The following is a 115,343-nucleotide window of genomic DNA, read 5'->3' as shown; positions in this document are numbered from 1 at the left end:
TACGTATGGGTACGGAGGTTTTCCACGCATTGAAAGGTGTGTTGAAGTCCAAAGGATATTCTACTAACGTAGGTGATGAAGGTGGTTTTGCACCGAACATCAAGTCGAACGAAGAGGCCATCGAAATCGTATTGCAATCGATCGAAAAAGCAGGTTACAAGCCAGGCGAAGAAATCTTCATCGCTATGGATGCGGCTGCATCTGAATTCTATGATGAGAAAACAGGTCTTTACACGTTCAAAAAATCTGACGGAAAGCAATTGAACTCTATGGAGATGGCTGCTTACTGGAAGACTTGGGCTGACAAATACCCAATCATCTCGATCGAAGACGGTATGGCGGAAGACGATTGGGCAGGTTGGGCTGAGCAAACGAAATTGATCGGTTCTAAGTGCCAGTTAGTAGGTGACGATTTATTCGTAACGAACGTGAAGCGTTTACAACAAGGTATCGACAAAGGCGTGGCAAACGCAGTATTAGTAAAAGTAAACCAAATCGGTTCATTAACTGAAACGATCGACACAGTTAACTTAGCGAAACGCAACTCTTACAAAAACATCATGTCACACCGTTCGGGAGAGACTGAAGATGCTACGATTGCTGACTTAGCAGTAGCATTGAACACAGGCCAAATCAAAACTGGTTCTGCGTCTCGTTCTGACCGTATGGCTAAATACAACCAATTGCTTCGCATTGAGGAGGAATTAGGTGCTAACGCATATTTCCCAGGTTTGAATTTCTAATTCTATGCTCGATCGCGTACGTAGTTTATTTTTAGGGCCAAATCGTTTCTATTATGTCTCCACCTCCGTTTTGTTGGTTTGGATGTTCGTATTAGATACAAACGATCTTTCGGTCCAATATAGACTTTACACCGAATTGGCAGACCTGAAGGCAGAACACGAATACTATCGGCACAAATTAAAAGAGCTGAAACAGGAGCGTGCTGCCGTGATGGGCAATCCAGCGTTGTTAGAGAAATACGCGCGAGAAAAGTATTATATGAAGCGTCCCAAAGAGGATGTCTTCGTGATAGTAGATCAGGATAATCAACCGATTGAAAAATAAAAGAAGCCCGGCATTTTTGCTGGGCTTTTTTTATTTTAATTGAAAGCATTTTAGATTCTTCGAATCAAAGCATAGAGCATAAAGCACAAAGCATAAATTTGGTTTCGCCTGCGGCGAATCGTATAGAGGATTTTATGCAATCTGCCTTTCCGGCCTCTAAACCCAATAAAGTGTGAAATAAACTTCGAGGCACTCAGGCGACTTTTCAGGTATTGACAGAATGTGTCAAAACGCGAAAATGCCATTTAGTACCTTGAAAGTATTTTAACCCATTTGTGCCCTAGGAGCACCTCAGGGCCATATCGGACTCATTCCCTCCGGACTAAGCGACGCAGTCGCGACTAAGTTTGCCGCGAAGCGCAAACGACTCTTTGACTTGTTTTAATTTTCGCGCTGCGAAAATTAAAACAACGCCACCCCCGTCATCTCTTTCGGTTGAGCCACGCCCATCATTTTCAAGATCGTAGGAGACACATCACCCAGTTTACCGTCGCGAAGCGTAGGTTTGAAGTCGTTGTCTACCAAAATACACGGAACCAAGTTTGTTGAGTGAGCTGTATTTGGTGAACCATCTTCGTTCATCATAACGTCCGCGTTTCCGTGGTCTGCGATGATGATGAAGGAATAACCGTGAGCTAGACCCGCTGTTACAACTGCCTCAGCGCAAGCGTCGACGGTTTCTACTGCTTTTACTACGGCAGAGAAAACGCCTGTGTGGCCTACCATGTCTGGATTAGCGAAGTTTAAGCAGACAAAGTCTACCTCCTCTTTTTCTAATTCTGGGATCAACGCATCGCGAAGATCGGCGGCAGACATTTCGGGTTGAAGATCGTAGGTTGCGACTTTTGGGGAGTTGCGTAGGATGTTTTGTTGTCCTGTGAAAAGGGCCTCGCGGCCGCCAGAGAAGAAGAACGTAACGTGTGGGTATTTTTCGGTTTCGGCGATACGAATTTGTTTTTTACCCGCGCCCTCTAGGACCTCACCCATTGTCATTGGTAGGTTGGAGTCGTTGAAGATTACGTGGACGTTTTGGAATTCTTTATCGTATTCCGTCATCGTTAAGTAGTACAAATTCAATTTGTGCATACCCTCTTCAGAAAAATCACGCTGCGTCAAAGCCTGAGTGATTTCGCGACCACGGTCGGTGCGGAAGTTGAAGCAGATGACCACGTCGCCCTCTTGGATGTTGCCAATAGGAGCACCTGACGCATCGGTCATGATGATTGGGTGGATGAATTCGTCCGTTACACCAGCCGCGTAACTAGCTTCGATGGATTTTAGTACATCAGTAGAAGGGGTTCCTTCGCCGTGGACCATTGCTTTGTAGGCCAAAGCCACACGCTCCCAGCGATTATCGCGGTCCATCGCGTAGTAACGACCCGTTACAGAGGCGATTTGCGTGTTGGTTTTAAGTGTATGTTGGTATAAATCGGTCATGAATTTTAGACCTGATTTGGGATCCGTATCACGGCCATCTGTGAAAGCGTGGACGAAAACGTTGCCCAAACCTGCCTCTGACGCCGTCGAAAGCAAGGATTTCAAGTGCTCGATGTGTGCGTGAACGCCACCGTCGGACACGAGGCCCATGAAGTGAACAGACTTGTTATTTGCTTTGGCATAGTCAAATGCTTTCGCTAATTCAGGCTCCTGGCCCAAAGTATTTTCAGTGACTGCTTTGTTGATGCGAACGAGGTTTTGGTAGACCACGCGGCCTGCCCCTAAGTTCATGTGTCCCACTTCCGAGTTGCCCATTTGGCCCTCTGGTAAGCCTACTGCTAAGCCGGACGCCTCTAATTTCGAGTGCGCATATTTGCTGTAAAGCGAAGAAATAAATGGCGTTTTGGCCGCGTCGATTGCGGAAACTTTGGGGTTTGTTGCGATGCCCCAGCCATCTAAGATCATTAAAACTACTTTCTTATCCATCTTTTATTGTATTACATTTCACCACAAAATTACCCATTTCTAGGCAATTTGCCTAGATTCTATGGCTCATTTGTTCTGCCAAAGCCTTGATATCCACCACCTCAATCGTCTTCTTCTCGGTCGGAAAGGCAGCCACCTCGATCATCGCTTTGGCTAATTCTTCCAAAGTAGACGCCGTCTTCCCCGCCACCAAAAGCAGCAGCGGATACATCCAGTCGATGTATTTATAGTATTTCAAGGTGAATTTATTCCCCCTCATTGGCTGCAAATACCCCGGTCTAAACGAATACGAATCCCGAAAACCCATTTTTTTCAAATCATTTTCCGTCTTCCCCTTCACCCGCGCCCACATAATCGAACCCTTTTCGCTGCTGTCCGTGGACATCCCTGAAATATAGCTGAAGCTTATGTGTTTGGGCATTTGAGCCGCAAAACCCAAAGTCAAATCATAGGTCTTGCGCCTAAACTCCTCCTCTTTCATCCCCACGGACGAAACTCCGAGGCAAAATAGGCAAGCATCGTAATCTTTGACGACCTCTTTAATCTCCTCCGGCTGATAAAAATCGGCCAAAAAATACTCTTTTAATTTCGGGTGCGAATGTCCAGACGGCTTGCGACTAATCGCCAAAACCTCTTTCACAAACGGCGAACGCAACGCCTCCAGCATCACGCCCTCGCCCACCATCCCGGTTACCCCGGTCACAATCACTTTGATTTGTGGATTTTCCATCGTAGAATTGAAAAAATATTAAACCTATGTCAACCTCCCGCCGCGATTTTATCGCCCTAGCCTCGACCTTGCCCTTTGTGGCATCAGCTGAACCTTCAACGAAAATGACCTTTATACATCATGTGTTGTTTTGGGCCAAAAACCCAACCTCCACCACCGAAACCGATCAACTCTACCGCGCCCTAAAAACGTTAGGCACCCTCCCGATGATCGCCTCAGCCCACGTAGGCAAGCCCATCGTCACCGATTTTGACAAATCCGTTACAGAAGCAAGTTACACCTTTTCGGTAGTCCTTGTTTTCGACAGCGCCGAAAAAGAAAAAGAATACCTCTACCACCCACTCCACAAGAAGTTCATTGAGGAGAACATGCACCTTTGGGGAAAAGTTCAGGTGATAGATTCGCAGGAGCCTGCGGCTTAGTCGCCCTTCGGGCTTAGTCACGACTGCGTCGTTCAGTCGTCACTTCGTGTCTTAGTCGCCTTCGGCTTAGTCATTGCTTCGCGATTTAGTCACGACTTTGTCGTTTAGTCGTCCTGCGGACTTAGTCAGCGGATTATTTTTTGAGTAATATCATAATGGCTACAACGTTGACCGCCATCTGAGTAATCCAAAAGAAGCACATCCATTGGAATATTTCCAATTTAGCTTCTATTAACTGAATTTCTAGTTTATTGAATTTTTCAAGGAGCCTTATTTCTAAGGTGTTCATACGTTCTATGCTTCTCAATTCCAAATGATTCAATTTTACGGGTATCTCAGAAAGTTTTTGATCCAAGTATTCTTTCGTCACCAGATTTTCGAATCGTTGATCTTGCAGTTCGTGAATACTCGATACAAAGTCCATTGCGTCGGTGTCGTTTAGGTGCAATTTAGCACGGGCTAAATCGTATAGTTTGATGTTTAGTGGTTGCATGGATAAATGTAACCCATTTTTTGGATATAACCCTTTAATAAACTGATAATTGCACAGTAGCTAGTTGACAGTTGTCAGTGGGCAGTGGCTTAGTCCGAAGGAAATGAGTCCGGAGGTAAAATTTCGCTAATTTTAGTTTAGTGATTTTCGCGTATTGACACAATCTGTCAATACCTGAAAAGCTGCCTGAGTGGCTCGAACTTTATTTCGCACTTTATTGGGTTTAGGACTCATAGAGGCAGATCACATAAAATCCAACACCGATTCGCCGGAAGCGAAACCTTTATACTTTGTGCTTTTTGCTCTATGCTTTGAGCCGAAGGCTCGTTTATCGCAAAGAACGACGTCCTAAAAGATACATCCCTACAGCGGAAACGACCAAAAGCAACACGGAAACCACATCTTGCCAACGCACTAATTCGGGACGGGCAAATAATAAAGCCCAAGATGAAGCAGAGATCCCCGTAAAGACCGCTAAGAACGTTCGCGGTAACATTCCCAAAGTTCCAGCCGTTATAAAGGCGCGGAAGGGAACGCCTACAAAGGCCATGATGGCGTTTGTGATGGCGAAAGGGAAAATTGGAGAAAGCCGCGCGAGGAACACCCAGGAAAAGGAGGATGAACGCACGTTCGCTAGGAAAGTTGAAGGAACGCGCGACAGCAAAGCTGTCGCGCCGAACTTTTTGGCAAGAAAATAACCCAAAGCCGAAGCCGCCGAGTAAGCCAAAATCAACGGCAATAGCCCCGAAAAGCCATAAACATAGCCCGTAAACAGGGCAAAAAATGTCGTGGGACAGAGGGCTAGGCCCATAATCAAAGCGGCGCAAATCCAAAAAACCACCGACCCCAGCAGAGAAAACGTCGTGAAAAACGAAGGATTAGCTAGCGCGTAGTAGCCCAAAAAGCCAGACGCCAGCAAGGGCAATAGGCCCATCCAAACGAGGTAGAGCGTTTCGTAAACGAGTTTTTTGTTCATAAAAGGGCCCCGCAAAGGGGGCAATTATCCCCCAAAGTTAATACCTTTGTACGCTTATGGAAATTGCGATCATAAAATACAATGCGGGGAATGTGGCGTCGGTGATGTACGCGTTGGATCGTATTGGGCAAAAATACCAATTGACAGATGACCAAGAGGAGATTAAAAAGGCCGACAAAGTGATTTTTCCGGGGGTGGGTGAGGCGAGTACGGCGATGGCTTATTTGAAAGAAAAAGGCCTGGATGAGGTGATAAAGGGGTTGAAGCAGCCGGTTTTGGCGACCTGCATCGGAATGCAATTGTTGTGCAAGCACTCGGAAGAGGGGAATACAGATTGCATCGGGGTGTTTGACGTGGAGGTGAAGAAATTCATTAGTAAAGACTTGAAAATTCCGCATGTAGGCTGGAATTCGATCGTGCAGAAAGGCGAGAATCCTTTAATGAAAGGACTGAAAGAAGAAGAGTTCGTCTATTTCGTGCACTCTTTTTACGCGCCTGTAAATCAGTATACGACAGCGGTTTGTGAGTATGTGCAGCCGTTTTCGGCGATGTTACACAAGGATAATTTTTATGCCGCGCAGTTTCACGCGGAGATCAGCGGAAAGGCTGGCGAACAGATTTTAAAAAATTTCTTAGCACTCTAATATGTTTCAACTAATTCCGGCGATCGATCTGATAAATGGGCAATGCGTGCGCTTGACCCAGGGGGATTATGGTCAAAAAACGGTTTATTCCGAAGACCCTTTGGAGATCGCCAAAGCCTTTGAAGGGGCCGGAATTCAGCGTTTGCACTTAGTGGATTTGGATGGGGCGAAGGCGAAGAAGATTGTGAATGCGGCGGTTTTGGAACGCATTGCGTCGAACACGTCGCTGCACATTGATTTTGGCGGCGGGGTTCAGTCCGACGAGATGATTGATACGGCTTTTTCTGCGGGTGCCGCGCAGATTACCGCCGGCAGTATTGCCGTGCGTAATCCTGCGCTGGTCTGCGAATGGTTGCAGAAGTATGGGTCGGAGAAGATTATTTTGGGGGCGGATGCGCAGGATGAGATGATTGCGGTTTCGGGCTGGCAGGAGAATTCGAATATTTCGATTTTTGATTTTTTACAGGATTATACTGTGAAAGGCGCGAAATATGTGATTTCGACGGATGTCGCCAAAGATGGTTTGTTGCAAGGCCCCAGCTTCGATTTATATGAAAAGATTCAGGCTTCGAGCCCGTCGTTGAGCGTGATTGCGAGCGGTGGGGTGGCTTGTATGGAGGATTTAGTGCGCTTGCGGGAGATGAATTTGTTTGGGGTGATTGTGGGGAAAGCGTTTTATGAGGGTCGGATTAGTTTAGCGGATTTGGCCAAATTTTCAGCAGCAGCATGTTAACAAAGCGCATCATACCTTGTCTCGATATTAAAGAGGGGCGGACCGTGAAAGGGACGAACTTTGTGGACCTGCGCGATGCCGGCGATCCGGTGGAGCTGGGGGCACTTTATGCGCAGCAGGGGGCGGATGAGCTGGTTTTTTTAGATATTACGGCGACGGTTGATGACCGGAAGACTTTGGTGAATTTAGTGCGTGAAGTCGCGCGGCACGTGAATATTCCCTTTACCGTGGGCGGCGGAATTTCGTCCATTGCTGACGTATCGGCGTTGTTGAACGCCGGCGCGGATAAAGTGTCCATCAACTCGTCTGCGGTGCGCCGGCCAGAGCTGGTGGATGAATTGGCTTTGGCTTTTGGCTCCCAATGCATCATTGTCGCGATCGACACACGCTTTGAACCCGCCGCGGGCCTGGACTTCGTCCACACCCACGGCGGCCGTCGAATCACCGAACTAAAAACCCTCGAATGGGCCCGCGAAGTAGAAAACCGCGGCGCCGGCGAACTATTATTAACCTCGATGGACGCGGACGGAACGAAAGCAGGCTTCGCCTGTGATTTGACAGCACGCATATCCTCAGCAGCCTCCATTCCCATTATTGCCTCTGGCGGAGCGGGAACCATGGAACATTTTACGGAAGTATTCACGACCGGCAAAGCAGACGCAGGCCTCGCCGCGAGTATATTTCACTTTAAAGAAATTGAAATTTTGGCATTGAAGAATTACCTTGCAACCCAAGGCATCCCGATGCGCATTTAATAGAAATATGTCCAAGCAACCCGATTTTTCCAAAGGCCTCGTGCCCGCCATCATCCAAGATGCCAGTACCCGTACCGTTTTGATGTTAGGCTACATGAACGAGGAAGCCTACGCAAAGACCGTTTCCGACCAGCGCGTGACCTTTTTCAGCCGCTCGAAGAACCGACTTTGGACTAAAGGCGAGGAATCAGGCAACTTCCTAGACGTAGTCAGCCTTTCAATTGATTGCGATGCTGACACTATATTGATTCAGGCCAAACCAGCCGGGCCCACTTGCCACACCGGAGCAGATACTTGTTTCGATGAGTCAAATGGGGACAACGCAGCCTGGTTAGATCAATTAAAACACGTCATCCGTAGCCGCAAAACGGCCCCTGCTTCGACTTCTTATACTGCTTCCCTATTCCAATTAGGTACCCACAAAGTGGCCCAAAAAGTAGGCGAAGAAGCCGTCGAGCTCGTCATCGAAGCCTTAATGCAAAACGATGACCTCTTTAAAGGCGAAGCGGCGGATCTAATTTTCCACTTATTAGTCTTATTAGAGGATCGCGGAATTGATTTAAGCGAAATCATCGCCGTTCTTCAGTCTCGTCACGCTGCTAAATAATCTTTCTTATGATCGGATTCATCATTCGTTACATCATCATTGCCTGCGTAGTTATGGTCATTCCTCGCTATTTAAAAGGCATTACGGTAGACGGTTTCACGACCGCACTTTTAGTCGCTCTAGCGATGGGCTTTGTGAATTCCTTCGTCAAACCCGTGTTGAAGATCATCAGCTTCCCTATTACGTTTATGACTTTAGGGTTGTTTTCTCTTGTGATCTCGGTAGGTCTGGTCTATCTAGTCGCTGCCTATGTGCCCGGTTTTGCGGTGACAGGGTTTATCGCTCCTTTGATTTTTAGCTTTCTGGTGTCGCTGTCTACCTCTTTTGTCGGCCTGTTTACTAGATAGGGCATTTTTGCTATTAAAAGTCTCGAGGTACGCAGGCGACTTTTCAGGTATTGACAGATTTTGTCAATATGCTTAAGGTTTAACCTTATCAAACTAGTCTAAAACTAGTCTTCCTCTGTTTTCTGGCATTTTTTCAATTTTTTCGATTCGAGAATCGATGTATTTTTTCACAATCCAGCCGTCTTGAACGACTACATTATATCCTAATACTTCTAGCGTTCTTTTTTCTGCTTTTCGAAAGCCTTTGTAGGCGATTGAGCGCAAGGAGTTCCCAGTTAGGGGATCTTGTATCCTTTTTCTTTTGACTTTGCTCTTATCCATAGGTGTAAGTTATCGATTTTAATGTGAATGTGTCTATCTATTCCTCAGCTCCGTCAAGAACTTCTTCGAGTCAAATATCAGCTGAGATCTGGCTGCCGGGGCTACAATGACCGATTCTGTGTAGACTTCTTGGTCTTTTTCAAAAATGGTGACGGTGACTTTTGTGAATTTATAGGGGCCCATGTGGCCGTTGTAGAAGAGCAGAGGCTCTTTATTGCCAAAGAAATTGAACATGTCTGTAGGGTTTAGTGGTTATTGACGCCGTGGTGGCGGTATTGAAAATAGCGTAGGTTTTTAACCTGCTTGATGTCGTAGGTAATGGCGTTTTTAGGGATGAGCTTGAAGCTGAATTTCCGTTCTAATTTGACTTTGCGGAGCCGGAGGAAGTACTTGACGTCTTTTTCAGCGTGGGGTAGAGCTTCCTCTACTAAATTTTCGTAGCCTACAAAGGATCGTTTGATGCGTTCCCGCATCCAATAGATGCACAGTTCGCGTGCGTTTACCTGGTGGTAATGGGCAAAAATAATGACGAGGTCGAGGTCTGGGATGCGATTGCCGTTTTCGTATTTGCTCAAAAGCCCGGCGTCGATCCCGAGATCCTGCGCCATCACGTGCAGCGGAACGGCACGGATGAGCTTCAGGTATCTAGAGAAGTGGTTAAACATATTGATTAGTGGTTTGGTGTTCCAAATGTATTCCCACCCATCCCTCTAACCTAACAGCTTATTGATAATGTGAATATTGAGCGTGATAATTATTTCTTATTGACTTTTTAGCGATAAAATGCCTTTAGGTGGTCCAAAGGACTTTTTGATAAAATAAGCTCGCAATACTGAGAGCCATTTTCAGATATTGACACAATCTGTCAATACCTGAAAAAGCCGTTTATACAATTGTAAGTTATATTAGCAAAAACCGCCTATAGGCTCTTCAGAGCTAATATTACCAGTTTTAGTTCCGGAATCACCACAACAGTAGTATCCCAGATCACATCCATTTTAATCGCATGGTATTCGCTCTTTCGAGCTTGGGGTGGAGGTTTTCATAAATTAAAATTTTGTCGTGGTTAAGTTGTTTAGCAATGCTCTTTAATGGGGCGCCTAGCATGACTAGGTCGACCTCTGAAGTGAGAAGCTGGGAGAGGTCTTGTTGGATTTCGGCTAGGTCAAAGAGGGTGAAGGGGGTGTTTTTGAAAACTTGGATCTGAATGTCGATGTCGCTGGTGGGCGAATGGGTGCCACGGGCGTGGGAGCCAAAGAGCCAGGCGCGTTTGATTTGCGCTTTTTTAAGGAAGTAGGAGGCGATTTTATCGAGATTTTCCGCTGTCATAGTGAAAGGTAGTGAAATAAGGGATAGAAATTGTCGTGGAGCAAGGATGAGATAGTGATATTTTGTGTATTTTTAGGAAGAAATCGAGAATGTACTATGCAAGAGTTCGATAATAATAAAGTACCCATTAAGAAGTTGTGGCAGGTGATTGTGGCGTCGAGTGTGGGGACGGTGATTGAGTGGTATGACTTCTATATTTTTGGGAGTTTGAGTGCGATTATTTCGTTGAGTTTCTTTCCCAAAGAGGATCCGACGGCGGCGTTCATTTCGACGTTGGCGGCTTTTGGGGCGGGGTTTGTGGCGAGACCTTTTGGTGGGGTGCTTTTTGGGAGGCTGGGGGATCTGATCGGGAGGAAGTATACGTTTTTGTTGACGTTGATGCTAATGGGTGGGTCGACGTTTGCGATTGCGTTTATACCGAGTTATGAGAAGATTGGGTTGGTGGCTCCGGCTGTGCTTTTGGCATTAAGAATCATCCAAGGATTAGCCTTAGGGGGCGAGTATGGGGGCGCCGCGACTTACGTCGCGGAATATGCACCAGACGCCGAACGCGGGAAGTACACGTCCTACATCCAAACGACCGCCACGCTCGGTTTCTTCGTCTCCATCCTGGTCATCTTAGCGACGCAGCAGCTTTTAGGCGATGCAGCCTTTAAGGACTGGGGCTGGCGGGTGCCTTTTGCGCTATCTGGTATTCTAGTGGTTGTGTCTTATTTCATCAGACGAGATATGGATGAATCTCCTCTCTTCTCTAAACTCAAGGTGGAAGGCAGACTCTCCGAAAATCCTTTAAAGGAAGCTTTCGCCAGTAAGGCGAATCGCCGTTTAATGTTAATTGCGATGTTTGGGGCGATTGTGGGGCAGGGGGTTGTTTGGCATACAGGACAATTTTATGCCCAAATCTTCATCAACAAAATCCTCCAGGTCGATTTCATTACGACGAACCTCATTATCGCCGCGAGTCTGGTGGTGGGCACGCCCCTCTTCGTGTATTTCGGGAGCCTGTCTGACCGGGTGGGACGCAAGAAAATTATGCTGGGCGGTATGGCCCTCGCTGCGCTCGGGTACTACCCCCTTTTCTCGTGGATGTCCACCATTGTAGCCCAAGAGGGGACGATGGTCAATGGCGCGATCTTCCTGAACTGGACTGGAAAGCTCGAACTGGCTTTCATTTGCAGCTTATTGGTGACTTTCGCGGCGATGGCCTACGGCCCGATCGCCGCGTTCCTAGTCGAACTTTTCCCTACCAAAATCCGCTATACCTCCCTCTCCATCCCGTATCACTTTGCTAATGGGGTGTTTGGTGGATGTGCCCCTTTTGTGGCCACTTGGCTGGGAGCAGTCACTCATTCGAATTTTGCCGGATTGTTCTATCCCATCGCCCTAGCGGCCTTAACGGTCATCGTGGGCGTGATTTATTTACCTGAAACCAAAGGCAAAGCCCTCAGCGACTAAAATAGGACTATTCGAATAATTCGATGGATATAATGCCAAATATTCCCTTTAAATAAATTGTCTTTGGCGCTAAACCAAAATGGGGGTATATTTGTTTCTTGAATTCTATTTTCTGAGCACCGTTATTGTGTGACTCAGGATGGCGAAGCCGTGGAGAATCTCTTCGAATATTCTTATATTTACTTTATGAAGAATTGTTTTAAATTATCGCTTGTTCTGTTTATTGGTTTATTGAGTTATAAAGCTAATTCTCAGGCTACTACCATGCCTTCAGATGATCAGTTAAATCAGATCATTATGCAGGCAGAGCAACGTGGAATGAGTCCAGCTGAATTGCAAGCCTTGGCTAAGTCAAAAGGATATTCTGATGCACAGATAAGCGCCTTAATGATGAAAGCGAATGGTTTGGGTGGTAAGAAGGCAAATGCAAACACATCAACGAATAGCACACAGGCTGGAAATTTAGCTCAGGCGCAAAATAATACGAATCAAACTATTAAAAAAGACAGTACTGGTTTGACAGATGAAGAGAAAAAAATCTTTGGTTTCGAAGTGTTTGCGAACAAAGCAATGAGTTTTTCTCCTAATTTAACTATGGCTACTCCACGAAATTACGTGGTAGGTCCTGGTGACGATTTAATAGTCCAAATTTATGGTATTGCTCAAGCAACTATTAATTTAAAAGTGAGCAATGAGGGTAAAGTGGTTATTCCCAATGTGGGATTGTCACATGTAGGGGGATTAACCATAGAGGCTGTTAAATCACTTTTAACGCAGAAGATAGGAACACGCTATGCAGGTTTAGGTGGAGCTAATCCTAGTAGTTATTTACAAGTTACACTGGCGAATGTTAGAACTATTAAAGTCAATATTGTAGGAGATGTTAAAACTCCAGGGACTTTTCAATTGCCTTCTTATACCACGGCGTTTAATGCTTTATATTCTGCAGGAGGACCTACCACTAAGGGTAGTTTCAGAAATATTCAATTATTCAGAGCAGGCCGTTTAGTGACGGAAGTTGATTTGTATGATTTTTTATTAAAAGGGAAAACCGATCATAATGTTCGATTAGAGGATGGTGATGTGCTTTTAGTGCCTAAGTATGTGAATCGAGTTGAAATTATAGGAGAGGTCAGACGGTCATTGTATTTTGAGACGAAGGCAAAAGAAAGTGTAAATGATTTGATTCAGATGGCTAATGGCTTTAAAGAAACAGCCTTTAAAGAAAATGTTACCATTCAGCGTTATACAGGGATAGACAAGACTATTTTACATATTGAGTCTGCTAATTTCTCTAAAACTAGTTTAGAAGATGGAGATATTATTTCAGTGGCAAAATCATTATCTACTTTCCAAAATAGAGTTCAGTTAATTGGTGCTGTTGTTCGTCCAGGGGATTATGAGGCAAGTAAAATTGAGCGTATTGCCGATGTGCTAAAGAAGGCTGGTGGACTGAAACCTGATGCATTCTTAGGGCGCGCGATACTTTATCGCTCTGGCGCAGATTTGAGTCAACTAGCTTTAGATATAGATCTTAAAAAGGTATTGGCAGGAGATTTAGAGCATAATATTTTTGTCCAAAAAGAGGATGTATTAGTTGTTGCTAGTCATTTCGATATGAAGGAAATTTACTCTGTTTCTATTGATGGAGAGGTAAATCAAAAGGGGGCATTTCCTTATGCAGCTGGAATGACTATAGGGGATCTTATTTTAAAGGCAAAGGGTTTGAAACAATCTGCTTCGGGTTCTTATATCGAAGTGGTTAGACGCGTAAAGGATAGTCCTACAGAATTAGCAAAAGTGATTAAGGCAGAGATTAACCCTGACCTTAGCATTCATGAAGATGAAAAGAAAATCGCCCTAGAGCCTTTTGATCAAGTATTTGTTCGTCCATCCATAGGGTATAAAGACTTTAAGTATATCTATGTTCAGGGAGAGGCCAGTTATACTGGAAAATTTGTGTTAGATAAGTTTGATTTAAAAGTAGGCGATTTATTATATCGTGCGGGCGGAGTTTTGCCCTCAGCAAATGTAAAGGGAGCTTTATTAATCAGACGCTCTTTATTCTTTAAGCCAAAGCGTAATGTGGATGAATACCTGAATCGATTGAAAGAACTAAACCAGCGCAATCAAGATTCCACTGTTAGTGGTTTATCTGAGGCAAATCGTATTTTGGCCTCTCAGATTAGAACACAAATATTCGATATTGAGAAGCAGAATAAAATAGATTCCATTGCTAAAGCCGCAACAGATGTTGAGATTGATTTTGGCGATATCGAAAATATTAAAACGTCCATTCAAAAATCCGTTTTAAAGAATTTAAAGGACGTGAATATTAGTGAAAGCGAATATCAATTCGTTTCAATTGATTTAGAGGAAATTATTAAAGCACCTGGGGAAAGTGGTGATTTGCAATTGCGTGAAGGCGATATTTTGTATATCCCTACCTTTGACGAGACTGTTTCTATTTCCGGCGATGTGTTATATCCTGTTTCGGTTAAATTTGATCAATCGGCCTCTTTAAAACATTTCGTGGATCAAGCAGGAGGATTTAATAATACAGCTCTTAGAAAACGCTCTTATGTGGTAACAGCAAATGGTTCCGTATTAAGGACTAAAAGCTTTATGGGATTTAGGTTTTACCCTCGTGTAAGTCCTGGATCTCATGTTTTTGTTCCCAAAAACACTAAGCCTAAAAGTAATTTTAGTATTGACCGAGTGCTAGGGTTAACTTCGAGTTTGGTTACTACTTATTTGTTAGTTACTAATTTGATTAAATAAGTATAAATGGAGGAAAATAACCAAATTTCATTGAAAGTGCTACTATCTCGAGAAGAGATTTATTTAATTGATATTTTTAAAGTAATTAAGAATGTAATTACTAATAATATTAAATGGATATTAATTATTTCATCTCTTGTATTAATTGGTACAACTGTAAAATACTACCTCAGTCCTATAGAGTTTGAAAGTAAATCTGTTGTTTATATAGAATCCAAGTCAACAAATGCGTCGGCAAATATGGTGAAGGATTTATTGACAGGAAGTAAGACTGAATCAAGTGACAATTCTATTTCTCCAGATAACTATAAATCAATTGTTAGCTCTCAAGTATTTTTAAATGACCTTATCGAAATTAAATTCTCCAAGGATTATAATTCCAAAGATTCGATCAATTTGTTAAACTTTTTTAAAACAAACCCTGATAAAGAGTTCTTCCAATCTATTTCATCTTTTTTCAATTCTACTTCCGACAAAAAAATAGTAGGAGAAAAATTATTGAATAAAAAGCTTGAAAATGAAACAATACTAAAAACTATAAATAGAAATATTGTATTTTCAAATCAAATTCCTCCAATTGTTCAATTTTCTGACGATAGATTAGCTGCTTTTTCAAAAATCACGAAGAGAATTAGAATTGAAATTAAGGACAAGACCTTAACTGTTTTTGTTAAGATGCCTACACCTTATCTAAGTGCGGTGGTGGGGAAGCTAGTATTGGAAAGATTACTTCTGTATACTTCTTCTATGCAAATGTACAAGCACAATGTAAATATTGACTATTTAGAGCGACGTTTGTCAGAGGCGGAATTAAAATATAAAAATGCACAGAGAAGGTTCGCTGGTTATAAGGATAATAGCCTAGGTGTAATATTTGAGTCTGCACAAACCAATAATCAAATATTAAGCAATGACATGACAGTTGCTTTTAATTTATTAAATCAATTTGCTGTACAACTTGAACAGGCCAAAATAGATCAGAAGAAGGAGACTCCTTATTTCTCTATATTAGAACCAATTGCTATTCCATCAGAACCAATCGAACCAAGTAAAACCAGCTTTATTTTGAAATCCTTGGCTTTGCTTTTAGCTTTAAATTTTCTTTTTATAGTCTTTAAATTATTTAAAAATTAATGTCAGATAAAGTTGATAATTGGGATTTAATAATAGAGCCTCAAACCTCTTTATTAGACTTAAATTTAAAGGATGTTTGGCGTTACAGAGATCTTCTCTGGATGTTTGTTAAACGCGATTTTGTTAGTTTTTATAAACAAACCATTCTAGGTCCTTTGTGGTTTTTTATTCAACCTCTATTTACTACAATCACTTACACATTTATTTTCGGAGGATTAGCTAATCTAAGTACTGATGATTTGCCTCAACCTCTATTTTATATGGCGGGAATTACAGCATGGAATTATTTTTCAGATTGTATTACTAAAACGTCGACTGTCTTTAAGGACAATGCTAATATTTTTGGGAAAGTTTATTTTCCGAGGCTTATTCTGCCGCTAAGTATTGTCGCAAGTAACTTAGTTCGCTTTGCTGTACAAATGCTTTTAATGGTTTTGATGATGGGCTATTATTCTGTTAATGGGGCTAATTTCCATATCACTTGGGCAATTACACTTTTCCCTATTTTGGTTATTTTAATGGCATTACTAGGCCTAGGATTGGGTTTAATTATTACTGCTCTTACTACAAAATATAGAGATCTTTCGTTTTTAATAACTTTCGGAATTCAATTATTGATGTATACTACGACTGTTATCTATCCTTTGAGTAGTGCTCCAGAAAAGTATAAGTCACTTATTAGTTTAAATCCAATGACTGGGATAATTGAATGTTTCAGGTTTGCCTTATTCGGCCAAGGAAATCTTACATTTAACTCAATCGGTTATTCTACAATGTTTACATTCATATCATTGGTACTGGGAGTACTTGTGTTTAACAAGACTGAGAAAACCTTTGTAGATACGGTATAAAATATGGCAACAGCGATTAAAGTTGAAAATTTATCTAAAATATACCGCTTAGGAGAGATAGGTACTGGAACTATTAGTAGAGATATTGAGCGTTTTGTTAAGACCAAGATTTTAAAACAAGAAGATCCTTTCCTGAAAATTGGCGAAACAAACAATAGGACAGAAAAAGGAAGTAGTGATATCGTATATAGTTTAAAGGATATCAATTTTGATATAGAACAAGGTAGTGCTGTGGGTATTATTGGGAGAAATGGTGCAGGTAAAAGTACCTTATTAAAAATACTCTCAAGGGTTACCTCTCCGACTACTGGTAGAATTAACATAAAGGGTCGCGTTGCGAGTTTACTTGAAGTCGGTACAGGATTTCATCCTGAGTTAACGGGTAGAGAAAATATCTATTTAAATGGCGCTATTCTAGGTATGCGCAAAAGAGAAATTGATCAAAAATTTGATGAAATTGTTGATTTTAGTGGCGTTGAGCGATACATAGACACACCCGTAAAGAGATATTCATCAGGCATGTACGTTCGTTTGGCCTTTGCTGTTGCAGCGCATTTAGAAAGTGAAATATTAATTGTTGATGAGGTATTGGCAGTTGGAGACGCAGAATTCCAGAAAAAATGTTTGGGGAAAATGGGCGAGGTAAGTAAAACAGGAGGAAGAACTGTACTCTTTGTTAGCCATAATCTTGCTAGTATAAAAACTCTTTGTTCACAGGGTATTTATATGAAAAATGGGATGATAGAATCTGTGGGTAATGTCAATGAAGTGTTAAGCCATTACAAAAGAAGTTCTCAAGGAATATTTGAGTTAGATGGATTTACAGAGCTTGCAAAACGTATAAATAGATGTGCTTCAGAGGGTACAGTTGCTGGCCACGTTAGATTTACATCAATTAAATTCATGGATTCTGATTTTGAAGAAAATGTTGTCTTCACAAAGGATGCAGAAATTTTAATGGAGATTAAATATGAAGTTTTTGAGGATGTCGAAAATCTGGGAATTGTGATTCGGTTTGAATCAGCAGATACATTTGAAGTGGTAACTTCTAATTTTTTTATAATTTCAAAAAGGGTACTTCAAAAAGGCAAAGTGGGTAAATGCTTAGTTAGGTTTAATGATATCCCTTTTCAGACAGGTGACTACCTTCCTTATATGGCAACCTGTAACCTCGATTTAGTTCCTTATGATCTGATTGATAGGCTAATTATAAATGTACCAATTATTGAGGTGCAAAAAAAAATCGAGGGCTTTGCTAAGCACATTGAAATATCATCTATCCTTGAAATTTGTTAATTACACTATTACAAGGTTATTAAATTTGTATATTTTGATTATCAAGCAGTTGCCTAATTTTGATATATTAAAATTACTATTTCTTAATAGCGAATAAAATGTTCATCAGGAATTAGATTTCTATCATAAATTTTTATGAAAAAAATACCTTACGGAAGACAAAATATTACGGAAGAAGATATAGATGCTGTATCAAAAGCACTTAAAGCGGATTTTCTAACGCAAGGCCCAACCATATTAGAATTTGAAAATTCATTTGCAAAATATGTCGGAGCCAAATATGCTGTTGCTGTTTCAAATGGAACTGCTGCTTTGCACATATGTGCTCTATCACTTGATGTAAAACCAGGTCAAAAAGTAATTACTACACCTATAACTTTCGTAGCCACAGCCAACTGTGTAAGATATTGCGGAGGAGAAGTAGTTTTCGCTGATATTGATCCAGAAACATATCTGCTCGATATTAGAGAGGTTAGAAAGTTATTAGAGGCATCTCCAAAAGGGACATATTCAGGCATTATACCTGTTGATTTTGCGGGTTTATCAGTAGATATGGAAGCTTTTCGTCATTTGGCGGATGAATTTGGACTTTGGATTATTGAAGATGCTTGTCACGCACCTGGAGGATATTTTACTGATAGTAAAGGTATAAAACAGAATTGTGGAAATGGTGTTTATGCAGATTTGGCAATATTTTCTTTTCATCCAGTAAAACACATAGCTTGTGGGGAAGGAGGAATGGTAACGACTAACGACTTGGGTCTATATAAACAACTATTAAGGTTGCGATCTCATGGTATAACAAAAGGGGATGATTCTTACACCAATTCATTCGATTTTGCTAATTCAGAAGCAGGACACGATTCTTATCCAGGATGGTATATGGAAATGCAACAATTAGGGTTTAATTATAGGCTAACCGATTTTCAAGCGGCGTTGGGAATAAGTCAGCTTTCAAGAGCAAATAATGGTATTATTAGAAGAAGATATTTAGCGTCCGTTTATGAAAGTGCATTTAAGTTGATGCCATTTATATTGAGCCAATCAGGATTTATTAACGGGCATGCTTATCATTTGTTTGTAATAGAGGTGAAAAATAGACTTGGGTTGTATGAGTATTTACGAACAAGGGGAATATTTGCTCAAGTTCATTATATACCTAGTCATTTAATGCCGTACTATAGAGAACTTGGATGGAAGGAAGGTGATTTACCAAATGCAGAGAGTTATTACTGTAATTGTCTTAGTTTGCCAATGTACCCTAGTATGACAGATGATGAGCAGAAGCTAGTAATTGAAGAAATTAGTAATTTTTTTAAATGAAAACTTTAGCAATCATACCTGCTCGAGGAGGGAGCAAACGTATTCCAAGAAAAAACATTAAGGATTTTATTGGTAAACCCATAATTGCTTATTCTATAGAAAAAGCTCTTAGTTGTGGTTTGTTTGATGAAGTAATGGTTTCAACTGATGATCAAGAGATTGCTAATGTTGCAATCAAGTATGGTGCTACTGTTCCATTTTATAGGTCGAAAGAAAATTCAAGTGATTTTGCATCGACAATAGATGTATTGAATGAAGTATTATTAAAATACTTAGAATTAAATCAAACGTTTACTCATGTATGTTGTATTTATCCAACTGCTCCATTAATCAGAATAGAGCATTTGCAAGAGGGGTATAAATTATTACAGGAAGAAGAGGTAAATTCAGTGTTTCCTATAGTATCATATAGTTTTCCGATTTGGAGAAGTTTGAAAGTAGATGGCAGCAATTTTGTTACGATGAATTGGCCTGAAAATATGAATACCAGATCACAAGACTTATCTCTTGCATATCATGATGCTGGCCAATGGTATTGGTTCAAACCACACAAGGTTAAAAGTAGTTTATACACTGAAAGCAGTAAAGCGGTTATAATTTCGGAATTGCTTGTTCAGGACGTTGATAATTTGACAGATTGGATATTAGCAGAATTGAAATATAGATTTATTAATAAATAATGGTGACTTTTCATTTAAATTAATACCATTAATTATTTAAAATAATAATTAGTTTTGAAATATGAGATTTTAAAGTTTTTTCATAGTTAATCCATATTTGGTTATTAGAAATATTAATAAAGATTTCAACTGATTTAATTAAATAATTGAATATAAAAAGAATTATTGTAAGAGTTGATGGTGATTCTCAAATTGGATTAGGACACCTAATACGATGTATTGCGTTGGCACAAATGCTTAAGGATGATTATTCCATCCATTTTTTGTCAAAATTTGCCCCCGAATGTATAATTCATGATATTAAAAAAATGGGTTTTGGATTTACTAAAATAAAGTATGAAAATTCTGTCTTTACTTTTTTGAATGAAAGAGACATTGTAGTTATTGATCATTACGATTTAGATATTAATTATCAAAAAAAAATTAAGAATTTGGGATGTAAATTAGTATGCATTGATGATTTACATGAAAAGTTATTTGTAGCAGATTTGATAATTAATCATGCTCCAGGTGTAGAATCAAAGCATTATAATGCAATGCCACATACTAAATTTGCACTTGGACCTCAATTTGCCTTATTGAGACCGGAATTTCTTAATTTAGCTTTATCAAATTCACAAAGGTGTCAAAACAGAAAATTAATAATTTGTTTTGGAGGTTCTGATTTTAATAATTTGACTTGTAGTTCAATCGAATTATTTGAAAGTGATTTATTCTTTGATGAAATTTCGGTGATTACAGGTCCGTCTTATCCCCATAGAGATCAACTTAGAAAATTGATCAACCGAAGTAAGAAAATTAAGTGGTATGAAAATCTGAACGCTCACGAAATGGCAACTCATTTGAAAAACTGTCAGTTTGTACTTGCACCAGCTAGCAGTATTGCTTATGAACTACTTTCTGCTGGGTGTACTTGGCTGGGAGGGTACTATGTTGAAAATCAAAAAATGATTTACAAAGGTTTTAAACAATTGAACTGTATGGTGGATTTAGGAAATTTGAATTTAAGTTTTGCATCTATTCTATCAAAGATAAACAATGCCGATTTCAAATACTTGAGTAAAGAAAATCCAATTGATGGAAAATCTGGATTTAGAATAAAGGAATTATTTAGTACACTATGTTAATTCAATTATTAGTAGATAATCCAAATTCTTGGATAATGCCTTATGCGGAATTGTTAAAAATGAGACTAGAGTCTAGTGGACATGAAGTGTTTTTACACCATATCCATAGTCATATACAAAGTGGAGACATTCTTGTTCTTTTATCATGTGAGCACAAATTCAATGCACTATATTTAAATAAACATAATCTAGTGGTTCATGAGAGTGATTTGCCAATTGGAAAAGGTTGGTCTCCTTTAACTTGGCAAATTTTGGAGGGAAAAAATGAGATTATAGTCTCGTTATTTGAGGCTGCTGAAAATATAGATGCTGGGCCAGTTTATCTTCAAAAAAAAATTCATCTAAATGGTACTGAATTAATAGATCAAATTAAACATCTTCAGGGTGAAGTTACAATAGAGCTCTTAATGGATTTCATAGAGAATATAGATACTGTGGAAGGTAAAGAGCAGATTGGAGATAGCACTTTCTACCCTCGAAGAGGAGAAAAGGATAGCGAATTAGATATAAACAAATCAATTTTAGAACAGTTTAATCTTCTTCGTGTTTGCGATAATGAGCGCTACCCTGCATGGTTTGAATGGCAAGGAAAAAAATTTAAAATTAAAATTTACAACAAATGATGGCTTACCCTAATTTTGAATTTTGTTAACACTTTGGTTAAAAGGTAAAGCGACATTCTTCTTGTAAAAAAAAGATTTAAATAATTTAAATTAGTTAAATGGAAAATAGAATAAAGGAAATTATTGTAGCTATTCTTAAAGAGTCGGGTAATTACAAAGAGGACATTAAATTTGAACCATCATCTCATTTAAGAGATGACCTAGGAATGGATTCCTTTAATTTGGCAGAGTTAACTGTTTATGTTGAGGAAGAGTTTGATATAGATATTTTTGAAGACGGGATAGTAAACACAGTTTCAGAAATCTATGCAAAACTTAGCAAATAGTCATTGGGAATGATCAAGTATTTTATTAGAGATGAGCATTTAAATACTCAAAAATCTTTTGCAGATTTTCTAAAAGACCTTAGTGCGACCAGCGATTATTGCAAGGTTTATAGATACACTAGGTTTTATGATTTTTTTGTAAACTTGATTAAAGCTCTTATAAATAATAAAAATATTGTATTAATAGATTCAGGATTTACAGATCAGGAAATTATCAATTTAGGTTTTTTTCAGGAATTAAATAAGGCAGAATCTGTCGGTGATAATAATTCAATCAGAGATGGATTCGATTTGATTGAAAGGTTAAAGAACTCCCATTCAAAACTCACCTTATTTACTTCTGGAACCACTGGTTTACCAAAACTAGTTGAACATAATATTCCTACTTTAACGAGAATGGTAAGAAGTGGAGATAAATATATTAACGATGTTTGGGGCTTAGCATTTAATCCTACTCACATAGCAGGAATTCAGGTTTTATTGCAAGCACTGCTCAATTTAAACTCAATAGTGCATGTTTTTGGTCTCCCGAGTAACAGAGTTGCATGGAGTATTAAGCATAATAAAATCACTCATTTATCAGCAACCCCAACTTTTTATAGGTTATTGGTTTCTACGAAAGAGGTATTTCCATATGTTCAAAGAATAACCTTAGGAGGTGAAAAATCAGACCCCAAACTATATGCTGATATCAATACATCTTTTCCAAACGCAAAAATTAATAATATTTATGCTTCAACCGAATTGGGGTCATTATTTGTAGCTAATGGTGATTTGTTTTCTGTCCCTAATAGTATTAGAGAAAGTGTTAGAGTGAGTGATGGTGAATTACAAATTCGAACATCATTAATTAATTCAGACAGGGATAATGAATGGTATCAGACAGGGGATATTGTTGAAGTGGTCAATGTGGATCCTCTTCAATTTAAATTTAAAAACCGTAAGACGGAAATGATAAACGTTGGTGGCTATAAAGTAAATCCAAATGAAATTGAGGATGCTGTAAGGTTATATTCAGAGCTATCGGATGTAAGAGTTTATGGGAAACCTAATTCTGTACTTGGTAACATCTTATGCATGGATTTTGTTCTGTCGGAGGGGGCAATTGTTGATGCAACGGAAATAAAGAAAAGACTTAGCCTTCAATTCCAAGATTATAATATTCCAAGAATAATAAAACAGGTTTTTGAAATTCAGAAAACCAGAACTGGTAAATTAAGTAGAATATGAAAAATTATTTGATCACAGGAGTTTCTAAAGGCTTGGGGCTAAAAATTGCAGAGAAGGTATTGGAGAGCGGTTTTTCAGTTTATGGAATAAGTAGAAGTAAAAGCGAAGAGCTTCAGCTGCTATTAAATAAATATCCTGAAAGATTATTTTGGAAATCTGTTGATCTTTCTGATCAAGGTTTAGATGTTAGAAAAGAAATATTTAAAGATTTTTTAACGAATAAAACGCATTTAAATGGGTTTGTTAATAATGCGGCCCTTGCATATGATGATATCATTACTAATCTTAATCAGGAAAAATTAGAATTGATGTTTAGGGCTAATGTTTTTACACCTATGATGATGACAAAGTATGCCATCAGAAACATGATTTTTAATAAAGTAAAGGGAAGTATTGTTCATATCTCGTCAATAAGTGTACATACTGGATATAAAGGTTTAGCGATGTACGCATCTACTAAGGGAGCATTGGAGGCATTTTCTAAAAACACTGGCAGGGAATGGGGTGAAACAGGCATCAGATCAAATGTTTTGGTTGCAGGTTTTATGGAAACAAATATGAGCAGTACGCTAACCAATGATCAGAAAAACCGGATTTACAATAGAACTTCCTTGAAAAAACCGACCACCATTGCTAGTGTTGCCAGTACCGTGTTATTTTTACTAGGAGACCAGTCAGAATCAATTACGGGCCAGAATATATTTGTAGACTCTGGTACTATCTAATGCTTCAACAAGAAATTATTATCAGACCTTATAAGAGTGGAGACGCGGAAAAGATATTTAGTCTTTTTCAGCGATATACAGATTATCAAAGGGATGAGGCTTTCTGGGTTTGGATTAACAGATTGTTAACTTACTCAATAATTTCAGTTGCTGAATTAAAGGGTGAGATTGTTGGCCATTATGCGATTTTGCCGAGGACATGTAGATTACAAAACGGCACTCTATTGCATTCAGGTTTGGGGATTCATGCTTTTGTCGAACCACAACATAGAGATAAGGTTTCTATATTCTCAATTTCTTCAATTGCGTACAAATTGGCCAAAGAAAGAGGTATTCAGTTCATTTATGGATTTCCTAATAAAAGTTATCGCTTAATTCAAGAAAAAATTGAGCGATGGAATAAGGTTGCAATATTTAATGCTTTGGTCAAAAAGCCAGCTCAAATTCCATCTTCATTGAAGTTTAATTGGAAAAAAGTCGAAGAACATGATTACTTGGATTTACTTAAATTGAATGAGTTGTTCGAAAAGAGTGAATTAAAGTATAATGGATTTTTATCAGGACTTGATTATTGGCATAAACGTTATTTATATCATCCACAGAAATTATATGAGATGTGGAAATTAGATCATAACAATTTAATTGTAGGATTTTTAGTGACCAAGCTTTTTAAAGTAGATGGATTTATCCGATTACATGTTATTGATTTTCAGTTGAGGGGTGATTTAAAATTGATTGATTTCGTGCCGGATATTGAATGTAAATTTAGTTCAGTAACAGAAATGGTTTTTTGGCCTTTTAATATTGAAGTTGCCAAATCCTTAAGAGATTATGGATATGTTGAGGAAGGCTTTGATACTTATTTTGGTATAAAGATTTTAGATAAATCTATTGATGATTCATTAATCCTTAACTATAGGAACTGGCACCTTACTATGGGTGATTCAGATGCATTTTAATATTATTTATATATGAATACGATAAAAATAGCGAATAGAGAAATTGGGAAAAATAAGCCATGTTTCATAATTGCTGAATTATCCTGTAATCACAACAACAGTTTGGATATTGCGATGAATACTATTCATGCAATGAAAGAGGCCGGTGCCGATTGTGTCAAATTACAAACATCTAAGCCTGGTTCTATTACAATCGATTGCGATAAGGATGTATTTAAGGTTAAAGGTGGTACGTTATGGGACGGAAGAACCTTATATGATTTATACTCAGAGACTTACACTCCATGGGAATGGCATTTGGCTATTAAAAATGAAGTTGAAAGATTGGGGATGATTTTTTTCTCATCTCCATTTGATCTCGAAGCTGTAGATTTTTTGGAGACCTTGAATGTGCCAGCTTACAAAATTGCTTCATTCGAAATTACAGATATACCATTAATTAATTATGTTGCATCAAAGGGTAGGCCAGTAATAATATCTACAGGGATAGCTGATGAACAATATATTGAAGATGCGATTAAAGCGTGTAAGGATGAAGGCAATGATAAGATTGTTTTGTTAAAATGTACTTCCAGTTATCCTACTCCTATTGATCGAGTAAATCTTAATGTAATAAATACATTAAGAGAAAAATACGGGGTCAATATTGGTTTATCTGATCATACGGAAGGATCTTTAGTGGCAATTGGAGCGGTTGCATTAGGTGCGTGCATCGTTGAAAAGCATTTTATTTTAGATCGGAATCTCGGTGGGCCTGATGCTGCATTCTCCATGGAACCTAGTGAATTTAGAATAATGGTTGATGGCATAAGAGATTTGGAGTGTGCTCTTGGTCAGCCCGAAATTTTGGTTGATGAAAAAGTTATAAGTAGTAGATCTTTCGCGAGATCTCTATTTGTTGTAGAAGATATTTTAAAAGGTGAGTTATTCACATACACTAATGTGAAATCAATAAGGCCGGGAAATGGGCTATTACCTAAATATTTGCCTGATATAATTGGAAAAACGGCCAAAGAAAATATCGAAAGGGGCACTCCAATGTCATTTGATTTAATAAATTAAATATGTTAGAATCATTAAGAAATAAAAATATCATGCTCATAGTAGCTCATCCAGATGATGAGCTTTTAGGTTGTGGAGCAACATTTAATAGATTAGTTACTGAGTTTAATTCAAACATTAGGGTCGTGATTCTAGGAGAGGGGATTACTTCGCGCGCCGAAATTAGAGATACCGAGCAATGGGAACAAGAGTTAAAGATTCATCGCGAAAATATCAAACAATCACAAGAAGCAATTGGCTATCAAAGTGTAAGTATATATGATTTCCCAGATAATCGTTTTGATAGTATAGCTTTATTGGATATAATAAAAGTTATTGAAAAGGAGAAACAAGAGTTTAGGCCTAATGTAATTTTTACTCACCATGGAGGGGATTTAAATATAGATCATCAACGTGTCTTTGAGGCAGTGATAACGGCTTGTAGACCCATGCAAAATGAGACAGTGAAAACTATTATTACATTTGAAACACCTTCAGGTACAGAATGGAGGGCTTCAACAGATCCTCGACATTTTGTACCGAATCTTTTTGTAGTTGTATCTGAAAAAAATATACAGGCGAAAATTAACGGAATGGAAAGTTATGAATTTGAAAAAAGAAGATTCCCCCATCCTAGATCACCTGAAGCATTGCGTATACAAGCTCAACGTTGGGGGGTTGCAATTGGGGCCGAGCTGGCAGAAGCGTTTGTGGTAGTTAGAAATATTGTATAGTTAATAAATCCGAAAGTAATGAGTTGTATTTTGAAAGTATGCCATTAAAGAAATTCACAGGATTAATAAAGTTCTTAAAAAGTTTTTATGCAAATAGCATATACATAACTTCTGAAGAAAAAGAATTTTCAATTTACCATAAAGAAATTTATAATAAATATCCTTTAAAAAGTCATTTATGCGATAGTCCGGTTTTAATAGTTCCTTTGATAAATGATTTAGGGACAATGAAAATAATAACAGATATTGCTGCAAGGATGTCTTTTGAGGATGGGTATTCTATAAAATATTTTTATGTTCATGCAGCAATTGATACTACAATTACCAAGACTGGAAAATTAGCTTATATTTTATCTCAATTCCTTAATTATAATCACTTTTTGGTTAATAAGTTATGCAAGGTTTATCATATCAATAGAAAAGATGTAATTTTTTCTAACTATTTAAGCCCCGGTTTTGAAAAACCCAACGAACCTAAACTAACTTCCAAAAAAGAATTGTTGGAAATCAATTATAAAAATATCCCAATTGGTGAATTGATTTTTGATACGTATCTGCGTTTTAGGTCCATGCCGGATGTTGATCTTTCAGATTCTAGTCTTTATGATATTATTGGTTATTTCAAAAAATTAATTGATTATTGGCAAATTGAGATAGGCTCAACTCAAATCAATCGATTACTGGTGCCTTATACGGCATACCACCATTGGGGAATTCCAGCGTATACTTGTTTAGCAAATAATATTGAAGTTGTAACTTTTGGGTCATTTAATTATGTTTTTTCAAAGCCTAGTTTATCTCACCCATATCATTCAAAAAACTTTCATTCTTATCCTTCAAAATTTGAATTAGTTCAAAACAAGGAGGAGAAAATTAATTTGGCGAAAGATGTTTTACAAAAAAGACTCGGTGGAGCTATAGATGCGGGAACTTCTTATATGAAGCGATCTGCATTTTCTGATAGTAGCGATGACGAATTTAGTCCATCTGAAAATACTAATTGGTGTGTAGTTTTCTTACATTGTTTTTTTGACTCTCCCCACATTTATGGGAAGTCTTTATTCACCGATTTCCATGAATGGCTTGTTCACATTTTAAATAATGCTGTATTAAACAGTGGCACTACATTTTATATTAAGGAGCACCCTAATGCACTAAAAGAAAATGAGGCAGTTATACAGACATTTAAAAACAGATATAGCCAATATTCTAATATTATATTTTTGCCAGGAAAAATCAGTAATAAGTTAATTGCTTCTAAAAAACCTAGTGCGGTATTTACCGTTTACGGTACTGTGGCGCATGAATTCGCAGCTTTAAAAATTCCTGTTGTCGTTGCTGGTGATAACCCACAAAGTATGTATGGATTCATCCATAAACCAAAATCAATAGCTGAATTCGATTTGTTTCTAAATTCAATTGGAGATTTTGGGTTGCCTGAAAAATATTTACAAGAGGAGATATATGAGTTTTTTTACATGCATTATTTATATTATTCTTCTAAGTACGATACATCTAATTTTAGTAAACAACTTGATTTGAATAAAGGAATAATTAATTTACCTGTAGGTATTCCTTGTAATGATCTAGTGTTCTAATATTTTTCTTACTATTTACAAATTTATATTAAAGTAGAAGTACTTTATTAATGGAAAAATTAGCTCCTGTTGCATTATTTGTTTACAATCGTCCCGATCATACTCTTCAGACACTAGAAGCTCTATCAATTAACTTACTTGCTGATCAAACAAATTTATTTGTTTTTTTAGATGGACCTAAAGATGGTGCAGATCCGAACACTATTGCATTAATTCGGGAAACTAAAAACGTCATAAACTCTCGCCAATGGTGTAAAGAACAGATTTTAATAGAACGGGAGACCAATTTAGGTCTTGCTGAATCCATTATTCAAGGTGTTACTAATTTAGTTAATCAATTTGGGTCTATTATTGTTTTAGAAGATGATCTAGTTACCAGTAAATATTTTCTCAGCTTTATGAATAAAGCTTTAAATACTTTTGAGCTTGAGGGAAAGGTTGCATGTATTTCAGGATATAATTATCCGGTTGAAAACAAACTGCCAGAAACTTTTTTTCTAAAAGGAGCGGATTGTTGGGGTTGGGCAACGTGGAAGCGATCTTGGAATGATTTTGAACCTAATGGCCAAAAATTAGCTGACAAAATTAAAATATTGAAACGAGAGAGTGAGTTTGATTTTGATAATTCCTTTCCCTATTTCCAAATGTTATTAGATCAGATTTCAAAAAAAAATAATTCTTGGGCTATTAGATGGTATGCTTCTGCTTTTTTGAAGGATAAACTTTGCCTTTATCCAGGTGTGTCATTAATTAAAAATATAGGGCTAGATGGGAGTGGAACTCACAGTGGATCAGGTTTAGACTTTATGAATGCTGTGTTACTTGAAGATCATGATGTTACTATCAACAGTTCAATGCTTTTAGAGGAGGATAGGGCATCAAAATTGATTTTGGTTAACTATTTTAGAAAAAATTTCACAATGCAGCCAATTGGATATTTTCAGAGAATTGAGAAATTCATATTAAAATTTATCAAGAAATATAAATAATTGTGATAAAACGAATCATAAATAAAGTTGCATCTTTAATTAAATCCAATCCAATTTATGGTTGGAGTGGAGATTTTGAGTCATGGGAAGAAGCTACTTCTTTATGTAGTGGTTATGATCAGAGTAATATTCTTGAAAAAGTAAAAGAAGCAACTTGGAAAGTTAAAACAGGCGAAGCTATTTATGAGAGAGATTCTGTGATTTTTGACAAAATAGAGTATTCATATCCTCTAGCTGCATTTTTAATGTGGTCTAATATTAAATTAAGCAAGTTAAGTGTAATTGATTTTGGGGGCTCTTTGGGTAGCACTTTTTATCAAAATAAGTTTTTCCTAGATAGATATGATGAAATTAGTTGGAATATTATTGAACAAGAAAAATTTGTAAAAATAGGGAAAGAATTTTTCGAGGATGAAAGATTACATTTTTTTTATAATATAGATGAATGTTTGCACTTTTCTAAAACTAAAATTGATACTATAATTTTTTCAAGTGTATTACAATATTTGTCTGCGCCTTATGAATTATTGAATGATATATTAAAGTATGATTTTAAACACATCATTATAGATATTACAACTGTTCACGATCTAGATCTAGATCGAATTACAATTCAGCGGGTACCACCTTCTATTTATGAAGCTTCTTATCCAGCTTGGTTTTTTAGTGAAAAAAAACTTATTAATTTTTTTGAAAAAAACGGCTATAAATTAATAAATGATTGGAGCTTGCCATACCATATAAATATAGGGAAGCACAAAGGATATTTTTTTACCAAACTAACAAAATAAAAGATGTTTAATAAAATAATAAATCAATTATTATGCACGGAGTATTTTATTAATAAACCACCTTTATTAATAGATATTGGAGCCTCTGGTGAGATATATAGTAAATGGCAAAAAATAGCGCATCATTGCATTTGTGTAGCTTTTGATGCTGATACGCGAGAATTTAATGCTACTGTCGAAGAAAATCAGGGGTACAAAAAGTTATATAAAATAAATCGTATAGTAACTGCTGATGACTTAGAAACTAAAACATTCTATTTGACAAAAAGCCCTTATTGTTCTAGTACTTTAAATCCAGATATCTATCATTTGCAAGATTGGTATTTTAAGTCATTGTTTGAAGTTGAAGATACTGTTGCATTACCAGCCATTCAACTAAATAAGGCTTTAGAAGCAATTGGATTTGATTATATCGATTGGTTTAAAGTAGACTCTCAAGGTACAGATCTAGATATCTATTTAAGTTTACCCACAGAAATAAGGGAAAATATATTAGCAGCTGATTTTGAGCCAGGAATAATTGATGCCTATTTAGGGGAGGATAAGCTTTATCAAGTCCAAAAAGCAATTGAGGACGGGGGTATGTGGTTTTCTTCTTTTGTTGTAAAAGGGACTAAAAGAATTAATGAAAAATATGCTGGTATTAATTCTCAACTTAGGAATTCACCTTGTTGGGCAGAATTAACCGTTTTGAAAAATGGTGCAAATGGTGATATTCGATCTCTTTTACTGCTTATTATATTTAGTTTAATTGAAGATCAATGGGGTTATGCATTGGAGCTTATAGATAAGTCAAAATTTGATAATGATATTCTAGCCGAAATTAGAACTGATATTTTGAGGGAAGTTTCAAAAAATAGTAGTAAAAAAATTTGGGATAGAATAAAATCATTATTTAGAGGGTAAATTAATGTTAAATTTCTGTACTCTTTTTAATTCGACTTATCTCATTTATGGAATATCATTATATGAGTCATTAACAAAACATTGTCCTTCTTTTCATTTATATATTTACGCATTCGACGATGAATGTTATGATTATTTTTCAGAAAAAAGCCTGCCTAATATTACTATAATTAGGCTTGATGACTTTGAAGATGAGGATTTATTAAATATTAAAAACAGTAGATCGTTTGGTGAATACTGTTGGACTTGTACACCATCCGTAATAAGGCATGCTATATCTTCATTTAATTTAGATAAATGTACCTATGTAGATGCTGATTTGTTTTTTTTCTCTTCTCCTCAGCCATTATTTGATGAATTAGGCAGTAAATCTGTATTGATTACTGAACATCGCTACTCATCTAGATACGATCAATCAGCTGAAAGTGGTATTTACTGTGTACAATTCATGGTTTTCAAGAATACAGTGGAAGGGATGAAGGTTCTTGATTGGTGGAGAAATGCTTGTATTGAATGGTGCTTCAATAGATTTGAAGACGGGAAATTTGGAGATCAAAAATACCTAGATGATTGGTTAGAAAGATTTGATACAGTTCATTCGTTGCAGCATATAGGTGGAGGGGTGGCTCCTTGGAATGTTCAAAATTATAAATTTGAACAAGATGGGGACAAGGTTTTTGTTATTGAAAATCATTCAAAAGTTGAATTAATTTTTTACCATTTTCACGATTTGAAATTTTTTCAAAACAATGTCGTTAGACTTACTAACGAAGTTTATGTTTTGCCTAAATCAGTTATATCTTTCATTTACAATAAGTACCTTAAGGTTGCTTTTACTATTTTAAATCAAGAGAGTAAATTTAACTTTTTTAGTAATGTCCCACCTAACTATTTTAATAGAGTATTATTTTTAACACTTCTCATAAAATTGAGGCTTCAATATATTGTCGATGCTATCAAGATGAGGCAATTCTATAGACTATTTTCTAAAGGAAATTATTTTTCTTTCTCGAGATTTAAATAAGAAACGAATGTCAAAATTATTAAAATTACAAACCTTTTCAGATACTAGAGGTAACCTTACAGTAATAGAAAAAGTTCTTTCTTTTGATATAAAGCGAGTTTATTACATTTATGATGTAGACAATTCAATAAGAGGAGGTCATAGACATATAGAAACAAAACAAGCTGCAATTTGCATAAGCGGCTCTTGTACAATATATATGAATAATGGTAAATCAGAGCGGACATATAAACTTACTAATCCAGATGAATGTTTATTAATTGATCCAGAAGATTGGCATACGATGTACGATTTTTCAGAAGGAGCGATTTTGATGGTTTTGGCTTCTAAAGAATTTGATAAAAACGACTATATCTTTGATAAGTATGAATAACTTGATTGAATACGAAAATCTTTCTAAACTTAATAATCCTTTTTTTCAGGAATATAAGTTGAAATTAGAGCAATTTTTAGAAAAAGGATGGTTCGTTTTAGGTGATGAAGTCAAGACATTTGAAAACCAATTTGCTAAGTATTGCGGCAGCAAACATTGTGTGGGAGTTGCTAATGGACTAGATGGATTGGTTCTAGCACTCAGGTCACTTAATCTTCCTGAAGAAAGTCAAGTGATTGTCCCCTCTAATACCTATATAGCAAGCATTTTAGCCATTTTTCAAGCTGGATTAAAACCCATTTTGGTTGAACCTGATATAGCTACCTACAATATTGACCCTATTTTGATTGAAGGAAAGATTACTCCTAAGACTAAAGCAATTATGGTTGTGCATCTTTATGGGAAGGTGTGTGATATGGCTCCGATATTAGAGATTGCAAAAAGATATAATTTGCATATAATTGAGGATTGTGCTCAATCTCATGGTGCAACTTACAAAGGCCAAAAATCGGGTACTTTTGGTGATATATCTGCTTTTAGTTTTTATCCAACAAAAAATTTGGGGGCATTAGGAGATGCGGGATCTGTTAATACAAACATTGACGATTTAGCAACTAAAGTTCGGTCTCTTAGGAATTATGGGTCTTCTAAAAAGTATTTCAATGATTACATTGGGTACAATTCACGACTTGATGAAATTCAGGCTTTATTTCTAAATATTAAATTAAAGTCTTTAGATGAAATTAATTTACACAAAAGAAAGCTTGCCTCGATTTATTTAGAAAATTTGAATGATGCTTATATTAAGCCCGTGGTAAATAAAGACTATTATGATGTATATCATATATTTAATATTAGATATAGTCATCGTGATAAATTAAAAGAATACCTTAATGAAAATGATATTAGAACTGAAATACATTATCCAGTAGCTCCAATTCATCAGAAAGCAACAAAAGGGTTATTTCTAAATGAAAAGACTCCTATCGCAGAAGAAATTCATGCCACTACATTAAGTTTGCCCATATCATTTTTTCATACTGAAGAAGATGTTTATAAAGTTGTTGAAATAATGAATAAATTTGTAACGACCATTAATTAAAATGCGAATAGTATTATTTGATTATAATGTTGAAGGGCATCATTTTACTTACATAAATTTGATTTCTTTAGCACTTTATAATCATGGATATGATGTGACAATATTGTCTCCATGTACTGATTTGAATAAATACACTCTTCAGGAAAATTCGCGCGTAAAAATCATTCCAATAACTAATTACCCAATAAAACCAGATAAATTTAATTTTTTTTCAACTAGAAATTATGTTATTAATCTTTGGAGGTCTACGGCGAAGGAACTAGATGCATTAAAATTAAATCATGAAAAAGATTTAATTTTTTTTCCTTCAATTGACGAATATATTACTGCCTACATTCCATTATATATTGTTGAAAAGATATTTAAATATAGGTGGGTGGGTTTATATATAAAACCAAGATATTTAAGAGTAAAACAAAAGTATTCCCAACTACGAAAAGGGATTTTAAATATTAATTATTTACTAAAATTAAAGACTTGCAAAAATATAGCAGTACTTGATCCAGGAGTTACCGAAAATTTAAAGAAAATACTTCCGAGCAAGAATATAGTTTTTTTACCCGATGTGATTTCTGAGGATACGCCCGATAATTCAATTAAAGAATATCAACAAATTATTAATCTTTCCAGCGGCAGAAAAATTGTCTTGTTAATAGGTGCCATAGATCGGAGGAAAGGACTTATTAATTTTATTGAGGCATCAAAAATGATGGATCCCTCTAAGTATTTTTTTGTTGTTGCTGGGAAAATTTATAAAAATACCTTTTCCTCTCTTGAACAAAATTATTTAGAGGAGCTTCAGCAGGGCGTAAATAATTTGTATTTTTTTTCTCAAAATATTCCTTCAGAAGCTAATTTTAATGCTTTAATTACTCTTTGTGATATTCTTTTTGCTTCGTATTTAGATTTTCCATATAGCAGTAATATGATAGGGAAAGCTGCATTTTTTAAAAAACATATAATAGTTTCTAAAGGGTATTTAATGCAAGAACTTGTTGAAGAATATGATCTAGGTATAGCGGTTGATAATGATATTAGTGATTTGATTAATGCTATCGAGATTCTTTCAGTTAAGCCTACAAACGAAATGGGGATATCAAATTATTTAGAAGAATACTCTTTGAGCAAGTTCTCCCACTCCTTAAAAGAATTAGTTGGCGATTTTCTTTAATTTATTTTATGAATTCAAAATTTGACGTCCCTTTATTATTAATAATTTTTAATAGACCAGAGGAAACGAGTATAGTATTTGAAACTATAAGAAAAATTCAACCAACTAAGCTTTTTATCTCTGGTGATGGTCCCCGTTTAGGAAATAGTAATGATGAAGCTAAAATTGTTGAAACAAGAAATTTAGTTTTAAATAATATTGATTGGGATTGTGAATGTCTTACTAATTTCAGTGAACAAAATTTAGGTTGTGGGAGATCCGTAAGTAATGGGATTTCGTGGTTTTTTGAAAATGTTCCTTTTGGCATTATTTTGGAAGATGATTGTTCTCCTCAGATTGATTTTTTTAATTATGCTAAAGAATTACTGATAAAGTATGAAAACGATTTAAACATTTGGCATATATCTGGTAATTCTATTGTTAACCAAAATGTTTTCAAAAGGAGGGATATTTCATCATACTATTATTCAAATTTTAATCATGTTTGGGGGTGGGCAACTTGGGCTAATAGATGGAAGTATTATGATTTTAAACTTTCTAATATTAATGAGACTAATTTTATTAAGGAGCGTTTTTCATTAGTTAAAGATATTGAATTTTGGGAAAATTTATTTTTCAAAATGAAAAATTCTGAAATTGACACATGGGATTATCAATGGACATTTGCCATGTGGTATAACAATGGGATAAGTATTGTTCCTAAAATCAATTTAATTGAAAATATTGGTTTTGGCGAAAATGCAACACATACTTTATTGGCGCCTAATTTTTCAACGACATCCTTTTCACTGAGTCAAATAGTGCATCCATCAGAAATCATAATCAATACAAAGGCTGATAACTATGTAATGAGAAAAATATTTGTTTTGTCATTTGTTAATCGGTTAAAGATTAAATTATCAATTCTGATAAAAAATATAAGTGAAATCTTTAGATGAAAGTATTAATAGTTAACACGTTTGATTCTGACGGTGGTGCTGCGAGAGCAACCAAAAGGTTACATGATGGCTTGATTAAATACGGCATAAATTCAAAAATGCTAGTTATGCAAAAAAAGAGCCTTGATGCTAATGTCATAACGGTTAATTCACTATTCATCAAATATTTTTCTATTGTTAAAATTTTACTGGACCTACTTCCTGCTAGATTATATAACCGGAAACTTAAAGAGATTTTTTCCTCAGGATGGTTATCTTCTAAAAGTGTAGTCAATAAAATTAATTCTGAAAGTCCTGATATTGTTCATTTACATTGGGTTAACTCGGGTTTTCTTTCTATAAAAGATATAGCCAAAATTAAGTCTACAATTGTATGGTCAATGCATGACAATTGGATATATACAGGTGGTTGTCATGTGTCCCATTCTTGTTTTAATTTTCAAAATAAGTGTGGCAATTGCCCTAAATTAGATTCAACTTTTGATTATGATCTTAGTAGGCTAATTTATAATAGAAAGCTTAGTGTCATGAACAAAATTCCTTCTAATAAATTACATTTTGTCGCTTTAAGCAAATGGATTGGTGAACAAGCGGCAACCTCTAAATTAATGTCAAAATTCACTATTAATAACCTTCCCAATCCCATTAATACTTCTCTTTTTACAAAACGAGATAAATTATTTTCCAGAAAATTGTTGAATTTAAATTCCTCAGGTAAAAAGTTTGTATTATTTGGCGCTTTAAATCCTTTCAGTGATTATAATAAGGGGTTTCATTTATTACAACAGGTAGTCCGACTTTTATCTGATTATGATATCACATTTTTAGTTATTGGTGGAGGAACCGAAACTGTTGATTTGGGAGGAAATATAGACATTATAAACTTGGGTAAGTTTTCGGATGATTTATCTTTAACTATTGCTTTAAGTGCAGCTGATCTTTTTATCTCTCCATCCCTTCAGGAGAATTTATCTAATTCTATTATGGAGAGTTTAGCTTGTGGAACTCCAGTAGTTGCCTTTAACACCGGGGGAAACTCCGATTTAATCATTCATAGAAAAAATGGTTATTTGGCAAATAAATTTGAAATTGAGGATTTTTCGAAAGGAATTGTTGAAATACTTTATAATTCGGAATACGAAGTAATTTCAAATTTTTCTAAAAAAAATGTAATAGACAATTTTTCAGAAGAAGTTGTTATACCTAAATATATACAATATTATAACAGCCTTCTATGAAACAATTTGGAACAGAGAAGATTTCTATAATTACTGTTGTATATAATTCTGAAGATTTAATCGAAGACACAATTTTGAGTGTACTAAATCAAAAGTACAGTAACTTAGAATACATTGTAGTGGATGGTGCTTCAACTGATAAAACTGTTGAAATAATTTCAAAGTATCTTGACAGAATTGATGTTTTTATTTCTGAACCTGATTTAGGAATTTATAATGCAATGAATAAAGCATTATCATACGTTACAGGGGAATGGGTAAACTTTATGAATGCAGGTGATTTGTTCTATAATTTTGAAACGATTAACACAATTTTTGGTCAGAGTCAAGTTACAAATAGTGGGTTCTCAATTATTTACGGTAATCATATATTAATGTATAAAGATGCTGAGGTTTTGAGAATCCCGAGATCTCTTAATTTGTTATGGATGGGAATGACTATACAACATCAAAGCATTTTTGTGAATTCCAAAGTATTTGAAACAGAAAAATTTAATGAGAATTATCGATTTGCTGCAGATTTTGACCTTTTTTATAAATGTTACAAGAAAAATTTAAAGATTAATAAAGCTAATCAAGCAATTTCAAAAGTAACTCCAGGAGGTTTTTCCGAATCTAATAGTGTTAAAACCTATTTAGAATTTATGCATATTACTCTTAATTATGAAAAAAATATTTTGATAAAATTCTATTACTGCTGTTTAATTCCTAAGATTTATCTAGTTAGCCAGCTAAAAAGGTTTTTATAATATGAAAAATATTTTTTTAAGTGCGATTAAAATAAATGTTTCTGATTTCAAGTATTGGGCGTTATTGTTTTTTTGTTTTTTCCCTTATTTGAATTTACTTAGATTAGGAACAGATACTCAGCCTAACGCTTTAATTTTCGCATTTTATATATTCCTGATTAATATTAATAAAAGCATTCCTAAAAATTATTTGATTACTATTATCGTATTTTTTATTGCAGTAATGATTTTGTTGATTTCCGGGTTTAGTTTAAATTCAATATTAAGTTTTTCTAATTACTCCTCAATTTTAATTGTTCCAATTGCAGTTTATTTTTCATTGAAAAAATTAAATGGATTTTCGTATAAATTCTTCAAATGTTGTGTTTATGCATGGCTAGTTGTAGGCTTAATTCAAAAGTTTATATCTAGTACTTTTTTGACCTTTTTATTATCTCGATCTTCTGGAGTTGCTTTAGATAGTTCTTTAAATACTAGGGGGGTTGTGGGGCTTGCACCTGAACCTACATATCATGGATCTACCATATTATTGTTTTTGATAGTGTATCTATTAAACTTTTATGAGAAAAAGGACTATAAATTATTGATGATTTTAATTTTCCAATTATTCTTTCTTTCAATTTCAAGTACCTCTATTGTTGTATTATTTGTAAGTATTTTATTTCTATTTTCTTATTTATTGTTTAAATCAAAATTCTTAACGGTAGTTTACACTTTAATAGGAGCATCTTTTATTGTTCTTTCATTAATTTTTCTAGCCCCTCTATTTAGTAATACAAGAATCTATAATATAATGAACCTGGTTATTTCAAACCCGCAATTAATATTTTTTGATCAAAGTATTAGTGAAAGATTTAATGCTGTATATTTTACAATTTCAAGTTTGATTGAAAATTTTGGAATGCCTAAAGGGTTTAATTCATATCAAAATTATATTTACGAAAAGAGTTTGCTACCTGAATATAACATTTATTTTATTAATTATCGGTTTGAGAATTATTCAAGAATTCTAAGTGGCTATGGTATGGGGTTTTATGAATTGGGGGTTTTCGGATTATTGATTCCAGGGTTTATATTCCTTACAATAAGAAGGCAAATCAGTAAAATAAATATTTTGTTCTCAATTATTTTATTTAATCTACTTTTATTTACTGCTATGTCATTAAATAATTCGGCTATTTTATTTGTAATTGGGAATATGATATTTTCAAATTATAGGTTTATTAATAAAATTGTGTAGCTAATGGTATTGATAGATGCTTTGCATATTAATAATGGTGGCGGCAAGATTTTATTGGATTATTTAATCTCTGAAAATAATATTAAATCTAAATCTAGTATGCATTATTTGTTAGACTATAGAATAAAAGATAATCATACCAAAATTACTAATGGTACATATGAATATTTAAAATCAGGGCTATTTACGAGACTATTATTTTACATTAGAAGAGTTAGTGAGTTTGATCTTGTTTTTAGTTTTGCAAATATTCCTCCATTATTTAAATTAGATATACCAGTTTATACTTATTTCCATCAACCTCTTTTTTTGGAAATTGAAAATGGACTTCCATTTAAACAAAAATTATTATTATGGTTGAAAACACTGATTATCTCATTCAGTATCGATAATACTAATAAGTGGATTGTGCAATCGCAGCTAATTAAAGATAAATTATCTGAAAAATATGGAATCTTAAAGAATCAAATATTAATTATTCCTTTTTATCCATCACTCCCTAAATTGGATTGTTTAATTAAACGGGAATTAATATTTTTATATGTAAGTAATGGGGAACCTCATAAAAACCACAAAAGGTTACTAGAGGCATTTGTTTTATTCTTTGATATGATGAAAATGTCAGAGCTGCATCTGACAATTGATAGATCTTATACAACACTTAGCGATATAATATCTTCACTACAAGATATAGGGTATCCTATCGTTAACCATGGATTTCTAACTCATTCAGAGTTATCTTATTTATACTCGAGGTCTCAATACATGATATTTCCTTCCTTAGCAGAAAGTTTCGGAATGGGAATTGTTGAAGCGTTAGAAAATGGGTGTAAGATTATTGGTGCCAATCGTTCATATATGTTTGCAATTTGTAATCCTAGTATTACATTTAATCCTGAATCAGTTGAAGATATATCTAAATCAATGATAAATGCTATCCAAGGGGATAATTCAAATTCAGAGCAATTAGTATTCAATAAAATTGATGAACTACTGTTAATATTAAATAATTTAAATAATGATTAAACAAAATATTCTTTTGATCACTGGTGGAACTGGCTCTTTTGGGAATGCAGTTTTAAATCGTTTCTTGAAAACGGATGATTTTTCAGAAATCAGGGTTTTTAGCAGAGATGAAAAAAAGCAAGATGATTTACGTAAAAGAGTTAATAATAAAAAGGTAAAGTTTTACTTGGGAGATGTTCGAGATCGCGAAAGTTTAATTCCAGCTGTTAATGGTGTGGATTATATATTTCATGCGGCAGCATTAAAGCAAGTTCCATCATGTGAATTTTTCCCGCTAGAGGCAGTAAAAACTAATATTATTGGTACTGATAATGTATTAACAGTTGCACAAGATTTTCAAGTTAAAAAGGTGGTTGTTTTGAGTACTGATAAGGCAGCTTATCCTATTAATGCGATGGGTATGTCTAAAGCGTTGATGGAAAAAGTAATGGTAGCAAAATCTAGAAATATAGATTCGTCTAAAACTATTTTTTGTGGAACGCGATATGGTAATGTAATGGCATCTCGAGGGTCTGTTATTCCTTTATTCATAGATCAAATTAAGGAGGGGAAGCCTTTAACTCTAACAGATCCTAATATGACCCGATTTATGATGACATTAGAAGATGCTGTTGATTTAGTGCTTTATGCTTTTGAAAATGCAAAACAAGGAGATCTATTTGTTCAGAAAGCACCTTCTGCTACAGTAGGGACTTTGGCTGAAGCGTTAATTGACCTTTATAAATCTAAGAGTGAAATAAAAGTAATTGGAACTAGACACGGTGAAAAATTATATGAAACTCTTGTCAACAGAGAGGACATGGTTAAAGCTCACGATTTAGGAGAATATTATCGTATACCTGCAGACAATCGGGATTTAAATTATGATCAATACTTTTCTGAAGGCACACCAGATTTGTCTAATTTGGAGGAATATCATTCCCATAATACATCAATTTTAGATAAAGAAGGAATGAAGAAATTGTTATTAAAATTGCCTATTATTAAAAAAGATATTTTAGGCGAAGTCGACGCAATTCAATATCCTTACTAAGTATGGTCAAAGTAGGAATAACAGGATCTAATGGTTTTATTGGTTGGCACTTAAGTCAGACATTAGCTTTAGATATCAATAAATTTTCTGTAGTAAAATTTAAACGAGATTGGTTTGATGATATCTCTAGTTTAGATTTATTTGTTTCAAGTTGCGACATAATCATCCATTTAGCAGCAGTAAATCGCCACAGTGATGAGCGTATTATTTATGATACAAATGTTGGATTAACGGAAAAATTAATTGAGTCATTTAGAAGGACTGGATTTAGTGGGCAAATACTTTTCTCATCTTCAATTCAAGAGGAAAGAAACAACCCATTTGGTAATTCTAAAAAGGTATCTCGTGAATTGTTTTGTAAATGGGCAATAGAAACAGGGGCAAGTTTTCAGGGATTAATAATTCCGAATGTATTTGGTGCATTTGGTGTTCCATTTTATAATTCTGTTATTTCTACTTTTTGCCATCAGTTAGTTAATAATGAAACACCCAAAATAGAGAATGACTCCAAACTTAATTTAATCTATATCAATGATTTAGTAAAAGTTATCATTGATTTAATTGAGGTTAGGTCTATTGAAAATATAAATATTGACTTCACTGATTCTTATAAAGTTTCTGAACTATTAAAGTTATTAATTTCTTTTAAAGTTAAATACTTTGAAAATGGTCAAATCCCAGACTTTTCTTCCAAGTTTGAACTAAATTTATTTAATACATTTCGCTCCTATTTGGACCTGAATAATTATTTTCCCAAGAAATATATAAATACAAAAGACGACAGAGGAAATTTTGTTGAATTGATCAGATTAGAATCGGGGGGGCAAGTATCTTTTTCAACAACTAAAATAGCAATCACAAGAGGTAATCATTTTCATACTAGGAAAATCGAGCGGTTTTCAGTTATTAAAGGTGAGGCGCTAATTCAACTAAGAAAGATAGGCACAGACCAAATTTATGAGTATTCTCTTTCAGGACAGGAGCCAGCTTATGTTGACATGCCTATTTGGTTTGCTCATAATATTAAAAATATTGGCAAAGAAGACTTATATACGATGTTTTGGATCAATGAATTTTATGATGCTAATGATTCAGATACTTATTTTCAAGAAGTATAAATTAATTTAATATGGATAATCGTTTAAAAGTAATGACTGTTGTGGGCACCAGGCCTGAAATTATTAGATTAGCAAGAGTCATGAATGCTTTAGATAAATCTGATGCAATTGAGCATATTTTAGTTCATACTGGTCAAAATTATGACTATGAACTAAATCAAATATTTTTTGATGATTTAGCTATTCGTAAACCAGATTACTTTTTAAATGCTGCAGGAGCAAGCGCCACAGAAACTATTGGAAAAATTTTAATTAATATTGATCCACTTTTAGAGGAAATTAAGCCGGATGCATTTTTAGTATTAGGGGATACTAATAGTTGCTTGTGTGCAATTCCAGCAAAAAAACGACACATTCCTATTTTCCACATGGAGGCGGGAAACCGATGTTTTGATCAGCGTGTCCCCGAAGAAACAAATAGAAAGATTGTGGATCATATTTCTGATATTAATTTGACATACAGTGATATTGCACGTGAATACCTATTGCGTGAAGGATTATCTGCAGATAGAATAATTAAAACAGGTTCACCAATGTTTGAGGTGTTGAATCATTATATGCCTTCAATTAAATCTTCAGATATATTAATTCGGTTAAAATTAGAACCACAAAAATATTTTGTTGTCTCCGCTCATCGAGAGGAGAATATAAGTAATGAGCCTAATTTTTCAGGACTAGTTTCAAGTTTAAATTTAGTGGCTGAGAAATATAATTTGCCAATAATAGTTAGCACTCATCCGCGAACTAGAAAAATGATTGATTCAAGAGGAATTGCCTTGCATCAAAATATTCAGTTACTGAAGCCTTTAGGGTTTAATGATTATAATGCATTACAACTACATTCTAAAGCGGTTTTGTCTGATAGCGGAACTATTTCTGAGGAATCCTCAATTTTGAATTTCCCAGCTTTGAATATTAGGCAAGCACATGAAAGACCTGAAGCGATGGAGGAAGCCTCTGTCATGATGGTAGGACTAAATTCTGAGAGAATATTACAAGGATTAGTTCAACTTGAATCACAAAAACTGGGTGATGAAAGGTTGTTTAGAAACGTAGCAGATTATTCAATGCCTAATGTTTCAGATAAGGTGGTTAGGATTATTATAAGTTATGTGGATTATATTAAAAGAGTAGTTTGGAGCGAAGGGATATAAGAAGAGTATTAATACACTCATTGGTATTTAGTCCTGATGGGGTATCAACGGCATATTTATACAATGACATTGCTCTTGGGCTTGTTGAAAATGGATTTGATGTTGTTGTATTAACAACAACTCCACATTACAATTTAATTGAGTCGGAATTGGTTAAGCAACCAATAGAGAAAAAGTTGTTTGGATTGTATTACCTAAGTGACTTTAAGGGTATTCAAGTATATCATATACCACTAAAAAAATACAAAAATACAGGAAAGAGATTAATATCTTTTTTTTATTGGCACATTCTGTCTTTGTTTATTGGTTTTTCAATTAAAAAAATAAATTTCGTTCTTAGCCCTTCGCCTCCCCTTAGTATAGGTTTTATTTCTTTGTTAATTGCGAAATTTAAAGGGGCAAAATCGGTTTATAATGTCCAAGAAATCTATCCTGACTTGTTGATCAATCAAGGGAATGTTAAATCTTCAATCATTATTAATCTGCTTAAGAAATTTGAGAAATTTATCTATAAACATTCTGCTGCAGTTACCACAATTGATGAAGTATTTTATGCTAAAATTTCATCAAGATTTTCTGATATTAGTAAACTTAAAATCATTCCAAATTTTGTTGATACGGATTTATATAAACCATTAAATTACAAGCAGGACTTACCATCTGTTTTTGGGAGTGATAATGGAAAAATTAAAATTCTGTATGCAGGTAATATCGGTTTTTTCCAAGATTGGGCACCTATTTTGTTTGCTGCTAGAGAGTTATTAGAAGAAAATATAGAGTTTTGGATTATTGGAGAGGGTGTTCAAAAAGAGTATCTGGAAATAGAAATTCAGAAACAAAATTTAAGTAATGTCCGAATTTTTCCTTATCAAAACAGAGAGCTAATACCTGTCATAAATAATTATGTGGATATTCATTTTATTGCCATTAATCCTTTAATGGAACAAGAAGGATTCCCATCTAAGGTTTATACTATTATGGCGTGTGCTAAGCCAATCATAGTAGTCACTGGAGAGAAGACTCCATTGTATAATTTTTTGGAGAATAAAAATTGTTCATTGCTTATTACTAATGATCGAAATAGCGGTTTTACCGAGGCGATAAGGAAATTGGCAAATGATAAAGCTTTGAGAGAAAAACTTGGCAATAACGGCTATGAATTAATAGTTAACAAATATTCCAAAAGGGTAATCCTTTCCAAATATGCAGATCTATTTAAAGCTTTATGAGCAGTATATTTATTACTGGTAGCACAGGATTTGTAGGGAGGAATTTAATTTCTCACTTCAACACAAAGTATTCTATTTTTCCGTATTTAAAAAATGCTCCTATTTCTATAAATCAAGATATTGTTCTTCATCTTGCAGGTAAAGCGCATGATTTAAATAATGTTTCAGATCCGCGTGAATATTATGAAGTTAATACGGAGTTAACTAAAAAAGTCTTTGATGTTTTTTTAGAATCAAATGCAAGAACATTTATTACTTTAAGTTCTGTAAAAGCAGTAGCTGATGTAGTATATGACGAATTAACAGAAATAACAGAACCAAATCCTAAGACTCATTATGGCAAGAGTAAATTGTTAGCAGAACAATATATTTTATCAAAGCCTATTCCTAAAGGGAAAAGAGTATTTATATTAAGGCCATGTATGATCCATGGACCTGGCAATAAAGGGAATCTAAATTTGCTTTATAAAGTTGTGACCAAACTTAGGGTTTGGCCACTTGGGGCCTTTGCAAACAAAAGATCCTATTGCGGAGTTAATAATCTTTTATTTGTGATAAATGAATTAATCAATAACGTAGAAGTTTCTTCGGGTATATATAATGTATCTGATAACAATCCATTGTCATCAAATCAAATTATTGAACTAATTTCTTCATCAGAGGGAAAACGTATTTTGATATTACACATTCCTCAAAGAATTATAAGATTTATTTCAAAGCTTGGCACTTTGTTGAATTTTGGATTTAATGAAAGGAGTCTTTCAAAAGTAACTAGCAATTATATTGTGAGTAATGAAAAGTTAAGAATAGCATTAAAAAAGGAATTGCCGTATGATGTTATTCAAAACATGATTTATACATTAAAGTCATTTTAATTAAAATAATTTTATGAGAATTACGGTTGTAGGAACAGGTTATGTAGGTTTAGTAACGGGTACGTGTTTTGCCGAAACAGGAAATAATGTTACTTGTGTTGATATTGATGCTAACAAAGTAGTAAAGCTTAATAGTGGGAAAATTACCATATATGAACCAGGATTAGAGAAATTATTTCTAAGAAATATTAAAGAGAATCGCTTAACATTTACTACAAATTTAGAAGAAGCAATTGAACATGCCGAGATTGTTTTTCTGGCCTTACCAACTCCTCCTGGAGCAGATGGTAGTGCTGATCTGAAATACATTCTAGGAGTGGCGGATCACCTTGGAAAAATTCTGAAAAGCTATAAAGTTATTGTAAATAAAAGCACTGTGCCTGTAGGAACTGCCGATAAAGTTCAATTGGCCATTTCTCAAAATTTTAGAGGCGATTTTGATGTTGTAAGTAATCCTGAATTTTTAAGAGAAGGTGTTGCTGTGGATGATTTTATGAAACCAGATCGCGTGGTTATTGGTACTAAATCTGATAGAGCAAAAAAAATAATGAGTGACCTTTATGCTCCATTTGTTAGACAAGGAAATCCAATAATCTTTATGGATGAACGAAGCTCAGAGTTAACAAAATATGCAGCTAATTCATTTTTAGCAACAAAAATTTCATTTATGAATGAAATTGCGCAGTTGTGTGAGAAACTTGGAGCAGATGTAGATTTTGTTCGCAAAGGAATAGGTAGTGATGATAGAATAGGTAAGAGATTTTTGTTCCCTGGTATAGGCTATGGAGGGTCATGTTTCCCAAAAGATGTTCAAGCACTAATAATGTCTTCGGATGAGGTACAATATGATTTTGAAATTTTGAGGGCTGTTGAAAAAGTAAATAAAAATCAAAAGCTTCACCTAGTCAATAAGATAAAATCCTATTTTAAGAATGATTTGAATGGTAAGCATTTCGCATTGTGGGGCTTAGCCTTTAAGCCCAATACGGATGATATTCGTGAGGCTCCAGCTTTAGTTATTATAGAAGCACTGATTAAGTTAGGCGCAACTATTACCGCGTATGATCCTGAGGCGATACCTAATGTTAAGGCGATACTAGGAGAAAAAATTAGATTTGTTGAAAATCAATATGATGCACTAATTGAAGCCAATGCTTTAATTATTGCTACTGAGTGGAGTGAATTTAGAACTCCAGATTTTGATCGAATGAATTTGCTTTTGGACGGCAATAAAGTAGTTTTCGATGGCAGAAATTTGTTTGAAGTCAATAAAATGATAGAACTTGGATACTATTATGAAAGTATAGGTAGACATTCTAATTTTAAAAAACCGCTAAACTAATTTTATAATTATTAGTTGTTCCAATTCTCAATAAATCTTAGTTTTTTTAAGAAAAAGTAATTTTATAATTTATTAAATGAAAAAAGCAATTATTACCGGTATAACTGGCCAGGACGGAGCTTATCTAGCAGAGTTTTTATTGAAAAAAGGATATGAAGTTCACGGTATTAAAAGAAGATCTTCTCTTTTTAATACGCAAAGAATTGATCATTTATATCAAGACCCTCACATTCCAGATAGAAATTTACATTTGCATTATGGAGATTTAACTGACAGTACAAATCTAATTAGGATAATACAAGAAGTTCAACCAGATGAAATTTATAATCTAGCTGCTATGAGCCATGTGCATGTTAGTTTTGAGACACCAGAATATACAGCTAATGCTGATGGAATTGGAACTTTAAGGATTTTGGAAGCGGTTAGACTACTAGGCCTTACTCAAAAGACTAAAGTATATCAAGCATCTACATCTGAATTATACGGATTAGTACAAGCCGTACCTCAAAGTGAATCAACACCATTCTACCCTAGATCGCCATATGCTGTGGCGAAATTGTATGCCTATTGGATAACGGTAAATTATAGGGAAGCATACAATATGTTTGCTTGTAATGGAATTTTATTTAATCACGAATCTCCTCAACGAGGAGAAACCTTTGTTACCCGAAAGATTACTCGTGCAACTGCTCAAATAGCTCTTGGGTTAGAAAAGTGTTTGTATTTAGGTAACTTAAATTCAAAAAGAGACTGGGGTCATGCAAAAGATTATGTGGAAGGTATGTATCTTATGTTGCAGCAAGATGTACCTCAAGATTTTGTACTAGCGACTGGAGTTACCACAACAATTAGAGATTTTGTGAAAATGTCATTCGCGGAGATCGGTGTTAAATTAGATTTTCGCGGTTTAAATGAGAATGAGGAAGGATTCATTGTTGAAAACCTAGGAAAATATAAACTTAACGTAGGAGATGTGATTGTAAAGGTTGATCCTAAATATTTTAGACCAACTGAAGTTGACTTGTTGATTGGAGATCCTTCAAAAGCCAACAAGATTCTAGGCTGGAAGCCTAAGTACACACTGGAATCATTAGTAAAAGAGATGGTTGAAAGTGACGTAGCATTATTTAGCAAATAATTAAAATAAGACATAGATGATTTTTCGAAAATTAGCAGCTATTTTTTTACTAATAATCTTAAGTCCTGTATTTATAATTGTTGCGATGCTGATTTATATAGAAGATGGGTCGCCTATATTTTTCGAGCAAAAAAGGGTTGGAGCAAATTGTTCATTCTTTAGAATAATTAAGTTTAGGACTATGAAAAAGGGAACTCCTAATGTCGCAACTCATTTACTTGACAACCCTAATCAATATATTCTTTCAATTGGGAAGATATTACGAAAATCAAGTTTGGACGAATTGCCCAATTTGATAAATATTATTAATGGAGAAATGGCATTTATAGGTCCTCGTCCTGCACTCTTTAACCAGAATGACTTAATGGAATTAAGAGTCTTACATGGTATTCATGTGTTAATGCCTGGAATTACTGGATGGGCTCAAATAAATGGTAGAGATGAGATTTCTATAGAAAAAAAAGTTGCATTCGAGAAGCAGTATTTACTAATGCAGTCTTTTAGGGTAGATTGTTTAATTTTGTTTAAAACTGTATTTAATATTCTATTTAAGAAAGATATTCATCATTGATAATTGTTTATGGATGAATTAATAAATAAAAAGCCAAGAAAACATTTCTTGGCTTTTTATTTATTGCAAACTTATCCCTTAAAATTTAATCCTTTATTTTTAAAATAGTATTTTTACGATAGTGTGGTTAGAACAATAAACGTTTTAACTAAAATTAGTTCGAAATGAAAGCATTCAGAATACTTATTCTTGTAATTTTAGCCCTTCCTGCTTTAGCTCAGGATATTCCGGTTGACATTAATAATATTAGTGATCAGCAATTAGCCCAGATCATGTTGAAATACAAATTGCAGGGTTTATCCCCGCAGGAGGTAGAACAATTGTTAAAAGAAAAAGGTGTTCCTGGTGATCAGATCATAGTTTTAAATCGCCGAATAGCTTCTTTAGACCCCTTAAGTGGAAAGTCAGAGAATGGTTATCGTTCGAAAACATCAGAAGAAATTACGGTTCCTCGTAAGAGTGTTGTAATGTCTGTGCCTTCTGTCGCATCTAATGCAATTGGCTTACATGTTTTCGGATCCGAAATTTTTGAAAACCAAAACTTGAGCTTTGAGCCTAATTTGACCATTTCTACGCCGCGTAACTACGTAATAGGTGTTGGTGATGAGATTATTGTAGATATTTATGGCTTAAGTGAGAGTACTAAAAAATTAAAAGTTAATACGGAAGGATTTATTCGTTTTCCTAATCTTGGACCTGTAAAAGTAGGAGGGTTAACAATCGAAGAGGCGCAAGTTCGTATTCGTGATTCTGCAGCTAAAATATATACTACAATTTCTGCTGGCGGCACGAAAGTGATGGTCTCATTAGGTCAATTACGTTCTATTCGAGTGACCTTAGTGGGCGAGGTGAAGAAACCGGGTAACTATTCTGTTTCCTCTCTTTCTACCTTGATGAATGCGCTGTATGCATCTGGAGGGCCATCTGATTTAGGCTCTTTCCGCAAGATCGAATTAGTGCGGAATGGAAAAGTAATCACGACCTTAGATTTATATGACTTTTTATTAAAGGGAGATCTATCGAAAAATAGAATCTTGCAAGACGACGATGTTATTCGCGTAGGAACTTATGAATCTCGTGTGGCGATCAGCGGCGCTGTGAAGAAGAAGGCTTTGTTTGATGTGAAGAAGGGCGAAAATGCAGCAGATATCTTGCGTTATGCGGGGGGCTTTGCAGATGACGCGTTCAAAGAGCGTATTCGCGTGAAGCGGATGGGTGCGACTGGATTTGAGGTTTTTTCGGTGAAGTCTGATGGTCTTTCGGCATTTCAATTACATTCTGGAGATACGTTGGTGGTAGATGCTTTGGCAAACACCTTTACAAATAGGGCCTTTATCGATGGCGCGGTGTACTATCCAGGGGAATATGGCTTGAATGAATTTGCGAATTTGAAAGACTTATTAACAGCAGTTCGCGTCAAGGAAAATGCGTTTACAGAACGCGCGCTCTTAAGTCGATTGAATCCAGATTTAACGCCAACGGTGTTGCCTTTTAATGTGAAAGATGTCCTTTCAGGTAAGACCGATATCCGCTTACAACGCGAGGACAAAATACATATTTACCCCATCACGAGTTTACGTGAGGCCTATTCTGTGACGATTAATGGGGAGGTAAATCGCCCAGCGACGTTCACTTTTGCGGACAATATGCGCGTGCAAGATTTGATTCTATTAGCGGACGGCTTTAAAGAAGGGGCATCGCGTTCTCGCATCGAGGTTTCGCGTCGTTTGTTATCTACATCTTCTACTGATACGACGGCTTATTCGATTATACATTCGATTGATTTAGGTTCAGCTAAGGCGGAGAATTTGAACTTCGTATTGCAGCCTTTTGACATTGTTTCTGTACGAAAATCACCATCATACCGTACTCAAATCACGGTTTCTGTAGAAGGAGAAGTGCTGTATCCAGGAAATTATACCTTATCAGGAAATAAGGAGCGACTTTCTGATATCATTGCTCGTTCAGGTGGTTTGAAGCAAACGGGTTATGCAACGGGCGCAATCTTATTGCGCAAGACGCGGGTGAATCAGACATCTGCGGATGAGGCGCTGTTCTCTTCCAAGATCAATACGATTTCAAATCAATCGAAGCGTAGTTCAGGCAATTCATTTGCCGCAACTGATACGGCGAAGATTGCTTCGAACGTGAATGGTTTGTTAGTGGATCAAAAGCCAGTAGGTATTCGCCTTGCGGAGGCAATGGAGAAGCCAGGTTCGCTTTATGATATTATTTTAGAAGAGGGTGATGTAATCAAAGTGCCTAAGTTAACGCAGACGGTGCAGACTTTTGGGGCAGTAAATGTTCCTCGCCAAATCGCCTACCACAGCGGTTTAGGTTTCCGTCGCTTAATCTCAGAGTCTGGTTGGTTTGCTCCTAATGCAGCCCGCCGTTACGCCTATATGGTACGCCCTAATGGCGAGATCAAAACAACGAAACGCTTCCTGTTCTTCCGCTTCTACCCTAGCCTAGAGCCAGGCGCAGAAGTATATGTGCCCGCTAAGAAAGAGAAAAAGCCTATTTCTACACCGGAATACATCGCTTTAGGAACGGGGCTAGCATCCTTAGGAGGCTTAATTATCGCTTTAATTAACACGGTGAAATAATGGCAGACAAGAAAACCATCGTTTTAGGAGATGTCATCGAATCGATCAAACGATTCTTTAGCTACTTGCGTTCACAGGTTTTAATGATTGCCTTATGTGCTGTCATTGGCCTTGTTTTACCACTGGTTTACCGCGCGATGCAAAAACCTGCTTATGCGGCGTCTACGACGTTTATCCTAGAAGAGAAATCTGCCGGTGGCGGAGGCCTTGCGGGGATTGCCTCCCAAGTAGGCTTGGATTTAGGGAGTCTAGGAAGTGGTTCGAGCTTGTTTACAGGCGATAATATCTTAGATATCATCAAGTCCCGTGTCATTATTGAGAAAGTGTTATTGACGCCTATTTCGGGTTCTGCAGGTAAGACATTAGCGGATTTGTATTTGGAGTTTTCGGGTTTAGGAGAGCGTTTGCCGGCTCCTGTTTCGTTTGCTATTCCGGCTGCTTCTGCCGCTGTTGTGCCGGCGCATTCCGTTTATCAAGATTCAGTCTTATATGTGATGTACGAGCAAATCGCGAAGAAAAACGTGTCTGTGGATCGTTTGAATAAGAAGGGTTCCATCTTTAAGATCGTTACGGTTTCCCAAAACCAGGTGTTCTCTAAGAATTTTGCTGAGCGTTTGTTAAAAGAGACGACGACCTATTACGTGAATGTGAAAACGAGCACTGCAGCTGCGAACGTGAAGCGTTTGCAGGCACGTGGTGACTCTTTGTTACGCGTTTTGAATGCGAAGTCCTATAACGCGGCTTCTTTCCAGATACTAGATCCGAACGTGGCCTACAAGTCCATGTCTGTTCCGGCGGAAGTCAGCTCACGCGATAAATCCATCGTCTTCAGTATCTATGCGGAAGTGACGAAAAACTTGGAAATGAGCCGCATCGCCTTGGTTTCTCAGACTCCGGTGATTCAGCTACTGGATGTGCCTAAATACCCACTGATGGATGATCGCAAATCTTATCTGTTCTTAGGATTCGCTGGATTGTTTGCTGGACTTTTAGTCGGATTCTTCCTTTGCCTCTACCTTTATACGGATAAATAATGCGTCGGGTGTTTCTATTGCGCGCTTACGGAGATTTTGCGATAGCGGTGCAAGCCCTTGCTGCGACCGATGTGATCGTAGCCTCATTGCATTTGAAACCTTTATATGATGCGCTGATATCGCGAGGCTGTATTTCACCTCGTTCAATAGACTTTGTGGATTTCGGGATAACAGGATCGCAATTAAATCTATTTACGAATAAGACGTTTTTCAGTAATGACACATTTCGTCAATTATCGAAAATCAGGAAATATATAAGCGCAAATCCAGGAACGTCTGATTTTGTGGAACAAAGCGCACGCCTAGGTCTATTGAATTTCTTTACGGGTTATTCGTTTAAAGCGATTTTCGAAACAAGGGAGCCGGTGTATGCGGCTTATGCTTTGCCTGCACAGGGTCTGGAAAGAAAAGGCGACAAGGTATTGATCTTGCCAGATGCACGATTGCCTAAGCGTGTCATTCCTTCCCCGATTTTGGCGCGAATCGATGGTCAAGTAGCGCGGTTCGGGTCTGATTATACTACGTTCGAGCAATTAATCGACTTGATTCAAGCGTCTGATTATGTGGTGACTTCAGATTCATTGCCTTTACATTTGGCCTATCTATGCCGCAAGCCCCATTTCATTCTATACCCTGATGGGGGCAAGCAGGATTTCTTTACGCCGGACGCCTTAGCTTCTGGATCTTTCAGTACATTTAGCCAATTCGATCATGTTTAAGCGCGCGTTCGTCCTTTTTGCGGAACATGAGACAGAGCGAAAGGCCCACGTGGAGGCGATACGATCCGCGCTTCCTGCGTTAGAAGTGGTGGAACCAGTATTTCCGTCACGAGTGCACGTTCCTTTTTTAGAGGCGTTGATCGAAAAATCTTACTCGCGGACCGGTAAGGGATTATTGCCTACAGAAATTGGGGTGATATTGAGCCACCGCAAGGTGTGGCGTATGATTGCACGCGAAAGTTCAAATAAGCATTTCTTGGTATTAGAATCCGACAGCCGGATCTTGAAGCCGGAACTTTTGCAATCAGAAACGGTAGAGAAATACGATTTTTTCTTCTGGGGTGCTTGGAATGGCTATGCTAGTTTGAAACGCTCCACGAAAGAGAATGGCATAGGAGAACCCTTGATTAAGTCCGTTTATGGGGCTTACGGCTATTCCTTGAATGCGAAGGCCGCGAAGTATTTGTTACAAAAAACAGCACGGATTGCCTATCCGGTAGACATGTACAAGCGTTTTGTGGATCCTTCGGAGATTTCTCTGGGTGCCATTGTACCGGAAGTGATTTCAACCTGGCGCACATCTGATTCTCTGATTCGACAGGAGAGTCGCAGACATCTGTTGACCGCTGAATTAATTCGGATGATTTTCTATTGCCGAAACACGATACAATCGTACTTTTGTTAAATATGCGTACACCTAAATCCATCGTTGCGATTACTTGGGACGGCAAGTCTAGCCCCATGGACCACATCCATTTCGATGTGGAGCCCGCTTTCGATTGGTTATTGTACGATTATAGCGGTGCTGTTGCGGAGGCACCTATGCCGGTGGCGCACTATATTTCCCTAAAATCAGAATGCAAGGGCGATGTGATGCAGCATATTTATGCTAAACTTCATTCAACTCCGTTGAAATACATTGGATTTCTAGACGATGATCAAATCATCTCTGTTTCGGATCTGAACAAGCTCTTTTTCATTGCCACTTTAGAGAAATTAGACGTATTTCAACCTAGCTTGAATCACGATTCTTACTATAATTTACGCCAATTCCTCCATAAGCCGGGTTATTTGGTTCAAGATACCTGGTGGGTGGAAATTATGTCGCCTTTCTACAGCGAGGCTGTTTTCCAGGCCGCTGGACCTCATTTCAAGCATTCGATTTCTGGTACGGGACTCGATGTATATTTAATCCCTACGATTCAACGTTTGATAGGCAAGACGAAAACGGCCGTAGTTCACGGGGTGGAATTGAAGCATGCGCGTCCGATTCGTACAGATAACCGGGTGTTCTCGAACGGGAAGACCAATCTAGAAGAGATTCGTTATGTGCAGGGCGTTTGCCGCCAAATGGCCGCCGAAAATCCAGAACATTTCGACTCGGATTTTCATTTTCACGTGTTAGACCGTCGCTATGTGCACGGAGTGCCTTTGGCCTATAAAATCCAACGCATCCCGCGGATGATTCGAAACCTATATAAACTGATCGTGGACGCGAGTTACCGCTAATGGAGACCCGGAAAAATGTCTTTTATAATGTGTTATTAGCGATTACGCAGGTTTTATTCCCGCTAATCACGTTCCCGTATTTAGCGCGTACGCTGGGTCCAGATCACGTAGGGGTCTTGAATTTCGCGGAGAGTTTTGCTAAGTATTTTGTTTTATTAGCCGCCCTAGGAATTCCTATTTACGGGGTGCGCGAAGTGGCAAAAGCCGCCAGCGATCGCAGCTTATTAACGAAGACTTTTAGCGAGATTTTCATCATCAATGCGCTAGGTACATTATTACTAAGTCTTGTTTTCCTAGTCTTTATTATGGCGGTTCCACAACTCGCAGCTGAAAAATCCCTTTTCTCTTGGGCGCTGGGCTATTTTATTCTACAAGTCTTCCAATTAGAATGGTTCTTCAGCGGAATGAACCAATTCAAATTCATCGCCATTCGTTCCCTCGTGATTCGGCTTTGCTTCATCGCCGCCGTGTTTTTGTTCATCCGAAATACGAATGACTATGTGAACTATTTCCGGATGCAGGTGGGATTAGCCGTGATATTAGCCGCATTTAATGGAAAAAGACTGTGGGATTTGCTCGATTTTTCGAGTTTTTCTTTCGCTAATCTAGAACTGAAGAAACACATCAAACCGATGGCTTTGTTGTTTTTAACCATCTTCACGATCTCCGTTTATTTCTCGCTCGATACGATCTTATTAGGCTTTCTAGCAGACAATGAAAGCGTGGGTTATTATTCCTCTGCTTTGAAATTAAACCGCCTGTTTATCGGCGTCTTGAGCGCTATTTCGGTGGCGATGTTCCCAGGACTCGTGAGTTTATACCACAAAGGAGAGAAAGAGGCCTTCGTTTTACTCGTGAAACAGTGTTTTTATGTGTTGGTTAGCCTTTCGATGCCCTTGGTGTTAGGAATTGTTACCTGTGCGCCGGAGATCATTCATATCTTGCTAGGAACGGCCTTTGATCGGGCGATCCTACCGCTGCAAATCACGGCGCCGCTGATCTTGATTATCAGTATGTCGGGGATTTTTGGCTTTCAAATCCTCAGCGCCGTAGGCAAGGACAAATCCATTCTCATCTCCGCGCTGATCGGGATGTTTATCAGTATTATTTTAGCGTTCCTTTTAGTTCCTACGCTGAAAGAAGAAGGCGCAGCTATTACAATTCTGTTGACGGAATTAGCGGTTTGCATCGCCTTCGTTTTCTTCACTCGCAAAGAGATTTCGTTATCTAATTACACGACGGTCTTTTTTCAACAATTACTAGGTCTGATTCCGTACGTGGGAATCGTGTTCTTGTTTAAGCTCTTTGTGCCTACGCTATTGTTGCGTTTGCTGGTAATAGGGGTTTTCTCGTTGGCTTGGTTTGTGGTATATCAATTAGTGATTCTGCCTCAAAATGTGTTCAGTGCGCAAATCAAACGATGGATTGACCATCTTCAAAAGGATTAGTATGCTATCCATCGTTATTTGTTCAAAGCATAAAGAATTGTGCGATCAATTGGTAGCCAATATCAATCAAACCATTGGCATACCATTCGAACTTGAGATTATTTCAGGAGCGGAATCGATTACACAAGCCTATGAAACTGGATTGAAAAAAAGTAGCGGAGAGTTATGTTTATTTCTGCACGAAGATGTAATTTTTCACACTCAAGATTGGGGTAAAACGTTGTTAGGTCATTTTAACAGTGATTCTACTATTGGTTTAATTGGTGTTGCAGGTGCTAAAATACATACATTCATTCCTTCAGCCTGGTGGGATTGCTCAGAAAACGAAAAGGTGATCCGAATTTTACAGCATAAGCCCGGAGGCCAAACAGAAGATCAAAATCAAGGGTTTGAAGCTGGTAAATTAGTGGAAGTAGCCGTGATCGATGGTGTATTCATGGCTTTGCGAAAAGAGGTAGGAGCTCATTTTGATCAGACTTTAAAAGGATTTCATGGATACGATTTGGACATATCCTTAGCTGTTCAAGAAAATGGATATAAGGTAGTAGTCATTCAGGACGTGGTACTGGAACATTTCTCCTTGGGTAATTTACACCTTGGCTGGTTAACAGCCTTACTTCAAGTACATAGAAAATACAAACATATATTGCCACTGGCTAAGGGAGATGCAGAATCTAGTTTGCTTCAAGAGATTCGGAATCTCGTTCAATTGTTCAAGCACTACATAAAGCTACATTAGTGATTATCTGTTTCTTAAATTTGTTGTTTTTAACACTTTTAAGAAACAGATTTGATAGTGTGCATTACTAATATAAACTAGTTTATATTAGTAATGCACACTATATCTCCCTGCCACCTTTCTTTTTGTTCAGCGCCGGATTATTCCTAACTTTGTTTATGAAGTTTTTGCTATCGCTATGTTGCGTTTTGTGTTTGTTTGGGACTCCATTATGGGCCCAAAACGCCATCCCCGTCGGTTTCTCTGACATCGATGAACAAGTTCGCAATCTGCAACTATTAGGTAAAGTAGATGCGAATCAGTCGATGCTGGCTAGGCCCTTTTATTCTACGGGAAAGCAAAGCATGCAAGATTTGTATCGATTGATCGATCCTGCTGCTAAAGACTCTATCAAGAGCTATAAAAAAGGCCTTTTCCAGGCTATTTTATTACCAGCTTCCCTATCACAAAAATTGAACACCTCTCGACCATACGGCTGGAACGATCAGGCGATGTCCGTTTCGAATGGCTACCAAATGCAAGCGAGTGCCGGAATTTATGCTCGATTTAGCATTCTACACATTCAGTTCAAACCCGAATTTATACATACAGGTTCGGCAGAATATGAAACAAGCGATGCTTGGGGGCAAGTAAATCCATCCATCGATCGCTATAGTTTAGGGCAGTCGTCTATTCGATTAGAGGCCGGCGGAATTTCATTGGGAGTATCAAATCAGAATCTTTGGTGGGGGCCAGGACATTATTCTTCGCTGTTGATGACGAATAATGCAGCTGGTTTTCTCCACTACAGTTTGAATACAACGCGTCCTCTGAAAACACCCATCGGATCTTTTGAATTTCAATTGATATTAGGTCGAATGACGCGTGATTCCTTGCAGGGCTATGAGAATGCTGCTTTGAAACAAAGAAACCTTTCGGACCGACCTAAAAACCGTCAATACAATGGAATCGTTTTAACCTACCAACCTCGGTTTATGAAAAACGTGTTCTTCTCTGTCTCTAGAGCCTTCCAGAATTACGATGTCGCTAAACCTGAGGCAAGGTTTATGAATACCTATTTACCGGTATTGAATAATCTGTTTAAAAACGATTATAATGATGATACGCTCAGCAAAGACCAGATTTTAAGTCTTTCTACCCGTTGGCTGATGCCGAAGAATCACGCAGAGGTGTATGCTGAATTTGGTTATAACGACGCCAAACAAAACCTACGTGACCTATGGTTAGACATGGCTCATTCGTCTGCATGGGTGATTGGATTTAAGAAATTACATCCTCTAAATAACCGAACCTTTATCGAGGTTTTTGGGGAAGCGACTAAAATGGCGCAGAGTCCGTCCTATTTAATGCGCTCTGCCGGAAATTGGTACGAACATAGCCAAGTGACGGAGGGGTTTACGCATAATAACCAAATCATAGGAAATGGGGTTGGTCATGGTAATAATGTGCAAACGATAGGTGTCAGCTGGAATCAAGGCTGGAAGAAGATAGGGATTACTTTTCAGCATGTAGCCCAAAATCCGATGTTAGAGACCGGTCAATCTGCCGTTAGAACTCGTTTAGTCAAATGGGATGATTATGCTTATGGTTTACAAGGGGGTTATCGTTACAAAAAGCTCTTATTTACGGCTGATTTGAAATGGGTGAATTCCAGCCATTATTTATGGGAAAAAGATCATTCGAAATCGAATGTCTACGCCTTCATTAATACGATTTTCTTATGGTAAAGTACGTTCTAGGCCTCTTATTGCTTTCTTGCTCGGTCTTCGCTCAGACGACTTTACTGGATGATATTAGTTTGCAAGATCTGCAGCGCAATGCGCAACTATTGAATGGGAAGGATTCATCGAAATACGAGAATCAGTCTTTTATGATTCGTTCGACCTCTGCTTTGCAAGAACTAGAAACGAATGCTAGCGAAAAGTTTAAAGTGCATGGCTTGTCTTTCCGTCACACCCTTCAAAACAATAATTTAATGCCACTCAGCTTTAACCAAGGTACAATGTACCCTTCGGTTGGGTTTCAGCGACGCTGGAGTCTAGGAGTCCATTTCTCTTGGAAATTCTTGGATGTCAATTTACAGCCTGAGTGGGTGTTAGCAGAGAATTCTCCTTCTGTTCCGTTCGCGGGAAACCCACAAGATGGGAATTATTGGACAAGAATCTTTTTTCTAATCAACAACAACATTGACCAATACCGCTATTTTGGTTACGAGCCCTTGAAAACCTTTTTCCCAGGACAATCGCGGATCGCATTGAAGTTTGGGAATGTATCTACCGGAGTTTCAACGGAGAACAATTGGTGGGGGCCAGGCTTCAGAAATAGTTTGATGATGACGAATGAGGCTTCCGGCTTTTTACATTATTTCGTCCAAAACAGAAAGCCGGTCATCACTCCCATCGGATCTTTTGAGGGGAAAGGTTTAATAGGGATGTTGGAGAATCCGACTATGCTATCTCCGGAAGACAAAAACTTCAGACCGATCTGGCCAGGGGGGATTGAAAACAAAAATAATTCTGTGCGAATGCTGAAAGCATTTATTGTGAATTGGCAGCCTAAGTGGGTGCCTAATTTCTATCTAGGGTATTCGTTTGCACAACAGAACTACTTTACGAATGAGGATCCACAACCGGGCAAACCTTTTGTGGAGAATCCTAAAATGCAACTAGGGGCCTTCTTGTTGCGTTTCGCCTTGCCTAAAGACCACGCTGAGTTCTATGCAGAATTAGGTCAGCCGGATAAGGTGGTAGGGCCTGCGAGCTTCTTTGGTGATTCTACGAAGACGGGTTTTGTGCTAGGGGGGCGGAAGTTATTTCCTTTGGGCAAAAAGAAGAAATCCTACCTACAATTAGCCATCGAGTTTACGCAATTACAGCTGATGGATCCCGGATTAGTGATTGATAATGATAATCGTTTTGGAGGTCCGCTGCACAATAGCTGGTATACGAGTACCGAGGTTCGTCAAGGATATACACAAAATGGTAAATTGCTAGGAGCTTCTATAGGTCCTGGATCTAATAGTCAAACGATTTACCTGAGTTACCACCGCGGGAGAAGTTTAATCCGACTGAATTTCGAGCGTTTTGCCCGAAATAATGACTTCTATGTGTATGAATATTATGGAAGTGGTCACGCAAATCGTTACTGGGTGAATCTAACGGCTGGTGTAGAAGCACAAATCGGTTTGACAAAGAATCTGCTTTTAGGAGCCTCTTATCTAAATACCTCGGTGAACAATTACATGTGGGTACGGATTGAAGATAACATCGCAGAATGGTCAGATTCGTCTACGAAGTCCGATTATACGAACCAGCAATGGCAGGTGTCACTAAAATACGAGCTGCCGCATGGACGTCGTTAAGAAACTCTATTTGCAGGCCTATTTCTTCGTGATGGCTCTTTATGTGTTCTTTAACAAGGGGATTGCTTATAGTTTTTTAGCGGAGGCTATGTGGGCTGGGGGATTCATCGTGTTGTTTTTAACGCGCAAGGACTATGCTTTTGGCTGGGACAAGCGGACGAAGATTTTGGCCTTTTTGCTGGCGGTTACGGTGGGCTACATTGGATGGGGATTGCGTTCTTACGCGCTTTTTGATGTAATTCGCGACTCTTTCGTGATACAATATGCTTGGTTTGCCTTCTTCGTGTTTCTGTTCAAGGATTTGCGAAAGGAAATGTGGGGATACATTATCTGGATCTATACCTGGTTCCCGTTTTTTGCCTTGTTGAATTTCTATTTCCAAAACTTCTCCGAATTCTTCGAGAACTTCATCCTCTTTGGATCTGTTCCCTTCGCACTCTACAAATACGGCGATATGGGGGTACATTTGTTGATTTCTTCATTGGTATTGATGCTCTACTTGAACCAGCGATCGGTTCGTTTTCAGATTACGTTAGCAGTGGCGATTCTGATGAATTTATTGATCATAACGGCTTATTCTCGTTCGGGAATGTTGGCTTATTTGATCGGATTAGGGCTTTTTGTGGTGTTTACGAAGCGCCAGGAGATGCGGGATTTGATCAAGCAATATATGCGCTATTTACCTATCGTTTTGTTGATGGTGTTACCACTGTATGCGTCCATTAAAGTGAAAGAAAACTTCCAAGGGCGTAAGGTGGGGATGGAGCAATTAGTGGAGAATGTGGGGTCGATTTTTGGGGTAAGTAAAGATGCGACGCTGGATGAAAATAAGTTTTGGCGCTTGGTCTGGTGGGCGAACATTATCGATTATAGCGTGACCCCGGAATATGCGTTGCAGGGGAAAGGATTGGGGATGAGTTTGGCGGAAAGCGATGAGGTGGTGACTGAAATTGATGATTTGCGTTCGCCGCATAATTTTAATTTGACGATTTTAGCGCGCTTCGGCTGGCCGATGTTTCTATTGTGGTGTTATTGGCTGTTCTGTTTGTTCAAACCGATGTTTAAACGGCAACTGAACGATCAGCAATTGATGATTTCTTGCGTGCTGTTCACCTTTTGGTTGAACGGTAGCTTCGACGTCTTTTTAGAGGGTCCCATGGGAGCATTCCCCTTCTGGACCTGGGTGGGCTTGTATTTTTTAGGGGATTTCTTCCCGGAACCAGAACAAGATGCAGCATCATAGAGTTGATATTTTAGGTACCCTGGTCTCCTCGCTGACAATGGACGAATTGTTCAGTGATTGGGAGGCTGTGATTCAAAAGGGTGAAAAGGCCCAGGTGTGTATTACACCCGTGAATTCGATATTGGCGGCGCGCGCGACAGCGCGCGTTCAAGAGATTTACAAGCACGCGGATTACGTTCTTTGCGACGGCGTTCCCGTGAAATGGGCCTCCAATTTTCTTGGAGACCCCATTAAAGAACGCATTACGGGCTTGGATGTGTTGCCACGGATATTTCCGTTTGCCGCTTCGAAAAACTTCTCCATTTTTTTACTCGGCGCCTCTCCCGGAGTGGCCGAAACGCTAAAAACGGTGATGGAGGCGAAGCACCCTGGGGTGAAGGTCGTGGGGACCTTCGTGCCGCCGTTCAGAGCTGTGTTTTCGGATGAAGAAAACGAGGAAATGATCAAAGCGATTAATGCGGTGAAGCCCGATATTTTGTTGGTGAGTTTAACTGCACCTAAGCAGGATATTTGGATCGCAGAAAATCTGGAGAAATTAGATACACGTCTTGCCATCGGAATCGGAGGGGCTTTCGAAGTGGCCGCAGGGATGATTCAACGCGCACCGCTTTGGATGCAAAAGAGTGGTTTAGAATGGTTCTACCGCTTCTTGCAGGAGCCTAAGCGGATGTTTAGACGCTATTTCGTGGAGGCGCCGGTGTTCATTCCGCTCATCATTCAACAGAAAATTAGTACGCGTTTTGGTCGCCCCTGAAGAAGTTAATGACGGTCTGGAGGATGATTTGGCAATCTAACCAAAACGACCAGCGGTGAATATAACTCAAATCAAAGTCCACGCGTTCCTGCATATCTTCCGTCGTCCGCGTTTCCCCTCTACACCCATTTACCTGCGCCCAGCCGCTGATTCCCGGCAAAACGATGTGGCGTAACATGTAATTATCTACCGTATTCATCGACTCGATATTCAAGGGAGTCGGGTGCGGACGCGGTCCCACGACAGACATATTGCCGATCAATACATTCCAAAATTGCGGTATTTCATCCAAATTCGTCTTGCGTAAGAAGGCCCCAATACGCGTAATGCGGGGGTCATTTTTCTGTGCCTGTTGGTAATTTCCCTCTGCATCTACGTCCTCACTTTCCTGCACCATTGTGCGGAATTTATAGCAAATCAAGGTCTCATTATTCAGTCCCCAGCGTTCTTGTTTGAAGAAAACAGGCCCTTTGGACGTCAACTTAATCAATAAGGCGATAATCGGTAGCAGCAGTAGGCCAAAAGTCAAGAAGAACAACACTGAAAAAGTCACATCGAAAATGCGCTTCAAAATCCGGTTCTCCAAACGATCCAGCGGAAGACGTCCCACGTTCATCACGGGCACTTGTCCGATCGTCTGAATGCTGACCGAGGAGGTCGCATATTGTTTGAAGTCAGGCAAAATACGGACTTTGGTCCGGTAATAATCACAAATGCTAATGCAGCGCTGAATGGTCGAATAGTCGTCCGTAGGCAAGGCAATCACGACTTCGTCCACGTAGCGCGACTTCAAAATCAAGTCCAGCTGGCTGATTTTGCCTAAATAATCACAACCGGGAATATTGTTCATCTCGTCATCAATCAGGCCCTCGACCTTATAACCGTAGTAATAATACTTCTGTACCGTATCGTAAAAATTCTTCGCCGCGGCGGTCGCACCCACTAATAAAACCACGTCATTCATCCGCCCTTGGTAAAAAGCAGCGTGGCGATTCTTCCGTAAAATGTATTTGGTGATGGCCGCTAAAAGGAAATTAACGCTAATAAAATAGGCGAAAAAGTGGAAATCATAGGCCCCAGTCGGCTTCAAAAAGAAGAGACTGGAACTGAGCAAAATGGTAAATAAAATCAGGTGGTAAACGATGAAAATGATCTCCTCCGCAAACTTATTTGAGCGTCTATCCGCATACAATTTCGAAAAAGAGGAGACAAAATACCACAATACGAGCGAAAGCAGGCCAAAAGCCGGATTCCATTGATCTATATGCCCCGTATTCCAAAGCGCAAGCGAATAGGCCGCAATGACCACAAGGGCATCGTTCACATAGCGAATCAGCGCAAAACGGTTGGACTTTTTGTTCATCGAAATCTTTATCGCCCAAATTTACAACATTGCGCCCATTCCTCCCTAAATTTGTCCATGCTTAAAAAGATGTTTTTTTTCTTTCTGACAGCACAAATCTACGCCCAAACCATTCCCGTGGGCCGGCCAGATTTTACTGAAGAGCGTCTCCGCAATCAACAATTGATCTCCGGGGCCACTTATTCGTTTACTATACGGCCGGTTTCGGATTCGACCGCGAAGGGTCTGCTACCCGCCACTGTCCTGAATCAGCTAAATACCTACGCCCCCTTGGGATGGAACGACGGCGCGATGATCCCGGCGAAAGGTTTGCAAACTTATTTAACGGCAGGTTTTTTTACCCAATACAAAGCGCTAAGTCTCCAGCTGATGCCGGAATTCGTGTATGCGGAGAACCGAGACTTCGGAACTTTTTCCCTTCAAGGCCCTCAGCGCGCTCCCATGTTAGTTTTGTGGAATAGTACAGACATTCCGGAACGCTTTGGGACCTCTGCCTACTCTCGTTTTCGTTTAGGCCAAAGTGCCCTCCGCCTCTCCTCCCGCTCCGTCTCTGTGGGTATTTCCACCGAGAATCTCTGGTGGGGTCCGGGTTTCCGCAACTCCCTTCTCCTGTCAAACAATGCCCCAGGCTTCTTGCACGGGACATTCAATAGCGTCAAACCGCTAAAAACCTTCCTGGGCTCTTTCGAATTCCAGCTGATTGGCGGGCGCTTAGAGGGGTCTGGGGTACAGCCTTTGGCATCCGATTATATAGTCAACGGCATCAATTATTTAGAGCCTAAATCCACGGATGCCCGCTACATTTCTGCCCTCACCTTGAATTATCAGCCGCGCTGGGTGCCTGGCTTATTCCTCGGTTTCTCCCGCGCTTTCCACCTGTATACCTCGGATATGGGATCGGGTTTGACGGATGTTTTCCCGTTCTTGCTGCCCTTTGAAAAAAAGAATCTTCCGCTGGAGGATGCGAAGCGAAGAGACCAGTTAGCATCCTTGAATGTGCGCTGGGTTTTTCCGGCCTCCCATGTCGAGCTCTACGGGGAATTAGGCTATAATGATTACAAGAATAGTTTTTGGGATTGGTTAACGTCCATGGAGCATTCCAGGGCCTATATCCTAGGTTTACGCAAGGTGTTCAAACAGTCTTCGGGCCGGTATATTCGCCTGGCTTTGGAAAACACCACCATGGAAATGACCGCTGATCGCCTCGTGCGCAATAATGGCCCCTGGTACCGCCATGATTTTGTTCGCCACGGCTACACAAACGAGGGGCAGGTGCTAGGTGCCGGCATAGGTCCCGGATCAAACCTCCAAACCTTCGACCTCGCCTTCGTTCGCCCCGCTTCCATCGCCGGTTTTTCTATCGAGCGCTACGCCCACAACATGGATTACTATTACGACGCGTTTAAAACCTATGATGCGAAATGGGTAGATCTGATGTGGGGTGGATATTACCAAAGGAGAATCCAGGCCTATTCCTTCACCGCAAAACTAAATTTCGCCTGGATGCGCAATTACCAATGGGTGCTCGACCAGCACGTACTGAATGCACAATTGCAATTATCAGCAACTAGATTTTTTTAGCGTTCCAGAACGCTATTTCATTTATTTTTAGGTAATTTCGAGTTCTTAATTCGAAGCCTACATGAAAAATATTCTTATCGTATTGCTAATCAGTGCTTTAAGTTCTTTCGTTGCGCCTGCAACTAAGACCATTTCTGTCAAAACGGATCCAGCCGGAGCAGAAGTGATATTAAACGGTTACTTCGTGGGGAAAACCCCCATTGAAATTAAGATCGACGAAAAGCAATACAATTTTCTTTCAATTTCGAAATCCGGCTACAAGCGCCAGCGTGTCGAACTGAAAGGAATTAATAAAGAAGTCGAGGTGAAATTAGAGAAGGAACTCTAAATAGTATCCAGCGCCTGTTCTAGGTCAGCCCACAAATCATCTACATGTTCTAAACCGATCGAGAAACGCAATAAGTTTCCCGGTGTCGTACTTTGCGGTCCTTCAATGGATTTGCGGTGTTCTACCAGCGATTCTACGCCACCCAAGCTCGTCGCTTGTTGGAATATCTGCAGTTTACCCGCCATTTCCCTCGTTTCTGTTTCCCCGGTTTTTACCTGCAAAGCGATCATGCCGCTGAATCCTTGAGGCATCTGTTTTTTTGCCAAAGCGTACTGCGGATGTGATTCCAGGCCAGGATAATGCACTAATTCTACCTTAGGGTGTTTTTCCAAACGCTTCGCCAGTTCCAACGCGTTCGCACTGTGCTCTCTCATTCTCAAAGGCAAAGTCTTCAAACCCCTCGCTAATAAGTAACAGTCCAATGGATTGGGCGTCGCCCCCATCAAAATCTGGACGCGTTCAATCCTTTTCGCCCACTCATCATCCTCTTTTACCAGCACTGCCCCACCCATAATGTCCGAATGGCCACCAATGTACTTCGTCGTGGCGTGCATCACGAAGTCCGCGCCATGAGCGATGGGATTTTGGAGCACGGGTGTGCCCATCGTATTATCCACGCCTAATTTAAGTCCGTGTTTTTTAGCAATGACTGACAAGCCTTCAATATCCGTTATGCTTAGCATTGGATTCGCCGGTGTCTCCGCCCAGATGAGCTTTGTGTTTTTTTGTACCGCTTTTTCTACCTGTGCCAAATCCGTCATATCCACCTGCGTCACTTCTAGTCCCCAGGGACCCAAAATCTCTTCCGCCAGTTTGTAGGAGGCATAATAACCCACTTCTGGCATTAAAATATGGTCACCGGATTGTAGGCATTGGAAGACAGCGTTGACGGCGGCGAGGCCTGAGCCGAAGGCGAAGCCTCGCGACGCCCCTTCTAAGGCCGCCAGGCCTTTTTCAAGTGCTGTGCGGTTCGGATTCGAGTTGCGAGAATACATGTGACCTTTCGGATACGTTCCGTCCAAAGCCCGTTCAAAAGTCGTCGTCAAAAACACCGGCGCCGCAATCGCCCCCGCCGTCTCATCCTTCAAATGACTCCCATGTACCGCAATCGTCTCCTTTTTCATCGCTGATTTTCTCTTAACTTAAAGTTCTTACCTAAATACAAACGACGAACTTGTTCGTCATCCGCTAATTCTCGTGGCGTCCCCGCCTTCAATATCTTTCCCTCAAAAAGCAAATAAGCCCTATCCGTAATCGATAGCGTCTCATCCACATTATGATCCGTAATCAAAATCCCAATATTCCGGTATTTTAACTTCGACACAATCGTCTGAATCTCCTCTACCGCGATCGGATCGACCCCCGCAAACGGCTCATCCAACAGAATAAACTTAGGATCCACCGCCAGCGCCCTCGCAATCTCCGTTCTTCTCCTCTCACCCCCAGAAAGCACCTGACCTAAACTCTTCCGCACATGCGTTAAAGAAAACTCCTCCAAAAGACTCTCCACCTTCTCTTTCTGCGCCGCCTTCGACAAATCCGTCATCTCTAACACCGCCTGAATATTTTCCTCCACACTCAGCGTCCTAAAAACCGACGCCTCCTGCGCTAAATACCCGATTCCAAGCCTTGCCCTCTTATACATAGGCAAGTCCGTCACGTCCAAATCATCCAAGAACACCTTCCCCTCATTCGGCTTCACCAAACCCGTAGCGATGTAGAAGGAAGTCGTTTTACCCGCGCCATTTGGCCCCAACAAACCCACAATCTCCCCTTGCGCCACCTGGTACGAAATGTGATCATTCACTAATCGTTGGCCGTATTTCTTGACTAAATTCTCTGTCCGTAAAATCATGCCTTAAAAATACGAATTATTTCGATGTTTTCCCTTCTTGCCCCCTCGCTCTCGTCTTTAAACCCTTTTAGCGCCTTGATTGTTCAGCCTGGCCTAGCTGTTCAATAGGGCTCTGATTGCGTAGAATCGACAAATGGAGAAATAAATCGTCTGGCGTAAAAGTCGATTTTCAGGTATTGACAGATTGTGTCAATACCTGAAAAGGCCTCTGAGTGCCTCGAAGATATTTCAACATTATGCCCTTTCAGGCATTTCTGGGTTATTATGGTAATTGTTAGCAGGTTTGCATTAACCCATTCATCTACTCCGGACTAAGCGACAAAGTCGCGACTAAGTCACGAAGTGACGACCAGATTGCGTAGCAATGACTACGCGAAGCGACCACGACTAAATAGCAAGGCGATGACTAAGTGACGCAGTCACGACCAGCGCGCCGCGCTACAACACCACCCCACTAACTGAATAGCGAGTAGGCGAGGAGAACCAGCGCAAAGCTTGTGAACCTGAAATGGTGTAGGAAACCACGCGACCGGAGATGAGGTGCATGGAGAGTTTTTTGGAGGTAATGTAAATTAAATTCTCAGAAGAGATCTCAAAATCTACCGTAGATGGTCTGCCGGCTGAGTCTAAAGCGATTTGGAAGGAACGAACGGGAAGGTCTTCGCCTTTTTTCAGCACGTAAAGGATCAGGCCTGGGGCGCTGTGATTCTCGTAGCTGAGGGCGTAGGCAGGTTTGTTTAGATCGGCTTCTTGGAAGAGGGCCCATTCTTTGGCCAAATCCACCTGGGCCGAATCAATGACTTCTGCTGTGCCATCGAGGATGACGGTCTTTTTTACCGAAAGGGGGGAAGATGATAGGCGATTCAGCTCCTTTTTCCAGTCGTAGAAATGAGTGGCCGGCTCCGGGGAGGGGGTGCACGCAACGAATGTCAAAAAGAGTAAAAGGCTGAGGCGAATCATCCCCCCAAAGGTAAGAAAATTTTAGGCCGAGAACACATCCTCAATGGGAATCTTCAAGACTCGGATGAGGAGGTAAATTTTAGTGGCGTTGGGATAATGTTTGCCGGATTCCCAATAATTGTAGGCACTTTGGGAAACTCCTACGGCAGAAGCGACTTCTTGTTGTGTCATCCGTAATGTCAAGCGGGACTTGATCAAAACGGTCGAAAAGACTAGTTTGGTTTTCATATTTTATTAGTGGTTAGCGTTTTATTTTTGATAATATTCAGAGAATAAATGCAAAAACAAAACTATTAACACTTTTATCCTAAACTTTATAAAAACACTGATAATGACCCGCAATGAGGGTACAAAAAAAGTCCTCAAAAGACAAAATCGGCTTTTGAGGACTTTTTAGACTACACTTTAATTCAACTTATTTCACGTTGTACTTGTACTTATACCGCTCAAATAATTGCGAATGTTTGTTGTCTAAATTCAAGGCGCGGCCCTGAATGAAGGCATGAGTTAAAACGCTCGTGCGCATGTCTAACACATCACCTGTTGAGATGATTAGGTTCGCGTCTTTGCCTGATTCGATACTGCCGGTGCGGTCTGAAATACCAAGGATTTTTGCTGCATTTAGCGTGATCGCTGAAAGCGCTTCTTCCTTTGTCATCCCGTAAGCTGACATGGTTCCAGCGTGGAATGGAAGGTCGCGTTGGCGCCAGTTCCCATCGCCGCCTTCGAAGCCTACAGAGAATAAGACGCCTGCTTTTTGTAACATTCCGGGTGTCTTGTACGGCTGATCTACGGCGTCATCTTCTGCAGCGGGAAGGCTGTGGATTTCTCCCAAAATCACCGCCACCTTATTTTCCTTCAAAATATCCGCAATCATCCAGCTGTCTGTGGCTCCTACTAGGACAAGTTTGAAGTTGAATTCTTTGGCAAAATTAATCGCCGCTAGCATCTCCTTCACTAAATCACAGTGCACGAAAAAGGGCTTGCTTCCGTCGAATAAGCCTCTCGTAGCTTCGAACTTCAAGTTCGTGCTTGTATGTGTCTTCTCGTTTAGATATGCTTTTGCTTCCTTAAAAAAGGACCGCGCCTCTTCGAGGCGCGCCAACCCCGCCGCCACTGGATCCGCGTTCGCTCCTCTTCTTTGAAAAGCAGCTGGACGATTAATCAAGGCTGGCATCTTAAAGTGAATGCCATTGTCCATCGCGTAAGCGGCATCTTGCCAGTTCCAGGCATCTAATTGAACGACGCTAGAAGAACCAGGGATCATCCCGCCTTGCGGCGTGATTTGTGCTAATAAAACGCCATTCGAACGCACCGTGTTGATGATTTTCGAATCGGTATTGTACGCCACGATCGAACGGATGTTCGGGTTCATTTCGCCTAATTCCTCGATATCGATGGTCGACTTCGTAGACGCGAATTCCACTAAACCTAAGCTCGAGTTAGGAGCGATTAAGCCTGGATAGACTTGCTTGCCTGTCGCATCGATGCGCTCAACGTCCCCTGAGATAGTCACAGGAGTGGCAGAAACGGTTTTGATTTTACCTTTTTCGAGAACGAGCGTGCCGTTTTCGATGATGGTTCCGTTGCCCACGTGGATGGTACCGCCGGTGATGACGATGGTCTTGCTTTGGGCAGGGGATGGGTGCATAGTTTCTTGTGCGAAAGCCGTAAGGCCGCTAAGCGCAAAGAAAAGAGTATATATGATCTGTTTTTTCATCTTAAATCTTAGTTTTCAGTGTTAGCCCAACGGTTCGAAATACGGTCCCAAATGCTGTTTCCGTGGTGGTGATCCTCCTCGCATTCGTTCTCCGCCTTGTACGATGGAGTCGCTGGACGAGTCGATGCTCCGCCTTTTTTCGCGCCAATCATCTTTTGCACTAAGCGTTGTTTTTCTGCTTTCAATTCCGCTTGGCGAATCAAATCTGCCGCGCGATCGAAAACCACTGCGCCATCTACGATGGTGTGCTCTGATTTTGCATAAATCGATAATGGATTGTCTGACCAAACCACGATATCGGCATCCTTCCCTTCCTTGATGGAACCGACGCGGTCAGCGACGTGTAACATTTTGGCAGGATTCAACGTCACCATTTTCAACGCTTCTTCCTCCGACATACCTGCGTATTTCACTGATTTCGCTGCTTCTTGGTTCAAACGACGTGCCATTTCCGCATCATCCGAATTAATCGCTACGTTCACGCCCGTCTTCTGCATCAAGTACGCATTTTGCGGGATCGCGTCCGTCACCTCCATTTTATAGGCCCACCAGTCTGAGAAGGTCGAAGCATTTGCACCATGTTTGGCCATGATATCTGCTACTTTATAGCCTTCCAAAATGTGAGTGAATGTGTTCACCGTGAATCCAAAATGATCCGCCACCTTCATCATCGCGTTGATTTCGCTTTGCACATACGAGTGGCAGGTAATGAAACGCTTGTGGTTCAAAATCTCCACTAAGGTTTCTAATTCCAAGTCAATACGCTTGCCAGGACCTTGCTTTTCGTAGTCTTTCGCACGTGTAAACGCATCCATCAACACCTGCTCCACCCCCATACGTGTGTCTGGGAAACGCGGATTTGATGGATTATAAGAGCGTTTTACGTTTTCGCCTAAAGCGAATTTGATAAATGGATCCCAATTCGCAAACTTCATTCCCTCGGCGTTCGCACCCCAACGGAACTTCAATAATTGCGTTTGGCCACCGATCGTGTTACATGATCCGTGCAAGATGTGGCTAGATGTCACACCACCGCTCAATTGACGGTAGATGTCCACATCATCTGGATCGATGACGTCTTGGATGCGCACCTCTGCCGTTACTGATTGCGAACATTCGTTAATGCCGCCGGTTCCCGCTACGTGCGAGTGCTCGTCGATGATCCCCGCCGTCACGTGTTTGCCCATTCCGTCGATCACGCGCGCCGTTGGATCTTTCAATCCTTTGCCGATCGCCGCGATTTTGCCGTTCTTTAATAAGACATCGCTGTCCTTTAAAACGCCTGATTTTTCATTCGTCCAAACCGTCGCATTTTTGATCAAGATCGTTTCGGCCGTCGCTGGTTTAGGCGTTCCGTAGCCCGCAAATGGGTAGATGACGGATCCTAATTCCAATTTATCTTCTTTCTTACCTGCTTTTTTCGCTACCGTATCTGCCGAAGCCGATGCCGTTGCTTTCCATGAAATCCAGTCGCCGTTCGCTAATTGGCCTGTTCCCGTGAAGCTCGCCTCTGCGAACGTTCCCGTTAAGCGCGTACGCTTGCCTTTGTCGGCTTTTGAAGTGAAGCTTAAGTTAATAAGGGATTCTTTTTGGGAGAAGTCGACGGACGTGGTGTCTTTGGCCAAAATTTGAACCTTATACCCTCCTGGCTCGCCAGAGATACTTAAAGTCGCCTTGTTCGCGCCTAATTGTAAATCATATTTCCCTGCCAACGAATTCCATTGTTCCTTCGCAATCGGATACGCATCGCCTTGCACCCAGTTTTCAATGATGGTCGTTTTCTCAGCGAAAACCGGACCATTCGTGATCACGAAGTTCGCTAGTTTGCCTGCATCCAGACTTCCGACCATGTCAGAAACGCCTAAGATAGTCGCCGGGGTTGAAGTCAAAGCTTCTAACGCCTTTTGCTCGCTCAAACCATATTGAATCGCCTTGCGGAGATTTGGCATAAAACTGCTCACATCTTTTAATCCATTCGCCGTGATCGCGAACGATAGACCCGCTTTCTCAAAAGTCGCCGGGTTCGTAGGCGCTAATTCCCAGTGCTTCATATCCGCCACGTTCACGAAACGCGCGTCTGTCGGATCCTCTAAATCCATCGCCTGAGGGAAGTCCAACGGCAAAATGAATTTCGCATTCGACGCTTTCATCTCATCGATACGTTGGTATTCGTTACCGCTCGCCTTGATAATGTATTGAACGCCAAACTCGTCGCCGATTTTGTCTGCCCGTAAAGCTGACCATTTATCCGTTACCTCAAAGATTTGTGGAAGCGCTTGAATTTCATTAAAAGAGGCCAAAGATAAATTCGTTCCCTCTTTCGCCGGCTTTGATTTGTACCAAGCGGCGTCTAAGAAGTTTTGGCGTAAAAGCGCAATCGAACCCATCAACGAGCCCGGATAATCCTGCGTAGATGATCCCTTATTAAAGGAATAGTGCGCTGAAGCCTTCTCTTTCAAGACCACCAAGTTTTCTCTTTGCTTCGCTAAGCTCACGAAAACGCCGGTTCCACGAGAGATACCGTCCATTTGGTGCGTTAAAACCGTGCCAAAGCCCAGCTTGCGCAATTCCTTCGCCTTCGCATCATTCACCTCGAATAATTTCGCGTGCGAAACCTCCGATTTAATGGCCTGATTCCAAGAATAAGGGCCTTTTGTGTTCGATATCATTTGAGAGGGTGAACGGTATCCGCCACCACCCGCTGCCACGGGATTCATCCCATAATCACTGTAAAGATCAACGAAAGACGGATAAATGTACTTACCGCCACAATCGATCACCACCGCGTCTTTAGGGACCGCCACAGCTCCGACCGATTCGATCTTACCATTTTTAATCACCAAAGTCGCCTTGGTTAAAGTCGTTTTTGCATCTTTCACGATGGTCGCGTTCGTGAAGGCATAATAGCCATTCGACGGACTTGCGACGTCATTAATCGGGAAAGTGACTTGAGAAAAGAGAGACGTGCTCACGAAGAGGAACAGGGCTCCCAGCCAAAAAGGTTGAAATTTTTTCATTCGTTGATTTTTGTTGGAGATTAAAGATAGAAAATTTTTGTCTTTGGCCTATCTTTGTCTACACATTTTGCCTAAGTCAATCATGAACACCGCTCAAACCATCGCCGCTCTAGTGGCGAATCCTGAATCCCATGCCCGTTTTTTGAACACACTTTCCTTTATGGAAAATTCTGGGGCTCGTAAGATTTCCAAATTTGAGCATAAAAAAGAGGTCAGCCTGATCATCCTAAAACACGCCGCAGAAGAACACCGCCACGCCTACTACCTGAAGAAGCAGATCAGCAAATTAGTCCCGTCCGGCTTCGAGACCTATGACGATTCCTTCTTAATTAATCCGCGCTCATCCCGGTTCTACCTAGACGTGTTAGACCTGCGTGTCAGCCAATATGCCAAGAAAAAACTAGGCCTAACCGGCTACGACGTGAAATGGGCGGCCTATTTATTAGTAACCTACGCCATCGAATTACGTGCAGACGAACTGTATCCGATTTACCAGCAAATATTAACGGAAACAAAATCTAAAGTCCAAGTGAAATCCATCATCGTAGAAGAAGAGGGGCACTTAGAAGAGATGATCTCCCAATTAAAAGCTACTTGGCCAGACTGGGAACAGCACGCCGCCGTGGCCGTTCAGATCGAAACGGAATTGTATCAGGATTGGGTGAGTTCGCTGGTCGATACTAACGCGTAATTTCTATTAAAGGCCTCTTGCTGCATCTTGAATAGTTCCGCAATCCCGCGAATGGTCTTTTTAGACATTCCCTTTTTGTATTTCAAGATATCGGAAATCAAACCCTCGCTGACTTGCAGTTTACGTGCGAGATCCGCTGCTTTCATCCGGTGTTCTGTCATGAGTGATTTCAATAATTGAACAGGATCCAGGTTCCGGAATGTACTGTTTTGTTTATCGTAGGTCTCGATCAGCAAGGTCAAGAGATTAATCTCATCTTGAATGGCCGGGGTAATGTGAGTGCTAAAGACGAGTTTTTCGAGTAAGTCGCAATAGCTTTCGTATTGAGTATCGGAGTCAATAACGCGGTACTTCAGAGGAGAATTCATGGGATTAGTAGCTGCTTACAGTGTATGGACTTTCATGGTGGTTAGGTGGTTTCGTCAAAAACAAACCTAGCACTAATCCTTCACAAACATACCACTAAAACTTCACAAAACGTGAACTTCTCCCGTTTTTATCAACAAACTTTTAATCTCGCCATTCACCTTCACTTTTGCCGTGCTTCCCTTCATCCCTTTCAGGTGTAGGGACGTCACTTTGCCGTCTTTCCAGCTCATCGAAACCTCGAATCCGCCACGTGTTTTCAAGCCGGAAACTGCTCCCTCTGAAGCCCAAGCAGCCGGTAAAGCAGGAAGAGTTTCAATTAATTCCGGAGTGGATTGAACGAGCATTTCTGCAACAGCCGCGGAACCACCAAAGTTTCCATCAATCTGGAATGGAGGGTGGGCGTCGAACAAGTTCGGATAAGTGCCACCGCCACGCGCGTAGTTCACTTTTACACCGTCTGGTTCTACATATTTCAAGAGTTCACGGTACATTTTGTACGCGTGATCTCCGTCGCGCAGACGTGCCCATAGATTGATGCGCCAGCCTTTGGACCAGCCTGTTGTCTCGTCGCCTTTGATCTCTAACGTCTTTTTAGCTGCTGCGGCAATCGATGGTGTTTCTGCCACCGTCACGTGTGTTCCCGGGTATAAACCGTATAGATGCGATTGGTGGCGGTGCTTCGGATCCGTGTCCTCCCAGTCGAAATACCATTCTTGTAGATTGCCTTTCGCGCCTACTTGATACGGAAGTATACGGTCCAAAGCCTTTTCTAAAGACGCCTGAAAAGCTGGGTCTTTTTGGAGTATTTTTTCTGCCGCGATTAAGTCCAAAAACAACTCGCGAATCATCGCCAAATCTGCTGTCGCTCCGTAAGCCGTTGCGCCTTGGTAGCCCGTAGGCGTGATGAATTTGTTCTCTGGCGAAGTCGATGGAGACGTGATTAAGCGCCCATTTTTGTCTTCAATTAGCCAATACAGGCAGAATTCTGCCGCGCCGCGCATTAAAGGATAGGCCTTTGCCTCTAAGAATTTCTTGTCCTGTGTGAACAAATAATGCTCCCACAAATGGGTCGAAGCCCAGGTCGCTCCCATAGGCCAGTTTGCCCAGCTCGGATCTCCGTTTCCGAAATCTCCCACGGGATTCGACATCGCCCAAATATCCGAATTGTGGTGAACCACCCAACCCGGCGCATCGTAAAACGTCTTCGCCGTAATGCGTCCCGTCTTTTCTAGGTTCTCTAAAAAGCCCAAAAACGGCGCGTGCATCTCGCTCAAATTCGTATTTTCCGCCAGCCAATAATTCTCCTCGGCATTAATGTTCATCGTATAATTACTCGACCAAGGTGGTTGAATGTGTGGATTCCAAAGTCCTTGCAAGTTCGCTGGAACACCCGGCGTCCGCGAGCTCGAAATCAATAAATACCGCCCAAACTGGAAGTACAAAGTTTCGAGGTAGTTGTCCTTCTCGCCTTTGGCATAACGACGTAAACGCTCATCCGTAGGCAATTCCGGTGCATTGTCTGCCGGCAAACTCAAGTTCACACGCTTGAAATACGGCTGGTAATCCGCTAAGTGGCGCGCCAATAATTGCTCCGCACCCTTAAAGCTGGCCGCCTGCAAACGCTTTTCTGACAAGTCATCTTCGTTCAAACCGTCCTTCGATGGACTCTTGTCAAAGCCATTAAAACTCGTCGCCATCGTCACTAAAATCGTCGCGTCCGTTCCGCCCACCATCTGCAAGGTCGAATCCGTTCTCAGCACTTTTCCGTCCGCCGATTGAATCAAAATATCCGAAGCAAAACGCGTGCCTTTGGTATCGTCAAACATGATCGGATTCCCCTTTTTGCGCACATAGTTAGGATCCGCTCGCACCGGCGCTGTCCCTTTCGCGTGCAAGTGATTAATGGTCGATTTCGTCGAATAACGCAATAAGGACTTAAATTGAACCGTAAAATTCAACCCTTTTTTCTCCTTACTCGTTAAGTGAATCACGAACACATTGTCCGGATGCGAGAAGAAATATTCCTTGCGAATTTCGTTCGTGCCCGCGTGGTAATGCACCGTCGAAACTGCCTTGTCTAAACTCAATTCGCGGCGGTATTCCGTCGGATTATCGTGGTTAAAGTCGACATATAAGGTTCCTAGCGGCGCATACGATTCCGAGAATTTACCTTGTATTTTACGGACCAAAGAATCCGCCGCCCTATAATTTTCCAGACGCAAAGCCTCGCGAACCGCCGGTAAATTTTTATAGGCCTCCTTGTTCATATAGGGATCCATCGGCTCCCCAGACCACAAAGTCAGGTCATTCAAGAAGATTTTATCGCTCTTTGTTCCGCCAAAAACCGTCGCCCCCTGCTTCCCATTTCCGAGCACAAGCGCCTCTTCAAAATACGTCGCAGGTTTATCGTACCACAATCGCATCGGCTTCTGTTGTTTTTGCTGTGCGAATGTGCTGAACGCTAAAAGGGTTAAAAATAGGATGCGCATAGGTTTATTTTTTTATCGCCAAACGGCCCGTATAGTCAATTCTCTGTAATAAAATCGAAGTCTTTTGCTCTGCGAAATACTCATCCACCGCTTTTCGGCAGCCCTCCCAGTGGCCATAATCGTCGATGATCATAACGCCGCTTTCGCTTAAAGATGGATATAAATGAATCAATTCGTGCTTCGTAGAAGTGTACCAATCCGTGTCTAAACGTAACAGGGCGATGGCGCCTTTTGGCGTGATTTGCGGAATCGTGTCTTCCACTTTTCCCTCCACGTAGTGGATGTTTTCTGATGGAAAAGCGCTGTTCGACATCGTTAATTTTACGTCGTCTAAGTTTGCCAAACACCAAACCGAAGTCTCCCTCTGGTCCTGAGTTTGCTCGAGCATTAGGTCGGCTTTTTGGCCTCTAAAATCCACATCCTCCGCCGTAGGTTCAGACATACCCTCAAAGGTATCGTATAAATAGAGGTGGCGATCGCTCACCCTGCGGTGCGCTAACACCTGCGCCACCATTAGTGACGAACCCCCGCGCCACACGCCGCATTCCACAAAATCCCCCGGAATATGTTGATCAATCACATAATTCGTCGCCTGATACAACGCAAACATCCGCTCCACCGACGTCATCGTGTAGGGCTGGCATTTCTCGTAAAAGCTCCAAAAAGTTTTGTCCTGAATATCCGCGTAAGGCCCAGCGGCCTTGCGATCGAATTTAGTGACTTGGTAACCGAATTGTTCAATGAGGTTTAGTAGGAATTTGCGCATAAGGGGTAATTTCTCCTAAAAATAGTAAAAAAAATGTATTTTACTATGGGCAGTTTTAGGGTGTTGACACTTTTTGTCAATACCTGAAAATGCGTCACAACACAGCGCCTTTATTTCACATTGGTTTGGATTTTTATCATTTTGAGTTCATTATTGGTTTGGATTTTTATCATTTAAGTAGTAATATTGGTTTAGATTTTTAACAAAACAATGAACTACATCCCCAGAATAATTGATCAAGAGCTTGAAAAGTGGCGAAATCAGCGCGATAGGAAGCCTTTGCTGCTACGGGGTGCTAGGCAAGTAGGGAAGTCCTCGGCTGTGAGGCATTTGGCAAAATCATTTGATCATTTCGTTGAAGTAAATTTTGATGAAAACCCCGAATTTTCGACGCTATTTGAGAAATCCATATCCCCCGCTGAACTGTGCGAACAGCTGACACTTTTGTTGAAAGTCCCTATAGTGGAGGGGAAGACCTTGGTGTTTTTTGACGAAATTCAAGCATGCATTCCTGCCATTTCTGCTCTGCGGTATTTCTATGAAAAAATGCCTCAATTGCATGTAATCGCTGCAGGTTCTCTGTTGGAATTCGCTTTATCTGAGGTTCCGTCTTACGGAGTGGGGCGGGTTCGATCTATTTTTCTATACCCTTTATCTCTTCAGGAGTTTTTACTAGCGAATGGTGAAACGGGACTGATTGATTATGTGATGAGCGCTGGATTTGCCGCTGAACTACCTGATCTGATTCACGAAAAACTGAACCATTATTTGAAGAAGTTTTTAATCATAGGAGGAATGCCTGAAGTGGTTAGTTCTTATGTTCGAAATGGAGATATGTTAGAGGTGCAGCGTATTTTAGACGATTTAGTTATATCCATTCAAGCGGATTTTGCCAAATTCCGAGATCGAGTTCCCGCTATTCGTATTAGAGAGGTATTTAACCTGGTTGTTCAACAGGTAGGAAATAAGTTCACCTACACTTATGGGAATACTAATCTGACAAATATACAAGTCAAACAGGCCTTAGATTTATTAACCCTAGCGGGTATTATATATCCGGTTACGCATTCCAGTTGTAATGGGTTGCCATTGGGGGCGGAGATCAATGTGAAAAAGCGGAAGTTTTTGTTATTCGATACAGGAATTTTCCAACGTATTTTAGGATTAAATATGTCCGAAATGCTCTTGGAGAGTGATTTTTCCGTCATCAACAAGGGGAATATAGCCGAAATGTTCGTAGGGCTTGAATTGATAAAAAACACCTCGTGTTACGAAAATTGGGACTTACATTATTGGCAAAGAGAAAGCAAGAATGCACAGTCTGAAGTCGATTATGTCATCCAACACAAAGGGCAAATTCTTCCCATTGAAGTCAAATCAGGCACGAAAGGCGCGATGCAAAGCTTGTATCGCTTCTTAGAAGAAAAGAATGTTACTAAGGGAATTCGAACCTCTTTGGAGAATTTTGGCCAAATCCCTAACGTCCAGATCATTCCACTGTATGCGATTGGGATGTATAAGTCAGGGAATTAGTTACATCTCTTTCCTTTCTTCCCGCTTGATTAACCCTTTTCTAATTGCTTCATCATTGCTATTACCATCAATGAAAGTTAGCTTACCAGTAAGTCCTATCACTTTTTCTATCGTTGACCAAATCATAAACTTGTAGTTATTAAGTTGGTCTTCCAAAACCGATTGTTCGTTACGACAATTTCGATCGAAGCACCCAGTTTTATATCCATTTGAAATGTATTCAAATAGATACCAGTGTTCCGCTTGTCGCGTATTTTTGCTAGGCTTCAGGTACTTTCCTGAGGTCATTTTAATATTTTGTAGAATACTTTCCTGCGTTGAATCTACCAAAGTGCCCCAATAAATAATCTCTTTTGCATTAATCTTCCCTTTTGAATCTACTCTATATAGATATAGGCCAATATCAGAATGACAGGTTGCATTTTGAGAAGAAATATATGCCCCTTTAGTTAAGTCGTGTACTAATAACTGACATGAACTATCTACTGTTAGTTTACTGGTTGAATTACCTTTATATGAAAAATGGTTACTTAGAGTAATTATTCTAGTCTGACCATAAATAAACAATGGTAAAACTAAAAACAGCGTAAGAAATGTAAGATTCTTGAGGTTTTTATTTGCAGTACGTTCCATTATTTACGTCTTTAAAGTTATAAATTATTGTCTTGATATAATTTTGGGTATTCTCATTGAGCTTATTAAATAGCTCTGTTTCCTGTAATCCTGTATAAATCAATCCTCCAGCGTAATCTTTTGTGTTGGGAAACCTTTTAATAATAATTTCCTCTTCTGTTCCCGATTCGCCGCCACCTCCTTCAAAAAAAGTGGGGATTGCGGAATCATAATTACCCAAATTGTTTCGGTAGATGGCAATCAGCTCATCATGGGTCATAGGTGGTCGAGTTCGTTCTCCATAGCAGAATACCTCATCTAAATCTAAGTTGGCCATTTTAGGAATGGAATTCTCGAGATTTTTGATCTTTTTTCGCGGATTACTTACCTTCTTTGTTTTGGTTAAAATACCATCCCGAATCACCTCATCGAACATATTGAGAACCTATACATTAATATGGGTTTCATCCTTAGGAGTATACCATTTATAAAACCCTTTTTGAACTCCATTTTCTGAATAAATAATCAAATCCTTCATTCCCATTTTTGACATCACGGGTATTTGAAAAGCCTGTGAGCCGTCTGGCATCGTAAAAGGAGTGGTATAATTCCACAACACGGGCTCATTAGTGTGGGTTATTCTGCTAAATGCATACCATTGTTTTAAGTCTTGATGTGGATCGAGGGGTTCGATGATAGAATGACGTTCGCAGGAGTTTAGCAAGAGCAAAAGGGCCATCCCAAGGAATGGCAGGCGAAGGTAGTACATAGGTATTAGGTGGTTAGGTGTTTGGTAGGTCTTTAAACCTGCCTAAATCTAGACTTTCTGCCTATTGAATCCTATGCTAAAAATTAATTATCAGTTTACTGATAAAACAAAAGACCCTAACATCGCTGTTAGGGTCTTTATTCATTGAAGTGGTAGATCCCGGACTCGAACCGGGGACACACGGATTTTCAATCCGATGCTCTACCAACTGAGCTAATCCACCTCAATTCCCCGCGTTAATCGGGAGTGCAAAAATAAGTATAATTTTATTTAATCCCAATCTTGGCTTAAAAAAAACAAAGAAATCTCGCAAAGCGGGGATTTATTCCCCGAAAAGTCCGCTTGATAAATAGCGATCTCCGCGGTCGCAAATGATGCAGACGATCACACCTTCCTCTAACTCAGTCGCTAAGCGTAAGCTAGCTAAAACACTGCCGCCACTGCTCATGCCGCCGAACACGCCTTCGACTTTAGCTAGAGCCTGTGTCATCGCAGTCGCATCTGCTTCTGAAATGTCCATCACGCGGTCTACGCGGGAGGGGTCATAGATTTTAGGTCGGTATTCGATAGGCCAGCGGCGAATGCCGGGGATCTTAGAGCCGTCTGTGGGCTGGCAACCCACGATTTGGATGGCTGGATTTTGTTCCTTTAAGTACATCGACGTGCCCATAATGGTGCCCGTGGTGCCCATTGAACTTACGAAGTGAGTGACGGCACCTTTCGTGTCGCGGTAGATTTCGGGTCCCGTCGTTTTGTAATGGGCCAAATAATTATCCGGATTCTCGAACTGATTCAGCATGAAGAATTCGCCGCTGGCGGCCTTTTCCACGGCGTAATCGCGTGCGGATTCGATGCTTTCTGTCAAGGTCACGCGTGCCCCAAAGGCTTCCATCGTCAAGACGCGTTCCCGCGTGGAATTCGCTGGCATCGCTAATTCGATCTCGATATCATATAAACGGGCAATCATCGCTAACGCGATTCCGGTATTACCAGAGGTAGCTTCGATGAGCTTCATTCCCGCCTTTAATTCGCCGCGTTGGATGGCGCCTTCGATCATATTTTTCGCGGCACGGTCTTTCACAGATCCGCCTGGGTTGTTGCCCTCTAACTTCCCAAAAATCTTGACGTTCGGGTTCGGGTTCAAACGCGATAATTCGACTAAAGGCGTGTTTCCTACTAAATCTAACAGCTGGCTCATATTAATCTTGGATAACTTTGACGTTTTCTTGGTGGTAAATCTTCGTGTTAGGGGCAACGCTGCGCGTTAACCAGACGTTTCCGCCTATGATCGAGTCTTTTCCTACCACTGTTTCGCCGCCTAAAATAGTGGCTCCAGAGTAGATGACCACGCCGTCTTCGATAGTGGGGTGTCGCTTCGTGGAGGCCATCGATTTATCGACAGAAAGGGCTCCTAAAGTGACTCCTTGGTAGATTTTGACGCGTTCTCCGATGACGGTGGTTTCCCCAATCACGATTCCGGTGCCGTGGTCCATAAAGAAATAGCGACCGATGCTGGCGCCGGGGTGGATGTCGATACCGGTTTTGGAATGTGCATATTCTGTCAAAATCCGCGGTATCAACGGCACTTTTTCCTGGTGCAATCCGTGCGCTAAGCGGTAAAAGGCCAAGGCGTAAAAGCCGGGATAGGTCCGAATCACCTCATAGGAAGTGGTCGCCGCCGGGTCGCCCGCCACCATCGCTTCCACGTCCGTTTGCAAGAGGTCGTAGATGGCTGGAATTTGGCCTAAAAAGCGGTGAGCGATGACTGCTGGATCTTCCGAAAGCTGTTCTTTCATCGAATACAACAGACTTTCAAGCCCATTTTCGATGCTTTCCCACACGGCTTTCAGTTCGGACACCTCCTTAAAATGCAGTCGCGTTTGTTCCGGGAAAAGCGTCAAAACGATTTTCGTGAACAACTTTTTGATGTCAGAAGTCGCCGGAAAAGGGGGCGTCTGCTGGTGTTGCGCGACTATCTTATCTAAAAATTCGTTAGGAAGCATGGCTTAAAAGTAAATCGGTTTGTTCGATCGGGTCCAGCGTGCGGACTTCGATGCGGGTGATTTTGTCGTTTTCTCTTTGGCCTAAACCGTACATATAGGCCTTATCGTAGTAATAGAGCGTGATTTCCGCGACTAAACTAAAGTCGTCTGCCTCTAGCGCTTCCATCGCGATGGCGTAGCGATCCAGGCCTAAACGCTTCTTTATTTTGCCCAAAGCCGTCGCCAAATCCTCCTTCGGATAAGACGCATACACGTTCACTAAGTGCGGCAAACGGTAGACCGGTTCAATATCTAAAAACGTGACAGGAGCCTCTCTGAGCTGATTATAGAGCGATGCCCCCATAAATACCTGACCTATGTGGCGGCTTTCATCCTCCACCCAGATCTCCTGGCCGTAATCAAAACCGCACAAAATGCGGTGTACTTCATTCTCAAAATGCTCACTCGTAGGCTGCTCCGCCAGGCCTAAATGCCCAAAAGCCGACCCTCTATGGTGCGCAATTCCTTCTAAATCGAGTACCTGATGTCCTCTTTTCGCTAATTCATGCAAGATTTCCGTCTTCCCGGATCCCGTCTTCCCACCCAAAACGCGGAAGGGAATGGGTTGTTCGAAAATGGCTAATACCTCGTTTCGGTAGGCCTTGTAGCCACCCACGAGGATTTTGACCTGCAATCCAGCCGTCTCAAAAAGCCAGGCCATACTGCCGCTTCGCATGCCTCCGCGCCAGCAATGGACGAGGATGGTGTTGTCGACGGCTAGCTTTTTGGCCTTTTTCACCCAGGTCGCTAGTTGCGGACCCACGAATTCTAAGCCTAATTCAATCGCTTTGTCCTTCCCTTTTTGTTTGTAGCAGGTGCCCACCGCCGCGCGCTGTTCATCATCGAAAATAGGAAAGGAAATCGCTCCCGGAATCCGTGCCCGCGTATATTCGCCAGGCGATCGGACATCGAGCACCTGGTACGTTTTTGCGGCTTCGAGGAAGTCTGACGGACTGAGTTTTTCGGGCATTATAGGGTTATTTCGTAGAATTCGAAGTGTAATGGATCGAATGTCTGTAGTAAATCGTGTATAAAATCGGGGTAATCACTCGCGAATTCGAGGAAGTTCGTATGTCTTTCCTGCCATTCTCCAGCAGGGAATAAGGCTTCTTTTAATGCCAAAACCTGTCTCACTTCATCCCCCTGATTACGCTCTTCCGCGCGCTTTAATTTCTTCGCTAAGCGCTCCAAACCTTTCGTCCAGCGTGCCTGCTCTGCGTGCACACTAGCTTCTAAAGTAGGATCGATGGCTTTTGCCCTAGCGGCCAGTTCCGCTAAAATAGGCATCAGATTTTGCGCCTCTTGATCGGTATCCAACTTATGTGACGTGCGTCCCGCCACAAAATCACGTCGTAGCGCTAATTCATTTTTAAACAAATCGGCTAAATTCAGGCCTAATTTCTCCGCTTTCTCCGCCTGTTTCTGCGTCTTCACGATCGCAAAATTGCGCGGCAATAAAATAGGGAATGGAACCTGGTGTAAATCAAATATACCTTTCAATTGCAACCAATACGCCACCTCCGCCGGGCCGCCTATGTAGGCTAGGTTAGGTAAAATGACTTCTTGGTACAAAGGACGTAAGATGACATTCGGGCTAGCTTTCGTACTATCCACCGAATCCCCTGTTTCCAAACGAACGCGATCGTTATCTGTTAATTCAAACAAGTTCACTGGACGCGCCGAAACCTGTGTCTTGTAGCCTAAGGCTTCTAATTTCTCAGTCGTCGCCCGTACAATCGGCTCGTGAACCTGTTGCTTTAAATCCGCCTCCATGATAGGAGCAAAAATCGACTTCAATCGCGCATCATCTGCATCGAGACAGACTAAACCCTCAGCCCCGAAAAGCGCGTGCATATACATTTTCACTGCTTCTGAGAGGTTTTTTCCCTCTGAATAGGCCTTGTCGAAGATCTCATTTCTCAACGGAATGCGAGGGAAATCGCTCAATGAAAAGCGACCTACGGCACCTTTTTGGGAAGTATTCCACTCGTATTTCGTCCCAAAAGCAAAGAAGTGATTGATCTCCTCAAAATCATGGTCCTCCGTCGCCATCCAATAAACAGGGACAAAGCGCTGAGTGGGAAACGCTTTTTGAAGTTTTCGCGCCAGATTAATGGTCGAGACTAACTTATAAATCACATACAGCGGACCCGTATAGATGTTTAACTGATGTCCCGTGGTTACCGTAAAGGTATTTTCATCACGAAGATCCACCGCTGGCATTTCAGCACCTATCGCGGCATATTGCTCGCTTAAAACCGTCTGTAATATCGCGCGATTAGCCGCTGGGAAAGTGCTTTTAGAAGCAATTTGGTCTTTGAAATTTTCCAGACGAGGACCATTGTTGTAAAACGTTTTCAACACCGGCTTCTCTGCTAGATAATCCAGTAACAGTTTGGAAAAAGCGTTCAGCGAAGTGAGTGTATGCGTTTTGTAGTCCATTATTTTGGGGCGGAATGTTTTGTCCTGATGTTATCGTAAACGCTGTCTGGGATAGGAATGTTCAATTTCTCCGCAGCCGTTTCTGGTTTTTCCCAATTTAAATACCCTTTTACCCAAGCAAAAGCGAGTCCCAAAGCCAGGATTCCCACGAATAATAAAATCTCGAATACCGCATACATCGGGAATTCCGGTGCCGCAACAGATAGAGCTTTTTCTTTTAATAGGGTGGCCGTGGGGAATAAGAATACTAATTCGATTTCGAACAGGACGAAGAGCAGGGCAATCACGTAAAAGCGCGGATTGAAGCGAATATTGGCGTTTCCTACCGGTGCTTCGCCGGATTCGTAGGTGGAATTCTTCTCGACATTGGGGCGATTTGGGCGAATAAAGCGGGCAAGGGTTAAGATCAAGCCCAGGAATAGAATTCCTGCGCCTAAAAATGCCGCCACATAGCCAAATTGCTCGATCATTTTCTCAATTTCAAATATCCCTTCACCACCGTAAACGTGGTAACTGCTAGGAAGAATAGAATGATATATTGTACGTAGTTGATGATGCCGGGGAAATTTTGGCCTAAATAAAAACCTGCGGTCACTAAAATACCCACCCAGAGAGCGCCACCCACCAGGTTCAATAAAATAAATTTGTACCAGGAAAGGTGACTAATTCCCGCTAAAATAGGAGTGAAAGTCCGCACAATAGGCAAAAAGCGACTGATCACCAGCGCCATAAATCCGTATTTGTCAAAAAATTCTCGGGTCGATTCCAAGTGTTTCTTCTTGAAAAACCAACCATCCGGCCTATTCATCAGCGATTTGCCAAAAAACCGCCCCACTAAATAACCCACAAAGGAACCGATGACGGCGGCTAGAAAAATACTTAACAAAAGGGAGCTCAATGGCTCTTTCAGCACGCCGGTACCCCCAAAAACACCCGTCAAAAACAACAGATAATCCCCAGGCAGGAAAAAGGCAAAGAAGAGGCCATTCTCGGCGAAAACAATCAAGGTAATGACCATCAATCCAGAGCGGATAATGGTTTCAGAATCAGTGAGCTGATGCCACAAAAGATTTATTTCATCCATGATTTAGGCCGTCATTCCATCTTAAATTAAAATGAAAATATAAATATGGGTGAAAAATTCGAATTTTTGTTACATTTGGGGGATGAAAAATGTCATGGCTTATGTTCTTTTTGTGATCCTATTTGCCGGCGGCTTATTGCCCAAGGTGGGGATGGAGCAGTCCATCAAGGCGAACGAACTGGTTAAGCATTTTCAAGATCACAAGAAGCAGGCTCCGGCGGGTTTCAGTTTTGTGGACTTTCTTTGGATGCATTATGCGGCTGATTCGAAGCACGCAAAAACAACCCAACATCCGAGTTTACCTTCATTCGATTTCTCAGGTGCGATGGGCTTCGTTTTGCCCGCAGTTACCTTCTTTTTCATGAGTGCTGTCGCGCTCATCGTAGCGCGTCGCCGCTCAGAATTCTACGAAAACAACTACCATTTCTCGATGGAGCGTGTCTTAATCGCGCCTCCCCGGTTTTAAAATTACGCCTGTTCTGTACGGTTTCAAGCCGTTTATATCAAAGCTTAATTTTTAAAACATGATTAATTCCATTATCAGTTTCAGTATACGCAATAAATTAGTGGTCGGGCTTTTTGTCCTGGGGCTGATTTTTTGGGGAGGCTATTCGCTGAGCAAACTGCCCATCGATGCCCTGCCAGACATTACGTCGAACCAAGTGCAGGTGATCACACAATCCCCGGCTTTGGCCGCCTCCGAGGTGGAGAAGTTTATCACCTATCCTTTGGAGATATCGTTACGAACGATCCCCAATGTAAAGGATATTCGGTCCATTTCTCGGATGGGTATGTCCATTATTACGGTCGTTTTCGAGGATGAGGTCGCCACCGAAGTGACCCGGCAGCAAGTGGCCGAAAAATTAAAAGCGGCTGAGCCCTACCTTTTACAAGGGTCTGGCATTCCTGAATTAGCGCCCATCACCACCGGTCTAGGCGAGTTTTTTCAATACACCCTAGAGGTGGATCCTGCATTTAAAGATCAATATTCCCTTGCGGATTTGCGGACTTACCAGGATTGGATCATTAAACGTCAGCTCTTAGGAATCAAGGGCGTGGTAGAAGTGAGTTCCTATGGAGGGCACTTGAAGCAATATGAAGTGGCTGTAGATCCAGAGCGATTACGTGCCATGAACGTGAGCGTAAACGAGGTATTTAAGGCGATTCAGATCAATAATTCGAATTCCGGAGGTGGCTATATAGAGAAAGGTACGGATGCTTATTTCATCCGTTCGGAGGGAATGTTGACTTCGTTAGAGGATATTGAGAATACGGTGGTTTCCCAAAGAGGGGAGGCGGGCTTGCCCGTTCTAGTGAAGGATGTGGCCAAAGTAGGCTTCGGGAAAGCGATCCGCTACGGTGCGATGACCAGAAATGGAAAGGGGGAGGCGGTAGGTGCCGTGATGTTGCTTTTAAAAGGGGCGAACGCAAATCAGGTGGTTCAAGATGTGAAGGCTCAGCTGGAAATCATTGGCAAAACCCTTCCCCAAGGAGTTCACGTGGTTCCCTATTTAGACCGCAGTGTGTTAATCGGTCGCGCCATCAATACGGTGGAGAAGAACTTGATCGAAGGAGGTTTGATCGTCGTGTTTATCTTAGTTTTACTACTGGGAAATCTGCGCGCCGGCTTGATCGTGGCCTCGGTGATTCCACTCTGTTTATTGTTTGCCTTTGCGCTGATGCACATTTTCGGGGTGTCTGCGAACCTGATGAGTTTAGGGGCGATTGATTTTGGCCTGATTGTGGATGGCGCCGTCATCATTGTGGAGTCCATTATACACCGGCTCCACAGCCATCGAAAAGGCGAGGAATTGAGTCAGCAGGCGATGGATGAGGAAGTGGGGATTTCTGCCAAAGCGATTTTCGGCTCCGCTGCCTTTGGCGTCATCATCATTCTGATCGTTTACCTGCCCATTATGGCTTTAGGTGGAATCGAGGGCAAGATGTTTAGACCGATGGCGCAAACAGTTAGTTTCGCTATTCTAGGCGCATTGATTCTTTCGCTGACTTATGTGCCCATGATGTCTGCTTTGTTTTTAAGCAAGAAAATCAGTCATGAAATCACGATTGCGGATCGAATTATGGGTTTTTTATACCGCAGCTATCAACCCCTCATTCATTGGGCCTTGAAGCAACGCAAGTGGGTGGTGATCGGAGCTTTTGGCCTATTTAGCGCCAGTATTGCCCTCTTTATGACTTTAGGCGGTGAGTTTATTCCGGAATTAAACGAAGGCGATTTTGCGGTAGAGACGATTTTGCCTACGAATGCCTCTCTTTCCCAAAGTATTAAAATCAATTCCGCGGCTCAAGCGATGTTATTGAAGAAATTTCCTACGGAAGTGAAGCAAATTGTTTCCCGCATCGGAGCCTCTGAAATCCCAACGGACCCGATGGGCGTGAATGCCTGCGATTTAATTATCCAATTAAAGGATCCGTCGGAATGGAAAAATGCGGAGACGATGGAGGAATTAGAGGCCAAAATGGATGAGGCATTAGACGTCTACCCAGAAGTGAATTTCGAGTTCACGCAACCGATTCAAATGCGTTTTAACGAGCTGATCGCGGGGGTAAAATCGGATATTGCGGTGAAGATTTTTGGGGAAGATCTCCAAGAATTGTTTGATCACGCGACCGAAGCGTCTCGTTATATCCGCAGCATCGACGGCGTAGGCGACATCAAAGTCCAGCAAATCGACGGTATTCCACAATTAGTAGTGAAATACAACCGCGTGAAGATGGCGCAATATGGCTTGAATGTGAACGAAGTTAACTCCGCCATCAAGATGACTTTCGCCGGAGAAACGGCCGGAATCGTGATGGAAGGCGAGAAAAGATTCGACTTAGTAGTTAGAATGGATTCCGTTCACCGCCAAGACATTCAGAATTTGCGCGAACTCTACATCGACTTGCCATCTGGCTCGCAAATCCCCTTACAAGAAGTGGCGGAGGTAAATTACGAAAACGCGCCATTAGAAATTTCCAGAGATAATACGCACCGCCGCATTACCATCGGGATTAATGTTCGAGGTCGTGACGTGGAAAGCGTGGTGGCTGATATCCAAAAAGTCATGAAAAATAAGATCACTTTGCCGGCGGGTTATTACGTGACCTATGGCGGAACGTTTGAGAATTTACAGGCGGCGAAATCGCGTTTGGCTTTAGTAGTCCCGATCGCGTTAGCGCTGATTTTTGTACTCTTGTTTTTTACCTTCCAAAGCTTCTTAGAAGCCGCCATCATCTACTTGGCGATTCCTTTATCAGCTATCGGGGGTGTGGTTGCCCTTTGGTTACGCGGGATGCCGTTCTCGGTTTCAGCGGGGATCGGATTTATCGCTTTATTCGGTGTTGCGGTCTTGAACGGAATTGTGTTGCTCTCCTTCTTTAAGCAATTAGCCAATGAGGGTTTAGGTGTAGAGGAGCGATTGAAGAAAGGTTTGGAATTGCGTTTTAGACCGGTGATTATGACGGCGGCGGTGGCCTCTTTAGGTTTCTTGCCCATGGCGCTGAGTCACTCGCCGGGTGCGGAGGTACAACGGCCCTTAGCAACGGTGGTGATAGGCGGTTTGATTACCGCGACGTTCTTAACGCTGGTCGTTATTCCGGTCGTCTACTCGATCGTGATGGGCCGCCGAGAGCAGAAGCTGAAGGCCAAAGGCTTAGGGATGATAGTGTTGTTTATTTTGATGTCGTTTAGTTCGTTTGCAGAGACTAAGCCGGAGGCGACTAAGACGCAGTCGACTAAGTCACGAAGTGACGACCCATTGACTAAGTCGCGTAGCGACGACCCCCGCCTGTCGCTAAAAGCTTGCCTCTCCCTCGCCTCCACTCGCAACGCCCTCCTTGCCACTGGTTTGGCCGACGTTAAAACCGCGGAGGCTTTGATTAATTCGGGTAAAGAATTGCCTAAAGGAACGGTGGATGCGCAGTACGGAAAGACGCAGACCTATTACAGTCAGGATTTTACGGTGATGGCTTCCCAAAGTATCCCGTGGCCTACGCTGTTAAAGGCGCAGGTGAAGTCCTTGACCTCGGCGAAAGTGTTGAGCGAAAAGCGCTTGAAGATTACGCAGAATTTAGTGGCTTCGAGTGTGAAATTCTATTATTATCAGATTTTGGCACAGCAGAAAAATCTAACGTTTTTAGCTTCACAAGACAGTTTATATACCCTGATGAAGCGTGCGGCAACGATTAAATTCCAACAAGGCGAGACGAATCGCTTGGAATTGATGGCGGCGGAAACGCGCTTGCGGGAGTTTCAACAGAAGCGTTTGTCCTTAGAAGCGGATCAAAAGACGGCCTACCAAAACCTCGCTTACTGGATCAATGAACCGGGCGAATTTGAGATTGAAGGGAAGGAATCGCTGGCCATGGAATCCGGCCAAGCTGGGTTAGATCTGTCGAAAAACCCGACTATCGAACTTTTAGCTGAGCAAGTGGAGCACGGGAAATTGCTGACGGCGGTCGAAAGAGAACGCTTGAAGCCGGATCTGAGAATTGGGGTTACGACGCAGAGCATTGAAAATGTAGGGGGCCAAAACTTCGTACAAGCTGGTTTGGCCATTCCGATTTTCGGGAAAGGGCAAAAGGCGAAGATTGCCTCAGCGAAATTACAGGAGGAGGCTTTTGTTAGCCAAAAAATCCAAGCCGAATCCGCCTTGCAAACGGATTACAAGAATGCGGAGGCCGCAGTGGCGAAATACCGGGCGAGTTTGGCCTATTATACCTCCACAGCCTTGCCTCAAGCAGCATTATTAGAGAAGACCGCGCTGAAATCGTATCAGCAGGGAGAAATCGAATACGTCGAGATGTTGCAAAATACGCAGCAAGCTTGGCAGATTCGCGAAAGTTATATTCAAGAAGTCAACGCCTACAACCAGGCGATTATCACCCGTCAAACCATCATTGGAAATGAATAAGTTAATCAAATTAGCAGCACTATGCCTTGTATTAGGCGTAGCGGCTTGCTCGAAAAAAGAAGAGGCCACCACGGAAACGCCGGTGACCGAAATTAAATTGACCGCAGAACAGAAGACGAACGCGGGCATCGAATTCGGAGCTTTAGAAGAGCGCGAAATGTCTACCGAAGTTAAATGTACTGGGGTGGTCGATGTGCCGCCTATATCTTTAGCGTCTATCTCAATCCCCATCGCGGGTTACGTGAAAACGACGTATGAATTGCTTCCGGGCAAAAAAGTGTCGAAAGGGCAGGCCTTAGCGACCTTGACGTCTCTTGATTTCATCCAAATGCAGCAAGAGTATTTGCAGGCTTTGTCTTCGCAGACTTTTATGAGTTCCGAGAAATCGCGTCAGCAAGTGTTGACGAACGAGGAAGTGGGTTCAAAAAAGAAATTACAGCAGTCGGAAGCTGATTTAGGCAATGTGAATGCGCAGGTGAAGGCTTTGGGACTAAAATTAGAGGTCTTAGGCTGTGACTTGAAATCGCTAGCCAAAGGAAACCTGAGCTCTGTTTTGACTTTGCGTTCGCCCATCGACGGCTATATCCAAGACCAGTTTTTAGCGATCGGGAAATACGTAACACCGTCTGATGTCTTGATTAAGGTCGTGGGAATGGCAGACAAGCACGTGGAATTGAAGGTGTTTGAGAAGGATTTGGCCAAATTAAACATCGGTCAAACCATCGAATTCGAATCAGAGGGTCAAAAAGCGAATGCCAAAATCTTCCTCATCGCCCCACAAGTGGATTTAACGAATCGCACCACCTCTGTACACGGCCACTTCGCAAACAAGTCGGATGAAAAGAACTTCACGGTAGGACAATTCGTGAGTGCACGCATCGAAGTAGGCTCTCAAAAAATTCCTAGCATTCCACAAGCGGGCCTGGCTCGCGTGGGTAAAGGCGGTTTCATCTACGTGGAGATGACGAATGGAGCCATGGCACAAGTGCCTGTGGAGATTTTGAGCTCGACGCCTGAATACGCGGGAATCAAATTATTAAAAGAATTACCGGCAGGAAAAGTCGTAACAAAGGGCGCATCAGCCTTAGAAGCGATCTTCGCGAAAGACTAGTCTTTTTCGACCCAGCCGCTCCAAACCGTATAATCGGCCCATCTTGCAGGTGGGTCGATTTTTTTGTCAAAAATTCCGAAAATCGTCGACCCCGATCCGCTCATCGCTGCATAGCTCGCACCCAAGGTGTACATTTCTTCCTTCAAAGAAGCCAAAACAGGATAATGCGGGAAGATACTCTTCTCGAAATCATTCGAAATCGCCTCTTTCCAATCCGCTTTCAAAATGGCCTTGCGCAGATCTACCGGTGCTTTTGCAGGAGTCACCCCCGCATAGGCTTCCGCCGTAGAAATGCCCACTGCTGGGTATAATAACACGAGAAACTTCCCTTTTAGGCTTGCCTCGATAGGGCTCAGTTTGTCCCCTTTTCCTTTGCCAAAAGCCGCCTGATTCGACAGGAAAAACGCACAGTCGCTGCCTAATTTTGCCGCATAGGGTTGTAAATCTTCGTTCGTTAAAGGCAATTGAAATAGGTCTCTCAAGCCCATCAACGTAAATGCTGCGTCAGAGGATCCGCCGCCTAAACCAGCGCCCATGGGGATAATTTTGTGCAAATGGATGTGTACAGGAGGCATTTGATGGTCTTTCCTCAGTAGCTCATAAGCCTTGTAGCATAGATTATCCTCGATGACGCCTGCGATGTCTAAACCTGAAGAGCTAAAGGTGAATTCCCCTTCTGATGGCGTGATCTCGAGCACATCCGTCCAAGGCACCGGAAAGAAACAAGTCTCTAAATCGTGAAATCCATCCTTGCGTTTCTTCGTGATGTACAAGCCTATATTAATCTTCGCGTGCGGAAATAAAACCATATTAATCTTCTAAAGAGTTGCCTATCCAGCTGAAACGAACCCATAATCCGATAAAGAATAAGATCAGGGCAATTTCTGCAAATAGGTAAGAAAGGGAGATGTGTTCTTCCCAGGTAACCGTTTTGACCACTGAGGCCTCCATTTTATCAATTTCTTGGAAAATTTGTTGCAAGGCCTGGCCATTCGTGGCCCGGAAGAATTTTCCCTTCGTCAAGCGCGCAATCTCGCGCAAGGTACTTTCGTCCACCGGGTCTATACTTGGTTGTAGGCTTCCCACGGCTATGGTATAGACTTTGATGTTGAAATTTTTAGCCAGTTCCGCGGAGGTAACCGGGTCGAGATTACCGGCTGTATTATTACCATCGGATATCAGGATGCTGATTTTCTTGGGATTTTCAGAGTCGCGGATTTGGTTAATACACATCCCCAAGGCATCGCCCAAAGCGGTTCCTTCCTCCACAATTTGATTCGTCTGGAATCGCTGTAACTGATGCAATAAAAAGGCCGAATCCGTCGTAATGGGACTCGCTAGATAGGGGGCACCCGCGAAAGCGATGAGCGAAATGGGATCGTGATTTCGCTGGCGGATGAACTCTTTGCCCATCTTTTTAGCTGTTTCTAAGCGACTGGGGCTAATATCACGCGTCTGCATGGAGGAGGATATGTCCAAAGCCAGGGCAATATCAATTCCTTCCACTTGCTTTTTCTGGTGTTTAATCACGCGGTAAGGTCCTGCCGCCACGATGATGACGGAAGACAGGCATAGTACCTGAATGACCATGGGAACATAACTCAGCAAGAGGGTAAGCCGGTTTTGCTTCAAGGGCACAGAAAGCGATAATTCCAGGCGTGGCTGATTGCCGCGCTGGCGTAAATACTTGATGAAATAAACGAGGAAGGGCCATACCAAGCCATACAAAAACAAGCTATTCTCCCACTCGAAGGTGAAGAATGCTTGGATTTGGTGCCATGAATACAGCGGATTAAACTTCATTGTTCTGGATCTTTTCCTGTTCTATTTCGTATAAATTCGTGGCTAAACCCTCTAAATACTGTAAGGATTCCGTCGTATGCTGGGAAAAATTCCCGCCATAAATAGCTGAATCCATTTCATTCAAGACCTTTTCCATCGCCTCATCTGCCAAGTTATCGAGCATTTCTTTCGAAGTAAAGGTCGTAAAAGGTAATTGCGTTAATTCCTCTAGGTATTTCTTCCAGCCAGAAAAGGCCCGTTCTAAATTCAGTAAGCCCACCGGAGTTCCCGCCACTTGACGCGCATAGCGCTGGAAGGTTCGTTTAAATTCCCGGTGACGTCGCCATAATAGGTAGCGTTTGAAGAGTTTGGTGATCGTTTTGCCAAAAATCCAGTAAATCAATCCCGCCATAATAAGCAAGCTAATTCCCGCCGCAAACACGTTTTTCAAATCCGTTTTAGGGCTGAGGGGCTGGATGGGGATGCTTTGGTACAAAGAATCTAAGTCAATCTGCTCTGGATGTAATAACAATCGCTTTAAATGGATGCTATCGACCACCGGATAAATGATCGTGCAATCGGGCTCCTGGAGGAGGTAAATGGGTATTTGCAGTTTTTGGACGGGTGCTAACTGAAACAAGCGAAGGGTATAAACGGCGGAGTCCAATGACCCCGAGGCCGTCGTTTTCGTCGCAAAAAACTCTCGTTTCACTGTCTCAAACGCGCCAAAATGCTGGTTCGCATTCGGAAAAAATACTTCCTGGTCCTTCGGATGACGCACATACAGCGAATAGTGAATGGGCTGTCCTATGACGACCGAATCCTCCTGAAACTTCCCTTTAATGATGAATGGCGTCTCTTGCATTAGCGTCTAGCATTAAAAAGTTTAACTAATGCCGGCACGAAATCCTCGCCAGAACGCAATTCCACGTAATCTGCGTGCCATCGCTTGCACATTTCCTTTAAATCCCCTCCGCGGTTTTTGACCTGTTGCTGAAGCAACTGCTTAAATCCGCGCGCAGAGGTATTGACCCAAGTGGTCCGCTTTCTTTCCGGATCGTAAATAGGGACGATGCCCATAGAGGGTAATTGAATTTCTTGTTGATCGAGCGTATGCAACACCACTAAATCATGCTTTAAGGCTGCAGCACGCAATAAATCTTCATAGCCCTCGTCGATGAAATCGGATAACACAAACAAAAGACTTTTGCGTTTCAAGGTTTGCAATGCGAAGGTTAATCCGGCCTTCAGATCCGTCGTTGTATTCTCAGGCTTCACTCTAAAAAGCTCCGAAATAACTTTATAGCCATGTTTTTTGCCCATCGCTGGAGGCATGTATTTTTCGTTCTTATCGCTAAAGCAAACAAATCCAAGGTGACTTGCCTCCTGAATGGCAGCGAAGGCTAACACCCCAGCCACTTCCTTCAAGGTCTTCATTTTGCTATTTCCCAGTCTTCCTACCGTGCCAGAGGCGCTGACGTCAATTAAGAAGAAAACGGTTTGCTCTTTTTCTTCTTTGAAAAGCTTCACAAAAGTTCCGTGACCCTTCGACGAGGTGTTCCAGTCAATGTGACGCACATCATCTCCATAATGGTATTGGCGAAGGTCACTAAACTCTAAGCCCGATCCCTTAAAGACGGAGGAGAAATTTCCATGCATTTGTGTGTTAATCGCTTTTCTAATGCGTATTTCCAGCTGAACAACATGGGTCAGGAAGGCTTTGATGTCCATATCCACGAGACTAAATTACCTATTTTTTACCCAATCTGAATGAAATGAGCTAAAAGCTTTCTAATTTACGGGTATATTTACAAGATGAAAAAGGTCTATTTATTGCTTTTCTTGGCCCTAAGCGCGCTTGCCTTGTACGCGTGTACGGATGATTCGACGAGCAATCGATTGGAACAGGAGGAGATGGCTCAGATTTTGGCAGATATACACATCGATGAGGCCATTATTCAAAATATGCACCTGGGCAATTCCGATACGGCCTTAGTCCTTTACCACGAATTATCGAAACAGACCTTGAAGAAACGCGGTCTTGATTCTACCCAAGTAGCGAAAAGCCTCGGTTCCTATGTCAAAGATCCTGCCGATTTCGTCAAATTATATACCCGTGTGAATGAAATTATCGAGGAGCGCCAGAAAAAAGCAGCGGCTAAAAAACCCGTCGCAGAAAAACCATGAGATCGCTTCTTCTATTATTATTGTGTATTAATCTGATTTCTATGGGGCAATCGCCTGTAATTCAAGGACATCGTGGCTGCAGAGGCTTATATCCGGAGAACTCTTTACCTGCGTTTCAACACGCGCTAGAGATGGGGGTGACCGTTCTTGAAATGGATGTTTGCCTTTCTGCAGACGGCCAGGTCTACGTTTCCCATGAGCCCTACCTGAATCCGCTGTATGCGTCTTTTCCGGATGGTTCGCCCGTGAAAGATGCGTCGATTAATTTATACCAAAAGACCTATGCCGAAATCAAATCTTTCGATGTAGGCTCCCGCGGAAACAAGCTTTTTCCAGAACAGGTCCGCGTCGCTACTTATAAACCCTTACTTTCAGAGGTCTTAGCCTTAGGGGAGGCCTTCGCACATAAAACGGGTCGTACTATTTATTATAATATCGAGATCAAGTCCGAACCTTCCGAATACGGTAAATCACAACCGGCGACGGTAAAAGAATTTGCGGACAAGGTATGGGCGGTGATTTCCGCAGGAATTTCTCCGTCTGCATTGATTTTGCAAAGTTTCGATTTTGCGGTATTGCACTACTGGAAAACGGCCATCAATAAGGGACGCATTTCCGCTTTAGTAGAGCAGGAGAGCCCTGAGCAGATGCTTTCATCGCTGGGTTTTGTACCGGATATTTTCAGTTCCTCGCACAAGTATTTGACGAAGGAGCAGATTGATTTTTGTCACGGGAAAGGGATGCAGGTCATTCCTTGGACCATCAATACGACGGCAGAGATGCAGAAATTCAGTGCTTGGCAGGTGGATGGCATCATTACCGATTACCCTAATCGTGCACCTCAATTCCTAAAACCCTAACATGTCGTTGTTTAATGAGACTTTGTTGTGGTTTATGAAGCGGAGAATGCCGCGGATTGAGGCGATGTACGAACGGCCTTTGGAACTACAAGAACAAATGTTGCAGGGCTTATTGTCTCATGGTCGTTCCACTGAATGGGGGGCGAAACACGGCTACCAAGACGTCAGCAATTACGAGAGATTCAAGCAACAAGTTCCCATTTCCACCTACGAAGAGATCTTTCCCTACATCGATCGGATGATGCAAGGGGAGCAAAACATCTTGTGGGATACACCCATTAGCTGGTATTCGAAGTCTTCTGGTACCACGAATGCCCGCAGTAAATTCATTCCAGTCTCGAAGGAGTCGCTGGAAGAATGCCACATGATGGGCGGGAAAGATATGATCACGCTGCTCGCTGCTAATAAGCCAGATACGAAAGTTTTTGAGGGGAAAGGCCTATCCATCGGGGGAAGTTTGACGGAGAATCCAGTGAATTCGAGCATGCTGATGGGTGATGTGTCCGCGGTGGTGATGAAGAATCTGCCTATTTGGGCGCAAATTATACGGACGCCTTCGCTGGATGTGGCGCTGATGGGAGATTGGGATCAGAAGATCGAGAAGATGGCGATCGAGACGTCGAAGGAGAATGTGACGAGTATTTTGGGCGTGCCTACGTGGACGCTCGTGTTGATCGAGAAGATTTTAGAGATTACCGGGAAGAAGTCGATTTTGGAGGTGTGGGAGAATTTTGAGTTTATGATTCACGGAGCGGTGGCTTTTGGGCCCTACCGGGAGTTGTTTAAGAACCAGATTTTTCCGTCTTCGCAGGTCGGATTTTTAGAGATATACAACGCGTCTGAAGGGTTCTTCGGGATTCAGGATGATTTGTCCAAACCGGATGAGATGCTCCTCATGCTCGATTACGGCATCTTCTATGAGTTCATTCCCATGAGCGATGAAGGGGAAGAGGCAAATACCATCGTTTCTTTAAGCCAGGTAGAAGTAGGCGTGAATTATGCGATGGTCATTTCGACAAACGCGGGTTTGTGGCGCTACAAGATCGGGGATACCGTGAAGTTTACTTCTGTCAGTCCGTACCGGATCAAGATTTCAGGAAGGACAAAGCATTTTATTAATGCTTTTGGGGAAGAGTTGATCATCGAGAATGCCGAGACAGCCGTCGCGCGCGCTTGCGCCGCGACCCAGGCAGAGATCAAGGATTATACGGCGGCTCCAGCCTTTATGAACGAGGGTAAAAATGGGCACCATGAATGGGTGATCGAATTTTCAAAAGCCCCAAAAGATTTTCGTACCTTTGCACAGATTTTAGACCAAACGCTTCGCGAGCAAAACTCGGATTACGATGCGAAAAGGTCTTATGATTTAGTGCTTGGCCCTCCTTTGGTCCATTTCGCCCCAGCCGGAACTTTCCATAACTGGATGCGGGAACGAGGGAAATTAGGCGGCCAACACAAAGTTCCGAGGTTAAGTAACCACCGGGAATTTTTAGAAGGAGTCAAGGCTCATTTTTAATCAAAACAAGCTATGTCGTTAAAAATAACTATCGAGAATGGTATCAAAGATGCCATGCGTGCGAAAGACGCGGACCGTTTACGTGCATTACGTGCGATCAAATCCATGATTCTTTTGGAAGAAACATCGGGTTCTAGCGCTGACGGTTTAAGCGCAGACGCAGAGATGAAAATCTTAATGAAAGCAGCGAAACAGCGCCGTGATTCATTAGAAGTCTATGTGGCTCAAAATCGCCCAGACTTAGCGGAAAAAGAACAAGCAGAATTAGCGATCATCGAAGAATTCTTGCCTAAGCAATTGTCTGACGCAGAATTAACCGCTAAAATCACCGAAATCATCGCGGCAGTAGGCGCGACGATTCCAGCCGATATGGGTAAAGTGATGGGTGCTGCTTCGAAGCAATTAGCTGGATTAGCAGACGGTAAAGCCATCTCGGCGAAAGTGAGTGAATTATTAAAGAAATAAGATTGGAAAAGAAGGTCGCGATACGGAATCTAAGTTTTGATCAGCTGAAGGCAGAGATGCTCGCAGCCGGAGAACCTGCGTTCCGGGCTAAGCAGGTGTACGAGTGGATTTGGAAGAAGGCTGCCCGCAGTTTTGACGCGATGGGAAATGTCCCTAAGACGACGCGCGAATGGCTTTCGGAGAAATTCTCTTTGCAAATCGTGACGACCGCGGAGGCACAATATAGTTCTGATCGCACCATCAAATCCAGCTTTCAATTACACGACAATAACCTCGTGGAGGGTGTGTTAATTCCTACCCGCGAACGCGTGACTGCCTGCGTTTCCTCCCAGGTGGGATGCTCGCTAACCTGTAGCTTCTGTGCGACGGGTTATATGGACCGCAAGCGAAATTTAGAGTCGTTCGAGATCTACGATCAGGTCGTGTTAATCCGCGATCAGGCACAGGAAAAATACGGTCAAGCGCTGACGAACATCGTCTACATGGGGATGGGCGAGCCGCTGTTGAACTATGCGAACGTCTTAAAATCCATCGAGCAGATTACCTCGCCAGAGGGTCTAGGGATGTCGCCACGCCGCATTACGGTGTCTACGGCGGGTATCGCTAAGATGATCCAAAAACTAGGTGACGATCAAGTCAAGTTCAATCTAGCCCTTTCTCTGCACGCTGCGAATGATACAAAGCGGAATCAGATTATGCCCATCAATGAGAGCAATACCTTGGACGTCCTGAAGGCCGCGCTATTGTATTTCTTCGAGAAGACGGGCAACGAAATCACGCTCGAATACATCGTCTTTAACAAGTTCAACGATACCATCGAGGATGCACGTGAATTGTATGAGTTTGCCAAAGGCATCCCGTGCAAAATCAACCTCATCGAATACAATCCCATCGCTCAATCTTCCTTCGTGAATGCGGAGGCAGATGCGATCGCGAAGTTCTCTGCGTTCTTAGAAAGTAAACGAATGATCGTGAATATCCGCCGTTCTCGTGGACGCGATATTGATGCGGCTTGTGGCCAGCTTGCCGGCAAAAAAGCCCCCGTAGTCGATGCCTAACACGATGTTTCCCATCTTCTTGAAAATGGATCAAATCCAGACCTTGGTCGTGGGAGGAGGGAACGTAGCCTTAGAAAAGGCATCCGCTATTTTGCGCAATTCACCGTCAGCAAACTTGACTTTAGTGGCGCCTTTTTTTCGCCCAGAGACAATCGAATACCTGCAGGATTTTCCTCACGTGCGCATCTTAACGCGCGGTTTTCATCCATCGGATTTAGAAGGTCTAGATTTAATCATCTGCGCCACGGATTCTCCCGCTTTACACGCGGAAATCAAAGCTTTAGCTGCAGCCCAGCACTTACTTTGTAATGTGGCAGATACGCCGCCTTTGTGTGATTTTTATTTAGGGTCGATTGTCCAGAAAGGCGATTTAAAGATTGCGATCTCGACGAATGGGAAGTCCCCTACTTTGGCCAAAAGAATCAGAGCCTTCCTCGAGGATGTGATTCCTGAGGACGTTCAAACCTCCCTCGAACAATTAGAGGAAGCCCGTAAATCATTAAAGGGTGACTTTCAAGAGAAAATCACCCAATTAAATGAACTAACTAAGAATCTAATCTTTAAAAAGAAGGACTAGTCGTCGATCTTCGCTGTTTCCAGCGTGGGCACTAGGGCATAAATAATCACCCAAGCTAACACATACGCACTTCCGCAAAGCAGGAAGATGATGTTATAACCGTCGTTAATATTACCCAATAATTTATATTTATCTAAAAGGGAACCTACGATCATGGGGAAGAAGATACCGCCCACAGACCCAGCCATTCCCCCGATCCCGATCACAGAACTGACTGCTTTCTTCGGGAACATATCCGTCGCGATCGAGTAAATATTCGCGCTCCACGCCTGGTGTGCCGCAGCAGCTAAGGAAATCAATCCCACCGCTTGCCAAATAGTATCACAATAACGCGCTAACATTATAGGCACCACCGCAATCGCAAAGCTGAACATTGACCACTTGCGCGCCTTGAATGACGGCCAGCCTTTGTTAATTAAATAACCAGACAACCAACCACCGCCAATACTTCCAATCGTCGTCGCCGTATAGACAATGATTAATTCTAAACTAGGCTTCTTCAAGTCTAAGTGGAAGCGCTCCGAGAAGTACGAGGGCAACCAGAAAAGGAAGAACCACCAGATAGGATCCGTGAACATTTTGCCAAAAAAGAAGGCCCAAGTCTGCTTAAATCCAAATAATTTACTCCAGCGAACCGGCGTCACATTGTCATCCTTCTCCTCCATATCCGCGTGGATATAGTCGAATTCCGCTTTCGATAAAGACTGATGCTTTGAAGGCACCTCATAGTAAAACCACCAAAAAATCAACCAAATAAAACCGATCGCCCCGGTCGCAATAAAGGCCATTTCCCAACCATAAACGCCTAAAATCCAAGGCACCATAATCGGTGCAGCCACCGCTCCAATATTCGCTCCAGAATTAAAGATACCCGTCGCTAGCGCGCGTTCGTTTTTAGGGAACCACTCTGCCACGGTCTTAATCGCTGCCGGGAAATTTCCTGCCTCACCTAAACCTAATAAACCACGCATAAATGCGAAGCTCATCGTGCCAGTTGCTAAGGCGTGCATCATTGCCGCAATACTCCAAACCACGATGGAAATAGAATAGCCTAATTTCGTCCCAATGCGGTCAATAATCCCGCCAAAACCCAATAAACTAATCGCATAGGCCGCTTGGAAAGTGATCACAATATTCGAATAATCTGTTTCAGACCAGTCAAACTCTTTTTCCAAGACCGGTTTCAATAAGCCGATAACCTGGCGGTCTAGGTAGTTAATCGTCGTCGCGAAAAATAGCAATGCGCATATTTTCCAGCGGTACTTTCCAATTGTTTCCATATTATAGTTCGTGATAGGTTTTGATCAGGTTAGCGATCGTGTTTGATATAGAGGTATAGTCTTGTTTTTGAATTAAGTCAGCCGGGAATAATTGAGAGCCCATGCCCACGGCTGCAGCACCCGCGCCAAACCAGGTTTTTAAACTTTCGCGGTTCGGTTCCACTCCGCCCGTTACCATGATTTTCGTCTTCGGCATGGGGCCTTGAATCGCTTTCACGAAAGCCGGACCTACCACGTTGCCTGGGAATATTTTTACGTATTTAGCACCTAAAATCTCCGCATTGCGAATCTCCGTCAAAGTCATCGTGCCTGGCATCCATGGAATGTTGTGTTTCGCACAAACCTCGCCTACGGAAGCCGTGGTGAAGGGTTGCAACATAAAGTCAGCGCCCATTTCGATGAATTCAGTCGCCTGTTTTGCATCGTAAATCGTGCCGATTCCCAATACTAAATCTGGACATTCTTTCTCGCAAAAGTCGATTAGTTTCGCAAAGATGGCTGGAGCCGCTTCGCCGCGGTTCGTGAATTCAAAAACGCGAATTCCGCCGTCGTAGCAGGCTTTTAAGACGTTTTGGGCGATCGTTTGATCGGCATTGAAAAATAAAGGGACGATAGGCGTTTCCGCTAATCGAGAATATACTATGTCTGCTGAATTTCTAGCCATGATTATCGTTTTAAACGTCCGGTGATATCGCCACCCATGACGGTTTCAATTTCGTCTAGGTTGGATAAATTAATATCCCCTTCGATCGTGTGTTTTAATGCGGAAGCCGCTACCGCAAAGGCCAAAGACTTCGCCTCATCACCGTAAACCAAGTTTCCGTAAATGTACCCGGCCATGAATGCATCCCCGCCGCCGATGCGATCGACGATTTGGGAGATTTCTACCGTGTCTGATTTGATTACCTTTGAGCCATCGAATGAGGTGGCGGATAAGGTATTTTGAGAGGCAGAAATCTGGCCTCTTTTCGTATTAATAATCTTCTTTAAGTTAGGGAAACGCGCCATGATCTGTGTGCAGATATCGTGCCAGCCGCTCTTGTGCGAACCGGAGGGAACGATATCTAGGATGTCCTCTGCGTCCGCTTTGCCACAGACGATAATGTCGCATTGTGCAATCAAATCAGGCATCACTTCTTTGACGGATTTACCATATTGCCAAAGGTTTTTCCGGTAATTCACATCCGCCGAGATCGTCAAACCTTGCGCTTTTGCCTCTTTCAATGCAGCCGATAAAGCTACCGTTGCCGCCTCCGAAATGGCTGGTGTAATGCCTGTCCAATGAAACCAACCCGCACCATTAAAAATTTCTTTCCAATTAAAATCCGCAGGATTGAGATTAGCGAAAGCAGAATCAGCGCGGTCATACGTCACTTTGCTCGGACGCATCGCTGCGCCAAACTCCACGAAATACAAACCTAAACGACCTTCTTTATACGCCGTATGCGACATATCCACGCCTACTTGGCGGTAATATCCGGTGGCAGCTTTGCCTAATTCGTTGTTTGGGAAACAAGTCACGTGTTCCGCCGGGATTCCGATGTGAGCTAATCCGCCCGCCACGTTTGCCTCGCCGCCACCAAAGGTGATGTTCAATGACTGTGCTTGGGTAATGCGTCCGTAGCCCGCAGGGCTTAAACGACCCATAATTTCCCCAAAAGTGATAACCTTCTTCATTAATTCTCGAAATTAAAAAATCCTGCCGCGTTGTTATACGAAATGTCTTGCACTAGTTTTCCTAGCCAAGCAATATCCGCCGGCAATTCGCCATTTTCCACATCCGCGCCTAGTAAATTACACAAGATTCTTCTAAAATACTCATGTCTTGGGAACGAAAGGAAACTTCTCGAGTCCGTTAACATCCCCACAAAGTGGCTCAACATCCCCATATTGGATAAGGCGTTGATCTGCTTTTCCATGCCGTCTTTTTGGTCCATAAACCACCAACCCGACCCGAATTGCATCTTTCCTACAATCGTCCCATCTTGGAAATTACCCGTCATCGTCGCTAACAATTCATTATCGCGTGGATTCAAATTATACAAAATCGTCTTCGCTAATTGATTCGTCGAATCTAAGTGATTTAAGAATTTCGACAAAGGCCGCGCCTGCTCAAAATCTCCAATCGAATCAAATCCCGTATCAGGTCCTAAAGTGCCTAACAGACGGTCATTGTTATTGCGAATCGCCCCCAGGTGGAATTGTTGCGTCCAACCTTTGGCATGATCTAAATGAGCAAAATACACCAGCATCGCTGATTTAAACTGCACTTTTTCTTTTTGATTAATCGTTTTACCCGTCATTAATCGCTCAAAAATATGCGCGATTTCCTGTTCCGTATAATCGTTCGCGTAAATCTGCTCTAGTCCGTGGTCACTTAAACGACATCCCACCGAATGGAAAAAATCGTGTCTCGCCGCTATCGCTTTCTTGTAATCTGCTAAGCTTTGAATCTCCATGTTAGCTGCAGCCGCCAGCGAATTTACGTAGTTCACAAACACGATTTCGTCATCCACGCCCATCGCTTTATCCGGACGGAACGTAGGTAAGACTTTGATGGCAAATCCACTCGCCTTGATTTGTTTATGATAAGCCAAATTATCGATCGGATCATCCGTCGTACAAAGCGCTTTTACGTTCATCTTGAGCAATAAATTGCGCACAGAAAACTCCTTAGTACGCAAAAGGGCATTGCACTGATCGTATATCCGCTTTCCGCTTTCCGCATTCAATAATTCCGTAATCCCGAAATAACGCTGTAACTCCAAATGAGTCCAGTGATATAAAGGATTACGCATCGTGTAAGGTACCGTTTCTGCCCATTTCAAGAATTTCTCTTCGTCAGATGCATTTCCCGTGATGTATTTTTCATCCACCCCATGTGCGCGCATCGCACGCCATTTATAGTGGTCGCCGGCAAGCCAGATTTGGGAAACATTATCGAATTGCTTGTCCTCCGCGATTTGCTCCGGGATCAAGTGATTGTGGTAATCAATAATGGGCATTTGCGCCGCATATTGATGGTACAAAGTCTGCGCCGTCTCGGACTGCAACAAGAAATCTTTATCTAAAAACGCTTTCATAGTATGTCGTTTAATCTATTCAGTAGGAAGTAATCAGTAGTCAGTAATCAGTAGACAGTAGCCAGTAGACAGTTGTCAGTAGCCAGTCCGGAGGGAATGAGTCCGAAGGTTGTCAGTCCGAAGGAATCATTTACCATTTACCATTCACCATTCACCATTTACCAGTAGTCAGTAACCAGTCGTCAGTCTCTACTCTATACTCTCTTATCTATACTCTCTACTCTATAATCTCTACTCTCCTAAATGTATTTAGTCACCCCCTCCACAAATCCAGGAACCTTTGTCAAATCCGTGCCCCATAAATCCGTATTGGATAATACTTTCTTCAAGTCAAAATCTTTCCACGCCTCATAGAAATACGGTGCATAGTCGCATTGGATAGGGTAGGCCTCTCCGTTGCTATCGCCAAAGTATTTACCATCTTCCACTTTCACCGCGTGCATAAATTGCAAGTAGGCTGCGAAGCCCATGCAGAAAAGCTCCGGTGCTTTGCCAAAGTTTTTAGCATAATTAATTAATATCGGCACGTTACGCATTCGCATTTTGGTCGTGTATTGTACCGTAATGTCGATCAATTTGTGGTTAATGAACGGATTACGGAAACGGTCTAATACCGAACGCCCAAAGCGATCCGCCACCTTGAAATCCATTTTATAAGGGATGCCCAGCGCTAATTCGCTCAGCATTAAGTTCATGATCAGCTTGCTTAAATAGCCGTTTGCCATCACATCCTTTACGAGACGGAAGCCTAATAAAAAGGACATTCCGCAAAGCAAGGTGTGCGTTCCATTCAATAAGCGCAATTTCAATTCGCGGTAGATTTCGATATCTTCGGCAATAATCACCCCTTTATCTGCTGGGGCAAAGGATAGCACCTCTTTTACTTTGGCCCCTCCTTGAATCGCCCACAGGCTATATACCTCCGAAATGATCATCAAAGAATCCTCATAGCCTAATTGCGCACAAATCTCTGCATTCGTCGCCGCATCCGGGCTACCGGGCACGATGCGATCCACTAAGGAATTACAGAAGTGATTCGCCGTTTCTAACCAAGACACGAATTCAGCGGAGAGACCGTGATCTGCCGCTAATTGTAAGACAATGCCTTTTAAAACGTCCCCATTATTGATAATTAATTCCGTAGGAACAATGACCATTCCTGAGGCAGCAGATCCAGCGAAATGCGTGAAACGTGCGTGCAAGAACGCCAATAATTTAGCAGGGAAAGAACTAGGGCAACCATTCGCGATTGGATCATTAGCCACATAGGTGATCCCTACTTCTGTCGTGTTCGAAAGGATGATTTGCATCTCCTCGCTTTTCGCGCATTCGATGATTTTATCCCAGTCCTTCGAAGCAGTAATCGTACGTGAGATGGAGGAATTGATGATGTTCTCTTCTTTGGCCACACCTTCATCGATTCCCTTGATGCAATGCGTATACAAACCATCTTGTTCATCGAAGGCATCTGCGCCTCCTTTAGCCGTCGATTTTACGACCACTACGCGACCCTTGAAAATTCCCGCGCGGTTTGCTTTGTCGATATAAAAATCGCAAAGTCCGCGTTGCAAGACTCCCGTCCCAAACTGTAGGACTTTCTCCGGAAAGGTAAATACTTCCGACGGTGGAACTTGCAAAGCAATGGAAGAATGAAGTTCACCTGACTCCAGGAATTTTTTCGATAAGCGCATATAATTCTAATTTCCTTTAAAAGGCAAAAATCCCGCCTTTTTACCTGAATTTCAGCTAAAAAAATGGGATTTAATGACCTAAAACGTTTACGCTTCGCCTATGGGGCCGTTATAATTCATGGGGAATTGGAAACCTGCGGCATCCCCTTCTTTCATAATGGGGCCAAAGGCCTCTTCGTACTTCTGAATATTCTCCTGTAGCGCCTGCATTAAGCGGTAAGCGTGGTCTGGAGTCATCACGACTCTCGACTTTACTTTGGCCTTAGGTAGACCAGGAAGGATGCGAATAAAGTCCATCACAAATTCCGATGGGCTATGCGCGATTAACGCTAAGTTCACATAATGGCCCTCCGCCATCTCTTCTGGAAGTTCGATATTGAGTTGATTTTCTTCTGTTGGGTTTTCCATTTTTTCTGTTGGGATAAAAAATAAACCCCCGAACTTAAGAAAAGCCGGGGGTCTATTCAAATGAATCTACAAATTAGTTTGCAGCTTCTACTTTTTCTTTCGCTTCAGCGATTTCAGCAGCTTCCTTCTTCGCTTCGATAGCTTTTAGCTCATCTTTCGATGTAACTAAAATGTCTTTGTAGCGACGAAGACCTGTACCTGCTGGAATCAAGTGACCTACGATTACGTTCTCTTTCAAGCCGTCTAACGTATCCACTTTCGCGCGAATCGACGCTTCAGAAAGTACTTTCGTAGTTTCCTGGAACGACGCAGCGGAGATGAATGACTCAGTTCCTAACGAAGCTTGCGTGATACCTTGTAAGTTAGAAGAAGAAACGGCTGCTTGCGCATCACGTACCTTCATTAACTTCATATCTCTACGCTTTAACGAAGAGTTCTCATCACGTAAAGCACGAGCAGAAAGAATCATACCTGCTTTGTATTTCTCAGAGTCTCCCGCATCAGTGATCACCTTCTGATCTAAGATCAAGTCGTTCTCGTGACGGAATACGAAACGATCTACGTTTTGACCTTGTAAGAATTGCGTATCACCTGGCTCTAAAATCTGAACTTTTTGCATCATTTGGCGAACGATACACTCGATGTGCTTATCATTGATCTTCACACCTTGTAGACGGTATACGTCTTGGATCTCGTTCACTAAGTATTCTTGTACCGCTGTAGGTCCTTTGATCTTCAAGATATCTGAAGGTGTAATCGCACCATCAGAAAGTGGAGAACCTGCACGCACGAAGTCATTATTTTGTACTAAGATGAATCGTGTCAAAGGTACTAAGTAACGACGCTCAGCTCCTTCTTTCGGTGTCACGATAATCTCACGATTACCACGCTTAATCACACCGTAAGAAATAACGCCATCAATTTCAGTTACAACAGCTGGATTCGATGGGTTACGTGCTTCGAATAATTCCGTTACACGTGGAAGACCTCCCGTAATGTCACGAGTTTTACCTGCCGCACGAGGAATCTTAGCGATAATTTGACCCGCTTTGATTTTATCTCCTTCGTCGATCGCTAAACGCGCACCCACTGGAACGTTATATACTAAATCTTCTTTACCTTTTGCTTTTACTAATACGGATGGGTTCTTTGTCTTATCTTTCGATTCTACAATGACCTTCTCACGCATACCTGTTTGCTCATCCGCTTCCTCTTTGTAAGTATTGTTTTCTTCGATTGCTTCGAATTCAATTTTACCTTCAGCTTCAGAAAGGATAACCGCATTGTATGGATCCCAAGCACAGATTTCGTCTCCTTTTTTCACCGCTTGGCCTTCCTTAACGCGTAAGAATGAACCATAAGGAATGTTAGAAGAGATCAAGATTTGTTTGTTCGCTGGGTTCACAATTTGAACCTCACCAGAACGACCCATCACGATTTCTACTGGATTTCCATCTGCATCTGTAGAGCTTACAGAACGAACTTCTTCGAAGTTAATCACCCCGTCAAATTTCGCTTTTACGCTCGCATCTAAGGAAACGTTTTGTGCCGTACCACCCACGTGGAACGTACGTAATGTTAACTGTGTACCTGGCTCACCAATCGATTGAGAGGCAATTACACCTACCGCTTCTCCTAAGTTTACCATCGCAGCTGTAGCTAAGTTACGTCCGTAACATTTCGCACACACACCACTCAAAGTCTCACACGTTAATACCGAACGAATCTCCACTGATTCGATCGCTGTCTCATCGATTTTCGTTGCGATCGCTTCGTTGATTTCATCACCTGAAGCAACGATTAACTCATTTGTGATCGGATCGTACACATCGTGAATAGACACACGACCTAAGATACGCTCAGATAATGGCTCGATGATCTCCTCGTTGTCTTTCAATGGGAACACCTCGATACCTCGTAAGGTACCACAATCTTCTTCGTTCACGATCACGTCTTGCGCTACGTCGTGTAAACGACGAGTCAAGTAACCCGCATCGGCTGTTTTCAAGGCAGTATCTGCCAAACCTTTACGCGCACCGTGAGTCGAGATAAAGTACTCTAATACGTCAAGACCTTCTTTAAAGTTAGAAAGGATTGGGTTTTCGATGATTTCACCTACCGAACCTTGTAAGTTCTTCTGAGGCTTAGCCATCAAACCACGCATACCACCTAGTTGACGAATTTGCTCACGAGAACCACGGGCTCCGGAGTGCATCATCATATAGATCGCGTTAAATCCTTGGTTATCCTCTTCCATCTGCTTCATCAAAGTCTCGGTAATTTTCGAGTTCACTTTAGTCCAGATGTCAATAACTGCGTTGTAACGCTCGTTATCTGTGATTAAACCCATTAAGTAGTTGTCCCAAACCGCTTGAACATCTTCCTGTGCTTTCTTCACTAATGAAGCTTTCTCCGCCGGAATTTGAACATCGCCAATACCCATCGATAAACCACCGTGGAAGGCTTGTTGGAAACCTAATTCTTTGATATCATCTAAGAATTGCGCTGTACGAGCCATACCACAGATCTTGTGAACGTGTGAGATGATTTGTTGCAATTTCTTCTTCGTCAATAACTCATTGATATAACCTACGGCTGTAGGAACACATAAGTTGAATAATACACGGCCAGCAACAGTTTCCACCATTTCCTCTACCAATGTACCATCGTCTTTACGAACGGTAGCTTTCACTACAATGTTCGCGTGCTTAGATAATTTCTTCTCGTTCAAGGCGATAACAACCTCCTCAAATCCGTAGAAACGGTGTCCTTCTCCCTCTACCTTGTGGTCAGGAGTTGACTTACGACCTTTAGTTACATAATATAAACCTAACACCATGTCCTGAGATGGTACTGTAATAGGCGCACCATTCGCTGGGTTCAAGATGTTATGCGATGCAAGCATTAATAATGAGGCTTCCAAAATCGCTTCATGTCCTAGTGGAACGTGAACCGCCATCTGGTCACCATCGAAATCGGCGTTAAAGGCCGTACACGTTAATGGGTGCAATTGGATCGCTTTTCCTTCGATTAATTTCGGTTGGAAAGCTTGGATACCTAAACGGTGAAGAGTAGGAGCACGGTTTAAAAGAACGGGGTGTCCTTTCATGACATTTTCCAAAATATCCCAAACCACTGGATCCTTACGATCAACAATTTTCTTCGCAGACTTAACCGTCTTCACGATACCACGCTCGATCAACTTACGGATAACAAACGGCTTGAATAATTCAGCCGCCATATCCTTCGGAAGACCACATTCGTGCATTTTCAATTCTGGACCTACGACGATAACCGAACGACCTGAATAATCGACACGCTTACCTAATAAGTTTTGACGGAAACGACCTTGCTTACCTTTCAACATATCAGAAAGAGACTTCAAGGCACGGTTACCTTCAGAACGAACCGCATTTACTTTACGTGAGTTGTCAAATAAGCTATCAACAGCTTCTTGCAACATACGTTTTTCGTTACGTAAGATTACCTCTGGCGCTTTAATCTCGATCAAACGCTTCAAACGGTTGTTACGGATAATCACACGACGGTATAGATCATTTAGATCAGATGTCGCAAAACGACCTCCATCTAATGGCACCAATGGACGCAATTCTGGTGGAATGACTGGAACCATTTTGATGATCATCCACTCAGGACGGTTATCGATACGACCGATCGACTCACGGAACGCTTCTACCACTTTCAAACGCTTCAAGGCTTCAGCCTTACGTTGTTGAGAGGATTCAGTGTCCGCAGAGTGACGCAAGTCAGCCGATAAGCTGTCTAAGTCAATGCGTGTTAACAACATATTTAACGCGTCAGCACCCATTTTCGCGATGAATTTCTGTGGATCTTCATCAGGTAAATGTTGGTTCTCGCGCGGTAATTTGTCTAAGATATCTAAGTACTCGTCTTCTGTTAAGAAATCAAGGTATTGGCTACCAATCTTTCCTTCTTCCGCGTACATACCTGGTTGAACTACCACGAAACGCTCGTAATAAATTACTTGGTCTAATTTCTTCGTAGACAAACCTAGCATATAACCGATTTTGTTCGGTAAGCTACGGAAGTACCAGATGTGTGCCACGGGAACCACTAATTCGATGTGGCCCATACGCTCACGACGTACTTTTTTCTCCGTTACTTCTACACCACAGCGATCGCAAATGATGCCTTTGTAACGAATACGCTTGTATTTACCGCAATGGCACTCCCAGTCCTTTGTAGGACCGAAGATACGCTCGCAAAACAAACCGCCCATTTCGGGTTTGTAGGTACGGTAGTTGATGGTTTCCGGTTGTGTTACCTCGCCATTAGACCCCTCTAAGATTGACTCAGGTGAGGCTAGTGAGATGGTTACTTTTTGGAAATCGCTATTCAGCTTTCTAGTCTTTTTAAATGACATTTTCTATGTATTTTATTGGAAAATGAACTCTTTTTATAGGGCCAAAGCCCAATGGTTTACTCAAGGGTGATTTCAAGGGCTAAACCTCTCAATTCGTGAATCAATACGTTGAATGATTCTGGAATGTTAGGCTTAGGCATGTTCTCACCTTTTACAATAGCTTCGTAAGCTTTTGCGCGACCGATCACATCATCAGACTTCACAGTTAAGATCTCTTGCAAGATATTCGCTGCACCGAAGGCCTCTAATGCCCAAACCTCCATCTCACCAAAACGCTGACCACCAAACTGAGCTTTACCACCCAATGGTTGTTGTGTAATTAATGAGTAAGGTCCGATCGAACGTGCGTGCATCTTATCATCCACTAAGTGACCCAGTTTCAACATATAGATGATACCTACAGTCACCGGTTGATCAAATTTATCACCCGTTAAACCATTGTATAAATACGTACGACCCCAGTCTGGTAAACCTGCTAACGTTAATTCAGCAGCTACCTCTGCTTCAGTTCCACCGTCGAAAATAGGCGTCGCATAACGCTTACCTAATTTTTGTCCAGCCCAACCTAATACGGTCTCGTAAATTTGTCCTAAGTTCATACGAGATGGTACCCCTAGTGGATTCAATACGATATCTACTGGTGTTCCATCTTCTAAGAATGGCATATCTTCTTCACGAACGATACGGGCAACAATACCCTTATTACCGTGACGACCCGCCATCTTATCACCCACTTTTAACTTACGCTTCTTCGCCACATATACCTTCGCTAATTTCACGATACCAGCAGGTAATTCATCACCTACCTCTAACACGAAACGCTCACGCTTGAACTGACCAGCGATTTCGTTACGACGAACGTGGTAGCTCTTGATTAAGGCTAAGAAAGTCGCGTTAGTCGCTGCATCCGCTGTCGCATCTTCTACGATCAAATCTGAAAGTAAATTCGCTTCTTCAGGAACGGCATACGTTGACTCATCGCGGTATAAGTTTTTATCTGGGAATAATAATTCTTCGATGTTCTTCGCTGTGAATTTAACCCCTTTCTCTACGATCACTGTGCCAAACTTGTGACGGATACCCCCACTCGTTTTTCCAGCTAATAAAGCAACGGTCTTTTCGATCATGATCTTACGAACCTCTAATAGGTCTTTACCGTATTGCTTCATAACCAACTTCAATTCAGCCTTCGACTTATCACGTTGATCCTTATCCTTTTTAGGACGAGCAAACAATTTCGTGTCGATAACCACCCCTTTTAATGATGGTGGCGCTTTCTTCGAAGCATCTTTCACATCGCCAGCTTTGTCACCAAAGATGGCACGTAATAATTTCTCTTCTGGAGTAGGATCAGATTCTCCTTTTGGTGTAATCTTACCAATTAAGATATCTCCTTCTTTCACCTCAGAACCTACGCGAACAACACCGTTCTCGTCTAGGTTACGAACTGTCTCCTCAGAAACGTTCGGGATTTCAGAAGTTAATTCCTCCTCACCACGTTTCGTATCACGTACCTCTAATTCGAATTCCTCAATGTGGATCGAAGTAAAGATATCGTCACGAACCACTTTTTCAGACATCACGATCGCATCCTCAAAGTTGTAACCTTGCCATGGCATGAACGCCACTTTCATGTTACGACCTAAAGCTAGCTCACCCGCTTGAGTTGCATAACCCTCGCAAAGTGCTTGTCCCTTTTCTACTTTTTGTCCTTTAAAGACAATCGGCTTCAAGTTGATCGTTGTATCCTGGTTCGTTCTACGGAACTTGATTAATTTGTATTCTTTCGTAGATCCGTGGAAGCTTACTAATTTTTGCTCCTCCGTTTGATCGTAGTTAACTACGATGCGTAACGCATCTACGTATTCGATCACACCACTTCCTTCAGCAACTACTAAAGTACGAGAGTCAATCGCAACGCGGTGTTCTAAACCTGTACCTACGATAGGTGCTTCTGGGCGTAACAATGGCACCGCTTGGCGCTGCATGTTCGATCCCATCAAGGCACGGTTCGCATCATCATGTTCTAAGAAAGGAATCATTGAAGCCGCAACCGAAACAATTTGGTTAGGCGCTACGTCCATATATTGTGCATCCGCTGGATTCACTAATGGGAAGTCACCTTCGAAACGTGCTTTCACACGGTCAGATAAGAATTTACCCGTTTTGTCAATCTGCGCATTCGCTTGCACGATATTCATGCCATCTTCTTCTTCTGCCGTTAAATACGAAACAGTCGTAGACGTATCCACTTTTCCTGATTCGATTAGACGGTAAGGAGTTTCGATGAAGCCCATTCCGTTTACTTTCGCGTGAACGCAAAGAGAAGAAATCAAACCGATGTTTGGTCCTTCAGGCGTTTCAATCGTACAAAGACGACCGTAGTGCGTATAGTGAACGTCACGAACCTCGAAACCAGCTCTTTCACGAGAAAGACCGCCTGGCCCTAGGGCAGACATACGACGCTTGTGCGTGATCTCGGCTAATGGATTCGTTTGATCCATAAATTGAGATAGCTGATTTGTTCCAAAGAACGAGTTAATCACAGACGATAACGTACGTGCATTAATCAAGTCTACTGGCTTAAAGTCCTCGTTATCACGAACGTTCATACGTTCTTTGATCGTACGAGCCATACGTGCAAGACCTACACCGAACTGAGCATATAATTGCTCACCTACAGTACGTACACGACGGTTAGACAAGTGGTCAATATCATCGACAACCGCGCGAGAGTTGATCAAACCGATCAAATACTTCACGATAGAAATGATATCTTCTTTTGTCAATACCTTAATATCCATTGGGATATCATGGCCTAATTTTTTATTGATACGGTAACGACCTACTTCGCCTAAATCATAACGCTTGTCTGAGAAGAACAAGTTTTGGATGATATCACGTGCTGTTTGCTCATCTGGTGCATCCGTGTTACGTAATTGCTTGTAGATAACTTCTACCGCCTCTTTCTCCGAGTTCGACGTATCTTTTTGTAACGTATTGTAGATGATGTTGTAATCAGATACGTTCACATCGTCTTTGTGCAAGATGATCGTGCTTGATCCTGATTCCAAAATCGTCTCAATCTCGTTCTCTGTAATAACCGTATCACGCTCGATCAAGATTTCATTACGGTCGATAGAAACTACCTCACCTGTATCTTCATCTACGAAGTCTTCTTGCCACGTTTTCAAAACCCTCGCAGCTAAGCGACGACCTACCGTTGACTTCAAAGTCTTCTTGTCTACCTTTAATTCTTCAGCTAGGCCAAATAAATCAAGGATATCCTTGTCATTACCATATCCGATCGCACGAAGCAATACAGTTACTGGGAATTTCTTTTTACGGTCGATGTACGCATACATCACATTGTTAACGTCCGTTGCAAATTCAATCCAAGAACCCTTGAATGGAATGATACGAGCCGAATACAATTTAGTTCCATTCGTATGCTTCGATTGCGCGAAGAATACACCTGGCGAACGGTGCAACTGAGAAACGATGACACGCTCAGCGCCGTTGATCACGAATGATCCACGTTCTGTCATGTACGGAATGTTTCCTAAGAATACTTCCTGTTCGATGGTTTGGAAATCTTCATTGTCTGTATCATTACAGATCAAACGCAATTTCGCTTTTAAAGGTACTGAATACGTTAAACCGCGGTCGATACACTCATCTACCGAATATTTCGGCGGATCTACAGAGTAGTCAACGAACGACAAAACGAAATTTTCCCGCGAATCCGCGATGGGAAAATTCTCAGCAAACACTTTAAATAAACCTTCGTCAGTACGATTCTCAGCAGCTGTCTCTAGCTGGAAAAAATCCTGAAAGGATTGGATTTGGATATCCAGAAAATCTGGATAATCGATCACAGACTGCGTTTTCGCAAAGCTGTGTCTTCCTGTGGCAGTGATGTTACTCAAGGCTTTATACGTTTTAAATTAAATGAAAAATGGCCCTATGGGCACAATTTAAAGCTGAAATGCCTCGTAGATGAAAAAATGATCCCCCTTTGCGCTTCCCCTACGATAAAGGAATTGTGTTTCAGAAATCATTTCTTTTTGGATAGGCCCGAAGGCTTGTACCCTAAAATAGCCTGCAAAGGTACTGATAATTTTCTGAGATACAAGGGGGTTGTGGGATTTTTGTTTGAGATTGCCACAGGAGAGTAGAGATAAGAGAGTATAGAGTAGAGATGACTTCTCTTTTATCTCTACTCTATACTCTATAATCTCCTCTCTATAATCTATAATCTCCCATTTTGATGAAAAATAAGATCCACTACTACCTCCGCTTCGTCCTCGCCTACACCCACGATGAGATCAAAGGGATGATTGTGCTTTCCGGAATGATGGGTATTTATGTACTCTATTATATAGGGAATGAATTCTATAAGAAAGAGCAGGAAAAATTGGAATTTAATCCAGAGGTTTGGGAAGCAAATTATCAGGAGATAAAACCGAAGGTGTTCGCCCCTCGGAAATTCGAAAAAAATAAAACCACATGGGTAGAATATAAATCAGATGTAAAAAAGCTTCCTAAAAAACAGCCAGCCATCGACATCAATACCGCGGATTCGGCGGCATGGGTGGCCTTGAATGGGATAGGGCCAGGGTTTGCGAAACGGATTATAACCTACAGGGAGAAGTTGGGTGGGTTTTACCAGGTGGATCAATTGAAGGAGGTGTATGGTTTGGACTCGATTTGGGTCAAAGAAAATAAGGCT

Annotated in this window: 107 protein-coding genes and 1 tRNA gene (2 of these 108 running past the window's edge); 69 read left to right on the top strand and 39 right to left on the bottom strand. The window is 41.2% G+C overall.

Annotation, left to right across the window (positions count from 1 at the left end; translation table 11 throughout):
* Nucleotides 1-743 carry the 3' portion of a phosphopyruvate hydratase gene (eno, locus tag G9X63_RS04395; RefSeq protein ID WP_130922293.1) on the top strand. The gene continues 535 nt to the left of window position 1, outside the view, so only the last 743 of its 1,278 coding nucleotides appear in the window; its start codon lies beyond the left edge, outside the window; the stop codon is at nucleotides 741-743.
* Between the two features lie 4 nt (nucleotides 744-747).
* Entirely contained in the window at nucleotides 748-1,068 is a 321-nt protein-coding gene (locus tag G9X63_RS04390; protein ID WP_252624576.1) for an FtsB family cell division protein, read from the top strand.
* Between the two features lie 402 nt (nucleotides 1,069-1,470).
* Here G9X63_RS04390 and gpmI read toward each other — a convergent pair whose 3' ends face one another.
* Both gpmI and G9X63_RS04380 read right to left on the bottom strand, forming a co-directional pair.
* A complete protein-coding gene (gene gpmI / locus G9X63_RS04385; protein WP_252624574.1) occupies nucleotides 1,471-2,991 on the bottom strand; it encodes a 2,3-bisphosphoglycerate-independent phosphoglycerate mutase in 1,521 nt (506 codons plus the stop codon).
* A gap of 52 nt (nucleotides 2,992-3,043) precedes the next feature.
* A complete protein-coding gene (locus tag G9X63_RS04380) occupies nucleotides 3,044-3,721 on the bottom strand; it encodes an NAD-dependent epimerase/dehydratase family protein (RefSeq protein WP_252624572.1) in 678 nt (225 codons plus the stop codon).
* 26 nt (nucleotides 3,722-3,747) lie between these two features.
* Between G9X63_RS04380 and G9X63_RS04375 the strand changes: the two genes are divergently transcribed.
* Entirely contained in the window at nucleotides 3,748-4,143 is a 396-nt protein-coding gene (locus tag G9X63_RS04375) for a Dabb family protein (protein ID WP_252624570.1), read from the top strand.
* Between the two features lie 133 nt (nucleotides 4,144-4,276).
* Here G9X63_RS04375 and G9X63_RS04370 read toward each other — a convergent pair whose 3' ends face one another.
* Entirely contained in the window at nucleotides 4,277-4,636 is a 360-nt protein-coding gene (locus tag G9X63_RS04370; RefSeq protein WP_252624568.1) for a hypothetical protein, read from the bottom strand.
* A 328-nt stretch (nucleotides 4,637-4,964) separates the two neighbouring features.
* Complete coding sequence (locus tag G9X63_RS04365) at nucleotides 4,965-5,612, bottom strand: TVP38/TMEM64 family protein (RefSeq protein WP_252624566.1); 648 nt, start codon at nucleotides 5,610-5,612, stop codon at nucleotides 4,965-4,967.
* Between the two features lie 56 nt (nucleotides 5,613-5,668).
* On the opposite strand from G9X63_RS04365, the gene hisH reads away from it, so the two are divergent.
* Genes hisH through G9X63_RS04340 form a run of 5 tightly spaced genes read left to right on the top strand, consistent with a single transcriptional unit; the run spans nucleotide 5,669 to nucleotide 8,698 of the window.
* Nucleotides 5,669-6,256 (top strand): imidazole glycerol phosphate synthase subunit HisH, encoded by a 588-nt coding sequence (hisH, locus tag G9X63_RS04360; RefSeq protein WP_252624564.1) that lies wholly within the window; start codon nucleotides 5,669-5,671, stop codon nucleotides 6,254-6,256.
* A gap of 1 nt (nucleotide 6,257) precedes the next feature.
* Nucleotides 6,258-6,989, top strand: a complete 732-nt coding sequence (gene hisA / locus G9X63_RS04355; RefSeq protein WP_252624563.1) for a 1-(5-phosphoribosyl)-5-[(5-phosphoribosylamino)methylideneamino]imidazole-4-carboxamide isomerase — start codon at nucleotides 6,258-6,260, stop codon at nucleotides 6,987-6,989.
* Nucleotides 6,983-7,744, top strand: coding sequence for an imidazole glycerol phosphate synthase subunit HisF (gene hisF / locus G9X63_RS04350; protein WP_252624559.1), 762 nt, complete (start codon nucleotides 6,983-6,985; stop codon nucleotides 7,742-7,744). The genes hisA and hisF overlap by 7 nt, the downstream gene beginning before the upstream one ends.
* A 7-nt stretch (nucleotides 7,745-7,751) precedes the next feature.
* A complete protein-coding gene (gene hisIE, locus G9X63_RS04345; RefSeq protein ID WP_252624557.1) occupies nucleotides 7,752-8,351 on the top strand; it encodes a bifunctional phosphoribosyl-AMP cyclohydrolase/phosphoribosyl-ATP diphosphatase HisIE in 600 nt (199 codons plus the stop codon).
* An 8-nt stretch (nucleotides 8,352-8,359) separates the two neighbouring features.
* Nucleotides 8,360-8,698 (top strand): phage holin family protein, encoded by a 339-nt coding sequence (locus G9X63_RS04340; RefSeq protein ID WP_236633179.1) that lies wholly within the window; start codon nucleotides 8,360-8,362, stop codon nucleotides 8,696-8,698.
* Nucleotides 8,699-8,791: 93 nt separating this feature from the next.
* Here the strand turns inward: G9X63_RS04340 and G9X63_RS04335 are convergent, their stop codons facing one another.
* From G9X63_RS04335 to mntA, 3 genes are all read right to left on the bottom strand, one after another.
* Nucleotides 8,792-9,019, bottom strand: coding sequence for a hypothetical protein (locus G9X63_RS04335; RefSeq protein ID WP_252624555.1), 228 nt, complete (start codon nucleotides 9,017-9,019; stop codon nucleotides 8,792-8,794).
* Nucleotides 9,020-9,264: 245 nt separating this feature from the next.
* Nucleotides 9,265-9,684, bottom strand: a complete 420-nt coding sequence (locus tag G9X63_RS04330; RefSeq protein ID WP_130895777.1) for a helix-turn-helix domain-containing protein — start codon at nucleotides 9,682-9,684, stop codon at nucleotides 9,265-9,267.
* Between the two features lie 322 nt (nucleotides 9,685-10,006).
* Nucleotides 10,007-10,348, bottom strand: coding sequence for a type VII toxin-antitoxin system MntA family adenylyltransferase antitoxin (mntA, locus tag G9X63_RS04325; protein WP_252624553.1), 342 nt, complete (start codon nucleotides 10,346-10,348; stop codon nucleotides 10,007-10,009).
* Nucleotides 10,349-10,444: 96 nt separating this feature from the next.
* On the opposite strand from mntA, the gene G9X63_RS04320 reads away from it, so the two are divergent.
* The 47 genes from G9X63_RS04320 (at nucleotide 10,445) to G9X63_RS04090 (ending at nucleotide 61,651) form a co-directional block, all read left to right on the top strand.
* Nucleotides 10,445-11,803, top strand: a complete 1,359-nt coding sequence (locus G9X63_RS04320) for an MFS transporter (RefSeq protein ID WP_252624551.1) — start codon at nucleotides 10,445-10,447, stop codon at nucleotides 11,801-11,803.
* A 186-nt stretch (nucleotides 11,804-11,989) separates the two neighbouring features.
* Nucleotides 11,990-14,584 (top strand): polysaccharide biosynthesis/export family protein, encoded by a 2,595-nt coding sequence (locus G9X63_RS04315; protein WP_252624549.1) that lies wholly within the window; start codon nucleotides 11,990-11,992, stop codon nucleotides 14,582-14,584.
* A gap of 6 nt (nucleotides 14,585-14,590) precedes the next feature.
* Nucleotides 14,591-15,718 carry a hypothetical protein gene (locus tag G9X63_RS04310; protein WP_252624547.1) on the top strand — a complete coding sequence of 376 codons (1,128 nt, stop codon included), beginning with the start codon at nucleotides 14,591-14,593 and terminating at the stop codon, nucleotides 15,716-15,718.
* Nucleotides 15,718-16,569: an ABC transporter permease gene (locus G9X63_RS04305; RefSeq protein WP_252624546.1), complete on the top strand. Its 852-nt coding sequence runs from the start codon at nucleotides 15,718-15,720 to the stop codon at nucleotides 16,567-16,569. Before G9X63_RS04310 ends, G9X63_RS04305 begins: the two co-directional genes overlap by 1 nt.
* Nucleotides 16,570-16,572: 3 nt before the next feature.
* Complete coding sequence (locus G9X63_RS04300; protein WP_252624545.1) at nucleotides 16,573-17,865, top strand: ABC transporter ATP-binding protein; 1,293 nt, start codon at nucleotides 16,573-16,575, stop codon at nucleotides 17,863-17,865.
* A 135-nt stretch (nucleotides 17,866-18,000) separates the two neighbouring features.
* Complete coding sequence (gene pseC, locus G9X63_RS04295) at nucleotides 18,001-19,188, top strand: UDP-4-amino-4,6-dideoxy-N-acetyl-beta-L-altrosamine transaminase (RefSeq protein WP_252624544.1); 1,188 nt, start codon at nucleotides 18,001-18,003, stop codon at nucleotides 19,186-19,188.
* Nucleotides 19,185-19,868 carry a pseudaminic acid cytidylyltransferase gene (gene pseF, locus G9X63_RS04290; RefSeq protein WP_252624543.1) on the top strand — a complete coding sequence of 228 codons (684 nt, stop codon included), beginning with the start codon at nucleotides 19,185-19,187 and terminating at the stop codon, nucleotides 19,866-19,868. The genes pseC and pseF overlap by 4 nt, the downstream gene beginning before the upstream one ends.
* Nucleotides 19,869-20,014: 146 nt before the next feature.
* Nucleotides 20,015-20,995 carry a UDP-2,4-diacetamido-2,4,6-trideoxy-beta-L-altropyranose hydrolase gene (gene pseG, locus G9X63_RS04285; protein WP_252624542.1) on the top strand — a complete coding sequence of 327 codons (981 nt, stop codon included), beginning with the start codon at nucleotides 20,015-20,017 and terminating at the stop codon, nucleotides 20,993-20,995.
* Entirely contained in the window at nucleotides 20,989-21,618 is a 630-nt protein-coding gene (locus G9X63_RS04280; RefSeq protein WP_252624540.1) for a formyl transferase, read from the top strand. Before pseG ends, G9X63_RS04280 begins: the two co-directional genes overlap by 7 nt.
* A 98-nt stretch (nucleotides 21,619-21,716) precedes the next feature.
* On the top strand, nucleotides 21,717-21,944 hold the full coding sequence (locus tag G9X63_RS04275) for an acyl carrier protein (protein WP_252624538.1): 228 nt from the start codon (nucleotides 21,717-21,719) through the stop codon (nucleotides 21,942-21,944).
* Between the two features lie 9 nt (nucleotides 21,945-21,953).
* Nucleotides 21,954-23,174, top strand: a complete 1,221-nt coding sequence (locus G9X63_RS04270) for an AMP-binding protein (protein ID WP_252624536.1) — start codon at nucleotides 21,954-21,956, stop codon at nucleotides 23,172-23,174.
* Entirely contained in the window at nucleotides 23,171-23,899 is a 729-nt protein-coding gene (locus tag G9X63_RS04265) for an SDR family oxidoreductase (protein ID WP_252624533.1), read from the top strand. Before G9X63_RS04270 ends, G9X63_RS04265 begins: the two co-directional genes overlap by 4 nt.
* Complete coding sequence (locus G9X63_RS04260; protein ID WP_252624532.1) at nucleotides 23,899-24,858, top strand: GNAT family N-acetyltransferase; 960 nt, start codon at nucleotides 23,899-23,901, stop codon at nucleotides 24,856-24,858. Before G9X63_RS04265 ends, G9X63_RS04260 begins: the two co-directional genes overlap by 1 nt.
* Before the next feature lie 12 nt (nucleotides 24,859-24,870).
* Nucleotides 24,871-25,920, top strand: coding sequence for a pseudaminic acid synthase (gene pseI / locus G9X63_RS04255; protein ID WP_252624531.1), 1,050 nt, complete (start codon nucleotides 24,871-24,873; stop codon nucleotides 25,918-25,920).
* Between the two features lie 2 nt (nucleotides 25,921-25,922).
* A complete protein-coding gene (locus tag G9X63_RS04250; protein ID WP_252624530.1) occupies nucleotides 25,923-26,633 on the top strand; it encodes a PIG-L deacetylase family protein in 711 nt (236 codons plus the stop codon).
* 38 nt (nucleotides 26,634-26,671) lie between these two features.
* On the top strand, nucleotides 26,672-28,231 hold the full coding sequence (locus tag G9X63_RS04245) for a hypothetical protein (RefSeq protein ID WP_252624529.1): 1,560 nt from the start codon (nucleotides 26,672-26,674) through the stop codon (nucleotides 28,229-28,231).
* Between the two features lie 50 nt (nucleotides 28,232-28,281).
* Entirely contained in the window at nucleotides 28,282-29,220 is a 939-nt protein-coding gene (locus G9X63_RS04240) for a glycosyltransferase family protein (RefSeq protein ID WP_252624528.1), read from the top strand.
* A 2-nt stretch (nucleotides 29,221-29,222) separates the two neighbouring features.
* Nucleotides 29,223-30,011 (top strand): TIGR04325 family methyltransferase, encoded by a 789-nt coding sequence (locus tag G9X63_RS04235; RefSeq protein ID WP_252624526.1) that lies wholly within the window; start codon nucleotides 29,223-29,225, stop codon nucleotides 30,009-30,011.
* A gap of 3 nt (nucleotides 30,012-30,014) precedes the next feature.
* A complete protein-coding gene (locus G9X63_RS04230) occupies nucleotides 30,015-30,917 on the top strand; it encodes a hypothetical protein (protein WP_252624524.1) in 903 nt (300 codons plus the stop codon).
* A 4-nt stretch (nucleotides 30,918-30,921) separates the two neighbouring features.
* Nucleotides 30,922-31,941, top strand: coding sequence for a glycosyltransferase (locus tag G9X63_RS04225; protein WP_252624523.1), 1,020 nt, complete (start codon nucleotides 30,922-30,924; stop codon nucleotides 31,939-31,941).
* A gap of 7 nt (nucleotides 31,942-31,948) precedes the next feature.
* On the top strand, nucleotides 31,949-32,314 hold the full coding sequence (locus G9X63_RS04220; protein WP_252624521.1) for a sugar 3,4-ketoisomerase: 366 nt from the start codon (nucleotides 31,949-31,951) through the stop codon (nucleotides 32,312-32,314).
* The gene (locus G9X63_RS04215) at nucleotides 32,307-33,416 is read left to right on the top strand and encodes a DegT/DnrJ/EryC1/StrS family aminotransferase (protein WP_252624519.1); all 1,110 of its coding nucleotides are present in this window, start codon (nucleotides 32,307-32,309) and stop codon (nucleotides 33,414-33,416) included. The genes G9X63_RS04220 and G9X63_RS04215 overlap by 8 nt, the downstream gene beginning before the upstream one ends.
* Nucleotide 33,417: 1 nt before the next feature.
* Nucleotides 33,418-34,587, top strand: coding sequence for a glycosyltransferase (locus tag G9X63_RS04210; RefSeq protein WP_252624517.1), 1,170 nt, complete (start codon nucleotides 33,418-33,420; stop codon nucleotides 34,585-34,587).
* Between the two features lie 8 nt (nucleotides 34,588-34,595).
* Nucleotides 34,596-35,525, top strand: a complete 930-nt coding sequence (locus G9X63_RS04205; protein ID WP_252624515.1) for a nucleotide-diphospho-sugar transferase — start codon at nucleotides 34,596-34,598, stop codon at nucleotides 35,523-35,525.
* Nucleotides 35,522-36,763 (top strand): glycosyltransferase, encoded by a 1,242-nt coding sequence (locus tag G9X63_RS04200; RefSeq protein ID WP_252624507.1) that lies wholly within the window; start codon nucleotides 35,522-35,524, stop codon nucleotides 36,761-36,763. The genes G9X63_RS04205 and G9X63_RS04200 overlap by 4 nt, the downstream gene beginning before the upstream one ends.
* Complete coding sequence (locus G9X63_RS04195) at nucleotides 36,760-37,512, top strand: glycosyltransferase family 2 protein (RefSeq protein WP_252624505.1); 753 nt, start codon at nucleotides 36,760-36,762, stop codon at nucleotides 37,510-37,512. Before G9X63_RS04200 ends, G9X63_RS04195 begins: the two co-directional genes overlap by 4 nt.
* A 1-nt stretch (nucleotide 37,513) precedes the next feature.
* Nucleotides 37,514-38,752 (top strand): O-antigen polymerase, encoded by a 1,239-nt coding sequence (locus G9X63_RS04190; protein ID WP_252624503.1) that lies wholly within the window; start codon nucleotides 37,514-37,516, stop codon nucleotides 38,750-38,752.
* A gap of 3 nt (nucleotides 38,753-38,755) precedes the next feature.
* A complete protein-coding gene (locus tag G9X63_RS04185; RefSeq protein ID WP_252624501.1) occupies nucleotides 38,756-39,778 on the top strand; it encodes a glycosyltransferase in 1,023 nt (340 codons plus the stop codon).
* Nucleotides 39,771-40,811, top strand: a complete 1,041-nt coding sequence (locus G9X63_RS04180; RefSeq protein ID WP_252624499.1) for a polysaccharide biosynthesis protein — start codon at nucleotides 39,771-39,773, stop codon at nucleotides 40,809-40,811. Before G9X63_RS04185 ends, G9X63_RS04180 begins: the two co-directional genes overlap by 8 nt.
* A gap of 2 nt (nucleotides 40,812-40,813) precedes the next feature.
* Nucleotides 40,814-41,929, top strand: a complete 1,116-nt coding sequence (locus G9X63_RS04175; protein ID WP_252624497.1) for a polysaccharide biosynthesis C-terminal domain-containing protein — start codon at nucleotides 40,814-40,816, stop codon at nucleotides 41,927-41,929.
* 11 nt (nucleotides 41,930-41,940) lie between these two features.
* Entirely contained in the window at nucleotides 41,941-43,083 is a 1,143-nt protein-coding gene (wecB, locus tag G9X63_RS04170; protein WP_252624496.1) for a non-hydrolyzing UDP-N-acetylglucosamine 2-epimerase, read from the top strand.
* Nucleotides 43,084-43,103: 20 nt separating this feature from the next.
* Nucleotides 43,104-44,312 carry a glycosyltransferase family 4 protein gene (locus G9X63_RS04165; protein WP_252624495.1) on the top strand — a complete coding sequence of 403 codons (1,209 nt, stop codon included), beginning with the start codon at nucleotides 43,104-43,106 and terminating at the stop codon, nucleotides 44,310-44,312.
* Complete coding sequence (locus tag G9X63_RS04160) at nucleotides 44,309-45,187, top strand: NAD-dependent epimerase/dehydratase family protein (protein ID WP_252624494.1); 879 nt, start codon at nucleotides 44,309-44,311, stop codon at nucleotides 45,185-45,187. Before G9X63_RS04165 ends, G9X63_RS04160 begins: the two co-directional genes overlap by 4 nt.
* A gap of 13 nt (nucleotides 45,188-45,200) precedes the next feature.
* Nucleotides 45,201-46,529, top strand: a complete 1,329-nt coding sequence (locus G9X63_RS04155) for a UDP-glucose dehydrogenase family protein (RefSeq protein WP_252624493.1) — start codon at nucleotides 45,201-45,203, stop codon at nucleotides 46,527-46,529.
* Between the two features lie 76 nt (nucleotides 46,530-46,605).
* Nucleotides 46,606-47,667 carry a GDP-mannose 4,6-dehydratase gene (gmd, locus tag G9X63_RS04150; protein ID WP_252624491.1) on the top strand — a complete coding sequence of 354 codons (1,062 nt, stop codon included), beginning with the start codon at nucleotides 46,606-46,608 and terminating at the stop codon, nucleotides 47,665-47,667.
* A gap of 16 nt (nucleotides 47,668-47,683) precedes the next feature.
* Complete coding sequence (locus G9X63_RS04145) at nucleotides 47,684-48,238, top strand: sugar transferase (protein ID WP_252624489.1); 555 nt, start codon at nucleotides 47,684-47,686, stop codon at nucleotides 48,236-48,238.
* Nucleotides 48,239-48,402: 164 nt separating this feature from the next.
* On the top strand, nucleotides 48,403-50,844 hold the full coding sequence (locus G9X63_RS04140) for an SLBB domain-containing protein (RefSeq protein WP_252624488.1): 2,442 nt from the start codon (nucleotides 48,403-48,405) through the stop codon (nucleotides 50,842-50,844).
* Nucleotides 50,844-51,878: a hypothetical protein gene (locus G9X63_RS04135; protein ID WP_252624487.1), complete on the top strand. Its 1,035-nt coding sequence runs from the start codon at nucleotides 50,844-50,846 to the stop codon at nucleotides 51,876-51,878. Before G9X63_RS04140 ends, G9X63_RS04135 begins: the two co-directional genes overlap by 1 nt.
* A complete protein-coding gene (locus G9X63_RS04130) occupies nucleotides 51,878-52,597 on the top strand; it encodes a glycosyltransferase family 9 protein (RefSeq protein WP_252624486.1) in 720 nt (239 codons plus the stop codon). The genes G9X63_RS04135 and G9X63_RS04130 overlap by 1 nt, the downstream gene beginning before the upstream one ends.
* Nucleotides 52,590-53,282 (top strand): glycosyltransferase family 25 protein, encoded by a 693-nt coding sequence (locus G9X63_RS04125; RefSeq protein ID WP_252624484.1) that lies wholly within the window; start codon nucleotides 52,590-52,592, stop codon nucleotides 53,280-53,282. Before G9X63_RS04130 ends, G9X63_RS04125 begins: the two co-directional genes overlap by 8 nt.
* 2 nt (nucleotides 53,283-53,284) lie before the next feature.
* Complete coding sequence (locus G9X63_RS04120; protein ID WP_252624482.1) at nucleotides 53,285-54,106, top strand: hypothetical protein; 822 nt, start codon at nucleotides 53,285-53,287, stop codon at nucleotides 54,104-54,106.
* Nucleotides 54,106-55,554 carry a flippase gene (locus G9X63_RS04115; RefSeq protein WP_252624480.1) on the top strand — a complete coding sequence of 483 codons (1,449 nt, stop codon included), beginning with the start codon at nucleotides 54,106-54,108 and terminating at the stop codon, nucleotides 55,552-55,554. Before G9X63_RS04120 ends, G9X63_RS04115 begins: the two co-directional genes overlap by 1 nt.
* 1 nt (nucleotide 55,555) lies before the next feature.
* Entirely contained in the window at nucleotides 55,556-56,293 is a 738-nt protein-coding gene (locus G9X63_RS04110; protein ID WP_252624478.1) for a glycosyltransferase, read from the top strand.
* Nucleotides 56,294-56,451: 158 nt separating this feature from the next.
* Nucleotides 56,452-58,020 (top strand): capsule assembly Wzi family protein, encoded by a 1,569-nt coding sequence (locus tag G9X63_RS04105; RefSeq protein WP_252624477.1) that lies wholly within the window; start codon nucleotides 56,452-56,454, stop codon nucleotides 58,018-58,020.
* Entirely contained in the window at nucleotides 58,014-59,654 is a 1,641-nt protein-coding gene (locus G9X63_RS04100; protein WP_252624475.1) for a capsule assembly Wzi family protein, read from the top strand. The genes G9X63_RS04105 and G9X63_RS04100 overlap by 7 nt, the downstream gene beginning before the upstream one ends.
* A complete protein-coding gene (locus G9X63_RS04095) occupies nucleotides 59,641-60,897 on the top strand; it encodes an O-antigen ligase family protein (RefSeq protein WP_252624473.1) in 1,257 nt (418 codons plus the stop codon). The genes G9X63_RS04100 and G9X63_RS04095 overlap by 14 nt, the downstream gene beginning before the upstream one ends.
* Nucleotides 60,884-61,651, top strand: a complete 768-nt coding sequence (locus G9X63_RS04090) for a WecB/TagA/CpsF family glycosyltransferase (RefSeq protein ID WP_252624471.1) — start codon at nucleotides 60,884-60,886, stop codon at nucleotides 61,649-61,651. Before G9X63_RS04095 ends, G9X63_RS04090 begins: the two co-directional genes overlap by 14 nt.
* On the opposite strand, the gene G9X63_RS04085 is transcribed toward G9X63_RS04090, so the two are convergent.
* The gene (locus G9X63_RS04085; RefSeq protein WP_252624470.1) at nucleotides 61,626-63,014 is read right to left on the bottom strand and encodes an undecaprenyl-phosphate glucose phosphotransferase; all 1,389 of its coding nucleotides are present in this window, start codon (nucleotides 63,012-63,014) and stop codon (nucleotides 61,626-61,628) included. The genes G9X63_RS04090 and G9X63_RS04085 overlap by 26 nt on opposite strands.
* A 69-nt stretch (nucleotides 63,015-63,083) precedes the next feature.
* Between G9X63_RS04085 and G9X63_RS04080 the strand changes: the two genes are divergently transcribed.
* Together G9X63_RS04080 and G9X63_RS04075 are read left to right on the top strand one after the other, a co-directional pair.
* The gene (locus G9X63_RS04080) at nucleotides 63,084-64,595 is read left to right on the top strand and encodes a capsule assembly Wzi family protein (RefSeq protein WP_252624469.1); all 1,512 of its coding nucleotides are present in this window, start codon (nucleotides 63,084-63,086) and stop codon (nucleotides 64,593-64,595) included.
* A 61-nt stretch (nucleotides 64,596-64,656) separates the two neighbouring features.
* A complete protein-coding gene (locus G9X63_RS04075) occupies nucleotides 64,657-64,923 on the top strand; it encodes a PEGA domain-containing protein (protein WP_130922233.1) in 267 nt (88 codons plus the stop codon).
* Here the strand turns inward: G9X63_RS04075 and G9X63_RS04070 are convergent.
* The 6 genes from G9X63_RS04070 to G9X63_RS04045 all read right to left on the bottom strand — a co-directional run bounded on the left by G9X63_RS04070 (nucleotide 64,920) and on the right by G9X63_RS04045 (nucleotide 72,475).
* On the bottom strand, nucleotides 64,920-66,047 hold the full coding sequence (locus G9X63_RS04070) for a trans-sulfuration enzyme family protein (protein WP_252624468.1): 1,128 nt from the start codon (nucleotides 66,045-66,047) through the stop codon (nucleotides 64,920-64,922). The two genes, G9X63_RS04075 and G9X63_RS04070, sit on opposite strands and share 4 nt — an antisense overlap.
* Entirely contained in the window at nucleotides 66,044-66,778 is a 735-nt protein-coding gene (gene lptB / locus G9X63_RS04065) for an LPS export ABC transporter ATP-binding protein (RefSeq protein WP_130895829.1), read from the bottom strand. The genes G9X63_RS04070 and lptB overlap by 4 nt, the downstream gene beginning before the upstream one ends.
* A 438-nt stretch (nucleotides 66,779-67,216) precedes the next feature.
* The gene (locus G9X63_RS04060; protein ID WP_130895830.1) at nucleotides 67,217-67,738 is read right to left on the bottom strand and encodes a hypothetical protein; all 522 of its coding nucleotides are present in this window, start codon (nucleotides 67,736-67,738) and stop codon (nucleotides 67,217-67,219) included.
* A 21-nt stretch (nucleotides 67,739-67,759) separates the two neighbouring features.
* A complete protein-coding gene (locus G9X63_RS04055) occupies nucleotides 67,760-67,966 on the bottom strand; it encodes a helix-turn-helix transcriptional regulator (protein ID WP_130895831.1) in 207 nt (68 codons plus the stop codon).
* Nucleotides 67,967-68,153: 187 nt separating this feature from the next.
* Complete coding sequence (locus tag G9X63_RS04050) at nucleotides 68,154-69,458, bottom strand: amidohydrolase family protein (RefSeq protein WP_252624467.1); 1,305 nt, start codon at nucleotides 69,456-69,458, stop codon at nucleotides 68,154-68,156.
* An 8-nt stretch (nucleotides 69,459-69,466) separates the two neighbouring features.
* The gene (locus tag G9X63_RS04045) at nucleotides 69,467-72,475 is read right to left on the bottom strand and encodes an amidohydrolase family protein (RefSeq protein WP_252624466.1); all 3,009 of its coding nucleotides are present in this window, start codon (nucleotides 72,473-72,475) and stop codon (nucleotides 69,467-69,469) included.
* Nucleotides 72,476-72,557: 82 nt separating this feature from the next.
* On the opposite strand from G9X63_RS04045, the gene G9X63_RS04040 reads away from it, so the two are divergent.
* Nucleotides 72,558-73,166 carry a hypothetical protein gene (locus tag G9X63_RS04040; RefSeq protein ID WP_252624465.1) on the top strand — a complete coding sequence of 203 codons (609 nt, stop codon included), beginning with the start codon at nucleotides 72,558-72,560 and terminating at the stop codon, nucleotides 73,164-73,166.
* Here G9X63_RS04040 and G9X63_RS04035 read toward each other — a convergent pair.
* The 3 genes from G9X63_RS04035 to G9X63_RS04025 all read right to left on the bottom strand — a co-directional run bounded on the left by G9X63_RS04035 (nucleotide 73,127) and on the right by G9X63_RS04025 (nucleotide 76,790).
* Entirely contained in the window at nucleotides 73,127-73,534 is a 408-nt protein-coding gene (locus G9X63_RS04035; protein ID WP_252624464.1) for a helix-turn-helix domain-containing protein, read from the bottom strand. The two genes, G9X63_RS04040 and G9X63_RS04035, sit on opposite strands and share 40 nt — an antisense overlap.
* Before the next feature lie 102 nt (nucleotides 73,535-73,636).
* Nucleotides 73,637-76,024, bottom strand: a complete 2,388-nt coding sequence (locus G9X63_RS04030; RefSeq protein WP_252624463.1) for a glycoside hydrolase family 95 protein — start codon at nucleotides 76,022-76,024, stop codon at nucleotides 73,637-73,639.
* Nucleotides 76,025-76,028: 4 nt separating this feature from the next.
* Nucleotides 76,029-76,790 carry a TylF/MycF/NovP-related O-methyltransferase gene (locus G9X63_RS04025; RefSeq protein WP_252624462.1) on the bottom strand — a complete coding sequence of 254 codons (762 nt, stop codon included), beginning with the start codon at nucleotides 76,788-76,790 and terminating at the stop codon, nucleotides 76,029-76,031.
* Nucleotides 76,791-77,000: 210 nt separating this feature from the next.
* Here G9X63_RS04025 and G9X63_RS04020 point away from each other — a divergent pair, with 210 nt between their 5' ends.
* Nucleotides 77,001-78,323 (top strand): ATP-binding protein, encoded by a 1,323-nt coding sequence (locus G9X63_RS04020; protein ID WP_252624461.1) that lies wholly within the window; start codon nucleotides 77,001-77,003, stop codon nucleotides 78,321-78,323.
* On the opposite strand, the gene G9X63_RS04015 is transcribed toward G9X63_RS04020, so the two are convergent.
* The 10 genes from G9X63_RS04015 to G9X63_RS03970 all read right to left on the bottom strand — a co-directional run bounded on the left by G9X63_RS04015 (nucleotide 78,324) and on the right by G9X63_RS03970 (nucleotide 85,272).
* Nucleotides 78,324-78,956 (bottom strand): hypothetical protein, encoded by a 633-nt coding sequence (locus G9X63_RS04015; RefSeq protein ID WP_252624460.1) that lies wholly within the window; start codon nucleotides 78,954-78,956, stop codon nucleotides 78,324-78,326. It lies immediately after the preceding gene.
* A complete protein-coding gene (locus tag G9X63_RS04010; protein WP_252624458.1) occupies nucleotides 78,937-79,272 on the bottom strand; it encodes a hypothetical protein in 336 nt (111 codons plus the stop codon). The genes G9X63_RS04015 and G9X63_RS04010 overlap by 20 nt, the downstream gene beginning before the upstream one ends.
* A gap of 108 nt (nucleotides 79,273-79,380) precedes the next feature.
* The gene (locus G9X63_RS04005) at nucleotides 79,381-79,704 is read right to left on the bottom strand and encodes a hypothetical protein (RefSeq protein ID WP_252624456.1); all 324 of its coding nucleotides are present in this window, start codon (nucleotides 79,702-79,704) and stop codon (nucleotides 79,381-79,383) included.
* 150 nt (nucleotides 79,705-79,854) lie between these two features.
* A tRNA-Phe gene (locus G9X63_RS04000) sits at nucleotides 79,855-79,927 on the bottom strand.
* A 99-nt stretch (nucleotides 79,928-80,026) separates the two neighbouring features.
* A complete protein-coding gene (gene cysM / locus G9X63_RS03995) occupies nucleotides 80,027-80,902 on the bottom strand; it encodes a cysteine synthase CysM (RefSeq protein WP_252624455.1) in 876 nt (291 codons plus the stop codon).
* A 1-nt stretch (nucleotide 80,903) separates the two neighbouring features.
* Complete coding sequence (locus G9X63_RS03990) at nucleotides 80,904-81,707, bottom strand: serine O-acetyltransferase (protein ID WP_130922223.1); 804 nt, start codon at nucleotides 81,705-81,707, stop codon at nucleotides 80,904-80,906.
* Nucleotides 81,697-82,716: a tRNA 2-selenouridine(34) synthase MnmH gene (mnmH, locus tag G9X63_RS03985; RefSeq protein ID WP_252624454.1), complete on the bottom strand. Its 1,020-nt coding sequence runs from the start codon at nucleotides 82,714-82,716 to the stop codon at nucleotides 81,697-81,699. The genes G9X63_RS03990 and mnmH overlap by 11 nt, the downstream gene beginning before the upstream one ends.
* Nucleotides 82,716-84,188: a bacillithiol biosynthesis cysteine-adding enzyme BshC gene (locus G9X63_RS03980; RefSeq protein WP_252624453.1), complete on the bottom strand. Its 1,473-nt coding sequence runs from the start codon at nucleotides 84,186-84,188 to the stop codon at nucleotides 82,716-82,718. Before G9X63_RS03980 ends, mnmH begins: the two co-directional genes overlap by 1 nt.
* Complete coding sequence (locus tag G9X63_RS03975; RefSeq protein WP_252624452.1) at nucleotides 84,188-84,658, bottom strand: NADH-quinone oxidoreductase subunit A; 471 nt, start codon at nucleotides 84,656-84,658, stop codon at nucleotides 84,188-84,190. The genes G9X63_RS03980 and G9X63_RS03975 overlap by 1 nt, the downstream gene beginning before the upstream one ends.
* A complete protein-coding gene (locus G9X63_RS03970) occupies nucleotides 84,655-85,272 on the bottom strand; it encodes a DedA family protein (protein ID WP_130895845.1) in 618 nt (205 codons plus the stop codon). The genes G9X63_RS03975 and G9X63_RS03970 overlap by 4 nt, the downstream gene beginning before the upstream one ends.
* An 82-nt stretch (nucleotides 85,273-85,354) precedes the next feature.
* Between G9X63_RS03970 and G9X63_RS03965 the strand changes: the two genes are divergently transcribed.
* Genes G9X63_RS03965 through G9X63_RS03955 form a run of 3 tightly spaced genes read left to right on the top strand, consistent with a single transcriptional unit; the run spans nucleotide 85,355 to nucleotide 91,299 of the window.
* Nucleotides 85,355-85,738 carry a hypothetical protein gene (locus G9X63_RS03965; protein WP_130895846.1) on the top strand — a complete coding sequence of 128 codons (384 nt, stop codon included), beginning with the start codon at nucleotides 85,355-85,357 and terminating at the stop codon, nucleotides 85,736-85,738.
* Between the two features lie 58 nt (nucleotides 85,739-85,796).
* Nucleotides 85,797-90,188, top strand: coding sequence for a CusA/CzcA family heavy metal efflux RND transporter (locus G9X63_RS03960; protein WP_252624451.1), 4,392 nt, complete (start codon nucleotides 85,797-85,799; stop codon nucleotides 90,186-90,188).
* Nucleotides 90,181-91,299, top strand: a complete 1,119-nt coding sequence (locus tag G9X63_RS03955) for an efflux RND transporter periplasmic adaptor subunit (RefSeq protein WP_252624450.1) — start codon at nucleotides 90,181-90,183, stop codon at nucleotides 91,297-91,299. The genes G9X63_RS03960 and G9X63_RS03955 overlap by 8 nt, the downstream gene beginning before the upstream one ends.
* Here G9X63_RS03955 and ispE read toward each other — a convergent pair.
* From ispE to G9X63_RS03935, 4 genes are read right to left on the bottom strand one after another with little or no spacing between them, the layout of a single operon-like run.
* Nucleotides 91,296-92,108, bottom strand: coding sequence for a 4-(cytidine 5'-diphospho)-2-C-methyl-D-erythritol kinase (gene ispE, locus G9X63_RS03950; protein WP_252624449.1), 813 nt, complete (start codon nucleotides 92,106-92,108; stop codon nucleotides 91,296-91,298). The genes G9X63_RS03955 and ispE overlap by 4 nt on opposite strands.
* A 1-nt stretch (nucleotide 92,109) precedes the next feature.
* On the bottom strand, nucleotides 92,110-93,102 hold the full coding sequence (locus G9X63_RS03945) for a VWA domain-containing protein (protein ID WP_130895850.1): 993 nt from the start codon (nucleotides 93,100-93,102) through the stop codon (nucleotides 92,110-92,112).
* On the bottom strand, nucleotides 93,092-93,946 hold the full coding sequence (locus G9X63_RS03940; RefSeq protein WP_252624447.1) for a hypothetical protein: 855 nt from the start codon (nucleotides 93,944-93,946) through the stop codon (nucleotides 93,092-93,094). The genes G9X63_RS03945 and G9X63_RS03940 overlap by 11 nt, the downstream gene beginning before the upstream one ends.
* The gene (locus G9X63_RS03935; RefSeq protein WP_130895852.1) at nucleotides 93,946-94,812 is read right to left on the bottom strand and encodes a DUF58 domain-containing protein; all 867 of its coding nucleotides are present in this window, start codon (nucleotides 94,810-94,812) and stop codon (nucleotides 93,946-93,948) included. Before G9X63_RS03935 ends, G9X63_RS03940 begins: the two co-directional genes overlap by 1 nt.
* 84 nt (nucleotides 94,813-94,896) lie before the next feature.
* Between G9X63_RS03935 and G9X63_RS03930 the strand changes: the two genes are divergently transcribed.
* From G9X63_RS03930 to G9X63_RS03905, 6 genes are read left to right on the top strand one after another with little or no spacing between them, the layout of a single operon-like run.
* Nucleotides 94,897-95,268 (top strand): DUF4296 domain-containing protein, encoded by a 372-nt coding sequence (locus G9X63_RS03930; RefSeq protein ID WP_130922214.1) that lies wholly within the window; start codon nucleotides 94,897-94,899, stop codon nucleotides 95,266-95,268.
* A 41-nt stretch (nucleotides 95,269-95,309) separates the two neighbouring features.
* Nucleotides 95,310-96,128 carry a glycerophosphodiester phosphodiesterase family protein gene (locus G9X63_RS03925; RefSeq protein ID WP_236633181.1) on the top strand — a complete coding sequence of 273 codons (819 nt, stop codon included), beginning with the start codon at nucleotides 95,310-95,312 and terminating at the stop codon, nucleotides 96,126-96,128.
* 1 nt (nucleotide 96,129) lies between these two features.
* The gene (locus tag G9X63_RS03920) at nucleotides 96,130-97,644 is read left to right on the top strand and encodes a GH3 auxin-responsive promoter family protein (RefSeq protein WP_130922213.1); all 1,515 of its coding nucleotides are present in this window, start codon (nucleotides 96,130-96,132) and stop codon (nucleotides 97,642-97,644) included.
* 12 nt (nucleotides 97,645-97,656) lie between these two features.
* Nucleotides 97,657-98,109 carry a GatB/YqeY domain-containing protein gene (locus G9X63_RS03915; protein ID WP_252624445.1) on the top strand — a complete coding sequence of 151 codons (453 nt, stop codon included), beginning with the start codon at nucleotides 97,657-97,659 and terminating at the stop codon, nucleotides 98,107-98,109.
* Between the two features lie 56 nt (nucleotides 98,110-98,165).
* Entirely contained in the window at nucleotides 98,166-99,167 is a 1,002-nt protein-coding gene (gene rlmN / locus G9X63_RS03910; RefSeq protein WP_236633857.1) for a dual-specificity RNA methyltransferase RlmN, read from the top strand.
* A 4-nt stretch (nucleotides 99,168-99,171) separates the two neighbouring features.
* Nucleotides 99,172-99,744, top strand: a complete 573-nt coding sequence (locus G9X63_RS03905; protein WP_252624442.1) for a precorrin-2 dehydrogenase/sirohydrochlorin ferrochelatase family protein — start codon at nucleotides 99,172-99,174, stop codon at nucleotides 99,742-99,744.
* Here G9X63_RS03905 and G9X63_RS03900 read toward each other — a convergent pair.
* From G9X63_RS03900 to rpoB, 8 genes are all read right to left on the bottom strand, one after another.
* Complete coding sequence (locus G9X63_RS03900) at nucleotides 99,741-101,024, bottom strand: MFS transporter (RefSeq protein WP_130922209.1); 1,284 nt, start codon at nucleotides 101,022-101,024, stop codon at nucleotides 99,741-99,743. The genes G9X63_RS03905 and G9X63_RS03900 overlap by 4 nt on opposite strands.
* A gap of 1 nt (nucleotide 101,025) precedes the next feature.
* Nucleotides 101,026-101,688, bottom strand: coding sequence for a bifunctional 4-hydroxy-2-oxoglutarate aldolase/2-dehydro-3-deoxy-phosphogluconate aldolase (locus G9X63_RS03895; RefSeq protein WP_130922208.1), 663 nt, complete (start codon nucleotides 101,686-101,688; stop codon nucleotides 101,026-101,028).
* A gap of 2 nt (nucleotides 101,689-101,690) precedes the next feature.
* A complete protein-coding gene (locus G9X63_RS03890; RefSeq protein WP_252624440.1) occupies nucleotides 101,691-102,701 on the bottom strand; it encodes a sugar kinase in 1,011 nt (336 codons plus the stop codon).
* The gene (uxaC, locus tag G9X63_RS03885; protein WP_252624438.1) at nucleotides 102,701-104,107 is read right to left on the bottom strand and encodes a glucuronate isomerase; all 1,407 of its coding nucleotides are present in this window, start codon (nucleotides 104,105-104,107) and stop codon (nucleotides 102,701-102,703) included. Before uxaC ends, G9X63_RS03890 begins: the two co-directional genes overlap by 1 nt.
* A 239-nt stretch (nucleotides 104,108-104,346) precedes the next feature.
* Nucleotides 104,347-105,798, bottom strand: coding sequence for a tagaturonate reductase (locus tag G9X63_RS03880; protein WP_252624430.1), 1,452 nt, complete (start codon nucleotides 105,796-105,798; stop codon nucleotides 104,347-104,349).
* A gap of 87 nt (nucleotides 105,799-105,885) precedes the next feature.
* On the bottom strand, nucleotides 105,886-106,206 hold the full coding sequence (locus tag G9X63_RS03875; RefSeq protein WP_130895864.1) for a DUF3467 domain-containing protein: 321 nt from the start codon (nucleotides 106,204-106,206) through the stop codon (nucleotides 105,886-105,888).
* Nucleotides 106,207-106,279: 73 nt separating this feature from the next.
* Nucleotides 106,280-110,611, bottom strand: coding sequence for a DNA-directed RNA polymerase subunit beta' (gene rpoC / locus G9X63_RS03870; RefSeq protein WP_252624428.1), 4,332 nt, complete (start codon nucleotides 110,609-110,611; stop codon nucleotides 106,280-106,282).
* Between the two features lie 56 nt (nucleotides 110,612-110,667).
* Nucleotides 110,668-114,540: a DNA-directed RNA polymerase subunit beta gene (gene rpoB / locus G9X63_RS03865; protein ID WP_130895866.1), complete on the bottom strand. Its 3,873-nt coding sequence runs from the start codon at nucleotides 114,538-114,540 to the stop codon at nucleotides 110,668-110,670.
* Between the two features lie 341 nt (nucleotides 114,541-114,881).
* Between rpoB and G9X63_RS03860 the strand changes: the two genes are divergently transcribed.
* Nucleotides 114,882-115,343 carry the 5' portion of a helix-hairpin-helix domain-containing protein gene (locus G9X63_RS03860; RefSeq protein ID WP_252624426.1) on the top strand. 234 nt of this gene lie beyond the right edge of the window, so only the first 462 of its 696 coding nucleotides appear in the window; the start codon lies at nucleotides 114,882-114,884; its stop codon lies beyond the right edge, outside the window.

This window comes from Aquirufa antheringensis, from assembly GCF_023921165.1.
GTDB lineage: Bacteria > Bacteroidota > Bacteroidia > Cytophagales > Spirosomataceae > Aquirufa > Aquirufa antheringensis.
This window is presented reverse-complemented; position numbering and strand designations above follow the sequence as displayed.

Bases quoted from the DNA above. Each gene is read 5' to 3' on its own strand.
- G9X63_RS04390 (WP_252624576.1), top strand. From the start codon at position 748: ATGCTCGATCGCGTACGTAGTTTATTTTTAGGGCCAAATCGTTTCTAT.
- gpmI (WP_252624574.1), bottom strand. From the start codon at position 2,991: ATGGATAAGAAAGTAGTTTTAATGATCTTAGATGGCTGGGGCATCGCA.
- G9X63_RS04380 (WP_252624572.1), bottom strand. From the start codon at position 3,721: ATGGAAAATCCACAAATCAAAGTGATTGTGACCGGGGTAACCGGGATG.
- G9X63_RS04375 (WP_252624570.1), top strand. From the start codon at position 3,748: ATGTCAACCTCCCGCCGCGATTTTATCGCCCTAGCCTCGACCTTGCCC.
- G9X63_RS04370 (WP_252624568.1), bottom strand. From the start codon at position 4,636: ATGCAACCACTAAACATCAAACTATACGATTTAGCCCGTGCTAAATTG.
- G9X63_RS04365 (WP_252624566.1), bottom strand. From the start codon at position 5,612: ATGAACAAAAAACTCGTTTACGAAACGCTCTACCTCGTTTGGATGGGC.
- hisH (WP_252624564.1), top strand. From the start codon at position 5,669: ATGGAAATTGCGATCATAAAATACAATGCGGGGAATGTGGCGTCGGTG.
- hisA (WP_252624563.1), top strand. From the start codon at position 6,258: ATGTTTCAACTAATTCCGGCGATCGATCTGATAAATGGGCAATGCGTG.
- hisF (WP_252624559.1), top strand. From the start codon at position 6,983: ATGTTAACAAAGCGCATCATACCTTGTCTCGATATTAAAGAGGGGCGG.
- hisIE (WP_252624557.1), top strand. From the start codon at position 7,752: ATGTCCAAGCAACCCGATTTTTCCAAAGGCCTCGTGCCCGCCATCATC.
- G9X63_RS04340 (WP_236633179.1), top strand. From the start codon at position 8,360: ATGATCGGATTCATCATTCGTTACATCATCATTGCCTGCGTAGTTATG.
- G9X63_RS04335 (WP_252624555.1), bottom strand. From the start codon at position 9,019: ATGGATAAGAGCAAAGTCAAAAGAAAAAGGATACAAGATCCCCTAACT.
- G9X63_RS04330 (WP_130895777.1), bottom strand. From the start codon at position 9,684: ATGTTTAACCACTTCTCTAGATACCTGAAGCTCATCCGTGCCGTTCCG.
- mntA (WP_252624553.1), bottom strand. From the start codon at position 10,348: ATGACAGCGGAAAATCTCGATAAAATCGCCTCCTACTTCCTTAAAAAA.
- G9X63_RS04320 (WP_252624551.1), top strand. From the start codon at position 10,445: ATGCAAGAGTTCGATAATAATAAAGTACCCATTAAGAAGTTGTGGCAG.
- G9X63_RS04315 (WP_252624549.1), top strand. From the start codon at position 11,990: ATGAAGAATTGTTTTAAATTATCGCTTGTTCTGTTTATTGGTTTATTG.
- G9X63_RS04310 (WP_252624547.1), top strand. From the start codon at position 14,591: ATGGAGGAAAATAACCAAATTTCATTGAAAGTGCTACTATCTCGAGAA.
- G9X63_RS04305 (WP_252624546.1), top strand. From the start codon at position 15,718: ATGTCAGATAAAGTTGATAATTGGGATTTAATAATAGAGCCTCAAACC.
- G9X63_RS04300 (WP_252624545.1), top strand. From the start codon at position 16,573: ATGGCAACAGCGATTAAAGTTGAAAATTTATCTAAAATATACCGCTTA.
- pseC (WP_252624544.1), top strand. From the start codon at position 18,001: ATGAAAAAAATACCTTACGGAAGACAAAATATTACGGAAGAAGATATA.
- pseF (WP_252624543.1), top strand. From the start codon at position 19,185: ATGAAAACTTTAGCAATCATACCTGCTCGAGGAGGGAGCAAACGTATT.
- G9X63_RS04280 (WP_252624540.1), top strand. From the start codon at position 20,989: ATGTTAATTCAATTATTAGTAGATAATCCAAATTCTTGGATAATGCCT.
- G9X63_RS04275 (WP_252624538.1), top strand. From the start codon at position 21,717: ATGGAAAATAGAATAAAGGAAATTATTGTAGCTATTCTTAAAGAGTCG.
- G9X63_RS04270 (WP_252624536.1), top strand. From the start codon at position 21,954: ATGATCAAGTATTTTATTAGAGATGAGCATTTAAATACTCAAAAATCT.
- G9X63_RS04265 (WP_252624533.1), top strand. From the start codon at position 23,171: ATGAAAAATTATTTGATCACAGGAGTTTCTAAAGGCTTGGGGCTAAAA.
- G9X63_RS04260 (WP_252624532.1), top strand. From the start codon at position 23,899: ATGCTTCAACAAGAAATTATTATCAGACCTTATAAGAGTGGAGACGCG.
- pseI (WP_252624531.1), top strand. From the start codon at position 24,871: ATGAATACGATAAAAATAGCGAATAGAGAAATTGGGAAAAATAAGCCA.
- G9X63_RS04250 (WP_252624530.1), top strand. From the start codon at position 25,923: ATGTTAGAATCATTAAGAAATAAAAATATCATGCTCATAGTAGCTCAT.
- G9X63_RS04245 (WP_252624529.1), top strand. From the start codon at position 26,672: ATGCCATTAAAGAAATTCACAGGATTAATAAAGTTCTTAAAAAGTTTT.
- G9X63_RS04240 (WP_252624528.1), top strand. From the start codon at position 28,282: ATGGAAAAATTAGCTCCTGTTGCATTATTTGTTTACAATCGTCCCGAT.
- G9X63_RS04230 (WP_252624524.1), top strand. From the start codon at position 30,015: ATGTTTAATAAAATAATAAATCAATTATTATGCACGGAGTATTTTATT.
- G9X63_RS04225 (WP_252624523.1), top strand. From the start codon at position 30,922: ATGTTAAATTTCTGTACTCTTTTTAATTCGACTTATCTCATTTATGGA.
- G9X63_RS04220 (WP_252624521.1), top strand. From the start codon at position 31,949: ATGTCAAAATTATTAAAATTACAAACCTTTTCAGATACTAGAGGTAAC.
- G9X63_RS04215 (WP_252624519.1), top strand. From the start codon at position 32,307: ATGAATAACTTGATTGAATACGAAAATCTTTCTAAACTTAATAATCCT.
- G9X63_RS04210 (WP_252624517.1), top strand. From the start codon at position 33,418: ATGCGAATAGTATTATTTGATTATAATGTTGAAGGGCATCATTTTACT.
- G9X63_RS04205 (WP_252624515.1), top strand. From the start codon at position 34,596: ATGAATTCAAAATTTGACGTCCCTTTATTATTAATAATTTTTAATAGA.
- G9X63_RS04200 (WP_252624507.1), top strand. From the start codon at position 35,522: ATGAAAGTATTAATAGTTAACACGTTTGATTCTGACGGTGGTGCTGCG.
- G9X63_RS04195 (WP_252624505.1), top strand. From the start codon at position 36,760: ATGAAACAATTTGGAACAGAGAAGATTTCTATAATTACTGTTGTATAT.
- G9X63_RS04190 (WP_252624503.1), top strand. From the start codon at position 37,514: ATGAAAAATATTTTTTTAAGTGCGATTAAAATAAATGTTTCTGATTTC.
- G9X63_RS04185 (WP_252624501.1), top strand. From the start codon at position 38,756: ATGGTATTGATAGATGCTTTGCATATTAATAATGGTGGCGGCAAGATT.
- G9X63_RS04180 (WP_252624499.1), top strand. From the start codon at position 39,771: ATGATTAAACAAAATATTCTTTTGATCACTGGTGGAACTGGCTCTTTT.
- G9X63_RS04175 (WP_252624497.1), top strand. From the start codon at position 40,814: ATGGTCAAAGTAGGAATAACAGGATCTAATGGTTTTATTGGTTGGCAC.
- wecB (WP_252624496.1), top strand. From the start codon at position 41,941: ATGGATAATCGTTTAAAAGTAATGACTGTTGTGGGCACCAGGCCTGAA.
- G9X63_RS04160 (WP_252624494.1), top strand. From the start codon at position 44,309: ATGAGCAGTATATTTATTACTGGTAGCACAGGATTTGTAGGGAGGAAT.
- G9X63_RS04155 (WP_252624493.1), top strand. From the start codon at position 45,201: ATGAGAATTACGGTTGTAGGAACAGGTTATGTAGGTTTAGTAACGGGT.
- gmd (WP_252624491.1), top strand. From the start codon at position 46,606: ATGAAAAAAGCAATTATTACCGGTATAACTGGCCAGGACGGAGCTTAT.
- G9X63_RS04145 (WP_252624489.1), top strand. From the start codon at position 47,684: ATGATTTTTCGAAAATTAGCAGCTATTTTTTTACTAATAATCTTAAGT.
- G9X63_RS04140 (WP_252624488.1), top strand. From the start codon at position 48,403: ATGAAAGCATTCAGAATACTTATTCTTGTAATTTTAGCCCTTCCTGCT.
- G9X63_RS04135 (WP_252624487.1), top strand. From the start codon at position 50,844: ATGGCAGACAAGAAAACCATCGTTTTAGGAGATGTCATCGAATCGATC.
- G9X63_RS04130 (WP_252624486.1), top strand. From the start codon at position 51,878: ATGCGTCGGGTGTTTCTATTGCGCGCTTACGGAGATTTTGCGATAGCG.
- G9X63_RS04125 (WP_252624484.1), top strand. From the start codon at position 52,590: ATGTTTAAGCGCGCGTTCGTCCTTTTTGCGGAACATGAGACAGAGCGA.
- G9X63_RS04120 (WP_252624482.1), top strand. From the start codon at position 53,285: ATGCGTACACCTAAATCCATCGTTGCGATTACTTGGGACGGCAAGTCT.
- G9X63_RS04115 (WP_252624480.1), top strand. From the start codon at position 54,106: ATGGAGACCCGGAAAAATGTCTTTTATAATGTGTTATTAGCGATTACG.
- G9X63_RS04110 (WP_252624478.1), top strand. From the start codon at position 55,556: ATGCTATCCATCGTTATTTGTTCAAAGCATAAAGAATTGTGCGATCAA.
- G9X63_RS04105 (WP_252624477.1), top strand. From the start codon at position 56,452: ATGAAGTTTTTGCTATCGCTATGTTGCGTTTTGTGTTTGTTTGGGACT.
- G9X63_RS04100 (WP_252624475.1), top strand. From the start codon at position 58,014: ATGGTAAAGTACGTTCTAGGCCTCTTATTGCTTTCTTGCTCGGTCTTC.
- G9X63_RS04095 (WP_252624473.1), top strand. From the start codon at position 59,641: ATGGACGTCGTTAAGAAACTCTATTTGCAGGCCTATTTCTTCGTGATG.
- G9X63_RS04090 (WP_252624471.1), top strand. From the start codon at position 60,884: ATGCAGCATCATAGAGTTGATATTTTAGGTACCCTGGTCTCCTCGCTG.
- G9X63_RS04085 (WP_252624470.1), bottom strand. From the start codon at position 63,014: ATGAACAAAAAGTCCAACCGTTTTGCGCTGATTCGCTATGTGAACGAT.
- G9X63_RS04080 (WP_252624469.1), top strand. From the start codon at position 63,084: ATGTTTTTTTTCTTTCTGACAGCACAAATCTACGCCCAAACCATTCCC.
- G9X63_RS04075 (WP_130922233.1), top strand. From the start codon at position 64,657: ATGAAAAATATTCTTATCGTATTGCTAATCAGTGCTTTAAGTTCTTTC.
- G9X63_RS04070 (WP_252624468.1), bottom strand. From the start codon at position 66,047: ATGAAAAAGGAGACGATTGCGGTACATGGGAGTCATTTGAAGGATGAG.
- lptB (WP_130895829.1), bottom strand. From the start codon at position 66,778: ATGATTTTACGGACAGAGAATTTAGTCAAGAAATACGGCCAACGATTA.
- G9X63_RS04060 (WP_130895830.1), bottom strand. From the start codon at position 67,738: ATGATTCGCCTCAGCCTTTTACTCTTTTTGACATTCGTTGCGTGCACC.
- G9X63_RS04055 (WP_130895831.1), bottom strand. From the start codon at position 67,966: ATGAAAACCAAACTAGTCTTTTCGACCGTTTTGATCAAGTCCCGCTTG.
- G9X63_RS04050 (WP_252624467.1), bottom strand. From the start codon at position 69,458: ATGAAAAAACAGATCATATATACTCTTTTCTTTGCGCTTAGCGGCCTT.
- G9X63_RS04045 (WP_252624466.1), bottom strand. From the start codon at position 72,475: ATGAAAAAATTTCAACCTTTTTGGCTGGGAGCCCTGTTCCTCTTCGTG.
- G9X63_RS04040 (WP_252624465.1), top strand. From the start codon at position 72,558: ATGAACACCGCTCAAACCATCGCCGCTCTAGTGGCGAATCCTGAATCC.
- G9X63_RS04035 (WP_252624464.1), bottom strand. From the start codon at position 73,534: ATGAATTCTCCTCTGAAGTACCGCGTTATTGACTCCGATACTCAATAC.
- G9X63_RS04030 (WP_252624463.1), bottom strand. From the start codon at position 76,024: ATGCGCATCCTATTTTTAACCCTTTTAGCGTTCAGCACATTCGCACAG.
- G9X63_RS04025 (WP_252624462.1), bottom strand. From the start codon at position 76,790: ATGCGCAAATTCCTACTAAACCTCATTGAACAATTCGGTTACCAAGTC.
- G9X63_RS04020 (WP_252624461.1), top strand. From the start codon at position 77,001: ATGAACTACATCCCCAGAATAATTGATCAAGAGCTTGAAAAGTGGCGA.
- G9X63_RS04015 (WP_252624460.1), bottom strand. From the start codon at position 78,956: ATGGAACGTACTGCAAATAAAAACCTCAAGAATCTTACATTTCTTACG.
- G9X63_RS04010 (WP_252624458.1), bottom strand. From the start codon at position 79,272: ATGGCCAACTTAGATTTAGATGAGGTATTCTGCTATGGAGAACGAACT.
- G9X63_RS04005 (WP_252624456.1), bottom strand. From the start codon at position 79,704: ATGTACTACCTTCGCCTGCCATTCCTTGGGATGGCCCTTTTGCTCTTG.
- cysM (WP_252624455.1), bottom strand. From the start codon at position 80,902: ATGAGCCAGCTGTTAGATTTAGTAGGAAACACGCCTTTAGTCGAATTA.
- G9X63_RS03990 (WP_130922223.1), bottom strand. From the start codon at position 81,707: ATGCTTCCTAACGAATTTTTAGATAAGATAGTCGCGCAACACCAGCAG.
- mnmH (WP_252624454.1), bottom strand. From the start codon at position 82,716: ATGCCCGAAAAACTCAGTCCGTCAGACTTCCTCGAAGCCGCAAAAACG.
- G9X63_RS03980 (WP_252624453.1), bottom strand. From the start codon at position 84,188: ATGGACTACAAAACGCATACACTCACTTCGCTGAACGCTTTTTCCAAA.
- G9X63_RS03975 (WP_252624452.1), bottom strand. From the start codon at position 84,658: ATGATCGAGCAATTTGGCTATGTGGCGGCATTTTTAGGCGCAGGAATT.
- G9X63_RS03970 (WP_130895845.1), bottom strand. From the start codon at position 85,272: ATGGATGAAATAAATCTTTTGTGGCATCAGCTCACTGATTCTGAAACC.
- G9X63_RS03965 (WP_130895846.1), top strand. From the start codon at position 85,355: ATGAAAAATGTCATGGCTTATGTTCTTTTTGTGATCCTATTTGCCGGC.
- G9X63_RS03960 (WP_252624451.1), top strand. From the start codon at position 85,797: ATGATTAATTCCATTATCAGTTTCAGTATACGCAATAAATTAGTGGTC.
- G9X63_RS03955 (WP_252624450.1), top strand. From the start codon at position 90,181: ATGAATAAGTTAATCAAATTAGCAGCACTATGCCTTGTATTAGGCGTA.
- ispE (WP_252624449.1), bottom strand. From the start codon at position 92,108: ATGGTTTTATTTCCGCACGCGAAGATTAATATAGGCTTGTACATCACG.
- G9X63_RS03945 (WP_130895850.1), bottom strand. From the start codon at position 93,102: ATGAAGTTTAATCCGCTGTATTCATGGCACCAAATCCAAGCATTCTTC.
- G9X63_RS03940 (WP_252624447.1), bottom strand. From the start codon at position 93,946: ATGCAAGAGACGCCATTCATCATTAAAGGGAAGTTTCAGGAGGATTCG.
- G9X63_RS03935 (WP_130895852.1), bottom strand. From the start codon at position 94,812: ATGGACATCAAAGCCTTCCTGACCCATGTTGTTCAGCTGGAAATACGC.
- G9X63_RS03930 (WP_130922214.1), top strand. From the start codon at position 94,897: ATGAAAAAGGTCTATTTATTGCTTTTCTTGGCCCTAAGCGCGCTTGCC.
- G9X63_RS03925 (WP_236633181.1), top strand. From the start codon at position 95,310: ATGGGGCAATCGCCTGTAATTCAAGGACATCGTGGCTGCAGAGGCTTA.
- G9X63_RS03920 (WP_130922213.1), top strand. From the start codon at position 96,130: ATGTCGTTGTTTAATGAGACTTTGTTGTGGTTTATGAAGCGGAGAATG.
- G9X63_RS03915 (WP_252624445.1), top strand. From the start codon at position 97,657: ATGTCGTTAAAAATAACTATCGAGAATGGTATCAAAGATGCCATGCGT.
- rlmN (WP_236633857.1), top strand. From the start codon at position 98,166: ATGCTCGCAGCCGGAGAACCTGCGTTCCGGGCTAAGCAGGTGTACGAG.
- G9X63_RS03905 (WP_252624442.1), top strand. From the start codon at position 99,172: ATGTTTCCCATCTTCTTGAAAATGGATCAAATCCAGACCTTGGTCGTG.
- G9X63_RS03900 (WP_130922209.1), bottom strand. From the start codon at position 101,024: ATGGAAACAATTGGAAAGTACCGCTGGAAAATATGCGCATTGCTATTT.
- G9X63_RS03895 (WP_130922208.1), bottom strand. From the start codon at position 101,688: ATGGCTAGAAATTCAGCAGACATAGTATATTCTCGATTAGCGGAAACG.
- G9X63_RS03890 (WP_252624440.1), bottom strand. From the start codon at position 102,701: ATGAAGAAGGTTATCACTTTTGGGGAAATTATGGGTCGTTTAAGCCCT.
- uxaC (WP_252624438.1), bottom strand. From the start codon at position 104,107: ATGAAAGCGTTTTTAGATAAAGATTTCTTGTTGCAGTCCGAGACGGCG.
- G9X63_RS03880 (WP_252624430.1), bottom strand. From the start codon at position 105,798: ATGCGCTTATCGAAAAAATTCCTGGAGTCAGGTGAACTTCATTCTTCC.
- G9X63_RS03875 (WP_130895864.1), bottom strand. From the start codon at position 106,206: ATGGAAAACCCAACAGAAGAAAATCAACTCAATATCGAACTTCCAGAA.
- rpoC (WP_252624428.1), bottom strand. From the start codon at position 110,611: ATGTCATTTAAAAAGACTAGAAAGCTGAATAGCGATTTCCAAAAAGTA.